Raw genomic sequence first — 112,830 nt, 5'->3', positions numbered from 1 at the left:
CGTCGATCGGACCCGCTCCGGCTGGATCGCGCGCCTCCTGCTCGCCACCGCCGTCATCGGCGCCCTGCTCTCCCTGCCGTTCCTCGACGGCCTTCTCTACGTGATCACTGGAGTTCACCGATGAACGCACCCCTCACCGTCGGCGGCCTGGTCGTCGGCCTGTCCGTCGCCGTCTGGTACCTCCTGCGCTGGTGGCACGGCCAGAAGAAGGGCGGCCCGAAGAACTGGCGCGACCTCATCCCGTTCGCCTCGGGCATCGGCCTCGGAATCCTCGCCGCGTCGTGCGCCGGCGGCGTCCTGGGCACCGTCGCAGGTTGGGTCCGCCACCTTGCCGACGCGGCAGGCGACAAGGTCGTCTCCGGCGCCACCGGCAGCGCATCCCCGACCCTGAGCATCGCCGGCGTCCCGCCCATGAGCCCCGGCGGCGCCCTGCTGACCGTGGCCGCGTTCGTAGCCCTCTTCGCCCTGTGGAAGAAGATCAAGGACAGCTCCCGCAAGCCCCTCGCGTTCGGGTCCGTCTGCGGCATCACCCTCGGCATGTCGCCCGGCGTCGCCGGCAGCGTCGCCCTGGCCCTGCTCCCCCTGGTCAACTCGGCAGGCAACAGCGTCCTGGGGCTCATCTGATGTCCGCCCTGCACCGCGCCGGCCACCGCATGGTGGCCGGCCACCGCAAGCAGGTACGCCGCATCGGCCGATGGGTCACCGAGCAGGGCAACGCCAAGTCGAGCGCCTGCCGCCTCGCCGCCCTCGCCGCGTGCGGGTACGTCCTGCTGAGCGCCGCGTACCGCGCCCGAACCATCATGTGGGCCTTCGCCATCGTGTGGTTGTGGCTCGCCTGGCGGGCCGGCAGGGGGGCCGCCAAGCAGGCCCCCGTCGAGCCCGCCGAGACACCCCGCAGGGCCATCGCCCGATGGGTCGTACAACTCATCGGCGACCGCCCCGGCGTGCACCTCGCCGAGCTGTACCCCGCGATGCGCGCCCTGCCTGGGATGGAGGGGCACGATGACGCTGCCCTCCGGCAGGCCCTTCGGGAGCTGAACATTCCCGTCACCAGGAGCATGCGCGTGGGCACCGTCGAGGGCCGCTCGGGCATCCGCATGGCGGACGTCGCCCCTCTCCTGTCCCCCGGCGGAGAGCAACCCCTCTCCAAGGGTGGAGACGCAGGTCAGAGCGCCGATTCTCCGGCCGGAGAGCGGCCCGAGACCGCCGATTCTCCGGCCGGAGAGGAGGTGACCGCCGCATGATCCGGCACCTCTTCCGAGCCCTGCTCGGCTACGACCAGCCCGTGTTGAACTACTGCGCCCGGCACGCTGGCCACTACCCGCCGTCGCACTTCCCGTGCGACTGACCGGCCCCGCTGTCAGCCCCTCGTCGTAGGCTCGCGGCAACATCCCAACGAGCAAGTGCGGGGATGCGCGCGGATCGAGCCCCGCCCATACAGCACCGGGCGGGGCCTCGCCGCACAATGGGGCCATGGCCCGTCACCACTGGATCATCACCCTGCAATGGCACGACGCTGAGGGGCAGCACACCAAGACCCTCGACGGCACGTGGAACGCCAACCCCAGCGACACCCGGCAGGACATCTACCGGCACGCCTTGCGCTGGTCGACCGAGCGACTCGACGCTGAGCGGGCGGACCCCGCGGTCCTGCTGTTCGACACGGCACCGGACCAGCTGTGATGCAGCATGGTCATATGCGCGACTCGTACATCCCGCCCGGCCACATGACCGCCCGCCAGGCCGCCGACACCCTCGGCGTCCAGCTCGGCGGCCTCCGCCAGATCGTCCGCCGCGGCCAGCTGCACCGCGCCGGCGGCACCGACCGCTACCCGTACTACGCCACCCCGGACGTCCTGCGCCTGCTCGCGGCGCGGCGCGCCATCGAACGGCCCGTCTTGACCCGCAGGTCAGAGCTGTGTAACGATCTCCGTGCAGAGCTGTGCCCGCAAGCGGGTTGAACGCTTCACCGTCAAGGCCCCGACCAACGTCCCCGGTCGGGGCCTTTGTCGTGCCCGCACCCACCCGGAGGCGACATGCCCACCCAGACCACCGCTCAACGGCTCATCGCCTACCGGCAGGAGCTCCGCGCCGGATGCTTCCCCGCCAGCGTGGTCGAGAACCTCGTCCGTGACGCTGGCCGAGCCATCATCGCGGGCGGCGGCCTGCGCACCGGCGAGCCCGCTGCCCGTCTTCCTGTCCCCCTCGTCATCTGTGCTGCCAGCCAACTGGCAGCGCGCGAGTGGGTACGCGAGAACGGCGTCCCCGCAGACGACGCGGTCCCCGCCGACCGCCTCGACCAGGTCCGCCGACTCGGGACGTTCGCCATCCTCACCCTGCCCGGCTTCTGGGACCGGCCGGACGCCCAAGACCTCGCGGACTCCCTGACCGCCATGGCCCAGACCGACCTGGTCGACCAGCTGGCGAACCCCAGCATGGTCGGGTAGCGGCATGCCCACCGCCCCGCCCTCCCGCTGCACAGAGCCCGGGTGCCGCACCCTGACCCCCCGGGGCAAGTGCCCCGCCCACCAACGCCCCGGGTGGGCAGGCCGCGACGACAAGGCCGCCCGCTACGGCATCAGCTCCGGGCGCTGGCGCACGCTCAAGGCCCGCACCGGCGAGCGTGACAACTGGACGTGCTACCGCTGCGGCATCCCGCAGGACCAGCTGCTCGCCGACGACCCTGACGCCGAGCCGCTCCAGCTCGACCACATCACGCCCGTCGCCGAGGGCGGCTCCGTCGAGGACCCCGACAACCTCGGCCTGATCTGCGTGCCATGCCACACCGCGAAGTCAGCGGCCGAGGCAGCGCGCGGCAACGAGCGACGACGAGCACGGAGACAGCAGCCATGAGGACGTCACGCGTCTACGTCGGCGTCGAACTGCCCGACGGGAAGGTCCACACCGAGAGCTACGGCACTGTCGAGGTGCCGATCAAGGCCGATGGGACGCTCGCCGCAGGTGAGTTCTTCCGGGCCCTGGCCAGCCTCCTGACCGAGGCGGGCGCCTACCTGCGCGAGCTGTACCCGGTCGAGCCTCCCCCGGGGGAGGGGAGTCCGGATCTCCAGGTTGATCGCCAGGGGACCCGCCGCGGTCAGTGAAAGTCGCGCCCGCTCAGAATCTCCGAAGGGGGGTCCCACGTGGGCAGGACCCCGCAGCCCGCCGCGCTCAAGCTGCTCAAGGGCCGCTCCGACGGCCGCGACTCCGGTGGACGCCCGGTCAACCCGGGGCCGGCCTTCAAGCGCGTCCCGCCCGAGCCGCCAGAGTGGCTGACCGACGAGGCCCGCGCCGAGTGGGACCGAGTGGTTCCCGGCCTGACCCGCCTCGACCTCCTCAAGCCCGAGGACCGGGCCGCCCTCGCGGCGTACTGCGAGACCTGGGCGGTGTTCGTGGAGGCCACCAGCACGGTGCGGCGGGACGGCCTGACGATCGAGGCCGCGCAGGGCACGCTGCCTCACCCGGCGGTCGCGATCGCCCGGAATGCAGGCCGTGAACTGCGGACCTGGGCCGGGCACTTCGGCCTGACTCCCAGTACGGAGCAGGCCCTCGCGAAGGGGGCCGACGATGGCAGCGAGGACGACAACCCGTTCGCGTAAGCCCAAGCCCGCCGCGCCCGCCACGACACCGGCCGCGTTCCTGGACGCCGCCGATCTGGAGCGGCTGAAGCTCAGCCCTGAGGTGGCGTGGTACCTGCGGGAGCGCGGGCTGCCGCTGCCGGACTGCCCGCCCCTGATCCAGACCCCGAGCCCCGGCGACGTGCCGGGCGCCGTGTTCGACCCGGCCCGGGTCGACAAGGTCATCACCGCGTTCTCGAAGCTGCGGCACACGCAGGGCCAGTGGGCCGGGCAGCCGCTGCGGCCGGACCCGTGGCAGGTCGCGTACGTCTTGGCGCCGGTGTTCGGCTGGGTGATCTGGGACGACGACGCCGACGGCTACGTGCGGATCGTGCGCGAGCTGTACGTGGATGTCCCCCGTAAGAACGGCAAGTCCACGATGTGTGGCGGCATCGCGATGTACCTCACGTGCGCGGACGGCGAGCCTGGCGCGCAGGTGATCGCCGCAGCGACGACGGAACGTCAAGCCGGGTACGTGTTCGGCCCGATCAAGCAGCTCGCAGAGTCGGCGCCCGCGCTGAAACGGCACGTGAAGCCGTTGAAGAAGAAGATCCTTCACCCCCGGTCGATGTCCTATTTCGAGGTCATCAGCTCGGCCGCGGACGCCCAGCACGGCGCGAACCTCCACGGGGGCGTGGTGGACGAGCTGCACGTCCACAAGTCGCCCGACCTGGTCGAGACGCTGGAGACCGGCACCGGCTCGCGCCGTCAGCCTCTGATGGTCATCATCACGACGGCGGACGCGGGCAAGCGCGGGACGATCTACGCCCGCAAGCGCCACCGCATCGAGCAGCTGGCGCGCGGCATCCTCACCGATCCGTCCGTGTACGGCGTGGTGTGGGCCGCGGAGAAGGGCGACGATCCGCACGCCGAGGCGACCTGGCGGAAGGCGAACCCGGGGTACGGGATCAGCCCGACGCGGGCGTACCTCGCCAAGGCGTCGCGCGAGGCCCAGCAGAGCCCTGCGGACCTCGCGAAGTTCCTGCGCCTGCACCTGGGCATCCGGACCAAGCAGGAGACCAAGTTCATCCCCATGGACGCGTGGAACCGCAACGCGTCGATGGTCGATGAGCAGCTGCTCGCGGGCCGGGAGGCGTGGGGCGGTATTGACCTGGCTGCCACGAGCGACCTGTGCGCGTTGGCGTGGCTGTTCCCGGACGAGGACGGCGGGTACGACGCCCTGTGGCGGCTGTGGACACCGGAGGACAATCTTGACGCGCTGAACAAGCGCACCGCGAAGGAGGCGGAGGTGTGGGTCCGCGAGGGCCGACTCATCCTCACCCCGGGCAATGTGGCCGACTACGATTTCATCTTTCAGCAGGTCAAGCGGGACATGGAGACCTTCGACGTCCAGGCGATCGGCTACGACCCGTGGTCGGCGGCGCCTCTGGTCAACCAGCTGCGCGGCGAGGACGCGCCTCTCGTCAAGGTCCGGCAGGGCTTCGCGACCATGAGCCCGCCCCTGAAAGAACTCCAGCGCCTGGTCCTCGCGGGCGCGAAGGGCACGCCGCTGCTGCGGCACGGCGCGAACCCGGCGGTGACCTGGATGTTCGACAACCTGTCGGTGGCGATGGACGCGTCCGGCAACGTGAAGCCCGACAAGGCCCGCAGCGCCGAGAAGATCGACGCCGTTTCCGCCGTGGTGACGGCCCTGTCCGAGGCGTTGACGCGCGAGCCTCCGACGGAATCCGACTACGACGGCGAGTTGGTCGTCATCTGACGAAAGGGGCGGGCTCGTGGCGTGGTTCCGTAAGGCCCGTCCCGGCAGTGGACGGGTCATCACTCCCGAGGGCCTGCCGGTGACGGCGAAGGCGTCCCCGATGCGCAAGGACGGGGTCTTGGCGACGTTCGAGGGCATGGATCAGCCGTGGCAGTGGGACAGGCGGGTGATCGTGCCCGACCCGGGCATCCCTCTGCTCGACTACGCCAACGACCCGCTGTCGTTCTGGGGCAGCCAGCCCTCGGTGCGCAAGGTCGTGGACTTCCGCGCGCGGAACCTGGCGTCGATCCCGCTGCACCTGTACCGGCGGGTGTCCGACACGGACCGGCAGCGCGTCACGGACCACCCGCTCGCGAAGCTCCTGGCCGCCCCGGGCCCCGGGCTGACGCCGTTTCGGCTGTGGCACTCGGTCTTCGTCGACAACGACCTGTTCGACCGCTGGTGCGTGCGCGTCGTGGAGTCCGCCGACACCGAGTCGGGCTGGGAGCTGCTGCGCATCCCCGCGCCGCGCATGCGCCTGGTCGCGGACGGCTGGGGCCGCGTCGCGCAGGTCATCGTGCAGACGATGGACGGCCAGCAGGTGTCCGGGCCGCCGCGCGGCTACGTCTTCGACCACGGGTACGCCTCGCACGGGCAGGTCAACGGCACATCGCCGCTGCGCACGTTGCAGGACATCCTCGCCGAGGGCTCCGAGGCCGTTTCCTACCGGCGCTCGATCTGGCGCAACGGCGCGCGGGTGCCCGTCGTCATCCAGCGGCCGGCCGATGCGAAGTGGGCGCCGGGCGCGCGCGATCGCTTCGTAGAGTCCATGCGGCGGTTCCTGCGCGGCGGCGGCCAGGAAGGTGGAGCGCCGCTGCTGGAGGACGGCATGTCGATGGTGAAGGTCGACGCGTTCTCCCCCCGGGACACGGGCGACATCGAGGGCCGGCAGCTCAACGACGCCGAGGTCGCGTCCGCGTACCACATCGCCCCGGAGCTGGTCGGCGCCCGTCCGGGCAACTACTCCAACATCGACGCCTTCCGGCAGATGCTCTACCGGGACAGCCTCGGCGCGGACATCGCGGCGTGGGAGCAGACCTTGAACGCGTTCCTGCTGCCGCTGCTCGCCGCAGGCGACCCGGACCTGTACATCGAGGCGGCGGTCGAGGCGAAGCTGCGTGGTTCCTTCGAGGAGGAGGCCGCGGTTCTCCAGTCGTCGGTGGGCGCCCCGTGGCTGACCCGCAACGAGGCCCGCGCCCGGCGCAACCTGCCCGCCGTCGAGGGCGGGGACGAGCTGGTGACGCCCCTCAACGTCGTGACGGGCGGCCTGGCCTCGCCCCGCGACACGGCCCCGGACCCTGGGGCGTCGCTCCCAAAAGCACGGCGCCCGCAGGCCAAGAGCGGGCGCCCGAAGGACCTGGGGACGTTCGAGAGGGAGCGGGACCGCTTCACCGACGCCCTGACGACGTGGGCGCAGAAGCAGGCCGAGACGCTCCTGTCCGCGGCTGACGCGAAGGCGGACGGGCCACCGGACTTCTACCAGCTGTGGGCGGCTTCCTCGCCGGAACGCCAGGCGCAGCTGGCCGCGCTCATCCAGTCCTGGGGGTTCCGGCTCGCGCAGATCGGCGCCTGGTCAGTGCTCGGGGTGTGGAACCCGGACGCGGGCGGCTGGGACGCCGCGGTGATGGAGAACTGGCTCGCCGCCGCGGCGAAGTCGCACGCCGAGCAGTACGAGCAGGCCGGCCATCAGGCGATCGTCACCGCCATCGCGGATGAGGGCGACTGGCGCGACAACCTCGCCCAGGGCATGTCCGCATGGGTGTCCGCCGGCGCGACGCGAGCGGTCACAGCCGCGACGGAGGCCCGCGGTTTCGGCTCGCACGACGCGGCCGGCGCCTCCGGGCTGGAGGTCAAGCGGTGGAACACCGGCAGCAACCCGCGCGCCGACCACGCGCACATGGACGGCGAGAGTGTCGACCTGGACGCCCTGTTCTCCAACGGCCTGCGCTGGCCCGGTGACGGGCTCGGAGCCGCGGCGGAGACCGCCGGCTGCAACTGCCACCTGACCTACGACCGGAAGGGCTGAGACGTGCCTCGCACCAAGGAATGCCCCGCCCGTATCAAGGCGGCCGGCCCCGCCGACGGCCTGGCCGAAGGCGAGTTCATCGCCATCGTGTCGGTGTTCGGGAACATCGACTCCGTCGGCGACAAGGTGGCGCCGGGCGCGTTCACAGACACCCTCGCCGAGTGGGCCGCCAAGCAGGACCCGATCCCCACCATCTGGTCCCACGACTGGGGCGACCCCTTCGCGCACGTCGGAGTCGTCAAGGAAGCCCAGCAGAACGACATCGGGCTCCAGGTCCGCGGCCAGATCGAGGACCTCGACACCAACCCCACGGCCGCACAGGTCTACCGCCTCCTCAAGGGCCGCAGGGTGACCCAGTTCTCCTTCGCGTACGACGTGGTCGAGGGCGCCTGGGTGGAGAGCGAAGACGAGCAGGGCAACCCGATCGGCTACTACGAGCTGCGCAAGCTCAAGCTCTACGAGGTCGGCCCGACGCTGATCGGCGCCAACCAGGAAACCGAACTGCTCGCGGCCAAGGCCAACGGCCTGGTCCGCGGGGTCAAGGAAGGGCGTGTCCTCGCGCAGTCGCACGTGGACCGCCTCAAGGAAGCACACAAGGCCCTCGGCGACGTGATCACCGCCGCGGAGCCGCAGAAGAACAGCGAGCCGGACGGCTCACACCCCGTACAGGAGACCGGCCAGCAGCCGGCCGAGGAGACCGCCGCCACCGAGCAGGTGCCCGCGAAGCCTTCCTCCGGTCCGTCGCCCGCCCAGGTAGCCGCATGGGCTGACATCCACGAACTGACCATGAGGAGTGCGTCATGACGCTTCGAGAGCGTCTCCAGGCCCTGCTGGACGAGGCGAAGGGCATCGCGGAGGCCGCGGGCAAGGACAACCGGGAGCTGACCGAGGACGAGGTCACCCGCGTCGGGGAGATCAAGACCGAGGCGGACGACCTGGCGGTGAAGGTGGAAGCCGCCGACGAGGCACAGAAGGCCGTCGCCGAGCTCGCGGGCAAGGCGACCGCGCAGCAGCACACCAAGAACGCCCCGCTGACCGTCACGGACCGCCAGGAGGCCGCCGACGCGGGCACCTTCGGTGACGCCTACGTGAAGTCCGAGGCGTACCAGGCGTTCCGCAAGGCCCACCCGTCCGGGTTCGGCGAGGGCACCCCGATCCAGATCGAGGCCGTCAAGGCGGGCGACCTCTCCGCGTTCGTGCGCGGCTTCAAGCAGGCCCGCCGCGCGGTCAAGGCGGACGCCGCGCCGCTGCAGGTCGGCCTGGGACACGTGCAGAACGTGCGCATGCCGATGGTGGACCTCACCACGCCGCCGCCGCTCGCGCTGCTCGACCTGATCGACACCTCCGGCAGCATCGGCGGCCCGTCGTTCGAGTACCTCCAGGTCACCGCCGTCACCCGCAACGCCGCGGTCGTGCCCGACGAGATCCTCCCGGCCGACAGCACGCTCAAGCCCCTGTCGGGCCTGTCGACCAACCTGGCCACCGCGAAGGTGTACACGTACGCGGACGGCTACACGGTCACCAACCAGATGCTCGCCGACGCCCCGGCGCTGGCGACGTACCTCAACGGGCAGCTCGGCTACAACATCAACGCCGTCATCGAGAACATGATCCTCAACGGCACCGGCTCCAACGGGCAGCCCACCGGCATCCTGAACACCACCGGTGTGCAGCAGCAGGCGTTCGACACGGACATGGTCGCCACGATCCGCAAGGCGATCACGAAGCTCACGAAGATCGGCTCCCCGATCACCGCGGTCGTCGTGTCCCCGGAGGACGACGAGGCGTTCGACCTCCTCAAGGACGCGGACGGCCGCTACCTCGGGCAGGGCCCATGGTCGACCGGCCCTGGCACCATCTGGGGCCGGCCGCGCGTCGTGTCGCAGGCCGTCACGCCCGGTACGGCGATCATCGGCAACTGGAACACGGTCTCGCTGATGAACCGCGAGGGCCTGTCCGTGCTGGCGTTCAACCAGCACGCCGACTACGCCCGCCGCAACCTCACGTACGTCCGCGGGGAGCTGCGCGCGGCGCAGGCCGTGTGGAAGCCCGCCGAGCTGTGCGTGGCCAGCCTCGCCGCCGACGAGGGCTGATCCGTGGCAGGCCACAAGATGATCACCATCGGTGGTGTGCGCTACCGGCCGGAGGATGTACCCGAGCCTGCCGAGGCTGAGCAGGACGAACCGGCCCCGCAGAGCGAGGGCGGCGAGGTCACGCACAAGGCCCGCCGACCCGCGCCGCGGGCGAAGGGCGGACGGAGCAGTGACACAGGCTCCTGACACCGCGTGGCCGGACCGGGTCCTCGCCGACCCGGCCGAGCTCGCGGACGTGCTCGGGGTGCCGGCCACCGACGGGAAGCTGCTGTTCGCGCTCCGGGCCGCCTCGCGGCGGTTTCGGGGCGCGACCGGCTGGCAGATCAGCGCCGTTGCCGGGCAGACGTTCCGCCTCGACGGCGACGGCACCCGCACGCTGCTGCTGCCCACCGGGCACGTCACCGCCGTCACGTCCGTGACCGTCCGCGGCACGCCCTGGGCGGAGGACGCCGACTACATGTGGTCCGAGGCCGGCATCCTCACCGCGATCGGCTGCCTGTGGCCGCGCTGGTACCGGTCCGTGGCGGCCGTGGTCGACCACGGGTACGACCCGGTGCCCGAGGACGTGCAGGAGGTGGTCCTCGACCAGGCGCAGGCCATGTTCAACGCGGCCCCGGGCGTGCAGCAGGTCACCTCCGGCTCGGAGTCCGTCAGCTTCGGCACGGCCGCCACGGTCGGTGTGACGGCCCAGTGGACGGCCGCCGTCGCCCGCTACCAGATCGGGCAGGGGGACCGCGCGTGACCGCCGTACAGGATGCCCTGGGCCGCGACACGGTCACCGTCGTGCACCGCACGGTGGTCGTGGACGAGCGCGGCAACGACGCGTTCGAGGAGGCGCGTACGGACTGGGTGCGCTGCACCATGCAGCCCGTCGACTCCGTCGAGTCCGTCGACGGCCGGGACCAGGTCGTCACCCGCTGGCGCCTGTCCGGCCCGGCCGCGATGGGCCTGGCCGTACTCGACCGGATCGAGTGGCAGGGCCAGGCGTTCGAGGTCGACGGCGAACCGGGCGTGCACCGCAGCTTCGGGGGCCTGCTCGACCACACCGAGGCGATGCTGAGGAAGGTGACCGGCTGATGGCCCGTACCCGCTACATCCCCGACGTGCGCTCCGTGCGCCAGATCATGCAGTCCGCAGAGGTCCGCGACGGGCTCAAGGCCCGCGCCGAGGCGATCGCCCCGGTGGCGCGCCGCCTGGCCGCCGAGGAGGTCGACGACAACTTCGCCGAAGAGATCCGCGTCGAGTCCGGGACCAGGCCGAAGGGCCGCCCGTACGCGCGGGTGACCGCGGCCCGCTCGGACGCCGAGGCCAACGAGTGGGGCGACACCAACACCATCCGCCGGCGCATCCTCGGCCGCGCGGCCGGGACCGACATCTACACCGGCGGCGACTGATGCCCGCGCCGCTGCCGTGGCCGGACGTGGAGGAGCTGCTCGGCGCGTGGCTGCGTTCCCGGCCGGCGCTGGCGGGCGTGCGGGTCGCCAACGAGGTTCCGGCGGACCTGGCGGGCGCGTTGCCGCTGCTGGTGGTGCGGATCGTGCCCGGCGGCGGCGACGACCGCGTCAGCGACATCGCCAGCGTGGACGTGGAGGCGTTCGCCGCGGACCGCGCGGCGATGTGGCAGCTGGCCGAGCTCGCGCGCCGCCAGCTGCTCGCCGCCGCAGGCGCGGGCGGCGACCCGCGCATCGACACCGTCGACACCGACGCCCGGCCCGGCGAAGTGCCCTACGGCAACCCCGCCGTGCGCCGCGCCATCGCCACCTACTCCGTCACCTGCCGCGCACGGACCGCGGCCTGACTCCCTGGGAGACACCATGGGTACCCCGACGCCGCCGCCCTTCGATCAGGTGGCGGACCTGCACAACGAACTCATCCGCAAGGCCCTCAGCAGCGCCATCCTGGCGGCGGACCTGGACACACCGCCGCTGGCCGTGGCGGACCTGTTCGACACGGACGGCAACCTCAAGACGCTGCCCGAGGGCTACCTGGCCATCGGCCTGACGACCGACGACGGGATCACGTTCAGCTCGGACCTGTCCATCTCCAACGTCACCTCCGCGCAGTCGGTCGAGCCGTCGCGTTCTGACGTCGACTCCGACACCCTGACAGCGCAGTTCGTGCCGCAGGAGACCCGGCAGGCCGGTATCGCCCTGTACGAGGGCCTGCCGTTGGCCACGCTCGGCGACGTCGGCACGCAGTGGACCTGGGACCGCCCGGCCACCCCGCTCAACCCGTACCGGCGCCTGCTGTTCATCGCGCTGGACTACGGAGACAGCGGTCTGCCGATCTACGTGGTCAAGCACCTGCCGCGTGCGCGGCTGACGGACCGCGACGACGAGCAGTGGGCCCGCTCGGACGAGACCAACCGGTCCGTGACGCTGACCGCGTACCGGGACAGCACGCTCGGCACGTCGTGCCGCAACTGGGTCGACGGCCCGGGCTGGCGCGCGATGGCCGCAGGCAGCGGCGGCGGCACGGAGGACGGCGGCGGGGCCTGAGCTGCCGCACTGACCGGTGCGGGCGGCGTTTCGGGTGAGCGCCGCCCGCACCTTCTACCCCTTCACCCGATCACCCGATCACCCGAGGAGAGAGTCCATGTCGAAGCCAGGCCGCGCCCGCTACCGCCTCGCCGAGGTCCATGCCCAGTACGCCGAGGCGGTCGGCGGCGATGACGTCGAGTTCGAGGGTCCGGGCGGCGAGGTGTTCACGATGCCGCACCCGCTGTTCGCCGACGACGAGTGGGGCCAGGCGGTCGACGCCGAGGAGACCGGCGCGGGCAAGGCGCGCGCGATGCTCGGGGACGAGCAGTTCGACCGGTTCATCAAGGCCGGCGGCCGCCCGGCCGACGTGAACCTGCTGTTCGGGTTCCTGACCTCGTCCATCGGCGAGCAGGTCAAGGGCGTGAAGGTCCGCCCTACACGGTCCTAGACCTTCTCGGGGAACACCCCGAGGCGGTCGAGGCCGACCTCATCCACCAGTACCCCGGCTACGGGCCGGGCGGACCCCTCGCGGCTTACTGGCAAGGCCGCATCTCGCTGCGGCTGCTGCGCGTCCTGGTCGAGCACTTGCCGCCCGGCGGGGCCGCCGCACGGGCTCACCACGGGCACGCCTGGCGTGACGAGACGTACATGCTCGCCGACGCCACCGACGCCGTGCTGCGGCTGCTCGCTGCGTTCCTGAACGTCAACCGCGGCGAGGGCGCCGCCGAGGTGCCCTGGCCCGAGCCGCTGCCGCGGCCGGGCGACGAGCCGGCCGAACAGCCGGACCCCGAGGCGCGCGCGGCCGAGCGCCGCGCCGCCGCCGCGCACATCTTCGAGCGGACCTTGCCGCCCGATCGGAGGTAGCCATGCCCCGCGCCGGTGCCGTCTGGGTCGACGTCCTGCCCAACATGTCGGGCTTCCAGCCGACGTTGCAGCAGCAGCTCGGGGCGCCGGTGCGGCAGGCGTCGCAGACGGCCGGCGAGGAGTCCGGCCGCGGCTTCGGGGAGCGCTTCAAGTCCGGCCTCGCCGCCATCGGCGTGGCCAAGGCCGCCGAGATGATCGGCGGCAAGGTCTCCGAGGCGTTCACCGAGGCCCTCGACCAGGGCAGCATCACCAAGAAGTTGCAGGCGCAGCTGGGCGCGACCTCGGCGCAGGGCGCGAAGTACGGCAAGATCGCGGGCCAGCTCTACGCCAAGGGCATCAGCGGGTCGTTCGAGGACGCCGCCGAGGCGATCCGCACCGTGGCGCAGTCCGGTCTGCTGCCGCCGGACGCGACGAACAAGCAGTTGCAGTCCATCGCGACCAAGGCGTCGGATGTGGCGAACACGTTCGGGCAGGACTTCGAGTCCGTCACGAACGCGGCGTCCCGCCTGGTCTCGACCGGCCTGGTCAAGACCAGCGACCAGGCGTTCGACCTGATCACGAAGGGGTTCCAGACCCTCGGCCCCAAGGCCGACGACCTGCTGGACACCTTCAACGAGTACTCGACCCAGTTCGCCACCATGGGCATCAGCGCCCAGACCGCGCTGGGCATCATGACCCAGGCGGTCAAGGGCGGCGCGCGGGACACGGACAACGTCGCCGACGCCCTGAAAGAGTTCTCGCTGCGAGCTGTGGACGGCTCGACGACGACGGCGTCCGCTTTCAAGAAGCTCGGCATCAACGCCACCGACTTCGTCACCCAGTTCACCAAGGGCGGCGCGTCCAGCCAGAAGGCGCTCGACCAGGTCTTCGACAAGCTCCGCACCCTCAAGGGCGCGGACTGGCGCAACACCGTCTCGAACCTGTTCGGCGGGCCCGGCGAGGACCTGGGCAAGTCGATCAACTCGATCGACGTGTCCAAGGCGACCAAGGAGGTTGGGGACCTCGGGGGCACGGCGGCGCAGGTCGGCAAGACCCTGCGCTCCGGACCCACATACCAGATCGGCGTGTTCAAGCGGACCGCCGAGCAGGGGCTGACCAACTTCATCGGCGGCAAGGTCATCCCCGTGGTGACGCAGTTCGGGCAGGCGCTGGGCAAGACCGTCGTGCCCGCACTCCAACAGGCCGAGCCGCCCGCACGCAGGATGTTCGACGCGCTGACCGGCTCCCCGGGCCGGATGCAGGCCACCGCCATCGCACTGACCGCCATCGCGGGCGGCGCGACGGCCATCAAGGTCGCCACCGCCGCGGCCTCGGGCGTCAAGTCGCTGGCCGGCGGCATCGTCGCGACGGCGAAGGGCGCCAAGACCGCCGCGACCAACATCAGGTTCGCAGCGTTCGCGGTGCGCTACTACACCGTCACCGGGACCCAGTCCGCCGTGCAGGCCGTGAAGACCGGCGCGGCGTGGGTGGCCTCGTCGTCGCGGTCGGCGGCCGGGTGGGTGGCGGCCCGCGCCCGGGCGGCCGCGTCGTTCGTGCAGACGGCCGCCTCGGCTACCGCCAACGCCGCGCGGACGGCGGTCACCTGGACGGTCGCCGCGATCCGCTCGGGCGCCGGGTGGGCTGCCGCCCGGGCCCGCGCGGTCGGCAGCTTCGTGGCCACGGCCGCCTCGGCGACCGCCTCCGCCGCGACGACGGCGGCCGCGTGGGTCGGCGCGCAGGCGCGCAGCCTGGTCGCCACGGTCCGCTCGACCGCCGTGATGGTGGCCCAGCGCGCCGCCCTGACGGCCACAGCCATCGCCTCCCGGGCGATGGCCGCCGCGCAGTGGCTCGTCAACGCGGCGATGGACGCCAACCCGCTCACGCTGGTCATCGTCGGCCTGGTCGCGCTCGGCGCCGCCCTCGTCGTCGCCTACAACAAGAGCGCCACGTTCCGGGCGATCGTGCAGGGCGCCTGGTCCGGCATCAAGGCCACCGCCGCCGCGGTCGTCGGCTGGTTCACCGGCTCGTTTCTGCCGTTCTTCACCAAGACGATCCCCGGCGCGTTCTCGGCCACGGTCAACTGGGTCAAGGCTCACTGGCCGCTCATCCTCTCGATCATCACCGGGCCGATCGGCGCGGCGACCATCTACGTGGTCCGGCACTGGGACCAGATCAGCTCGGGCATCTCCGGCGCCTGGTCCTCCATCCGGGCGCACACCCTCACGCCGCTCGGGAACTTCTTCACCAAGACGATTCCCGGCTGGGCGACGTCGCTGCGGGACAAGGTCGTCGGGGCGTTCTCCTCGGCGGCCTCCGGCATCGGCCGGCACTGGCAGAGCATCGAGTCCCTCACGAAGAAGCCGGTCAACTGGGTCGTCAACACCGTGTGGAACCACGGCATCGTCAGCCTGTGGAAGAAGATCACCGGGTGGATTCCGGGCGTGCCCAAGCTCGGCACCCTGCCGCAGCTGGCGACCGGCGGGCCCGTGCGGGGCCCGGGTACCGGCACGTCGGACTCGGTGCCGGCTCTGCTGTCCAACAACGAGCACGTCTGGACCGCTGCGGAGGTGGCGGCCGCGGGCGGGCACGGCGCGGTCGCCGCGCTGCGCTCGGCCGTCCTGGGCGGGCGCCCGGTGCGCGCGGCTTCGGCCGGCGCCCGGTTCAAGGACGGCGGAGGCGTCCTGGGCGCGCTCAAGAGCGTCGGCGGGAAGATCGTCGGAGGCGTCAAGGACGCCGCGGGCTTCATCGCGCACCCCTCGCGGGCGTTCGACGCGCTCCTTGCGCCGCTCATGGGCAAGCTGCCGGGCCTTGGGCAGACCGCCTGGGCCAAGGCCGTCGCAGGCCTGCCCCGCATGGCCGTCGCCGGCCTCAAGGCCGCGGCGGTCAAGGCCGCCACCGCTGTGCCGGCGCCCGGCTCCGGGCCCGGCGTGCAGAAGTGGGCCCCGCTCGTACGCCGCGCCCTGGCCGAGCTGCGCCTCGCCCCGGGCTTGCTGGGCAAGGTCCTCTCCCAGATGCAGACCGAGTCCGGCGGCAATCCCAAGGCGATCAACCTGTGGGACATCAACGCCAAGAACGGCGTGCCGTCCAAGGGCCTGATGCAGGTCATCGACCCGACGTTCAACGCGTACGCGGGCAAGTACCGCTCCCGCGGCATCTACGACCCCTACGCGAACATCTACTCCTCCCTCAACTACGCCGAGCACACCTACGGCAAGAACCTCTCCGCCCTCGGCCACGGGCACGGCTACGCCACCGGCACGCCCTCGGCCGTGCCGGGAACGGCCTGGGTCGGCGAGCGGGAACCCGAACTGGTCGACTTCCGGGGCCGCGAGCGCGTCTACACCCCGCGCCAGCTCTCCAAGCTGTCCGCCCCGCTCGCACGCCCATCCGCCCCGGCCAGTGCCACGAGCGCCGAGGACCTCGCCGCCGCCCTCGACGGCGTCGCGCTCGGCCTGGTCCTGGACGACGGCACGACCCTGACCGCCCACATGGACGCCCGCGTCGCCGCGGGCCTGACCGCCGTACGCCGCCGCGCGAAGGCGGGATCAAGGAGGTAACCCGTGCCGATGATCGTGGACCCGACGGCGCCCCACATCACCCCGCCCACCGTGATCGCTTCGCCCGACGGCTGGCTGACGGCCACCGTGGATACGGCGTGGGCCGGGGTGACGCTGGCCGTCAACTACACGACCGCCCCGCCCCTCGACAGGGCGGCCGACGTGCGCACGGTGCGCGTCGTGCGCCAGGACCCCGGCGCGGCGGCGCCCGTGCCTGTGCGCTCCGCCGACACCGCGTGGGCCATCGAGGGCATCGGGCCGGCGTACGACCATGAGGCCCCGCTCGGCGTCGCCGTCGTCTACACCGCGGTCCCCGTCTACGCGGACGGCACCCTCGGCCCGGAGTCCGCGCTCGCCGTCACCGTGCCCGCCCCGGCCCCGGGCGACGACACCGACCTGTGGATCAAATCCGTGGACCAGCCGTCGCTGTCGCTGCGGGCGATGCTCGTCACCGCCCCGCAGCCCGTCGCCGCCGGCCGCCTCGACACGGCGGCCATCGCGGGCAGCCCCTACCCCGCGGTGGCCTACGACGTCCACGGCGCGGAGGCGTTCGACGCGGTCACCATCGACGTCCCGCCCGACCAGGTCGACCAGGTCCGCGACCTGCTGCGCTCCGGCGTCCTGCTACTCCAGACCCGGCCCGGCTACCAAGTCACCCGGGACACCTTCCACGTGCCCGGCGACATCACCGGCCCCGTAGCCACCGGCAAACTCGGCGCATCCGGAGGCTTCCAGTTCTCCTGGGGCGTCACCCCCATCGAGCGGCCCGACACCGCCGGGCAGCCGCTGCGCCTCCCCGGCTGGTCCTACGACACCCTCGCCGAGCGCTACGACACCTACGACGCCGTCACGGCCACATACGCCTCCTACCAGGCCCTCGCCACGAACGGCGCCCTGGCATGATGCCGATCGCGCCCGAGGTCCTCGCGGCGCTCGGGCGGGCCGTCGCCCGCCCGTACTACGCCGAGTGGTCCAACGACGGCGGCGTCACGTGGACCCGGTGCGGTCTGAGCGCGGGCTCCGCGCAGGTCACCGCGGACCGTACCGCGGACGTCCGCTACACCGCCCAGGCCGAACTGACCGGCGCCCCGCGCGGCCGCAGCGGCATCAACGCCCTGACGACCAGCGTGCGCCTGTGGCAGGGCATCCAGCTCCCGCGCCGCGACCCGGTGTTCTTCGCGGCCGGCCGCTACACGGTCACCCGCACCGGCCGCGGCAAACCCGGCACGATCCCGGTCGAACTCGACGGCCTCGAAGACGACCTGCGCGCCGCCTCCTTCCCGGTGGCGCGCACCGTCGGACCCGGGCGGGCGCGCGCCCTGGTCGAGCAGCTCGTCGGCGAGGCCCTGCCCGGCACCCCCGTCTCCTGGCGCCCCGGCATCAACCCCGACACCGCGGTGCCCGCGATCGCCGCCGCCACCGACCGCTGGGGCGTCCTGTCGTCGGGCACCGATGCCACCGGCGCGGGCACCGGCATCGCCACCGCCCTGGCCGGAGAGATCTGGGTCGACGCGCGGGGCGTCGTGTGCGTCGGCCCCGTCCCGTCGCTAGCCGACCCGGTCGTGTGGCGCATCGGCCGCGGCCTCGGCGGCGCCCTGATCGAACCCACCCCCGAGGACACCCGCGACGGCCTCGCCAACGTCTGGGTCGTCAGCTCCGACGGCGGCGACGGCTCGCCCACCATCGGCCCGGTCTTCGCCTGGGACAACGATCCGAACTCGCTGACCTATGCGGGCCCGGATCCGGTCGGCGACCCGGCCGCCCCGCAGCGCCTGGGCCTGTACGGAGTCCGTGTACGCGTCCAGACCTACAGCTCGCCCCTGATCACGACGTACCCGCAGGGCACGCAGGTCGCCGCCGCGAAGCTCGCCGACTCCCTGGGCGTCCAGTCGACGCTGACCCTGACGGCCGCGTGCAACCCGGCGAGCGAGCCCGGCGACCTGGTCGAGGTCGAGACCGACCCCGGCGTGTGGGAGCCCCACCTCCTCGACTCGCTCTCGTACACGCTCGGCGCCGCCTCCATGTCCTGCACAACCCGCACCACCACCAGGAGGCTGTGATGCCCGACGCCGCCCGCCTCCTCGGCCAGGACCTCGCCACCGGACCGTCCGCCGGCGCATCGCCGGGTGTCGTATCGCTGCAGGTCGCCGACGTCACCGACGACGGCCGCGTCAACCTACAGATGCCCGATGGCAGCTTGCTCCTGGACGTGGCCTGCCCGACGAGCTACCGCAACCGGGCGGCCGGGGACTGGGTCGCGGTGCGCATGTCCGCGGTCCCCGTTGTGCTGTGGCGCCTCGGGGACGACCCGGCGGCCACCGACACGGCGCAGATTCAGCAGATCGCACAGGACGCCGCGGCCGACGCGCAGGCCGTGCGCGCCGCCACCTACGGCACCACGGCCCCCACCGGCACCGGCTGGCAGACCGCCTCCGCCGTCTACGTCCGCAAGGTCAACGGCCAGATCGAGCTGTACTTCCAGCTCGGCGACGCCTCCGACCCCTCACCCACCACCCCGCCCGTGCCAACGCCGAAGCCCGCCACCATCTCCCCGACATCCTCAGGGTCGTGGCGCAGCGGCCGCCCCGACGACTACGCCTCCACCCCGATCCAGGGCGACTGGACCGGCGGCGGCAACCGGCGCGGCGCCTGGTTCTACGGCACGAAGATCGCCGACGCCTGCGCGGGAAAGACCGTCGCGAAGATGACCGCCACGTTCACCCGCAAGCGGGGCTCCGGCGTCAACGCGAAGCGGCCGCTGCACCTGTACCTGCACGGCTACACCACCCCGCCCGCCGGGCAGCTCGGCCTCGGCGACGGCCCCGAGGACCTCCTCGCCCTCTCGGTCGGCGCGAAGGGCACCGCGACCCTGCCCGCGTCCTGGCGTACGGCGCTGGCCTCCGGCTCCGCACGCGGCCTCGCCATCTACGCGACCGGCAGCAGCGACTACATGGCCGTCACCGGCGGCCAGATCACCATCACCTACTCCTGAAAGGGGCCCCCGTGGCGACCATCGGATACGCCCAACTCCCCGTCCCGGCAGGCGGCGACGCTCCCACCGTGCCCGCCGCCGTCGCCGAACTGGCCACCGCCCTGGACCCGCACCTCGTCCAGCACGTCACCGACCAGGCCGACCGGGACAACCGCCTCGCCGCCGCCCCCGTCTCCACCCTCGCCCTCGCCGCCGACGGCTCCGCCTGGACCAAGACCAGCACCACCAACACCTGGTTCACGCTCGCCGAGCCCCTGCCCGACTGGGCCCCGATGTCCCTGGCCTCCGGCATGGAAGCCGACCAGGACGCGCCGCAGTACCGCATCATCGGCCAGCAGGTGTGGATGCGCGGCAGCATCCGCAAGACCGACGGCAGTCTGCTGCCCCTCGCCGGCGTACAGGTCGCCACCGTCCCCGACGAAGCGATCCCCCGGCACATCGGCCGCCTCGCCGCAGGTGCCTCCCTCACCGGCGACGCCGCGATCGGTGTCGGCCGCGTCGAGGTCCTCGCCAGCAGCACCGGCCTGTCCCAAGGTCCCGGCGCCGTCATGTGGTACTCGCAGGACGGCTCCGGCGTCACCTGGTGCGACATCTCCGGCTCCTACTGGCTCGACTGAAAGGCCCACCGCTGTGACCCTGTACACCTACGGCGGCACCCCGGCCGACGTCCTGACCGACGCCGCCGGCAACGTCGTGCCCGACTACCCGCTCGCCGTGCGCGTCGCGGGCACCGGCGCGGCCGTGACCGCCCTGTTCGAGGACGACGGCACCACCCCGATCGGCCAGCTCCAGACCAACCCCGCCAGCAGCTCGATGCCGGGCGCGATCCGCACGTTCAAGGCCCAGGACGTGCCCGCGATCGAGTACGAGTACCTCGATACCGCGGGCAACCCCGTGCGCTGGTACGAGGCCGCACGCGAACTCGCCAGCAACGCCGCCCAGGCCGCCGCCGACGCACAGGCCGGCCTCACCGGCAAGCTCGACCGCACAGGCGGCACCATCAGCGGCGACCTCGCCGTCGACGGGGCCCTGAGCGTCGGCGGGCAGCCGATCACCCCCACCGCCAGCCTCACCGCCGCCGGCCTCTACCCGGTCACCGGCGCGGCCGCAGACGGCGCCACCGATGACCACGACGCCATCCAGGCCGCCCTGGACGCCGCGCACGCCGCGGGCGGCGGCACCGTCATCATCCCCGCGGGCCGCGTCTACGCGGTCGGCACGTTCCTCGTCGTCTACGACCACACGACGATCTGGGCGTACGGCGCCACCCTGCGATCCTCGGGCAACACCGGGCTGCTGCGGAACTTCACCAACGACGAGACACCGGCCGGGTACGGGGGTCACTCGCACATCCGCGTTCTCGGCGGCACGTGGGACGGCAACGCCGCGGACGCCGACGGGAACGGCACGGTCACCGCCGAGACCGACATCCTGAATTTCGTGCACTGCACCGACGTGACAGTCCGCGACGCCACGGTCATGAACACCAGCAGCGCGCACGCGCTGGAGTTCAACTCCACCGACGGCGGCCGGGCCCTGAACTGCCGCTTCCTCGGTTTCCGGGACAACAGCGCCGCGCAGAACCGGGGCCCGTCCGAGGCGATCCAGATCGACATCGCCGTCTCCGGATCGTCCTCGATCGGCCAGTACGACAAGACCGCCTCCCGCAACATCACCGTGCAGGGCTGCTACTTCGGCCCGTCCGACCGCCTCGGCCCCTACGGCAAGGCCGTCGGCTCGCACACGCTCGCCGCGGGCGTCACCTACGACGACATCCAGATCCTCGACAACCGCATCGACGCCACCCTGCACGAAGGCATCGGCGCCTACGGGTGGCGGCGCGCCCGCATCGCGGGGAACCTCATCACGAACGCGGGCGCGTCCGGGATCCTCGCCACCATCCCCGACCCCGCGACGACGAGCGTCCCCACGCACGCCCTCACCGTCGAGGGCAACACCATCGACACCGTCGCCGCGGACTCCGGCATCCGCGTCCTCGGTTACGTTGCCTACCGCTACCCGGGCGCCGTCATCTCCGGCAACACCATCAAAAACGTGACCGGCAACGCGATCCAGGTCGAGAACTGCGCCGGCCCCATCGTCGCGGGCAACACCGTCGACACGACCAGCAGCACCGGCCTGTACGCGAACTACTCGCCGGACGCCGCGATCACCGGCAACGTCGTGCGCAACGCGGGCTCGAACGGCATCAACGCCACCGGCTCACCTGGCGCGCTCATCTCCGGCAACCTCGTCGACACCACCGCCTCGAACTTCGGGATCTTCACCGGCCAGGGTGCGGACGGTGCGACGAACACCACGGACGCCCTGATCACCGGCAACGCCATCACGGCCGCGGCGTCCGCCGGTATCCGCTGCTCGACCGGCTCCGCCCGCTGCACCATCACCAACAACCGCATCCGCAAGGGCAGCGCGGCCACCGTCAACGGCATCATGCTCGCCGCGAACTCGACGGCCTGCATCATCGCGGGCAACGACCTCTCCCAGAACTCCTGGGCCGCGGCCGCGGCGCTCTACCTCACCACGGCCGCACCGGTCCTCGACTACGCGGGCGGCACGACCACGCCCGGCCACAACCTCATCTGACCCACCCCTCGCCCGAGCCCCGCGCCACCCGGCCGGGGCTTTCTGCATGCCCAGGAGGCCGCTGTGCCCGAGCAGATTCCGACCGTCGGCCGGATCGTCCACTACCTCAGCTACGGCACCCCCGGCGGCGAGTACACCTCGCAGTGCCGGGCGGCAGTCATCACCGCCGTGAACGGACACGGCATCGATCCGGGGACCGGGGACGACGCCACCGCCTGGGACGTCGACCTCGCCGTGTTCAATCCCACCAGACAGTTCTTCAACCAGCACTGCGTGCAGGGCGAAGCGGACCACGCGGGCGGCACCTGGCACTGGCCGGAGCGTGCGTGATGGCCACCAGCCGCGGAGTCGACGTCTCCGCCTACCAGCCCGCCCAGAACTGGGCCGTGCACAAGAGCGACGGCGTCGTGTTCGCCTTCGCCAAGGCCAGCGAGGGCCTCCACACCCACGACACCCGCTTCGCCACCCACATCACCGGCATCAAAAAGGCCGGCCTCGTGCCCGGCGCCTACCACTTCGCCTGGCCCAACCAGGACGCCGCCGCCGAGGCCGCCAACTACGTGTCCGCCGTGCGCCCGTACGCGGGCGCAGGCTTCTGCCACTGGCTCGACCTGGAGCGCTACAGCGACGGCCGCAACTACGCGGGCCGCTCCGCCGCCCAGATCAACGCCTACGTCACGGCGTGGCTCGCCGCCGTGCGCAAGGCGTTCCCCGGCCAGCGCGTCGGCGTCTACACCTCGGGCGACGACCTCGCCAAGGGCCACGTGCCCGCGGGGGTGCCGCTCTGGTACCCCGCCTACACCTGGGGCACCAGCAGCGTCGCCTACGCGACCGCCGAGGCCCACGCCCAGCCGCGCCCCTCCGGACGGGCCCCGCTGATCTGGCAGTTCACCTCTACCCCCATCGACCGGTCCGTCTGCTACCTCACCCCCGCGCAGCTGCGCGAGTGGGCCGCGGGCGACGACACCACGAAGGACACCGACATGCAGCTCGCCGACGCCGTCACCATCCCCGCCTGGGTCAAGAGCGAGTGGGCCAAGGACAGCGGCCTCGCGGACGGGAAGATCGCCGTCAACACCGCGCTCGCCTCGACCTACGGGCACGCGCGGGCCACCCACGACGCCACCACCCAGATCCTCGCCCAGCTCAAGGCCCAGTCCGCGGCCATCACCACCCTCGCGGGCCTGGTCGGCAAGAGCGTCGACACCGCCGCCGTGGTCGCCGCCGTACAGAAGGCCATCGCCGACGCCGTCGTGCACGTCGAGGTCACCGGCACCTCCCAGACCTGACGGCCCCCCTCAACCCCTCGACTCACAGAACGGATCACCCATCATGAACAAGCCGTTCCTCCTCGACCTGGCCGAGCGCACCGCCGCGACCTACGTCGAGACCTTCGCCGGCCTTCTCCTCGCCGACACCACGCATTTGCTCAACCTCGGCGACGCGCGCGCCGCTGCCGTCGCGGCCCTGCCCGCCGCGTTCAGCGTCATCAAGGCCGCCCTCGCAGGCAGCATCGGCAGCGCACCGACCGCGTCCGCCCTGCCCGCGGCCAAGACCCCGGCCCCCGCGGGCGACACCCCGGCCACACCCTCTGCATAGGAGGTACCCGTGGACGCCACCACCCTCGGCGGCGCGCTCCTCGCGCTCGTGGGGACTCTGGCCGGCGCGGTGGTGGCGTACCTCGGAAAACGCGGTGAGACCGCGCTCAGCGGCTACTCGCACCTGACCGGCGATCTCCAGGAGGAGCGGGACCGCCTGGAGCGCCGCGTACGCGACCTGGAGACCCGCGCCGCCGACCAGGCCGCGCACGCCGCCGAGGTCGCCGCCCACCGCGCCGCAGACCAAGCCGAACTGGCCCGTCTGCGCGCGATCATCGTCTCTCTCGGAGGTACCCCGTGACGCGCACCGAGCGCGTACTCGCGCACTCCTGGCGGCGCGTCGTGCTCGTGTGCGTCCTCGCCGTCCTCTCCGGCGCCGTCCTGATCATCTGGGCCCGCATCGACGCAGCGGACCACCGCGCCCGCGCGCTGGCTGCCGAGGCCGACCGGCGGGGCGGTGCCGTGACGACGCTCGCCACCGACGTGCGCACGCTGCGGTCACAGCTCCAGGCCGCCGGGAAGACGCCGCAAGCCCCGGACCCTGCCGAGGCCGTGAAGGGGTTGCCGCAGCGGGCGCAGGTGCCCGTCCCGATCCCGGGCCCGCCGGGGCCCGCGGGCCCGTCCGGGCGCCCGGGCCGGGACGGCGCGACCCCGAGCCCGCGCCCGGGCCCCTCCGGCGCGGCGGGCGCGCGCGGCGAGGACGGGGCGCCGGGCGCCGACGGCGCAGCCGGAGCACAAGGCCCCGCCGGACCGCCGGGCCCCGCGGGGAAGGACGGCGCGAACGGCGCTCAGGGACCACCCGGCCCCGCAGGCCCCGCGGGGAAGGACGGCGCGAACGGGAAGGACGGGCAGACCTGCCCGGACGGCTACAGCCTCCAGACCCCGCCAGCCGATCCGGACGCGCTCGTGTGCCGCCGCGACACCACTCCACCCGACACCGGCACCACGCCGCAGGCCCTCGCCGGACTCGACCCCACCCGCCGCCAGTACCCATGACGACGCCCCCTGTCCCGGCCACGCGCCGGGGCAGGGGGCGATTAGTCGTGCCCGGGTATGGCGAAGGCCCCACCAGGGGCGGGGCCTTCGAGAGGTACACGCCGAGCCGACGGCGGGTACCGTTCTGGTGTCGAGTCAGAACGGAGCCCAGTATGCACGCTTTCCCGCACGACCACACTGGCGCGCGCATCAAGCGCCTGCGCCTGGAGCGCCACCTCACCCAACGAGCCCTGTCCGACCTGTCCACCGTGCCCTACAGCACCCTCACAAAGACGGAGCAGGGCGTCATCCCGGCCAGTCCCCACGTCATCGCCAGCCTCGCCCGGGCCATGCGTGTCGACGTGGCGACGATCACCGGTCAGCCCTACGTCACTGAGCTGCGGGCCGACGAACTCGACGTCCTCATGCGGCCCATCCGCGAAGCCCTCGACGTCTACGACCTCGGAGCCGACCCGGACATCACCCCCCGCCCGCACCAGCTTCTCGCCGACGACGCCGAGCACCTACTCGCCGGCGTCCGTGCAGGAGAGATCAAACGGGCCGCCGGGCAGGTCGCTGGCCTCATCCAGGAGGCCACCACCGCAGCTCACTCGGCAGGCACCACCGAAGGATGGCTGCTGCTCGCATCGACGTACCGAACGGCCTACGACGTCGCCACGAAGCTCGGTTTCGCGGACCTCGCGGGGATGGCGCTGACCCGGATGGACTGGGCGGCGCAGCGGGGATCGAGTGCGGTCATCGGCGGCATGTACCGGTACATGCGGGCCTTGACCTACCTGCGCGACGGGCAGTTCCGCACCGGCGACCGCCTGGTCGCGCTCGGCCTGTCGACGTTGCAGCAGAGCGCCCCGAGCCGCGAGCGCGACGTCGTCACCGGCCAGCTGCACCTGGGCGCCGCGGTCATGGCTGCCCGCGCCCAGGACAAGGGCCGAGCGGACGGCCACCTCGACGAGGCTGGCACGCTCGCCGACGCCACCGGCGAAGCCGTCAAGGTGCACTGGCTGTCCTTCGGTCCCACGAACGTCGCCGTGCACAGGGTTTCCGTCGCCGCCGAACTGGACGAGTACGCCGAGGCGGCGTCCGTTGGCAGCGAGATCCGATTCTCGAAGGACTGGCCCGCATCCAGGCGTAGCCATCACTACGCCGAGCTGGCCCGGGCGCAGATGTGGACCGGCGACCTGGACGCAGCGTTCAAGAATCTGTTGTCCGCCCGGAAGGCGGCACCGCAGCAGGCCCGGTACCACGCGACCGTGCGGGAGACCTACGCCGGTCTGGAAGCGGCCAAGCGACAGCTGCCCGATTCCTTCCTCTCGTATGGCTCCTGGCTGGGAGTCTGACGCTCCGTAAAACCCTGGCCCCGGCTATCAACATCCTCTGATAGTCGGGGCCTTGTCGTGCCTCCACCATGTCGTCACCAGCCTTTCTTGACCTGGAGCCGACCATGGTCCGAAGCAGCAACGACGCCCCCGCGCCCCCGCTCGCGCCGGGCAACCTGACCGAGGAGCAGCGCCGCGGCGCCGCGTGCGCGCACTGCGGCGCCCCGCTCTCTGCACGCAGTGCTGTCGACCTCGGGTCACGCCCGGATGCCGACGGCGTGAGGATCTTCCCCCGCGCCTGCCCCCGCTGCGCCGCGACCGCGCGATGACCACCCGCGCGCCAGCTGCCCCGCGCACACCCGAGTGCCAGCTCGGTGAGCACCGCCTGTGCCGCCCCGGCGACCACTACGCGGGCGGCATGAGCATCCCCGCCGTCCGCGTGCGCTGCTCCTGTACCTGCCACACCCCCGGGCCCAAGCCGCCCGGCACCTGAACCGCTCCGGCCGGCGGTGGGCTACCCCGCTCGTCACACCCGCCGGCCGGAGCACCAACCCCCGCCCCGGGCGCTTCCCGGCAGTCGCCGCCCGGGGCGGGACCCCACCCACCGCCACGAAGGGACCCGCCATGCCCCCGAACCCCGACCCCGACGAAGACGAGAGCGATCCCGAACTTGCGGCAGTCGTCCGGCTCGCCTGGGCAAACGGCCTGTCGAAGGACGAGGACCTGCCGCCCGCCACCCGCGAAGAAGCTGCCCGGATCGCCGGAGAGGCCGCCGACGAGCTGAAACGCAACCGCTGAGCCCCTGCCCGACGGCGGCCCGGTCCGCTCATAGACTGTCCGGGCTCGGCGACCACGTAAGGAATTGATCAATGCGACCTCAGCGGTTCCAGACCTTCGCCATCGAGACCCTGCTCGCCTCCCCGTGGATCACCTCCGCCGAGCCCTGGCAGGACGACCGCCCCTTCGGGCTCCACCTGCGGTTCACCGAGGGCTCGGAACTGTGGGTGGCCATCACCGCGGCCCTGGCGCCGGGCGAGCGTGGTGACGATCCCGAGGCGCCCGTCCAGGCGGACGCCCCCACCGCAGTGGCCGTGCCCGACCTGTACGAGAGCGGCAAGATCAGCCCCGCGCGGGCCGAGCAGTACATCGCCGCGGTCCTGAACAACGCGGGCTGCACCGAGATGGACCGCGCGTACGCCTACGGCGCGAACGGCGAGACGGGCCAGGCGTCCGTGCACCCGGGCGTCGGCGTGATCTTCCACAACGGCGCCCGCGCCTTCCTCGTCTTCGCGCACACCGCCCGCCCCGGCCAGGGCAAGAGCGGCCGCCAGTTCGAGTTGCAGGACGCCTTCTAGGTTTCCGCCGGCCGGACCGCGGCCGGGGGGATGCACCACCTGTCAGCACCACCCCACGAGGAGGAACTGATATGTGCACTCACGCCTACGGTCACCGGTTCGACCCCGGCCTGTGCGCCGGGACCTGCCCGGTCTGCGGGTCGATCAACGGGGCCAAGACCGGCGATCCGACACCTGGGCACCAGCCCGCCGGCTCCCGGGAGATGTGCCCGGGCAGCGGGCAGCCCGCGCAGTAGCAGGAGCCGCGCAGTACCGGGCCCCGGCCGCCACCACGGCGGCCGGGGCCTTGCTCGTCTCAGCTCTCCACGACGTAGTAGCTACCGCCGACGGCCACCGAGCAGTGCGAGACTCGATAGCCGTCACCGTCTCCTCGCTTCGGCCCGCCCGTGCCGTGGCGGTGTTCGCCGTCACAGTACGGGCACTGGATGACGAGTTGACCGTCTTCTCGCCAGGCCGCCCCCCTCGGTGCCCTGCTGTCCTCCATGGCAATTCCCTCCCTGGGGCACGGTGCCCTCACTCTCTAGTTATGGGGGACTAGCGGCGGAATGTGACATTCCAAGCTGGACTTTTACCGGCCCTTCGATTCGAAGGCGGCGGCCAACGAGCACGGAAGTCGCAGCGCAGGGGCGACAAACGGGCAGGTCACAGCCCCGTTCCATCCGTCGAGTGGATGGTGCTTCGGGGTCTCTGGCGCGTCGCGCTTTTAAGGTGTCACAAATACATATCTGGGTTCCCCGTCCCCGTGCCGCCGCTGATGAGGAACGACAACCTGGCCTCCACCAGCGCGCGCAGCGTCTGCTGTCCACCGGGCGGCAGAGTGCCCTCCGCCACCAGCTCGGCGAGGGAGAACGCCTTTGGGCGCACCACCCGCAGGGACAGGCAGGCCGATCCGACGGCCACCGGCGGCAGCACCGCGTGCATCCTGGTGCCGTCGGGGAGCCGCGCGTCCACCCAGGGCCGAGCGTCGTCGAGGCGCCTGCCCGCGGCCGCCGCGAGCCGCTGCGCGAGCCGCCGCACCGAGGCCGCGTCGGGGAACGCCACGCCCGTGAGTTCGAGTCCACCGCCGCGGTCGACCCACACCCGGTCGGGCGCGGAGACCAGCACGTCCGTCACCTCACCGTCCGCGAGCAGCGCGTCGAGCGGCCCCGTGCCGACCAGCTCGCTCCGCAACTCCTCCGCCGCGCCGAGCACTTCGGCGTCGCCGAGCAACCGGCCCTGCGCCCGCAGCGCGGCCGCGACCCGAGCGGGCGTCGGCTCCGCGCCGCTCTCCGCGAGCCGCCGCCGCACGGCCTCCAGCAGGCCGGCGCCGCCGTCCGCCGCCGCGCCCGTCACGACCGCACACCCCCTTCCGGCCCGAGCGCGCGCTCCCAGAAGGCCGAGCAGAACGCGGCGAGCGGCCCCCTGGCCCGCGCCCCCGGTGGAGCGCCACGCTCCAGCGCCTCCGACAGGGCGGGTTCCTGCGGCAGTTCGCCCACGAGGGGCAGGCCGAGCACCTCGGCGATCCAGGTGCCGTCAAGACCCGCCGGGCAGGGGCCGCGAACCACGGCCCGCAGATCCCGCAGCACCATCCGCACCCGCGAAGCCACCTGCTCGGCCGCCGCGACGGCCCGCAGCTCGGCGGGCACCACCAACAGCCCGACGTCCAGCTGTGCCAGCGCCTCCGCGACCGCCTCGTCCACCCGGCGCGGCAGGTCGACCACGACGACTCCACCGCGCCTGCGCGCGGCAGCCAGCACAGAACGCATCGCGTCCGGGCCGACGGTGACTGTCTCGCCGCGGTGCCAGCTGAGCACGCTCAGGTCGTGCAGCCGGGGCAGCGAGTCCTCAAGAGCCGTGCCCGCGACGCGCCCCTTGGAAGCGGCGAAGTCGGGCCAGCGCCTGCCCTCCGCCCGCTCCCCGCCGAGCAGCACGTCGAGCCCGCCGCCCAGCGGGTCGGCGTCGACGAGCATGGTCCTGCGGCCCGCCCGCGCGGCCGTGACCGCGAGCGCGCACGCCAGCGTCGACGCGCCCGCGCCGCCCCGGCCTCCGATGACGCCGACCGTGACCGCGTGCTCGGCCGCCCCCTCGGCCGCGTCGGCGAGCCGGTCGGCCAGCCAGCCCTCCGCGTCCGGCAGCCGCAACACGCACTCCGCGCCGATCTCCACGGCCAGGCGCCACACGGACGGGTCGTCCTGCTCGCGGCCCACCAGCATCACACCGGACCTGCGGGCCGCTCCCCTGCACCGGGCCGCCGCGTCATCCCCGACGAGGACCAGCGGCGCTTCCTCCCAGCTCCCTTTTCTCTCCGGCAGCGTGTGATGCACCTCCGGCTCCGCGCCGGCCGCGGCGCACAGCCGCAGCAGGTCGTCGAGCAGCCGCACGTCCTCCGTCACGATCAGCGGGCGCGCAGGCGCCGCGCCAGGACGTGCGGCGCCCGGCGGCCCTTCGCCGCCGAGGCCGCCCCGGCGGCCGCGGTGTTCGCGCCGCTCCCGCCGCTCCCCCTCTTCTCCCCGGGCCCGCGGGCCCTGTTCTTCCTGCCGGCCGGGCCGTTCCCCCTCAGCCAGCTGTTCCCGCCGACCGGGCCGCTCCCACCGCGTCGGCTGCTCCCACCGGCCCTGCCGGTCCCGTCCCCTCAACGCCTTGATCCCCGTCATGCCCGAGCCCCCGTATCTTTCTCCGCGCGATCTCTCGCCATGCGATCTCTCACAGCGCTCAAACCCGCGACCGGCCCGCACACACCGTGCGCGCCCCGCAGCACCACGGCACCACGGCACCACGGCACCGGTCGGCGCGCCCCCACGGAGCGCGCGGACTCATCCGGTATCCGCGATTCCGGTCCTTGCGGACTTCGCCGCGGAATCAGGCTGCCTGACTCCGGAAAAACATGTGGATCTTGCTCGAAAGCTGTGGACAACTCGACGAATGTGAATAACTCAGTAGCTCAAAGCGGTGACATTCGCCGCGCGGACTCCCGCTACACGGTGTGACGGTGCACGCTGGGCTGAAACAGCTCGCAGGGCAGCCGACAGCGGCGCGCCAACGCGCGCGGCACAGGAGGTGAGGGGCCAGAACCGGGCCCGGACATGCGACGACCCCCGCCGGGGGGGAGAGCGGGGGTCGTCCCCACGGCCGACTCGGGGGGGGAGGAGCCGGACCGGGTTAGACACGGTCGCGAACGATCCGTGACTTCCATGGTGTACCCGAGAGCCTTCTCAGGCAAACCCACACGCCATACCTTACGCCGAATGGTGGGCGCATATGCTCGGAGCGTGGAAAACGACTACTTGCCACGTACAGCTGCCTTCTTCGACTTGGACAAGACGGTCATTGCGAAGTCGTCGACGCTGACCTTCGGCCGGTCCTTCTACCAAGGCGGCCTGATGAACCGCCGCGCCGTCCTGCGCACCGCGTACGCGCAGTTCGTCTTCCTCGCCGGGCGCGCGGACCACGACCAGATGGAGCGCATGCGGCAGTACCTCTCCGCGCTGTGCAAGGGGTGGAACGTGGCACAGGTCAAGGAGATCGTCGCGGAGGCACTGCACGACCTCATCGATCCGATCATCTACGACGAGGCCGCCTCGCTGATCGAGGACCACCACGCGGCCGGCAGGGACGTGGTCATCGTCTCCACCTCGGGGGCCGAAGTCGTCGAGCCCATCGGCGCGTTGCTCGGTGCGGACCGTGTCGTCGCGACCCGGATGGCGATCGGCGAGGACGGCTGCTTCACGGGCGAGGTGGAGTACTACGCGTACGGGCCGACGAAGGCCGAGGCCGTCCGCGCCCTCGCCGCCTCCGAGGGGTACGAGCTGGCCCACTGCTACGCGTACAGCGATTCCGCCACGGACGTGCCGATGCTCGAATCGGTCGGCCATCCCTTCGCGGTCAACCCGGACCGGGCGCTGCGGCGCGAGGCGGCGAGCCGCGGCTGGCCGGTCCTCGTCTTCGACCGCCCGGTCCGGCTGCGGCAGCGACTGCCCGCGTTCTCCCTGCCGGGGCGCCCCGGGGTGGCGGCCGCCGTCGCGCTCGCCGCCGCCGCGGTGACCGCGGGGCTCGTCTGGTACGCGTCGAACCGCAGGCGCGCCCTGGCATGAGCCGCCCGCGGGCACCTGCGGAAACGCACACACGCACAGGGAAAGACCGGCGCGGAAAGCGGAAAGTCGGCCGCAGAAGGGCCGGCACAGAAGGGCCGGTACAGAAGGATCGGCACGGAAAGGCCCGCACGGAAAGACCGGCACAGAATTGCGGCGGCGCCTTGCGGCACCGCCGCCGGCACGCCCGCCGGGTTACCAGGCGTCCTTCGAAATGCGCCCATCAGGTCGGGTACTTTGCCCGTCACCTGGTGCGGCTGGCCCGTAATCGACGGGTCGACGTCGCGTGGGTGCCCGGTGGTGTGCACGCGGTCCGTGTGGCCTGTGCGTGTGCGGTCGTCCTCTCGGACGTCCGTGGTCACGCGGGCCGTTGATTCCTTTGTACTCCCGGGCCGACCGGGACGGAACCCGCCGCCCCACCTTTTTACTTACACCTTCAAACAGCCAGGAAGGTGGCCGGCCTGACGCCGTCGCACGAGAGGTCGAAGCCGGCCCCTCAGCGCCCCGCAACCCCGGAACGCCCCAAAAGGACCTCAGGCCGCGCCGCGCTGGAGCGCCTCGCAGACCGCGGTGGACTCCCTGACGCCCAGCTCGACCGCGCGCCCGCAGTGGGCGATCCACGCGGCCATCCCGCCAGGGGTGCCCGACAGATAGCCATCGAAAGCCGCCGCGTAGGCGGCCCTGCCCTGCTCCGCGTGGCCGACCTCCGCCGGACAGATCGACTTCGGGTCCAGACCGCTGTTGATCAGCACGACGCGTTCCGCGGCCCGCGCCACCACGCCGTTGTACGAGCCGAAGGGCCGCAGCGCCAGCAGTTCGCCGTGCACGACGGCGGCCGCGACGAGGGCAGGCGCGCCGCTCGGGGCGAGGAGCAGCCCGGTCAGCCCGTCGAGCCGGCCCGCCACCTCCTCGGGGCCGGGCAGCCGCGCCTCGGTCAGCGGCTCCGCACCCTCGTGGCCCGGCGCCTCGACCACCGGCTCCCCGGCGAGCCTCGGCCGCCCGACGCGCTCGTCGGCCGCGCTCGCACCGCCCGCCGCTACCAGGTGCAGCCTGGCCAGCACGCGCGTCGGGGACTGCCGCCACACGGAGAGCAGCTGCCCGGCCTCCGCGGTCACCCGCAGCGCCGCACCCACCGTGCGCGCCTGCGGGTCCGCACCGAAGTCCGTGCGCCGCCGCACCTCTTCCAGCGCCCAGTCCGCGCCGGACAGGGCGGCGGAGCCGCGCGCCGCGCGCAGGGCGGCCTCCGAGGTGACCTCCGTACTGCGGCGCCGCATCACCCGGTGCCCGTAGACGCGGTCGACGGCCGCGCGGACGGACTCCACCGCGTCGGCGACCCCGGGCAGCGAGGCCAGCGCCGCCAGCGGGTCGTCGGGCCGCGGGGCCGCCGCGGGGCGGGGCGAGGTGTCGGAAGGGGTGTCGGAGGCGGACCTGCTCATAGGGAGCGAGGCTACGCGCCCCCGCCGGAGCGCCCACGGTGGAGTGGTCTTCTTCACGCAAGCCGGACACGGCACGCAGCGAATCGACTACTCTACGTAAGCATGAAGATCGCTTTCGTGGGCAAGGGCGGCAGCGGCAAGACCACGCTGTCCTCGCTCTACATCCGCAGCCTGGCCGCGGACGGCACCCCCGTCGTCGCCGTCGACGCCGACATCAACCAGCACCTGGGCGCCGCACTCGGCCTCACCGAGGAGGAGGCCGCGGCGCTGCCCGCGATGGGCGCGCACCTCCCCCTGATCAAGGACTACCTGCGGGGCAGCAACCCGCGCATCGCCTCGGCCGAGTCGATGATCAAGACGACGCCGCCCGGCGAGGGCTCGCGGCTGCTGCGCGTGGTGGAGGACAACCCGGTCTACGACGCGTGCGCGCGCCCTGTGCGCCTCGACGGCGGCGCCGTGCGGCTGATGGCGACGGGCCCGTTCACCGAGGAGGACCTCGGCGTCGCCTGCTACCACTCCAAGGTCGGCGCGGTCGAGCTGTGCCTGAACCACCTGGTGGACGGCCCCGGCGAGTACGTCGTGGTGGACATGACGGCCGGCTCCGACTCGTTCGCCTCCGGCATGTTCACCCGGTTCGACCTCACGTTCCTGGTCGCGGAGCCGACACGGAAGGGCGTTTCGGTGTACCGGCAGTACAAGGAGTACGCCCGCGATTTCGGCGTCGCGCTGAAAGTGGTGGGCAACAAGGTGCAGGACGCGTCCGATCTGCGGTTCCTGCGGGACGAGGTAGGCGACGACCTGCTCGTCACGCTGACGCAGTCGGACTGGGTGCGGGCGATGGAGAAGGGCAGGCCCGCGCCGTTCGACCGGCTGGAGGAGGCGAACCGCGCCGCCCTCGAAACGCTCAAGGCCGCCGCCGTGCGGTCGTACGAGCACCGCGACTGGACCCGCTACACCCGGCAGATGGTGCACTTCCACTTGAAGAACGCGGAGAGCTGGGGCAACGCGAAGACCGGCGCCGACCTGGCGTCCCAGGTCGATCCCGCGTTCGTGCTCGGCGAGACGGCCGCGCTGGCCCGGCAGGGCTGACGGGAAGCCGCGGCCGGGCCGACCGGGGGCCCGGCAGGGCTGACGGGGGCTCAGGGACGGGGCCGCACGCGCCGCTTCCCGCGCGCCGCCGTGCGCGTCCCACACCCCCGCGGGCCCCTCACACACCACCTCGGGCTCCGGCGTACCGCCGGAGCCCTTAAAAGCGACTATTCACTATTACGGGTGAATGATTGCTCCGCCTGCCGCTCGGCGGACGACAATGACTTTACGCATCGTTACGGTTTGTTTGCCATTTCTTGAACCATTCCCCGGTCCTGTACCGCTTCCGGTCCTGACCGATCCCGCCACTGCACGTCGTGACTCCCGGCCGCCGGACCACCGGCGCCGTGCCACCCCAGAGGAGACGGGAACATGTCGTCCGCACGCGTACCCTCCGGGCCCCCCTCGGGCCCCACGACCCGTACCGCCACCACCGCGACCGACTCGACCACCACCCACCAGCGGCCCCACGGGCCGCCGTCCCGGGCCGGCGCGCCCGCACCGGGCCACGGGCCGGGCGGCAGGCGCCGCCTCCGCCTCGCGGGCGCCGACGTGTCGGCGTCCGTCACCGTCTTCCTGATCGCCATTCCCATGTCGCTCGGCCTCGCCGTGGCGATGGGCGCCCCGCTCGGCGCCGCACTCCTCGCCGCCGGCATCGGCGGCATCGTCGCCGGCGCACTCGGCGGCTCACCTCTTCTGGTCAGCGGCCCCTCGGCGGGTCTGACCGTCGTCACCGCCGGCATGATCCAGCAGTTCGGCTGGCGCACGACCTGCGCCATCACCATCGGGGCCGGACTCCTCCAGATCCTCCTCGGGACGTTCAGGGCCGCGAGGTCCGCGCTCGCCGTCAGCCCCGCCATCGTGCACGGCACGCTCGCAGGGATCGGCGTCGCCATCGCGCTCGCCCAGCTCCATGTCGTGCTCGGCGGCTCCCCGCAGAGCTCCGCCGTCGACAACGTCCTCGCGCTGCCCGGCCAACTCGCCCATGTCGGGCCGGTGTCGCCGCTCATCGGCGCGCTGACCCTGGCCGTGCTGGTCCTCTGGCCGCGGCTGCCGGGCCGCGCGCGCAGGACCGTGGGACGGGTCCCCGCCGCGCTGGTCTCGGTCGGCGCCGCGACCGCCGTGGCCGCGTTCACCGCCCCCGACGTCGCGCGTGTCGACCTGCCGTCCTGGAGCGCGCACGTCCTGCCCGCGGTGCCGGACGGCCCCGCGCTCCCGCTGCTGACGGCCGTGCTGACGATGACGCTGGTCGCGAGCCTGGAGTCGCTGCTCTCCGCGGTCGCCGTGGACAAGCTCGCCGGGGCCCGCGCCACCGGTGCGCCGCGCCCGCCGCGGCCCGACCTCGACAGGGAGCTGCGCGCGCAGGGCGTCGCCAACGCGCTCTCCGGACTCCTCGGCGGACTCGCCGTATCCGGCGGCGCCGTGCGCGGCTCGGCCAATGTGCGGGCGGGCGCCACGGGCCGCGCCTCCACGGTCCTGCACGGCGTCTGGGTGCTGCTCGCCGCCGGGCTGCTCGCCCCCGCGCTCGAATGGATCCCGCTCTCGGCGCTCGCCGCGCTGGTGATGGCGGTCGGCGTCCAGATGGTGTCGTACGCGCACATCCGCAACGTCCACCGGCACCGCGAGTTCCTGGTGTACGTGGCGACGGTGGCCTCGGTGCTCCTGTTCGGCGTGCTCCAGGGCGTGGCGTTCGGCGGCGCCGTCGCGGTGGTCGTCGCGCTGCGCAGGCTGGCCCGTACGCAGATCACGATGGAACCGCTCGGAGACGGCTACCACGTGCGCGTCAGTGGGCAGTTGACGTTTCTCGCGGTCCCCCGGCTCACCCGGGTGCTGCATCAGGTGCCGCAGCACGCGGTGTGCGTGGTCGAGCTCGACGGGTCGTTCATGGACCACGCCGCGTACGAGGTGCTGCACGAGTGGCAGACGGCGCAGGCCGCGCACGGCGGCACCGCGGAGTTCACCGGCGGGGCGGGCGGTCGGCTCGCCGAGCCGCGGCGCGAGCCGAGCGGCTGCTGCCGTCCCTGGACGCCGTGGCGCAACCACCACTGCGGGGAACCGCACGCGCAGCGGGCGCGGGACCTGGACGGCGTACGGCCGCGGCGCGGCGCGCGCATCCCGCTCGCCGCCCTCACCGCCCTCGCGGCCCGCGCCCGCGCGCGCCGGGGACCGGTGCGCCACGGCAAGCAGGCCGGCCTGGCGGGACAGGGCGGACCCGCGGGGCAGGCAGCGCGGACGGCCGTGCCCGCGCCCCCGGGCACCGGCGCCGGCCGGCTGGCCAGCGGGCTCAGCTCGTTCCAGCGGCACACGGCGCCCCTGGTGCGGGACGAGCTGGCGCGGCTGGCGCGCGAGGGACAGCGGCCCTCACAGCTGTTCCTCACCTGCTCGGACTCCCGGCTCGTCACGAGCATGATCACGGCGAGCGGCCCCGGCGACCTCTTCACCGTGCGCAACGTGGGCAACCTGGTCCCGCTGCCCGGCGCCGAGGGCGGCGACGACTCGGTGGCCGCGGCGATCGAGTACGCCGTCGACGTGCTGCGCGTCGGCTCCATCACCGTGTGCGGGCACTCGGGGTGCGGCGCCATGCAGGCGCTGCTCGCGGACGACGCCGCCCGGCAGGAGGGCGGCTCGGCCGCGGCCGAGCCCACCCCGCTGCGCCGCTGGCTGCGGCACGGCCTGCCGAGCCTGCGGCGCATGCGCGAGCCCGGCGGCCCGGCCGCGCGGCTCTCCGCGCGGCCCGCCGCCGACACGGTCGAGGAGCTCTGCCTGGCCAACGTCGTCCAGCAGCTGGACAACCTGCGGGCCCACCCCGCCGTGGCCCGCGGGACCGCGGAGGGCGCCCTGGCGCTGCACGGCATGTACTTCCACGTCGGGGAGGCCCAGGCGTATCTGCTCGACGAGCGGCCCCGCGCCCGGTCCGGGCCGGAACCCGACCCCGGCGCGGACGCCCCCGTCTTCCACCGCGTGGGCACGGCCGAGACCGAGCCGGCCGGCTCCCCCGCCTGAGCCCCGGGCCGCCGGCGGCGGCGCCCCCTCCCCGTGTCCTGCGGGGCGGGGGCGTTCATATGTCCGAAGGACGGGGCGCGTTGCCGTCCGGGGCGCTCCGACCCTGCCGAGGCGCTGTACCCGGCGCGCGCAGAGGTGCCAGGATCAACTGTTGACTGCGATGATCGAGCATCCCGAGAATTGGTCTAAACCAGCTGCACGTCTGCGTCAGGAGTCGCCATGAGTGAGCATCCCTCCCTCTCCAACCTGCTCAAGGAAGAACGCCGGTTCGCGCCACCCGCGGACCTGGCCGCGCACGCGAACGTGACGGCGGACGCCTACGAACAGGCGGCGGAGGACCGGCTCGGCTTCTGGGCCGCGCAGGCGAGGCGGCTGGCCTGGGAGACGGAGCCGACGCAGACGCTCGACTGGACGAACCCGCCGTTCGCGAAGTGGTTCGCCGACGGCAAACTGAACGTCGCGTACAACTGCGTCGACCGGCACGTCGAGGCCGGCCACGGCGACCGGGTCGCGATCCACTTCGAGGGCGAGCCCGGCGACAGCCGCACCCTGACGTACGCGCAGCTCAAGGACGAGGTCTCCAAGGCGGCCAACGCCCTGCTCGAACTCGGCGTCACCAAGGGCGACCGGGTCGCCGTCTACCTGCCGATGATCCCGGAGGCGGTCGTCGCGATGCTGGCCTGCGCCAGGATCGGCGCGCCGCACTCCGTCGTCTTCGGCGGCTTCTCCGCCGACGCCGTCGCCTCCCGCATCCAGGACGCCGACGCGAAGGTCGTCATCACCGCGGACGGCGGCTACCGACGCGGCAAGCCGAACGCGCTGAAGCCCGCCATCGACGAGGCCGTCGCGAAGTGTCCGCAGGTCGAGCACGTCCTCGTGGTCCGCCGCACGGGCCAGGAGACCGCGTTCGACGCGAGCCGCGACGTGTGGTGGCACGACGTCGTGGACCGCCAGTCCGCGCAGCACACGCCGGAGGCGTTCGACGCCGAGCACCCGCTGTTCATCCTGTACACGTCCGGCACCACGGGGAAGCCGAAGGGCATCCTGCACACGTCGGGCGGCTACCTGACGCAGACGTCCTTCACCCACCACGCCGTCTTCGACCTCAAGCCGGAGACCGACGTCTACTGGTGCACCGCCGACATCGGCTGGGTCACGGGACACTCGTACATCGTCTACGGGCCGCTCGCCAACGGCGCCTCGCAGGTCATGTACGAGGGCACCCCCGACACCCCGCACCAGGGCAGGTTCTGGGAGATCGTGCAGAAGTACGGCGTGACGCTGCTGTACGCGGCGCCCACCGCGATCCGCACGTTCATGAAGTGGGGCGACGACATCCCCGCCCGCTACGACCTGTCCAGCCTGCGCGTCCTCGGGTCGGTCGGCGAGCCGATCAACCCGGAGGCGTGGGTCTGGTACCGCGAGAACATCGGCGGCGGGAAGACCCCGGTCGTCGACACCTGGTGGCAGACCGAGACGGGCGCCGTGATGATCTCCCCGCTGCCCGGCGTGACGGAGACCAAGCCGGGCTCGGCGCAGCGCGCGCTGCCCGGCATCTCCGCCACCGTCGTGGACGACGAGGGCAACGAGGTGCCCGACGGGGGCGGCGGCTACCTGGTCCTCACCGAGCCCTGGCCGTCGATGCTGCGCACGGTCTGGGGCGACGACCAGCGCTTCCTCGACACGTACTGGTCACGCTTCGAGGGCAGGTACTTCGCCGGCGACGGCGCGAAGAAGGACGACGACGGCGACATCTGGCTGCTCGGCCGGGTCGACGACGTCATGCTGATCTCCGGCCACAACATCTCCACCACGGAGGTCGAGTCGGCGCTCGTCTCGCACCCGAAGGTCGCGGAGGCCGCGGTCGTCGGCGCGGCGGACGACACGACCGGCCAGGCGATCGTCGCGTTCGTGATCCTGCGCGGCTCTGCCCAGGTGGACGACGGGCTGGTCGCCGAGCTGCGCAACCACGTCGGCGCGACGCTCGGCCCGATCGCCAAGCCGAAGCGCGTCCTGCCCGTCGCGGAGCTGCCGAAGACCCGCTCCGGCAAGATCATGCGGCGGCTGCTGCGGGACGTGGCGGAGAACCGCCAGCTCGGCGACGTGACCACGCTGACCGACGCGTCCGTGATGGACCTGATCCAGAGCCAGCTGCCGACGGCGTCGAGCGAGGACTGAGGGACCACCGTCACGGACGGTGACCACGCCCCCTGCGGGGGTGCCGGGGACGGGCTCCCCGGCACCCCCGCCGCCGTTCCCGGGGGCAGGCGGCGACACGGGCGCCCGCGGCCGGTGTGTGCGGGCCGCGCGAACGGGGGTACCGATGGGTGACACGGCCGTCCCCGGGCCCCGCCCCGTGGGGGCAGCGCGCGCGGACGACCGCCGTCCGGCATGATCGGACAACGGGAACATCTGACTCACGGGCCCCGGGGGCCCTGAGCAGGAGCCCGGAAGCGGGCGCGGGCCGCGCGTCCGGGTCCCGGCGCCCGCGGACGCAGAAGAACGACACCAGAGAACAGTTACGGCCGAGGAGAGGGAGTCACCGATGAGCGACCCCGAGAAGCAGGTTGCCGACGCGGTAAAGACGGGCACCGTCGTCGAGACCGTCCCCGCCGACCGCAGTCTCGGCCAGCTGGTCGCCGCCGCCACCGCCGAGATGTCGGAGCTGGTGCACGACGAGATCGCGCTCGCCAAGGCGGAGTTGCGCCAGGACGTCAAGCGGGGCGTGATGGGCGGCGCCGCGGGCGGCACCGCCGGAATCTTCCTGCTGTTCTCGCTGCCCATGTTCAGCTTCGCTGCCGCGTACGGCATCCACAACCTCGGGCTCGGCCTCGCCTGGTCGTTCCTGATCGTCGCCGGCGCCTTCGTGGTGCTCGCCGGCATCCTCGGCGGCTTCGCCGCGCTGAAGTTCAAGAAGGTGAAGCCGCCCCAGAAGACGATCGCGGCCGCGAAGGAGACGGCGGCCGTGCTCCAGAAGGCCAAGCCGCACGAGCGGGAGCTCGCGACCACCGCCCCCTCGGACTCCGCGACTGTGGCACGCTCGTCTGCATGACGGCCTCTGACTCGGGCGTGCGCATCGACGGACCCTGGACCCATCGCGACGTGGCGGCCAACGGTGCGCGCTTCCACATCGCCGAGCTGGGCGAGGGGCCGCTCGTGCTGCTCCTGCACGGCTTCCCGCAGTTCTGGTGGACCTGGCGCCACCAACTGGAGGCGCTCGCGGACGCCGGGTACCGGGCGGTGGCGATGGACCTGCGGGGCGTCGGGGGCAGCGACCGCACGCCCCGGGGCTACGACCCGGCGAACCTGGCGCTCGACATCACCGGCGTCGTACGGTCGCTCGGCGAGCCCGACGCGGCGCTCGTCGGACACGACCTGGGCGGCTACCTGGCCTGGACCGCGGCCGTGATGCGGCCCAAGCTGGTGCGGCGGCTGGTCGTCAGTTCCATGCCGCACCCCCGCCGTTGGCGCGCGGCGATGCTCTCCGACCTCGCGCAGACCCGCGCGGGGGCTTACGTGTGGGGGTTCCAGCGGCCCTGGGTGCCGGAGCGGCGCCTGGTCGCGGACGACGCGGCGCTGGTCGGCGAGCTGATCACCCAGTGGTCGGGGCCCGCCAAGCCCGACGACAAGGCCCTCGCCACCTACCGGCGGGCGATGCAGATCCCGTCGACCGCGCACTGCGCGGTCGAGCCGTACCGCTGGATGGTCAGGTCGCTCGCCAGGCCCGACGGCGTCCAGTTCTACCGGCGCATGAAGCGGCCCGTGCGCGTCCCCACGCTCCAGTTGCACGGCGCGCTCGACCCGGCGATGCGCACCCGCTCCACGGCGGGCTCCGTCGCGTACGTGGAGTCGGCCTACCGCTGGCGGCTGTTCGAGGGCGTCGGGCACTTCCCGCACGAGGAGGACCCGGTCGCCTTCTCCACCGAGCTGCTCGACTGGCTCGCCGACCCGGCGCAGGACCGGCACGACGCCTGAGGCGACCGCGACTCCCCCGAACTGATGAATCCGCTACGACGGCCGCACGAGCTGCCAATTGCCGGGAGCATAGGCCGATTGAGGCGGAGCTGCGTGGTTACCGACCATGGGGCACGGGCACACGTCGGGTATGGGCTGGACGCACGATCACAGTGACGCAGCACGCAGGAACCCGGCATCGGCCGAAGCGCCGATCACGTACCCGAGGGATGGTGTCCCGCAGATAGGGGTCACGGACCAGGAGCAGCGGCTGGGGCTCGGTATCCCCCTCATCATCCGCCGCAGGGCGCGCTGGGTCTCCGCGAGGCTGCGCCACCAGCGTGGCGCCTCGACGGCCAGGGCCGGCACGCGCAGCAGCGCCTGAGCGGTCCGCCCGCCCTCCGTACGCGACACGACCCACCGACCACCCCGCCCCGGGCCGCCCGCCCGGGGCTTCTTCACGCCCGACCAGGCCTCAGGAAACGTCGCCTGCCGGGCCTTTGGAGCCCTGTCCGGCGGGTGCAGGGTCCCGTTCACGAGGTCGCGGTCGGTCTGCTAGAGCGCGCAGCCCTGCGTGTCGACCTGCTGGTGTGCCGTCCTGCCCGCCGTGATGTCGGGCCCGATCTCGTCGGCGGTCAGGGCGTAGCCGGTGTTGTCGTCGTCGAGCGACCTGGCGAAGATCACCCCGTACACCCGGCCGTCAGGGGTCAGCAGCGGGCCGCCGGAGTTGCCCTGCCGGACCGTCGCGTAGAGCGAGTACACGTCGCGCGTGACATTGCCGCGGTGGTAGATGTCGGGGCCGCTCGCGTTGATCCGCCCGCGGACGCGCGCGGAGCGCACGTCGTACGCGCCGTTCTCGGGGAAGCCCGCGACGATGGCGCTGTTGCCGCTGCGCGCGTCGGCGGCGCTGAACTTCAGCGGCGTCGCGTCGAGGTCGGGCACGTCGAGCACGGCGATGTCGCGCTGCCAGTCGTAGAGGACGACCTTCGCGTCGTACAGCCTGCCCTGCCCGCCGATCTGCACGGTCGGGTCGCTGACGCCGCCCACGACGTGTGCGTTGGTGATGACCCGGTGGTCGGCGAAGACGAACCCGGAGCCCTCCAGCACCTTCCCGCAGCCCGAGGCCGTGCCGACGACCTTCACCACGGACTTCTGCGCGCGGGCCGCGACGGGGCTGCCCGCGAGGGCCGGGTCAGGCGCCTGGACCTGGGTGATCGGCTCGTTCGCGAAGGGGCTGAAGACCTGCGGGAAGCCGTTCTGCGCGAGGACCGAGGAGAAGTCGGCGAACCAGGTGGTCGCCTGGTCCGGCATCACCTGGGACACCCCGAGGAGCACCTTGGAGCTGCGCACCTCCTTGCCGATCGTCGGCAGCGACGTGACGGCGAGCGCGGAGCCGAGGAGCCACGCCACCAGCAGCATCGCGACCACGTTGACCAGCGCGCCGCCCGTCGCGTCCAGGGCGCGGGCGGGCGACCAGGTGATGAACCTGCGCAGCTTGTTGCCGAGGTGCGTGGTGAACGCCTGGCCGACCGAGGCGCAGACGACGACGATCACGACGGCCACGACGACCGCGGTCGTGGACACGTCGGCGTTGCTGGTCAGCTGCTTCCAGACCAGCGGCAGCAGGTAGACGGCGACGAGGCCGCCGCCGAGGAAGCCGATCACCGAGAGGATGCCGACGACGAATCCCTGGCGATAGCCGATGACCGCGAACCACACGGCGGCGACCAGCAGCAGGATGTCCAGCACGTTCACCGTCAGATGCCTCGCATTGTCGTCCCAGGCGCCTCGCGTGGTGGTCTTGAGGCCCTGGCGGGGTCGTGGCCCACCCGGGCCCCTCGGGTCGGGGCCCGGCGTCCGGGCGCGGGTGCGGGGTTCAGCCTGTCATGCACGCCAGTCGAGGGGGACCCGCCTGTCGCGGTCCCAGGGCAGCTCCCACCCGGCGTAGTGCAGCAGCCGGTCGATCACACCCGCCGTGAAACCCCAGACCAGCGAAGATCCGCACTGGAAGGCGGGGCCCCGGTGGCCGCCGGGGTGGACGGTCGTGGCGCGGTGTGCGGGGTTGGTGAGATCCGCCACGGGAACCGTGAAGACCCGCGCGGTCTCCGCGGGGTCGACGACCCCGACCGGGCTCGGGGTGTGCCACCAGCCGAGCACCGGCGTCACGACGAACCGGCTGACCGGGATGTACAGCCGCGGCAGCACGCCGAAGACCTGCACGCCCGAGGGGTCGAGGCCGGTCTCCTCGTGGGCTTCGCGCAGGGCGGCGCGCAGCGGCCCGCTGGTCGCCGGGTCGCCGTCCTCCGGGTCGAGCGCGCCACCGGGGAAGGACGGCTGGCCCGCGTGCGAGCGGAGGCTGCTCGCCCGCTCCGTCAGCAGCAGTTCGGGGCCGCGCTCGCCCTCGCCGAAGAGGACGAGGACCGCCGACTGGCGGCCGCCGCCGTCCTCGGGCGGCAGGAACCTGCTCAGCTGCTCGGGCCGTACGGTCGCGGCGGCGCGCACGACGGGCTGGAGCCACCCGGGCAGGCCGGCCGTGCTGACGGCGGGGCCCGGCGGGGCGCCGCCCGCCTCGACGGGCGGCGCCGCCCGTCCGGTCGCCGCCGCCTGGGCGGCGTGCCCCGTGGCCGCCGCGGCCTCCCCGGCCCTGTGTGTCCGCGCGTTCGTCATCTGCACCCCCGAGCGGTAACGCGGCGGCGCGGTGTGATCGTTCCCCCCCGGGGCCGGTGCGGGCGCCGGCGGCCCGCCTCGGCTCACGCGCCGCCCTCCGGGGCGCCGAGCGGCGGCGCGGGCCTGCCCGGATAGTCGGACGGCGGGCTCAGCCGCTGGCCCGGCTTGCCCGCCAGCTCGTACTTGAGGAGCTTCTTCGCCTTCTCCGGGTCCGTCTCGCCCTCCCCGTACGCGGGGCACAGCGGCGCGATCGAGCAGGCGCCGCAGGCGGGCTTGCGGGAGTGGCAGACGCGGCGGCCGTGGAAGATGATCCGGTGCGAGAGCATCGTCCACTCGCTCTTGGGGAAGATCGCGGCGACGTCCGCCTCGACCTTCTCCGGGTCCTGGGCGTCCGTCCACTTCCACCGCCGCACCAGGCGGCCGAAGTGGGTGTCCACGGTCAGACCCGGCACTCCGAAGGCGTTGCCCAGCACGACGTTGGCCGTCTTGCGGCCGACGCCGGGCAGCGTCACCAGATCCTCGATACGGGGCGGTACCTCCCCGCCGAACCGGTCGCGCAGCGCGGTGGAGAGGCCGATCAGCGACTTCGCCTTGGCGCGGAAGAACCCCGTCGGCCTGATGACCTCCTCAAGCTCCTCGGGCACCGCCGCCGCCAGGTCCTCGGGGGTGGGGTACTTCGCGAACAGCCCCGGCGTCGTCTGATTGACCCGCAGGTCGGTCGTCTGCGCGGACAGCACGGTCGCGACCAGCAGCTCGAACGCGTTGCTGAAGTCGAGCTCCGGGTGGGCGTACGGGTAGAGCTCGGCCAGCTCGCGGTTGATGCGGCGGGCGCGCCTGACCATCGCGAGATGCGACTCGGGTTTTGCGGCTTTCGCACTTTTCTTCGGTTTTGCCGAGGGCTGTTCGCCCACAGCGGAACTGGACTCCGCGGACACTCTCCAAGCCCCCTTGGCCTGCGCTGTCGCCGGTCGTTCACCGGTCAGTTGGACACCCGGCCAGCCTAAAGCCCGCCACTGACATCCGGGCGGATACGGGCCTGCCGTCACCCGATTCCGCCGGAGCGCGCGGCAGAGCACCCTTGGTAGGTCAAACTTTCCGTACGGAGAGGTTGCTGCGCGTTCGGCATCAGCAGCACCTACGGCATCATGGGGATCGCGGTTTCCCGGCAGGGGCCCGCTTCCCGAGCAGGTCGACAAGGAGAGAACTCGTGGACGACGTTCTACGGCGTGCCCCGCTCTTCGCGGCGCTCGATGACGATCAGGCCACCGAGCTCCGCGCCTCGATGAGCGAGACCACGCTCGCGCGCGGCGACGCGCTGTTCCACGAGGGGGACCCCGGAGACCGCCTCTACGTGGTCACCGAGGGCAAGGTCAAGCTCCACCGCACCTCCCCCGACGGGCGCGAGAACATGCTGGCGGTGCTCGGCCCCGGCGAGCTGATCGGCGAGCTCTCGCTGTTCGACCCCGGCCCGCGCACGGCCACGGCGACAGCGCTCACGGAGGTCAAGCTCCTCGGCCTCGGCCACGGCGACCTGCTGCCCTGGCTCAATGTGCGCCCCGAGGTCGCCTCGGCGCTGCTGCGCGCCATCGCCCGGCGCCTGCGCAAGACCAACGACCAGATGTCCGACCTGGTCTTCTCCGACGTGCCCGGCCGCGTGGCGCGCGCCCTGCTCGACCTGTCGCGCCGCTTCGGCGTCCAGTCGGAGGAGGGCATCCACGTCGTCCACGACCTCACCCAGGAGGAGCTGGCGCAGCTGGTCGGCGCCTCCCGCGAGACGGTCAACAAGGCCCTCGCGGACTTCGCCCAGCGCGGCTGGCTGCGCCTGGAGGCCCGCGCGGTGATCCTCCTCGACGTCGAACGCCTGGCGAAGCGCTCCCGCTGACCCCGCCCGGCCGCGGCCCGACAGCCGCGGCCACCCGCGTCCGGAGAGAGGGGCGTGCCATCGCCCCGGAGACGGCAGGACCGCCCAGGAGGACCGCGTCCCCGACCCCGAGGACTTCCTCGTACGCGAGGGCGCGCTCGACCGCGTACAGGCACCCTTCCGCCCCCTGGCGGCGGACGTGCGGCGCCGGGTGCCGGACGCGTACGGCCCCCCGGCTGCACAGCGCCTACCTGTACGGCTCCGTGCCGCGCGGCACGGCACGCCCCGGGGAGTCCGACCTCGACCCGCTGGTCGCCCTGCACCCGTACGGCGCCGGGGACGAACCCTCCAGGGACGACCGGGCCGCCGGCCCGCGCGCTCGCTGCCGCGCTCGACTCCGCGTACGACGTGATCGACGGCGTCGGCATCCTCACGCACACGACGCGCCGACTGCTCAGCGCGCGAGCGGTACGACCTCGGGTGGTTCACCGCCTGCCTGTGCACGCCGCTCACCGGCGACGACCTCGCTGCGCTGCTGCCGCGCCACCGGCCCGACACGGTGCTCGCCCGCGAGACCAACGGTGGCCTTGAGCACCGGCTCCCCCGCTGGCGCGCGCAGAACACGGCCGCCGCAGGCGACCCGGCCGAGCGCGCCAGGCTGAGCCGCGCGTACGCCCGCCACCTCGTCCGTACGGCCTTCACGCTGGTGATGCCCCGCTGGGGCGGCTGGACCAGCGACCTGGACAGGTCGGCGGAGATCTTCGCCCGGTACTACCCCGAGCGCGGCGACCAGCTGCGCGCCGCGGCCGCCGTCGCGCGCGCCCCGGTCGAGGACCCCGCGGTGCTCGCGGCGTGCGCGGACGACCTGAGGCCCTGGCTCGCGGCCGAGTACGCGCGGGCGCACGGGCCAAAGGCGCATCCCGAGGAGTGAGTCGCGCGGCGCGGGCGCCCCGTGGGGTCAGATGAGGCCGTGCTCGGCGAGGTAGTCGAGCTGGGCGCGGACCGAGAGCTCGGCCGCGGGCCACAGGACGCGGTCGACGCCCGCGTAGACCTCGGCCACCACCTCGGGGGCGGTGCGCAGGCCGTTCTCGACCGCGGTCTCGACCTGGGCCAGGCGGTTGGCGCGGTGGGCGAGGTAGAACTCGACGGCGCCCCTGGCGTCCTCAAGGACCGGTCCGTGCCCAGGAAGCACGGTGTCCACGCCGTCGTCCACCGTCAGCGACCGCAGCCTGCGCAGCGAGTCGAGGTAGTCGCCGAGCCGCCCGTCCGGGTGGGCGACGACGGTGGTGCCGCGGCCGAGGACCGTGTCGCCTGTGAGGACCGCGCGGTCGGCCGGCAAGTGGAAGCTGAGCGAGTCGGCCGTGTGGCCGGGCGTCGGCACGACCCGCAGTTCGAGGCCGCCCGTGGTGACGACGTCGCCCGCGCCGAGGCCCTCGTCGCCGAGGCGCAGCGCCGGGTCGAGGGCGCGCACGGCGGTCCCGGTCAGCTCGGCGAAGCGCGCGGCGCCCTCCGCGTGGTCGGCGTGGCCGTGGGTGAGCAGGGTCAGCGCGACCCGCCTGCCCGCCTCCTCCACGGCGCGGACCACGGCCCGCAGGTGCCCCTCGTCCAGCGGGCCCGGGTCGATCACGACGGCGAGGTCGGAGTCGGGTTCCGCGACGATCCAGGTGTTGGTGCCGTCGAGGGTCATGGGCGACGGGTTCGGCGCGAGGACGATGGCCGCGCGCGCCGTCGCGGCACCCGAGGTGACGGCCCCGCGCGGCTGCCCCGGCAGCTCGGCGGCGCCGGTCATGCCGGCCCGCCTTCCGGGGTGGCGGCGATGCGCCGGGTGAACTCCTCGTGGCCCGGCCAGGTGAGGACGACCTCGTCGCCCTCCGTGCGGGCCCGCGCGAGCACCGGCACAAGATCGCGCTTCGCCGCCGCGTCGAGCGCGCGGGCGGCGGAGCCGTACCGCTCCAGGTCGCGCAGCGTCGAGACGGTGGGCGGCATCATCAGCAGGTCCCCGCGCTCGTAGGCGGCGACCGCGTCGGCCGGCCTGATCCAGGCGGCGCGGTCGGCCTCCGTCGAGGCGTTCCTGCTGCGCTGGCCCGCGGGCAGGGCCGCGACGAAGAACCACGTGTCGTAGCGGCGCGCCTCGAATTCCGGCGTGATCCAGCGCGCCCACGCGCCCAGCAGGTCGCTGCGGAGCACCAGGCGCCGCTTGTCGAGGAACTCCGCGAAGGACAGCTCGTGCGCGGCGAGCGCGGCGCGGTCGGCCTCCCAGTCCTCGCCCGTGGTGTCGCCCACGACGCTGTCCGCGCTCTCGCCCGCCAGCAGGACCCCGGCCTCCTCGTAGGTCTCGCGGACCGCGGCGCACACGACGGCCTGCGCCTCCGAAGGCCCCACGCCGAGCCGGCGCGCCCAGGTCTCGCGGCCGGGTCCTGCCCAGCCGACGTGCCGGTCGTCGTCGCGCGGGTCGACGCCACCGCCCGGATAGACGTACGCGCCGGCCGCGAACGCCATCGAGGCCCGCCGGCGCAGCATGTACACGTCGGGCCCGGGGGCGCCGTCCCGCAGCAGTACGACGGTTGCGGCACGGCGGGGCTCCACCACGTCGAGTGCGCCCGCGGCGAGCGCCCTGATCCGCTCGGGCCACTCGGGCGGGAACCACTGACCTGTAGGCATGGCCGGATGGTATGCGGTCGCGGTCGGATGTTCGAGAGGTGATCGCGCGAGCGGAGGCCCGCAGGGGGCGGCCCGTACGGGGAAACGGGCCGGCGGGAGCCAAGCCGTACGGGCGACCCGTGCGAGGGCATCCGTACGGGGGGGATCCGGGTGGGGAGATCCCTATCGGGGAGATCCGTACCGGGGAGATCCGTACCGGGGGGATCCATACCCGAGGGGACACGGGCGGACCGGGCGCTCCGGCCCGCCGGAGGGGCCGGCCGGACCGCCCGGGGCCCGTAGGGGCTCAGCCCTCGGTCAGCTCCACCTGGATCTCGACCTCGACCGGCGCGTCGAGCGGCAGCACCGCGACGCCCACCGCGCTGCGCGCGTGCACGCCCTGGTCGCCGAGGAGGTCGCCGAGCAACTCGCTCGCGCCATTGATCACGCCGGGCTGGCCGGTGAAGTCCGCGGCGGACGCCACGTACCCGACGACCTTCACCACGCGCGCAATCCGGTCCAGGTCGCCCGTGACGGATTTCACGGCGGCGAGCGCGTTCAGCGCGCAGGTGGCGGCGAGCCCCTTGGCCTCCTCCGCGGTGACCTCGGCGCCCACCTTGCCGGTGAGCGGCAGCTTGCCCTCCACCAGCGGGAGCTGGCCCGCCGTGAAGACGTACGCGCCGCTGCGGACGGCGGGGACGTACGCGGCGAGCGGCGGCGCGACGTCCGGCAGGGTCAGCCCGCGCGCCGCGATCGCGGCCTCGACTGCCCCGCTCACGCGGCCTTCTCCCGCTTCAGATAGGCCACGAGCTGCTCGGGGTTGTTGGGTCCCGGCACGACCTGGACGAGTTCCCAGCCGTCCTCGCCCCAGGTGTCCAGGATCTGCTTGGTCGCGTGCACGAGAAGCGGCACGGTGGCGTATTCCCACTTGGTCATGGGGCGACTGTAGCCGGACCGCCCCTAGGGGCCGCCCCCGGGAAACCCCGGGGGCGGCCTGGTGCGTAGCCCGCGACGCGACTGGTTAGGCTCGAATACGTGAGCAGGCTCCAGGTCGTCAGCGGCAAGGGCGGTACCGGTAAGACGACGGTCGCCGCCGCGCTCGCGCTCGCCCTCGCCACCGAAGGCAAGCGCACCCTCCTCGTCGAGGTGGAGGGCAGGCAGGGAATCGCACAGCTGTTCGAGACCGAGCCGCTGCCGTACGAGGAACGGAAGATCGCCGTGGCCTCCGGCGGCGGCGAGGTGTACGCGCTGGCCATCGACGCCGAGCAGGCGCTCCTCGACTACCTCCAGATGTTCTACAAGCTGGGCAGCGCGGGCCGCGCGCTCGGCAAGCTGGGCGCGATCGACTTCGCGACGACGATCGCGCCGGGCGTCCGGGACGTCCTGCTGACCGGCAAGGCGTGCGAGGCCGTGCGGCGCCGCGACCGCGCGGGCCGCTTCGTCTACGACCACGTGGTGATGGACGCGCCGCCCACCGGCCGCGTCACCCGCTTCCTCAATGTGAACTACGAGGTGGCGGGCCTCGCGAAGATCGGCCCCATACACAACCAGGCGCAGGCCGTGATGCGGGTCCTCAGGTCGCGCGAGACCGCGGTCCACCTGGTGACGCTGCTTGAGGAGATGCCGGTCCAGGAGACCGCGGACGGCGTCGCGGAGCTGCGCGCGGCCGAACTCCCCGTGGGCAACGTGATCGTGAACATGGTCCGCCCGCACCTGCTGGACGAGGCCGCGGTGCGCGCCGCCTCGGGCGACCGGCGCAAGGAGGTCACCAAGGTGCTCGCGGGCGCCGGCCTCGCGGCCCCGACGAAGCTCGTCGGCCCGCTGCTCGACCAGGCGGCCGAGCACGCGCAGCGCGTCGAGCTCGAACGCGAGCAGCGGTCCGTGCTCGCCGGGATCGGCGTGCCCGCGTACGAACTCCCCCTGCTCGGCGAGGGCGTGGACCTCGCGGGACTGTACGGGCTTGCCAGGGAGCTACGACAGCTCGGGAAGGCTTTCGCATGAGCAAGGCCCAGGAGCCCGGCGGCGGCGCGGAAGCCGCGGGCGTCCCCTCGGACACGCCCGCCCTCGACGTGGACGCCCTGCTGGACGACCCGGCCACCCGCATCGTCGTGTGCTGCGGCTCTGGCGGTGTCGGCAAGACCACCACCGCCGCGGCGCTCGGCGTCCGGGCGGCGGAGCGCGGCCGCAAGGTCGTCGTGCTGACCATCGACCCGGCCCGCCGGCTCGCGCAGTCCATGGGGATCGACGCGCTCGACAACACCCCGCGCCAGGTCAAGGGCGTCGAGGGCTCGGGCGAACTCCACGCGATGATGCTCGACATGAAGCGGACGTTCGACGAGATCGTCGAGGCGCACGCGGACAAGGAGCGGGCCAGGGCGATCCTGGACAACCCGTTCTACCAGTCCCTGTCGGCCGGTTTCGCCGGTACGCAGGAGTACATGGCGATGGAGAAGCTGGGCCAGCTGCGCTCCCGCGACGAGTGGGACCTGATCGTCGTGGACACCCCGCCGTCGCGCTCCGCCCTCGACTTCCTCGACGCACCGAAGCGCCTCGGGTCCTTCCTCGACGGCAAGTTCATCCGGCTGCTGATGGCTCCTGCGAAGGTCGGCGGGCGGGCCGGGATGAAGTTTCTCAACGTCGGCATGTCGGTGATGACGGGCACGCTGGGGAAGCTGCTCGGGGGGCAGTTCCTCGGCGACGTGCAGACGTTCGTGGCGGCGATGGACACCATGTTCGGCGGTTTCCGCACCCGCGCCGACGCCACGTACCGGCTGCTCCAGGCGCCCGGCACTGCCTTCCTCGTGGTGGCGGCGCCCGAGCGGGACGCGCTGCGCGAAGCCGACTTCTTCGTACGGAGGTTGGCGGCGGAGCGGATGCCGCTCGCGGGCCTCGTACTCAACCGCGTGCACGACAGCGGCGCCCGGAGGCTGTCCGCCGAGCGGGCGCGGGCAGCCGCCGAAAATCTTGAAGAGGCCCGCATTGTGGATCAGGCGCCCGGGAATGGTGTCCCTGGCGCCGCTCCCCGTCGCCCCGAAGCCACCACGGCAGGACCGAGTGGCGGTCCCTCTCCCGAGGCCGTCGAGCCGTCCGAGCACCCCGGCACCGCAGCTGTCGCAGGCACCGCGCCAGGCTCCTCACTGGGCGATGTGCCCGAAAAGCCCGCTGATGCGGGACAGTTGGTTGACGCGGAGCAGCTGACGGCCGGCCTGCTGCGTCTGCACGCGGACCGCATGCAGGTCATCGCGCGCGAGCGGCGCACGCGCGACCGCTTCACGGCGCTGCACCCCGAGGTGCCGATGGCGGCCGTGCCCGCGCTGCCGGGGGATGTGCACGACCTGGCGGGGCTGCGGGCCGTGGGCGACCGCCTCGCGGCAGGCGAGGACGCGTAGCCGCTCGCCGCGCACCGGGGGCGCCCGGCCCGCCCTACCCGGCCGCGGCGTACGTCTCGAAGCCGTCCTCGTCGTCCTCAAGTCCCGCGGGCAGCAGGCCCGCACCGCGCTCGTACTCCGTGCGCGCGGTCTCCAGCAGGCGGCGCCACGACGTGACCGTGGGGCGCCTGCGCAGCAGGGCACGGCGCTCCCGCTCCGTCATGCCGCCCCACACGCCGAACTCCACGCGGTGGTCGAGCGCGTCCGCCAGGCATTCCGTACGCACCGGGCATCCGGTGCACACCGCCTTCGCCCTGTTCTGCGCTGCACCTTGAACGAACAGTTCATCCGGATCGGTAGTGCGGCAGGCTGCCTGCGCACTCCAGTCGGTTACCCAGCCCATGCCGGCGCCGTCCTCTCCCGAATCGAGGCTCCCCCACGGCGGCAAGCGGCATATTCACCGCTGCCAGTTGAGGACGTTACGGCCGGCGGACACAGCGCAACACCCCCTTCGTGCCCAATCTTGAATGGTCCGAACGGACTATGCGTACGCGAAAGATCACCCAGGGGAGTGACGGGTCGCCAGACCGCGGCACCCCGCGCGAACAGGCAGTTCGTCGCCGTCGCGGCGGATGCCGCACGCCCCGCTGGGCGCTCCTTGCTCACACGTTCCGGCGTTCGGGTTCACCGGAAGTTCACAAGGCAAGTCCACTCGAAAGTGTGACCCGCAGCGCGGTGACCGGGAACACCCCGCAGGTATGCCCCCGACATGCGTTCGACCCGTGAGCATCCCCGCCGCCGGAGCGAGGGCGATCCCCAGCGGCCGAGACTGGTCGAGATCGGCCCAATGGACCGAAACCAGCCAGAATCATCCCGAATTACCCTGGATTATCCCAACTGAGCCCGGATTGTCCGAAAATCATTCTGACTCCACCGGGGCCCAGCCTCGGACTGATCCGATTTCGACAGATTCCGAAAGATTCCGACAGATTCTGCCAGAACACGCCAGAGTCCGCCGGAAAACGATCCCCACCCTGTGAAGTGCAGCGGTGCCTTCCTGTGAAGGCATACAGAATCGTGACCGTTGGGTACAGCTTAGGCCAGAGCCTTGACCCGTGTCCGGCGAATCAGACCGTAGGCTTCACCCATGCCAAAGAAGCGCTCGGGCGGGGGCCTGTCCAAGACCCAGCAGGCCGCCAAGTTCCTGGGAGTCAGCGTGCTCGCCGGCGCGGTGCTCGCGGGTATCGCCCTGCCGGCCTTCGGGTCACTCGGCCTGGCGGCGAAGGGGACGGTCAAGGGGTTCGACGAGCTCCCCACGAACCTCAAGACCCCGCCACTGAGCCAGCGCACCACCATCCTCGACGCGGACGGCGGCAAGATCGCCGACGTCTACTCGCGCGACCGCACGGTGGTGCCGCTCAAGGACATCTCGCCGTACATGCAGAAGGCGCTCGTGGCCATCGAGGACTCGCGCTTCTACGAGCACGGCGCCGTGGACATCAAGGGCATCGCCCGCGCGCTGAACCAGAACGCGCAGTCCGGCGGCGTCTCGCAGGGCGCCTCGACGCTGACGCAGCAGTACGTGAAGAACGTCTTCATCGAGGAGGCGGGCAACGATCCGACCAAGGTCGCCCAGGCCACCCAGCAGACCCTCGGCCGCAAGGTCCAGGAGCTGAAGTACGCGATCCAGGTCGAGGACGAACTCGGCAAGAAGAAGATCCTGGAGAACTACCTCAACATCACCTTCTTCGGCGAGCAGGCGTACGGCGTCGAGGCCGCGTCGGAGCGCTACTTCTCCAAGCACGCCAAGGACCTGGACCTGGAGGAGGCGGCGCTGCTCGCCGGCCTCGTCCAGTCGCCGAGCCAGTACGACCCGATCAACGACGAGCCGACCGCGCTGAAGCGCCGCAACACCGTGCTGGAGCGGATGGCCCAGGTCGGCGACATCTCGCAGTCCGAGGCCGACAAGGCGATCGCGACCCCGATCAAGCTGAAGGTCACCCGCCCCAAGAGCGGCTGCATCACCGCCACCAAGGGCGCGGGCTTCTTCTGCGACTACGTGCGCGACACCCTGCTCAACGACCCGGCCTTCGGCAAGACGGCGCAGGCGCGCGCCGACCGCTGGAACACCGGCGGCCTGACGATCAAGACCACGCTCGACCCCAAGGCGCAGCAGGCGGTCCAGACGTCGATCGAGAACCACGTCTACAAGTCGGACTCCGTCGCCACGGCCGTCACCCTCGTCCAGCCCGGCACCGGCAAGATCGTCGCGATGGGCCAGTCGCGCCCGTACGGCATCGGGAATAACGAGACTCAGCTCAACCTCAGCGTCAACCACAACATGGGCGGCGGCAGCGGCTTCCAGTCCGGTTCGACCTTCAAGCCGATCACCGCGGCGGCGGCGATCGACGGCGGCACCGATCCCGGCACGGTCGAGTCCGCGCCGAACAAGATGAACTACCCGTCGCCCGTGCAGACCTGCGACGGCACCTGGCAGAACAGCACCACCAAGCCCGAGACCGTCGAGAACGAGTCGAAGTCCGAGGTCGGGCCCATGAACATGAAGGAGGCCATGGCCAAGTCGGTCAACACCTACTTCGTGCAGATGATCAGCAAGATCGGCGTCTGCCCGGTCACGCGGATGGCCTCGAAGCTGGGCGTGCAGCGCGCCGACGGCAAGAAGATCGACCAGGTCCCCTCGATCACCCTCGGCACCCAGCTGGTCTCGCCGCTGACGATGGCCAACGCCTACGCGACCTTCGCCAACAAGGGCGTCTACTGCTCGCCGATCGCCGTGGAGTCGATCTCCGACGCGTCGGGCAAGTCGCTGCCGGTGCCGAAGACGCAGTGCAAGCAGGCGATGTCGGAGCACACGGCCACGGTCCTCAACTCCCTGTTGAAGGGCGTGGTCGAGGACGGCACCGGTACGCTCGCCGGCCTCACGGACCGCGACAGCGCGGGCAAGACCGGTACCACCGACGACATCAACGCCGCGTGGTTCGTCGGCTACACCTCCGACATGGCGGGCGCGGTCTGGGTCGGCGGCCCGACCGGCAACGTCTCGATGCGCAACATCACCATCGGCGGCCAGTACCACAAGCAGGTCATGGGCGCCGACACCCCGGGCCCGATCTGGAAAGACGCGATGAGCGGGGCGCTGGCGGGCACGACGTCGCCGCCGCTGCCGACCATCAAGCTCCCCGACATGAAGAAGAAGAACCCGAAGCCCGACGACCACAAGGGCGACAACGGCGACGACCAGGGCGACGGCGGTGACGACGGCGACAACGGCGACACCGCGGGCGCCCAGGACGCCGGCGCCACGGCGGGCCAGGACGACGGCGGCGCGTTCGGCGGTGGCGGCAACGGCGGCCAGGACGGCGGCGCGAACGCCGGCGCCGACGCGGGCGCAGACGGCGGCGGGTTCGGCGGCGGCTTCTTCGGCGGCAACCACTGACACGGCCCGCCGCCCCATGTGAAGGCGCCCGCCCCGGAGTTCTCGACCGGGGCGGGCGCCTTCGTGTGCGGGGCCGGGACCGTACGGGGCCGCAGGGGCGCCGGCGAGGGGGCCTGCCGGCGGGGCGGGGCCGTACGCGGGCCGGGCCTGTCGGCGGGCCGGGCCGTACGCGGGCGGGGACATACGCGAGCGGGCCGTCGACGGGGGCCGTACGCGGGTATGCGTAACACGGCGACCGACGTACCGGCCTACCGACCTCCCCACGTACCGGCCTCCCCACGTACCGGCCTACCGGCCTACCGACGCACCGACGCACCGACGCACCGACGCACCGACGCACCGACCGGTCTACCCGAGCGACCGCTTCACCACGCCCGCGACGCGGCCGCCCTCGGCGCGCCCGGCCACCCGCGGGGTCACGATCTTCATGACGGCGCCCATCGCGCCGCGCCCCTCGGCGCCACCCGCCTTGGCCTCGGCCACCGCCTCGGCGACGATCGACTCCAACTCGTCGTCGCTCAGCGGCTTGGGCAGGTACACGGCGAGCACCTCGCCCTCGGCCAGCTCGCGCTGCGCCTGCTCGGCGCGCCCGCCCTTGGCGAACGCGTCGGCCGCCTCACGGCGCTTCTTCGCCTCCCTGGCGATCACCTTCTGCACCTCATCGTCGCTGAGCTCTCGTGCGGACGTGCCGGAGACCTCTTCCTTCGTGACGGCGGAGAGGGTGAGCCGGAGCGTCGCGGAGCGCAGCTCGTCGCGTGCCTTGATGGCGTCGGTGAGGTCTTCCTGAAGCTTGGACTTGAGGCTGGTCATGGGGTCAAGTGTGGCAGGCGGCGCACGCCCGCGGCCGCCCGATTACCGGCGGGGCCGCGCGGCCCCGCCGGGCGCGCACGGGGGCGCGAGGCCGGAGCCCGTACCGGCGCGCGGACGGCGCACACGCCCGGGTGCGTGACGGGTCTCACGCGAGGTCTGCGACGATGGGCGTATGCGCGCACGCTACGGAGTCCCCCTGTCCATCGCTGCGGCCGGCGCGGCAGGCGTCGCCTATGCCGCGGGGTTCGAAGTCCGCTCGTTCAGACTGCGCAGGGTGACCGTCCCTGTCCTGCCGCGCGGCATGCGCGACCTGCGGGTCCTCCAGGTCTCCGACATCCACATGGTGCGCGGGCAGCGCAGGAAGCGCCGCTGGCTCCAGTCGCTGGCCGGGCTGCGCCCCGACTTCGTCGTGAACACCGGAGACAACCTCTCCGACCCGGAGGCCGTACCCGAGGTGCTGGACGCGCTGGGCCCACTGATGGAGTTCCCCGGCGTCTACGTCTTCGGCTCCAACGACTACTACGGGCCCAAGCTGCGCAACCCCGCGCGGTACCTCTTCGAGAAGGCGCAGGGCAAGCACGGCCTCAACGGCAACGCCCCCGCCGTCCACGCCCTGCACAACCCCTGGGAACCCATGCGGGACGCCTTCGACGCGGCGGGCTGGACCGACCTCTCCAACACCCGCGCCCGCCTCAAGCTCGACCGCTACGAGCTGGCCTTCACCGGCCTCGACGACCCCCACATCAAGCGGGACCGCTACGAGCGGGTCGCCGGCGGCCCCGAGGCCGACGCCGACCTCTCGATCGGCGTCGTACACGCCCCCTACCTGCGCGTCCTCGACTCCTTCACCGCGGACGGCTACCCCCTGGTCCTCGCGGGCCACACCCACGGCGGCCAGCTCTGCATCCCCTTCTACGGCGCCCTGGTCACCAACTGCGACCTGGACACGGACCGCGTGAAGGGCCTCTCCACCCACCAGTCGGCGGGCCGCACCTCCTACCTCCACGTCTCCGCGGGCTGCGGCACGAACCGCTACACCCCCGTCCGCTTCGCCTGCCCCCCGGAGGCCACCCTCCTGACCCTCACGGCCGCCGCCCCCTGACCCGAAACCGGATTTCGCCTGGGGCGGCGCGTGGGCTAAAGTAAACCTCGTTGCCGCAGCACGCTGCGGCGATCGGGGTGTAGCGCAGCTTGGCAGCGCGCTTCGTTCGGGACGAAGAGGTCGTGGGTTCAAATCCCGCCACCCCGACAGCGAAACACCAGGTCAGGCCCGGTGCTGAGAGATCAGCACCGGGCCTGACCTGTTGTGTAACCCCGCTTTGGGAGCCATTTGGGAGCCGAGTCTCGGGGTGCGGATCAACAGCGATCCTCAGATCGCCCTCGAGATTGGGCCCAGTTCCGGGGTGCACCGAGGGAGGCCCCATCAGCACTCCCGCCTCCTGCAAGCAAGGGGAGCGAGCCAGGGAGCCATTCACGTGACGCCCCCTTAAAGGTGCGCGTAATATCACCCAGCGTAGCTAAGGGGAGAGGGGCGGGATGAGCAGCTTCAACGAAGTGGCGAACCTACGGGCCGCCGAGGTCCAAGTGCTCGCTGAGTCGAAGAAAACCCTCGGCGCCGTCTACCTGGCCGGCTACGTCGTGGAGTGTCGGCTAAAGCACTTCTTGCACCTGAACGGCATCCCCTTCTCCCGCAGCGGCCGAGAGGGGCACAACCTCCGCGGCCTATGGCAAAGTGCCGGGTTCACCAAGCCCTATGGCCACGCTTCGCTGTTCATTGATCACTGGGACACAAAACTCCGGTACAAGGCCACGCTTCCTCCGGGTGTCGACGCCGACGACCTGCTCAGGGGAGGCCAGCAACTGGCAGGCTGGGTGGCGACACGCGTCAGGCAGGCAGGCTCCCGAGGCTGGAGCCACGGAAGGAGACAGCGGTGAACGAGAGGCCGGAGCCCATGTCAGAGGACGAAGTGACCCAGGCCCTCGCAAAAGCCGTCCAGGCCACACTTCCCGGCTCCGACATCAACGTGGTTCCGGACGCCGGGGGCTTCGTCGTGCGTGTCGTCTCCGAACATTTTGCCTCGCTATCCGAAGCGGACCGCCGCAGCCGAATCCAAGAGCACGTGCCTCCTCGGCTCGTCAGCCAAGTCCATACCTGGGAGTTGCTCACGGAGTCCGAAACTCCCTGGTACGGCGATCTGACGACGGCAGTCATCCCTCCCCCCGCCTGGTCCACCGCGCTCGGCCGCATCGAGAACGAGCAGGCCACGCCGAAAAAGATCACATTCGCCAGCGACCTTGACCAAGACCTCGAATCCGCCCCGGTTGTGACCTTCTACAGCCTTAAGGGTGGTGTCGGACGCAGCACTGCTCTAGCGGCTGTAGCTCGTCGCCTCACCTCCGAGCACGGGCTGAGGGTCCTCTGCATTGACATGGACCTCGAAGCTCCCGGCCTCGACACCCTCTTCGGTATCCCTCAGGAGAGCCAGTCCGACCTCGGCGTGGTCACAGCCCTTCTGGCCTACGAGTTTGGCGAGGAACCTTCGATCTTGGACCATGTTGTCCCAATCGACGACAACGGCCGTTTGTTCTGCATGCCCGCTGGCCGGATTGACGGCACGTACGCCGCCCGGCTCCGCTCCCTGGAGCCGGAGATCTGGTATCGCGAACGCGTTAACGCGCTACACCAGCTCATCGACAATGCTCGGAACTCCACGCTCCGCCCGGACGTGGTCCTGATCGACTCGCGCACTGGTGTCAGCCCCGTAGCAGCCCCACTGCTCTTTGACGTCTCCGACATGGCCGTGGTCTGCTTCCACCCGCACAGCCAGGCTCGGAACGGCACCGAACTGCTGACCGGCGCGCTACTCAGCTCGACCACACGTCGTCAGACGCTTCTCCCCTTGACGCCCGAGCCCCGTTTCGTAGTGTCCCCGATGCCTCCGGGCCAGAGCGCCCCCCGGCTCGCTGACCGGGCTAAGTCCTGGATCGACAAGTGGCTGGAGCCTTTTAACGTAGCCCGGCACGGTGCTCCCGTGCTGACCGCAGAAGAGATCACGCACGTCGTCCCCTACAACGCCGAAGTCTCCTTCTCGGACACAGTTACCTCGGACAGCGTCCGCCTTGCCCCCTACGCCCGCATCGCCGACTGGATCCTGCAGATCGTCCCAGAGCCCGCCCCGAAGCGCAGCTTGCAGAGCCAGACATCGGAGAGCAAGGTCACTGCTCTGGCGCAGCTGTCCTTCTCCACCGGTACGGCGGAGGAGTTGGATAGCGAGCAATTCCTTCAGGACTACGTCGTCACTCGTCAAGTGAGCGAGACGGCTGACCCCGACACTCCCCTCATCCTGGGCCGAAAAGGTACGGGTAAGACTGCACTGTTCCGGTGGCTAGCCGCAGGCGAGTTGCCGGGGTGGACTCCCGTAGCCGTGACGACCCCCAGCTTCCGTGACCGCCCGGACTGGTCCTTCGGCCCAGACAACTACGACGTCATCGACCAGCACCTCGCCACGAGCGGCCAGGACTGGGGCACCGTTTGGCAGATCCTGATCGCCTTGGCCGTGTATCGCACCGATGACGCAACGCACGATGTCGGAGCACCTCATCCGGCGATGCAGAGCCTCGAACCGGGAGACTTCGCCGCTACCCAAGCTGTCCTCGAAGTCTTGCGGGACCCGATGGGAGCCCTCCAGTGTGTGGACTGGCTACGCAAGGTCGATGCCAACGGAAAGAATCAGCTTCTCCTACTGTTCGATGGACTCGACACCGCGTTCGGTAACACACCAATCCAGCGCAGGCGCCGCTCCCATGCCATCGCCGGTCTCCTGGCCAAACAGGCCGACCTCGCACCCAAGTTCGGCAAAATCCGCCTCAAGATCTTCGTGCGCCAGGACATCTGGAGCAGTCTCCGCTTCGAGAATAAAAGCCACTTCTATGGTCTCTCCCGTAGGCTCCAGTGGGAGGATCAGCGCGAATATTTCAAGGTCGTCCTCAAGCGCGCTGTACACGCAGCCGCCTTCCGGGACATCCTCCGCACTGCCGATAAGGCCCTCGTGGAGACTAACGTCGCCTCTTGGACTCCCGACCAGGTTGACATGGCCTGGGGTTCACTTGTTGGCGAGCGTATGCGAGGCGAACGCACCGCATTTACGTCCAACTGGGTCTGGAACCGTCTCGCCGACGGCAACGGCGACCATTCCCCACGGTCCTTGTTGCAGTTGTTCGCTGCCGCGCTGGACTGGGAGCGGGAGGAAGAGAAGCGCAGTGCCTACGACCGCTCGGTCCTGCGCCCGCGCAGCCTCGCCCTCAGCCTGGAGAGGGTGAGCGAACCCGCCTTGTCTGCCCTGTTGGACGAGGAGTTCCAGGAACTCCGGGCGGTAGCCGACGCGCTTAAGGACTACGGTCGCACCCCCATCAGCGAGGAAGCTCTGCGCGACGCCCTCGGTGAGACGCCCGAAGACTTGATCACTCTGGCTAGGGAAGCCGGTCTCATCACACTCAACGATACCGACGACGACGCCCGGTCATTCCGCGTCCCTGATCTCTACCGCTGGGCGCTCCGCGTCACGCGAAGGGGTCCGATGTAAAGAGCACGCCAGCTCAGCGGAAGGACGAACCGCCGCAGGCGGGCGGAAGCCCCTGCTTGAGACGCTCCCGCCGACGGCGGCTCTGAGCTGTATTGCTCAGTGAGCCGTTTTCATCCTGAATAGTTGCAGGTCAGGAGTGTGTGGACGGCTTGGGCGATGGTGCCGATGCGGCGGGTGGAGCATCTGGCACGGCGGAGGATTCGCCGGGACTTCAGCTGCGCGAAGGCGCGCTCACCGGGCGCTCTGAGTCGTGCGTGGTCGCGGTTGAACTGCTGGTAATGGTCGGGGTGTTCGCGGTGGTGGTAGTACGGGGTTCGGAAGGTGGCGCCGGCGCCCTGGTAGGCGCGGTCGGCGAGGACGAGGATCTGCCGGGTGAGGCAGGCCTGGACGATGCCGTGTGCGCGGGCCGCGGTCAGGTCGTGGGTGCGGCCCGGTGTCGCGCGGGAAAACCACAGCGGTGTGCCGTCGGGGCGGGCGATGACCTGCACGTTCATGCCGTGCTTACGGTGCTTCATCGAGTAGTACGGCTCGTCGGCGGCGATCCGGTCGATGGGGATCAGGGTGCCGTCGAGGGTCTCCTCGACGTAGCGCCAGGCCGTGGCTGTCGAGACGCCGAACCCGGCTGCAAGAACGGGCAGTGTCTCGTTCTTGCGCAGATGCACCAGCACGAGCAGGGCCTGCTGGAAGCAGCCCAGCTTTCGCCATCGTGAGCGGTGTTCACGCCTTCGTTCGACAGGGACGGCACCCCTCTGCGATGTCCGCGGTATCCGGCATCTCCTCGACGGGCCCGGGCACTTCGTCGCGTTCCATGCTCCCTCCGTGGACTGCCCGCCGAACCCGCATGTCGTCCAAGCGGCCCGGGACGCGCACGCCGGAGGCCGCGCCGTCCTGGTCGTCACCGCGCGCGCAGCATGCGGGCACTACCACACCGCCTGGCTCGCCCTCGGCGACGTTCTCTCCGACGCGATGTGGATGCGGGCGCGCGGTGACCACCGGCCGGACTACGAGATGAAGCGCGACATCCTCACCAGCATCCGCAAGCCGTACGGGCCGGTGGCCGCGTGGGACGACAACCCGACGGTCATAAGGGCTGTGGCGCGGGGAGGGCGTGCCGACCCACGTCGTACCGGGCGGGCAGGACGACCGCGGTGCACCGTGCTACTCCCCCGCGTGCCCGGCGCACACCGAGCGGACCTCCTTGAGCAGTCGTGGATAGTGCTCGCCGTACGTGTTCAGCGCATGCCACACGGCGTCCAGTGCCGCTTTCAACGGATCGGCTCCGGCGGCGGCGCGCACGGCGTGAGGAGCGAAGTGCGGCTGTGAGATCCGCCGGGGCTCGCGCGGAGTGCGGGCGCCGGGCGCCACCGCGACCTCGCCGTGCGCCGCCCCCGTGCTCCAGATCGGCTGCCCCGCGGCGGGGGCCGCGGGCACGAGCGTGGCCAGAGGGCGCCCGAGGCCCGGCCGCTCGGGTCGGTTGGGCTCCGGGCCCGCCGCCAGAACCCGGGGCAGGGGGCTCGCCGCCGGCGGGGGCGGAGGGTGGTACGGCGGCCGCTCTGGGGGTATCGCCTCCCGGACCGTCCGTCTTCTGGGAACCCGCGGGTCGGTGCGCAGGCTCGCCGACAGCTGGGCCGGGTCGTCGAACGGCGGCGGCAGAGGGCGCCTCTCGGCCAGGGCCGTGAGCGCGTCGGCGACCCAGGGCACGTCCGCAAGGCCCGCCGCCTCGCAGGCCCTGCGGGCGGCCAGCAGCGCCACCGCGCGCTGCACCTCGGAGTCCGCGGCGTCGAGGGTGTGCACCAGGTCGCTGTCGAAGCGGAGCAGCCCCAGGGCGTCGTGGCGGTGACCGCGCAGTCTGTCGCTCGGCAGGCGTCCGCCCCACTCCCACCGTTCGTAGTGCGACCGCAGCTCCCTGCGGGCTCGTTCCTCCGCCTCCCGGGCCAGGCGGGCGGCCTCGTCCTTCTCCTCGGGCGTGGGCGGGGGCGGGCGTTCGCGCGCGTATCGGTGCCAGTAGGCGGCGTCGGCCGAGGTCTGGCGGACCACGAGGTCCGGGCCGAGGGGGGCGGGCCAGAACTGGAGGAGGTAACGGTCCGCCTCCGGCTCTCCTGCGGATCGGGTGTCGAGCCTCCGCCCCTCGTCCCTCCCCCGGGCGCAGTACCGCACCCGGTAGTCGGTCAGTGGGAGATCGAGGTCCCACGCGCCCTCGCCTGCCCACAGCGTCAGACAGGTGCTTTCCGACAGCGGGCGGAAGGACACCTCCACGACGTCCTCCCAGGCCGGGCCCAGCGTGGGGGCCTCGTCGTGCACCTCCACGGTGAAGCCGACGCTGCCGGTGTGCAGTCCGGTGTGCAGCCAGAGCGCGCCCGGCAGCGCGGCCCCGCACAGTCCTCCGCTCTGGCCTGCGAACGCCTCGGAGAGGTCCGGGACGACGCCGTCCGGATCGCTGTGGACGTAGAGCTGTCCGTAGTGGACATGCACCTCACCCGTGACGGGTCCACGCATCACATCCCTCTCTCGTCGTCAACGGCCGCCCGGCGTCTGCGTCCGCGTCTGCGTCCGCGTCCGCGCCGGACGGGCCGTCACGTGACCGGTATCGTGCCGCAGACCACTGACAACGGACCCGGTCTCCAGGGCTCCTCACCACCGCTCGCTCCCGGCTGCCCGCCCGGACGGCACCGGCGCACGGGACCGGCGAGAGCTCACCGTGACGGCGCCGGTTCCGCGCAGGGATCGTCCGCCGCTGCGAAGTCCTGCCGTGGCGACGCGTTCCGCGCACCATCGGTCGTCGGCCCCGGCGCCGCCGCGCACACCGCAGGGCGGCCCGCGGGGAGGTGGAGCCGGAACCCGGTCTCACAGCCGGGCCGGGTCAGCGGGCGGTGCCCAGGCGCATTTGACAAGCGCGGGCGCGCCGCAGGAAGGTGCGCGACATGACGGTGGGTCCGGGGGGACGGCGGCAGAGACGCGCGTGGGCCGGCCTCGTCGTGGCCGGTGTGCTCGGGACCGCGGCCACGAGCGGCTGGGTGTGGGCACGGACCGGCGCAGGTCAGGGCCCCGCCGACACGGCCTCGCTGGTGTCGCTCGCGGTCTCCGTCGCGGGACTCGTCGTGGGCGTGGCGGGGCTGGGCCTCGCGCGCGCCGCCCTGGGCAGCCCGGCCGACGCGGCGTCCCTGGCGCTGTCGGCGGCGGCGACCCTGGCCCGTCAGGTCGAGCGCGCGGAAACCGCCCAGTGGCGGGCCCTGGTGGGCAAGGACTGGGCCCGGATCAACCTCCGCTACACGGTGCGCGGCCCGCGTGGACCACAGGCCGTGCCGGAGCGCGGTCACCTCTTCCACGAGGGGGCACCACCGACCGGTCTCCGGGACATCGCCGCCCACTACCGCGCGACGGTCCCCGCCCGTCTGGTGGTCACCGGTGCGCCCGGTGCGGGAAAGACCGTCCTCGTCCTCGAACTGCTGCTCGCCCTGTTGGAGGACCGCGCCGAGCACGACCCGGTGCCCGTCCGCGTGTCCCTTGCCGGGTGGAAGCCGGACACGTCCCTCGACGAACTCCTCGTCTCCCACCTGGTCGACGCCTACGACTGGCCGCAGCGGCGCGCCGCGTACCTGGTCGAACAGGGGCTGATCCTCCCCGTACTTGACGGCCTCGACGAGATGGACGCCTCCGGAGACGACATGACCGGCCGACCCGGCAGGGGCGGCACGTCAGGGCCTGCCGCCGCGCGGCTGTGGCGGACGCGGTCCGCCCTGCGGGCCCTCAACGAGCACGGCCGCGGCCTGCGCGCGGGCCCGGTGATCCTCACCTGCCGCAGCGAGCACTACGACGCGCTCGCACCTGCCGACCGGCTGAGCCACGCGACACGCATCGCGATCGATCCCGTCACGCCGTCGGAGGCGCTGCGCTATCTCACCGACCGGTACGGGGGCGACAGCCGGTGGAGCCCTCTTCTCGGCCGTCTGGGTTCACACCCTGCCGGCACCCTGGCCACCAGCCTTTCCACCCCGTGGCGGCTGTGCCTCACCGCCACGGTCTACCACCGGGCCGGTGACCCCGCCGAGTTACTGGGGCTCCCCACCGCCCATGCCCTGGACCGGCATCTGCTGCGCGGCCTGATCCCCGCCTCGCACCGGCTGCATCCGTATCCCGACGGCTGCACGCCGGAACAGACGCACCGTCGACTCGCCCTGATCGCACGCCACTTGGGCGGGAGCGTGGACATCCGGCTGACCGAACTGTGGCCGATCGGCGGGCGGCGGCTCGTCCTGCTCTCGGAATACGCGCTGTTCGCCGTGTTCCTCTCCTGCGTGGCTGCCCTGCTCAACCTGGCGGTGGGCTGGTCGAGGGAAGGCCTCAGCCTGGCCGCCGTCTACGCAGGGTGCATGCCGCCGGCGGTCCTGCTGTTCAACCACTTCAACTCCCGCCCGGCGAGGACCAACTGGCGAGCGCTCGTCGCTCCGGCCGCGCGCGCCCGACTGCGTACCGTGCTGTTGAACACCGCCGCGCTCGCGCTCCTGGCGGCCGCGGTGGACACCGACGTGGCCGTGTACCTGGTGCTGCCGGGCGGCTGCTCCGTCGCGCTGTTCGCGTGGACGACCCAGGCCTTCCACAGACGCGCGCAGCCCATCACGTCCGACCGGGACCCGGACGCCTCGCCCCGGGGGCCGGGCCGGTTCGCAGGCGCGGATCTGGGCGCCGCGATGGTCGCGGGTATCACCTGGGGGACCGCCATGGGGCTCGCGACCGGCGGCCTGACGGCCTTCGCGGCCGTCAGGTCGGGTTCGCCGCCGCACGCGGGGCTGACCTTCCTGGTGACCGTCGTCGGCTGGTGCGCCCCGATCTTCCTGGTGGAATGCGACGCGACACGGCGGTACGCGGCCTTCGCCCTGTGCGCCCGCGCGCGCGGCCTGCTGCCGCTCCGCCCCGGCCGGTTCCTCGCCTGCGCGTACGACGCGGGCCTGTTGAGGAAGTCGGGCAACGCGTACCAGTTCCGCCACCGGGAACTCCAGCAGTGGCTCGCCACCGAGCCGGCCCCCGGTGCTCTGCCGGGAGCGGCCCGATGAGGGGCGATCGGCGTCCCGGGCCCGGTGGCCGGGAACTCGGCGGCCGGGTCGGGAAGTCAGTCCCGCCGCGGCCGGTACGCGGTCGCCAGGACCGAGACCGTGGTGCGGCGCGGCAGCGGGCTGCCGGGCCCGATGTGGTCGGGGGGCAGGTGGTGGGCGCTCGGTGTCATGTGGAGGAGGTCGAGGGCTTCGGGCGGGGACAGGGGGGCGGTGTACTCGACGGTGCGGGTGTCCACGGCCGTGAAGAAGGGGTCGAGCGCCCGGTGCAGCCGGTGTCCCTTGGCCGGGTCGATGCCGACCATCGCGGGGAGGGGGCCGCGTAGTTCGACGAGGCGGCGGGCATGGGCACTCCGGGCGGCAGCTGTGACATGACGGGGGAAGAAGGTGCCTACGCGCGGGGCCGGTTGCCGCAGGCACACCGTTGAGGGCGATGCCGGTCGGCATCGCCCTCAACGCGCCGTGGTCACAGGAAGCAGTGGTGCGGGGTGCTCATGGCCCCATCGTACGGGTCGCCTCGTGACGCACGGGCGAGTCGCGTGGGTCACGGCCGGGCGGGGGCGTCGGCCGTCTCGGTGGGGGCCCGGCCGGGGGTCCCGGGCGAGGGCGGGGCGTACTGGGCGGCCTGGAGGGTGTAGAGGGTGCGGAAGGCGCCGGGGCCTGGGGTGGTGGGGGAGATGAGGGCGTCGAAGGTGCCGGATTCGATGACCTTGCCGTGGTCGAGGACGTGGATGAGGTCGGCTGCGCGTACCGAGCCGAGGCGGTGGGTGATCAGGATGACGGTCTGGCCTGCGTCTGCGAGGGCGCGGATCTGCTCGAAGAGGCGTTGTTCGGCCTTGGCGTCGAGCGCCGAGGTGGGTTCGTCGACGATGAGGAGGCGGCCCGCGCGGTAGTGGGCGCGGGCCAGGCCGAGGCGTTGCCACTCGCCGCCGGAGAGCTGATGGCCTCCCTTGTAGGCGCGGGCGAGGAGGGTCGACCAGCCGCGTGGGAGCGAGGCGATGAGGTCGTCGGCGCCGGCGTAGTGGGCAGCGGCGTCGAGGCGGTCCTGGGACACGGGCGCGTCGGGGCGGCCGATGCTGACGTTGACCGCGGCGGTGAACGGCCAGCGGTAGAAGTCCTGTCCGACGACGGCGACTCGGGAGACGAGTTCCGCGCGGTCGGCGGTGGCCGCGTCGACGCCGTCCCAGAGGATGCGGCCCGCGTCGGGCTGGTAGAGCCCGGAGAGCAGCTTGACGAGGGTGGTCTTGCCGCTGCCGTTCTCCCCCACCAGCGCGACGATCTTGCCTGCGGGGACGGTGAGGGAGACGCCGTCGAGGGCGCGCTTGTTGTCCTTGCCGCGGTAGGTGAACACCACGTCCTCGAACGTGATGGCCGCGGGGTTCTCCGGCAGCGCGGCCCCGCCCTCGGGCACGGCGCGCAGCTTGGCCTCCTCGATGAGGCGGTGCAGGTCGCCGACGAACAGGCTCTCCTCGTGCAGATAGTTGATCTGGAGCACCAGGTTGTCGAGGCTCGCGGAACCGGTCCTGATCGCCAGGACCGCCGTACCGCCCACGGAGAGCGCCATCGCGCCGGTCCACAGCAGGCCGCCGAGTGTGGCGTACGTGGCGGCCGTCGCGAGGCCCGTCCAGCCGGCCGCGACCAGGCCGGTGCGCGCGGCGAGCCGGGCCAGCCTGCGCTGTTCCGCCTCCTGCGCCTCGGACATGGCGCGGTAGTGGTGGAGCAGGTACGGGCCGATGCCGTGCACCCGGATCTCCGGCGCCGCGTCGGTGGAGATGAGGAGCCGGCTGAGCAACTGGCCGGCGCGCTGGTGCTGGACCCACACCTGGAACGAGAGGTACCGGCGGCGCGCGAGCGACAGCGCGGCCCAGGAGCGCGGCAGTGTCATCGCGACCAGCAGGGGCAGCAGCAGCGGGTGGAGCACGGCGAGCACGCCGGCCGCCGCGACCAGGGAGAGCATGGCGCCAAGGACGCTCTGGCAGTACCGCACCATGCGGCGTGCGGAACCGGCCCCGTACTGCGCGCTGTCGAGCAGCTTGTGGAACTCGTCGTCCTCGATGGCCGCCAGCTCGACCCGCGCGGTGTGCCACAAGTACCGCTCGGTGGCGACGCGTTCGACCTTGGGTTCCAACTGGCCCGTCGCCGCGGTGGCCAGGGCGCGGAGCAGGGCACCGACCACGGCGGCGCCGCCCGCCACCGCGAGCGCGCCGGACGCCTGGGCGAGGCGGTCGGCGGTCGAGCCGCCCGACAGCAGGTGGGCGAGGACCTTGTTGACCGCGACGAGTCCCACCGCCTGGACCGCGCCGCGGCCCAACTCGGCGGCGGTGACCGCCTGGAGCGCCCGCCTGTCGGCCTCCCACGCGAGGTTGCCCGTCAGGCGGAGGAGGTACGGGAGGCGGGCCAGCATCGCGCGCAGATTGAGCTGGAGGAAGGCGTCCTCGTGCTGGGCGAAGCCCAGGTCGTAGCGCAGGGGGCCGCCGAAGAGTGTCTGCTCGGAGTCGGAGACCGCGGCGCCCTCCGGGGTGTCGGTCGGGGGTGTTCCGGCCGGCGGGTCCTGGACGGTCTGCGTTGTCTCCGTGCGCGGTGTCCCGGGCGTGGGTGCTTCCGCGGGGGGCGCCTCGGGCAGGGCCGCCTGGTCGGGGGCCGCCCGTCCCGGGGCCGTGCGCTCCGGGGGTGCCGCGGGCGGGGGCGGCCCGCCCGGGGCCGTCCGGGATGTGGTCTCGGTGTTCCGCGTGGGATGGGGCTTCGCCAATGTCCGCTCCTGGCAGGCGTGTTGTGGGTGTCGCGCTTGGTCGTGCCGTTGCCTGCGGCCCATTGAAGGGTGTTGCGGGCGGCGCGCGGGAGGGCGCGTCGGAGCCCGTGGGGTGAACGGGAGCGGTTCACGCGGAGCGAGGGAGGCGCGGCTGCCCCACGGGGCTCATGCGGTGGGGCGGTCGCCCGCGGTCCTGGGCGGCGCGGCCTCGGCGTAGTCGGCGAGCCGTACGCCGGTCAGCCGCTCCGACTCGGTCCACAGGCGGGCGTTGGCCGCCGGGTCGAGGGCGCGCCGGGTGATGCGGGCCGGGCCCAAGGGGCCGACGAGCTGGAGGCGGCCGGTGGGGCCGTAGTAGGCGCCCTGGGCGGCCTCGGGGCTGGTGGCCGCGTAGAGGAGGGGCTCGGTGCCGGGCTCCACCCCCTGGGACGGGAGGAGTTGGCCGACTGCGGCCAGGCGGCTGGTCAGGGAGGGCTTGGCGGGGCCGAGGTTGCGGCCCGCGGTCTGGAGGTTGGTGCGGGTGAAGCCGGGGTGCGCGGCGGTGCTGAGCAGGGGCCAGCCGTACGCGTCGGCGTGGACGGCGAGTTGGCGGGTGAACATGAGGTTCGCGAGCTTCGACTGCGCGTACGACGCCCCGGGGCGGTAGCGGCGGCGCTCCCACTGGAGGTCGTCGAAGCCGATGCGGCCGATGTTGGCGGTGCCGCTGCTCATGGTGGCGACGCGGGGCGCGGGCGCGGCGAGCAGGGCGGGCAGCAGCCGGAGCGTGAGGGCGAACGGGCCGAGGTAGTTGCTGCCGAACTGGAGCTCGAAGCCGTCCGCCGTGGTCATCCTGGTCGGCGGGTGCATGACTCCGGCGTTGTTGACGAGCAGGTCGAGGGGGGTGCCCTCGGCGAGGAGGCGGTCCGCGAACTCCTTCACCGTGGCGAGGTCCGCCAGGTCGACCCCGCGCACCTCGACGCGGGCGCCCGGGTGGCGCGCCGTGATCTCGTCGCGCGCCTGCTCGCCCTTGGCGGGTGTCCTCACGGCCAGCACGACCCGCGCGCCCGCCGCGGCGAGCCTGCGGGCCGCCTCCTTCCCCGTGCCGCTGTTGGCTCCGGTGACGACGGCGAACATGCCGGTCCTGTCGGGCACTTCGTACATCTCTCTCACTCCTGACCGCTGTTGGCGCACCGGCGCGGACCGGTACGCGCGAATTTAGAGACCAGTGGTCTCTTGACTTCCCCGAATCTAGCAGACCGTCGGTTCCTTAACAACAGACCGGGAGTCTTTAGTCGTCTGTACGATGTACGGCATGGTCACTCCCTTCCAGCGCGCCCGCAGCGAGGAGCAGCGCACCGTGCGCCGGCAGGCGATCCTCGACACGGCCGCCGCGATGCTCGGCGAAATGCCGGTCGCGCGGCTCAGCCTCAACGAGCTGAGCCGCCGCGTCGGCCTCGCCAAGTCGAACGTGCTGCGCTACTTCGAGTCCCGCGAGGCCGTGCTGCTCGTCCTCCTCGACCGGGCGACGCGCGAGTGGCTCGCGGAGCTCGACGGCGCACTCGCCTCGGCAGTGGACCCGCGCGCGAGCGCGCGGGAGCGCGGCGACCAGGTGGCCGCGGCGCTCGCGGCGTCGCTCGCGGAGCGGCCCGTGCTGTGCGACCTGGCCAGCGCGCAGGCGGCCGTGCTCGAACGCAACGTGTCGACCGAGGTCGCCGCCGAGCACAAGCGCTCGGGCATCGCGACCGCCCGCGAACTCGCCGGGCTGCTGCGCGCGCGCCTGCCGGAGCTCGACGACGCGGACGCGCTGCGGCTCGCGGCGGGAACGCTGCTGATCGCGGGCGCGGTGTGGACGCACACGCACCCCTCGGCCGCCGTGCTCGCCGTGTACGAGGCCGACCCCGCGCTCGCCGTCATGCGCGTCGACTTCCGGACGGGCGTCACCGAGTTCGTCTCCGTGCTCGCCTCGGGGCTGCTGGCGCGCGCCACCGGGTGCTCGGCGTGAGCGGGCGCGCGCCGGAGCGCGTCTGGTACGCCTCGTACGGCTCCAACATGCGGCGGGCGCGGCTCGCCGCGTACCTCGCGGGCGGCCGCCCTGCGGGCGCGGCGCGTACGTACCCCGGCTGCAGGGACCCGCGGCCGCCCGCGGCCTCGGTCCTGCTGCGGCTCGCGGGCACGCTGTACTTCGCCACCGAGTCCGAGGTGTGGACCGGGGGCCGGGCGTTCTACGACCCGGACGCGCACGGCCCGTACGGTCCCCGCGCGGAGGGCACCGAAGGCTCCGGCGTGTCCGGGGCCGCGGCGGCGGACTTCGCGCGGGTGCCCGCGGTGCCGCCCTGGGCGGGCGCGGCGGCGCAGGTCCTGGTGCGGGCGCACCTCATCACGGTCGGGCAGTTCGCGGACGTCGTCGCGCAGGAGATGGGCCGCGAGCCCGGCACGGGCCCCGACCCCGGCCCCGGCCTCGCCGAGGCGCTGGCCACGGGGCGGGCCAGGCTGGGCGCCGGGCACTACGAGACGCTGGTGCACCCGGGGTCGCACGGCGGCGTCCCGGTGGTGACGTTCACCGCGCCCTGGAGCGTACGGGACGTCGCGGCGAACCCGCCGTCCGCGCCGTACCTCACGCACCTCGCGGCAGGCCTTGTCGAGGCGGGCGCGGGGGACGCCCGTACGGTGGCGCGGTACCTCGCCCGATGGCCAGGCGCGGCGGGGCACTGGCGCGTCGGGGCGATCGCCGGGCTGGCACGGGCGGACGGCGCGGGGGACCGGGCGGGAGAGGGCGCCCACGCGGACCGCGCGCCCTGAGCGGGCGGGCGCCCGCGCCGGCCGGTGGCTCGGGGCGGGCGGGAGCGGCCGTGCGGCCGGCGGTCCCCGCCCGCCCGGGGGCGGTCAGCTGAAGCGGATCGACGCGGTCCTGTCGTCGAAGCCGATGCTCGCGAGGTCGGGCACGCTGCCGCTCACGACCTTCGAGTCGCCCGTGCAGCCGGGCTGCGACCAGAGCTTCAGCGGGCCGTCCGTCTGGAGGGACGACGCGACGCCGGGACGCGGGACGTTCTGGCAGCCGGAGCCCGAGACGCCCTGCGAGCCGTTGTCGGCGAAGTCCTTGTCGTCGAACAGGACCGCGTTGGTCGCGGGCGCGTTCGTCGCGGGCGCGGCGGCCGGGCCGCCCGTACCCGTACCGGCGTCCGCACCGCCGCCCGTGCCCGCGCCCGTGCCCGTGCCCGCGCTGCCGGCCTTGCCGCCGTCCGGTGTCACGCCGAACCAGGTGCCGCCGACGCCCTGGCCGTTGGTCTGGCCCGGCTCAAGGTCCTTGCTGAAGCGGTAGACGGGCCAGCCGCCGATGGTCAGCTGGATCGAGCCGTCGTCGCGCCTGATCGCGCCGACCTTCTTCATGTCGACGCCGTCGAGGAACAGCTTGCCGTGGGGGTCGAGGACGACGGGCGGCCAGGTCACGGCGCAGTCCCCGGTGCAGTGGGACGCGGACGGGTCGGGCGTGTCCTTGTCGAACCGGTAGAGGGTGAATCCGGCGCCGTTGACGACGACCGGGTCGAGGCCGCCCGCCTTCGCCGCGGCGAGCTCCGTCCACGCGCGGCCCGCCCTGGTGGTCTGCTGCCCCGCCGGGTCGGCCAGGTCGCCCGTGGTGCTCGGCGCGTTGTTCTGCTGGGCCGTGCCCGGGACGACCTTCAGGCCCTGGGCGGGCGCCTTGAGCGCCACGCCGCTGCCGCCCGCCGGGGCCGCGGTGGACGGCGCGGGGGCGCCGGACGACGCGGCCGGGGCGGCGCCTGTCGTCGTCGCACCGCACGCGGTCAGGGTCATGGCCACGGCGGCGAAGGCCGCAACGGCGGCCGGCGTAACCATGCGCTTCCGGAACATCAGGTGACTCCTCGAAGGTGAACCCACACGCTCCGGCGGTGCGGAGCGTCTCGCCCTCACACACGGTGCGCGGGCGCGGAGTTCTCGGCCGGTTACGCATCGGAGACACAATGCGCACAGCTTCTCGACAGAACCGGCCGGCTTGCCCGCCGGAACACCGCTGTCCTGCGGGTCCTCCGGTTGTCCACAGGGGCGCGGCGCGGGTTTTCCACAGGCTGGGGGCGGAGCGGCCCCGGTGTCGGGGGGCGGGCGCAGAATGGAGCCATGACAGAGAACACCGGCTCCACCAGTTCCCCGTCGGCCGCCGTGCCCGACTGGGAGAAGCGCTTCAGGGCGCCCCGGGTCTCCCTGCCCGACTGGGCGGAGGACGCACCGGACAAGGCCCTCTTCGTGTCCAACGCGACGGGGACCTACGAGCTGTACGCGTGGGACCGCGCGACCGGGGCGCAGCGCCAGGCGACCGACCGGCCCAACGGCACGACGGACGGCGTGCTGACGCCCGACGGCGCGTGGATCTGGTGGTTCTCCGACACGGACGGCGACGAGTTCGGCGTGTGGATGCGCCAGCCGTTCGACGGCCGCGCCGAGGGGGCCGCGGACGAGCCGGCCGTGCCGGGGCTCGCCCCGTCGTTCCCCGCGGGGCTCGCGCTCGGCAGGGGCGGCCTCGCGGTCGTCGGCAGGTCCACCGACGAGGAGGGCACGACCGTCCACGTCGTGCGGGGGCCTGGCGAGGCGCCCGTGGAGATCTACCGGCACCGGGAGTCGGCCGGCGTCGGCGACCTGTCGTACGACGGCGACCTGCTCGCGATCGAGCACACCGAGCACGGCGACGCGATGCACTCGGCGCTGCGCGTCGTCAGGCTCGACGGGTCGGCCGTCGCCGAGCTCGACGACAGCGAGGGCGGCACGCGCGAGCTCGGCCTCGAAGTCCTCGGGTTCTCGCCCGTCGCGGGCGACAGCAGGCTGCTCGTCGGGCACCAGCGGCGTGGCCGGTGGGAGCCGATGGTGTGGAATCCGCTGACCGGCGAGGAGTCGGACCTCGCCCTCGACCTGCCGGGCGACGTGGCGGCCGAGTGGTATCCGGACGGCTCGGCGCTGCTGGTCGAGCACAGCTTCGAGGCCCGCAGCGAGCTGTGGCGCTACGACATGGCGGAGCGGACCATGACACGCGTCGAGACGCCGCCCGGCTCGGTCTCCGGGGCGACGGCGCGGCCGGACGGCAGCGTGGAGTACCTCTGGTCGTCGGCCGCGAAGCCGCCGGTGGTGCGGTCCACCGCGGGCGGCGCGGTCCTGGAGGCGCCGGGGTTCAGGCCGCCGGAGTCGGTGCCGGTGGAGGACGCCTGGGTGGAGGGGCCTGGTGGCCGCGTCCACGCGCTGGTGCAGCGGCCCGCCGGGGCCACGGGCCCGCTGCCGACGGTGTTCGAGGTCCACGGCGGGCCGACGTACCACGACAGCGACGCGTTCGCGGCGGGCCCCGCGGCGTGGGTGGACCACGGGTTCGCCGTGATCCGGGTCAACTACCGCGGCTCGACCGGGTACGGGCGCGACTGGACGGACGCGCTCAAGCACCGGGTCGGGCTGATCGAGCTGGAGGACATCGCCGCGGTCCGCGAGTGGGCGGTGGCCTCGGGGCTCGCCGACCCGGCGCGGCTGGTGCTCGCGGGCGGTTCCTGGGGCGGGTATCTCACGCTGCTGGGCCTCGGCACCCAGCCGGACGCGTGGGCGGTGGGGCTCGCCGCGGTGCCCGTCGCGGACTATGTGACCGCCTACCACGACGAGATGGAGGCGCTGAAGGCGATGGACCGCACGCTGCTCGGCGGCACGCCGGAGGAGGTGCCCGAGCGGTTCGAGGCGTCGTCACCGCTGACGTACGTGGACGCGGTGCGCGCGCCGGTCTACATCTCCGCGGGGGTGAACGACCCGCGCTGCCCGATCCGCCAGGTGGAGAACTACGTGGAGCGCCTGGCCGCCCGCGGCGCGGTCCACGAGGTGTACCGCTACGACGCGGGCCATGGCTCGCTGGTGGTCGAGGAGCGCATCAAACAGGTGCGCCTTGAGCTGGAGTTCGCCGCGAAGCACCTGGCGGGCTGAGGCGCGCGGGCCGGGCCCGTGCCCCCGCGCGGCGGGGCGCGGGGTCAGACGGCGGGCTCGATGCCGAGGGCCCGGTCGCGCTCCGCCTCGGCCTCCCTGCGGACCAGGCGGAACCACATGTAGAGGACGAAGCCCGCGAAGACGAACCACTCGCCGGTGTAGCCGAGGTTCTGGAAGGCCTTCAGGTCGAGGCCGGTGTTCTCGGGCGCGGCTGCGGGCACCGGCGTCAGCCCTCCGGTGCCCTTGTTCGCCGTCACCCAGGCGTCGTACACGCCGTACGGCACGACATTGACCAGCGACGCGCCGCTGATCATGCCGACCTGGCCCTTGGGCAGGCCGCCGCTGGCGATGACGCCGTCCGTGTCGGTGGTCTCGGACGGCTGGAGGGCGCCGACGACACGGACCTCGCCCTTCGGCGCGGCCGGGGCGGGCCTGCCGTGGGGCAGCCAGCCGCGCACGACGGGCAGGGCCTTGCCGCCGTCCGTGTGCAGCATGGTGAGGACGTACGAGCCGGAGCGGCCGTCGAGCCTGCGGTCGGGCACGAGGAACTGGTCGCCGTAGTGCCCTGCGGCCTCGGCCTGCCGGCCCGAGCTCTGCTGGGTGACGGGCAGCAGGGAGCCGAGGGGCGCGGCGGCCTCCTTGGCGGGGTCGGGCCTGTGGTCGGCGGCGCGCTGCGCGTCGACGCGGCCCTCGAAGCGGCTCAGCTGCCAGACCCCCATGAACACGCACACGGGGATCGCCAGCAGCGCGAAGACATTGATCCCCATCCAGCGGGGGGTCAGCAGAAACCGGTACACCCCACCACGGTACGGAACCCGCCTGTGTCCCGGCCCCCGGGGTGCCGCGAGGACGGGCCGCGCCCGGCGCCGCGGGGCACCCCCCGGGGAGCCCCGGGCGCCCCCGGGCGCCCCCGGGCGCCCCCGGCGGACGCGCCCGGCGTCAGGCGTCAGGCGGCCGGGATGTCCACGGGGCCCGTCTTGTAGATCGTGCCTGCGCAGGCGTTCCTGATGGTGGTCTCGGCCTTCGGCACGCCCGCCTCCGGGGTGTGCGAGACGGAGACGCTGCCCTCCGCGGTGCTGCCGTCGCCGTCCTCCACGAGCTGGGTGCTGAGGCCTGACGAGGAGCCCTTGTCGGCGGAGCCTGCGCTTCCGTCGGAGCCCGCGTCGCTCCCCGAGCCGCTGTCCGTGCCGGGGCTGTCGCCCGAGGTCGGCTGGCCCGGGGCGTCCCCCGAGGGCGTCGGGTCGGGCGAGCCGTCGTCGCCCTTCGCGGGACACGTCGAGGACGGTACGAACGCGAACTGCACCTCGTACGCGGCGTCCGGGGCGAGCGCCACGGGCTCCGGGTCCTGCGGGGTGTCCGCGAGCCGGGTCGCCGGGTCGCCCGCGGTGTGCCGCACGACACTGATCCGCGCCGGGTCGGCGGCCCCGCTCACCTGGAGGCCCAGGGAGTCGCCGCCGGTGACGGTGCACTCGGTGGCGGAGACGTTCAGGACGTGGAAGCTGCCGTAGACCGTGCCGTCGGAGGTCGGCGCGCTCTTGGACGCGGTGACCCCCAGCTGGTCGGCCGAGCAGAGCGGCAGCGTCATCGCGAAGGCGGTGCCGGGCGGCGTGACGGGCCCCGTGCCGGCGCCGTCCGCGCCGCGCCCGCCCGTCGCGTGCCCGGCGCCGTGCGGGCGCGGCGGGTCGCCCGCGGTGGCGCCGCTCGGCGTGTGCGCTCCGGGGCCGTGGCCGTCGGGGCTGTCGGCCGCGCCGGAACGGCCGCCGTCCGGCCGCGCGCCGGTGGCGGCGCTCTCGTCGCCGCCCGCGCTGACCAAGTGGCTCCCCGCGGCGTCCGAGGCGTCCGCGACGTGCAGGAACGCGGGCACCGCCGTGCCGATGAGCAGCGCGGCCGCCGCGGCCCCCACCAGCGCCTGCCGCTTGCGGGCCCGGCGCGCGGGCACCGCGGCCCGCAGGTGTGCGAGCGCGCCGTCCGCGGGCCTGATGCCGCTGACCGCGGACCGCAGCATCATCCGCAGCTCGGTCTCCTCGCCCGCGAAGCCGCCCGCGCCGTCGCCGTGCGCGGTCTCGCCGCGGGGGCTCCCGTCGCCGTGGGCCTCGCCCTGGACGCCCTCGTCACCGCCCTGGTGGGCGGGCGTGGTGTTCGGCTCGTTCTCGGGGCCGTTGCTCACTGTTCCGTTCCCAGTCGGTCAGCGCGGCCGCCGTGCACGACGGCGGCCGGTCCTTCGCCCGTTTCCCGGTGGCTCGTCATGGCGTGGCCTCCATGACCACCCTGAGCGCCGCGATGCCGCGGGAGCCGTACGCCTTCACGGAGCCGAGGGATATCCCCAGCGTCTCGGCGACCTGCGCCTCGGTCATGTCCGCGAAGTACCGCAGGACGAGGACCTCGCGCTGCCTGCGCTGGAGCCCGCGCATCGCCTTGATCAGGGCGTCGCGCTCCAGCTGGTCGTACGCGCCCTCCTCCGCGCTCGCCATGTCCGGCATCGGCTTCGACAGGAGCTTGAGCCCGAGGATGCGGCGGCGCAGGGCGGAACGTGAGAGGTTGACGACGGTCTGCCGCAGGTAGGCCAGCGTCTTCTGCGGGTCCCGCACACGGCCGCGCGCCGAGTGGACCCGGATGAACGCCTCCTGGACGACGTCCTCGCAGGACGCGGTGTCGTCGAGCAGCAGCGCCGCGAGCCCGAGCAGCGAGCGGTAGTGCTTCTGGTAGGTCTCGGTGAGGTGGTCGACGGTGGTGCCCACGGCCATCGTGTCGTCAGCACCCGTGTCCTGCTGGGCCGGCAGCGGCGTGAGGGACCGTACGGGCATGTGGCCCGCGGCGGGCACGGGCGCGGTCACCGGCAGGCCATCGCCGGCCGGCGCGCCCCTCGGCCTGCGGCCGGGGCGTGCGGCCACGCCTCTGAACGTGCCGAGCGCCGGGAATTCGAGTACCTCTGCCACGCCTGTTGGACACACTGCCCCCCGGCAGGGTTGTACGCGCGCGCCATCGCCCCTGACGCCGCACCACTTGCACCCATGCGTCCCCGCTCTCCCCCGATGCCCCGGTTCCGGCCATCATCCGACCGGGGTGACGGTGTAGACGTCCCGGGTAAGGCCGACGGTTGCACGGCTCGCACAGAAAGTCAGATGTGCATACTCCGACATCGTGACGCCCCAGTTCAAGGGGGACAGAACCTCGGATTCCTCACATGGGGTTCACAAGTTGGACACGCGGATCCGATTGCTTCTTCACGCCGGGTGCCCAACCGGAGGCAGCGGTCCCGCGGACCGGGCGCGCATGTCGGGCAGCGCCTCGGGTGTCATCAACAGACGCCTCGGACGGACGCCTCGGACCAGCACCTCAGGCAGACGCCTCCGCCGCGACCGCCTCGGCGATCTGCACGCTGTTGAGCGCCGCGCCCTTGCGCAGGTTGTCGCCGCAGACGAAGAGTTCGAGCCCGGTCGGGTCGTCGAGCGAGCGCCGCACCCGGCCGACCCAGGTCGGATCCGTGCCGACCACGTCGGCGGGCGTCGGGAAGTCGCCGGTCTCCGGATCGTCGAACAGCACGACGCCGGGCGCCGTCGCCAGCGTCCCGTGCGCGCGCTCGACGGTGATCTCCTGCTCGAAGGCCGCGTGGACGGAGACCGAGTGGGTGGTCACGACCGGCACGCGCACACAGGTCGCGGCGACCGGCAGGTCGGGCAGGCCGAGGATCTTGCGGGTCTCCGTGCGGATCCCGAGCTCCTCGGACGACCAGCCGTCCGCGCCCGGGACGCCGGACCAGGGCACCACGTTGAGCGCGAGCGGCGCGGGGAACGGGCCCGTCGCGTCGCCGACCGCCCGCCGCACGTCGCCCGGGTGCGTGCCGAGCCGGGTGTGGGCGACGAGCGCGAGCTGCCTGCGCAGCGCCTCGACACCCTCCTCGCCGCTCGAAGAGACCGCCTCGTACGAGGAGACGACCAGTGAGCGCAGCCCGAACTCGGCGTGCAGCGCGCCGACCGCCACGATCAGCGAGAGCGTCGTGCAGCCGGGGCTCGCGACGATGTTGCGCGGCCGGGTGCGCAGCGCGCCCGCGTTGACCTCGGGCACCACGAGCGGCACGTCGGGGTCCGCGCGGAAGGCGGTGGACCCGTCGACCACCACGGTGCCGCCGGCCGCGGCGACGGGCGCCCAGCGCGCGGACACCTCGTCGGGCACGAGGAAGACGGCGACGTCCGCGCCGCGCAGCGACTCCTCGGTGAGCGCGACGACTTCGGTCTCGACCCCGCGCACGGACAGCTTGGTGCCCGCCGTGCGCGGGGACGCGATCAGCCTGATGTCGCCCCAGACGTCCGCGTGCTGGGACAGGATCTGGAGCGTCACGGCGCCGACTGCCCCGGTCGCCCCGACGACCGCGAGCGTCGGCCTGCCCGTCATCGCCCGCTGCCCCCGTACGCACGGGGGGCGGGCGCGAGCGGGCCGCGGCCCCTCATCGGCCGGTGCCGCCGTAGACGACCGCCTCGTCGGACTCGCTGTCGAGGCCGAAGGCGGAGTGCACGGCGCGCACCGCCTGGTCGACCTCGTCGGCGCGGGTCACGACCGAGATGCGGATCTCGGAGGTCGAGATGAGCTCGATGTTGACGCCCGCGTCGGACAGCGCCTCGAAGAAGCCCGCCGTGACACCCGGGTTGGTCTTCATGCCGGCGCCGACGAGCGAGATCTTCGCGATCTGGTCGTCGTAGCGCAGGGAGTCGAACTCCACGACCGACCTGGTCTTCTCCAGGGCGTCGATGGCCTTGCGGCCCTCGGCCTTCGGGAGGGTGAAGGAGATGTCCGTCAGCCCCGTCGACGCGGCCGAGACGTTCTGCACGACCATGTCGATGTTGATCTGGTTGTCGGCGATCGCCCGGAAGATCTTGGCGGCCTCGCCCGGCTTGTCGGGCACCCCGACGACCGTGATCTTCGCCTCGGAGGTGTCATGGGCGACACCGGAGATGATGGCCTGCTCCACCGTGCGGTCCCCTTGCGGCTGGTTGCTGACCCACGTGCCCTGGAGCCCCGAGAAGGACGAGCGGACGTGGATCGGGATGTTGTATCGGCGTGCGTACTCGACGCACCGGTGCAGCAGCACCTTGGAGCCGGAGCTCGCCAGCTCCAGCATGTCCTCGAAGGAGATCCAGTCGATCTTCCTGGCCTTCTTCACCACGCGCGGATCGGCGGTGAACACGCCGTCGACGTCCGTGTAGATCTCGCAGACCTCGGCGTTCAGCGCCGCCGCGAGGGCGACCGCGGTGGTGTCGGAGCCGCCGCGGCCGAGCGTGGTGATGTCCTTCTTCTCCTGCGACACACCCTGGAAGCCGGCGACGATCGCGATGTTGCCCTCGTCGAGCGCCGTGCGGATACGGCCGGGGGTGACGTCGATGATGCGCGCCTTGTTGTGGACGGAGTCGGTGATGACGCCCGCCTGGCTGCCGGTGAAGGACTGGGCCTCGTGGCCCAGGTTTTTGATCGCCATGGCCAGCAGCGCCATGGCGATCCGCTCTCCGGCGGTCAGCAGCATGTCGAACTCACGACCGGAAGGGATCGGGGATACCTGTCCGGCGAGATCGATCAACTCGTCCGTCGTGTCGCCCATCGCCGACACCACGACGACCACTTGGTGGCCCGTCTTCTTGGCGTCGACGATCCGCTTGGCGACCCGCTTGATGCCCTCGGCATCGGCTACGGAGGAGCCTCCGTACTTCTGCACGACAAGGCCCACGTGCGCTCCTCGCTCATTCCGTTGGTGCGGTCGGCTCAGTCTATCGAGCGCTTGCACGACACTCCGGACATATCACATGACGAGATGACGTGCTCAGCACATGACATCCTGCGGGCCGTCCCGAGGCCCGTGGCGCCGCTCGGCAGGGATGCATGCCCCGGATGGCCGAGGCCACGCGGAAGGTAATCCACTTCACAGGACCCACCCGCCGTGTTCTGCCGTCGGCACCCCTGTTCCCGGCGCAGGGCGCGCGCGGTCGGCGCACGGCCCGCACCGGCGGGGCGCGACGCACGCAGGCGGCACGAGGCACCCCGGCAGCGCGCGGTACGCCACCGGGCAGCGCTCGCCGCGTGCGGGCAGCGTGCCCACGTGCGGGCAGCGTGCGGCACGTGCGGGCAGCGCCAGGACCGCGTCTCGCGCGGGGGGCGCCCGCGCGAGACGCGGTCCGTCCGGCGCTCAGGCCCCCCGCAGCCCCAGCGGGCCCGCGATCTCCTCGGCCATCACCTGGCCGGCCTCCTCGGCCAGCGCGTCCTCCTCGTCACCGAGGTCCTGGTCGGTGTCGAGGCCGTCGAGCGCGGGCAGCGGCTGGTTCAGGCGGACGTGCGACACCAGGGACTGGAGCGCGCGCAGCGTCGCGGAGGCGACACCGCCCCAGCTGGTGAAGTACGAGAACTGCCACCACCACAGGGCCTCGGTGACCCGGCCCGCCCGGTAGTGCGCGAGGCCGTGCCGCAGGTCGGTGACCACGCCCGCGATGTCGTCGGAGATCCGCGAGGCCACCGGCGCCTTGCGGGGCTCGTACGGGTCGAAGACCTCCGAGTAGACGTCGATCGGCTCCAGCAGCGCGGCGAACCGTTCCCGCAGCTCGTCGACGTCGGGCTCGGGGCCGAGGTCCGGCTCGTAGCGCTCGTCCGGGAGGATGTCCTCATGCGCCCCGAGCCGGCCGCCGGCCAGCATGAGCTGCGAGAACTCCAGCAGCAGGAACGGTACGGCGCTGTCCGGCTCGTCACCCTTGGCGACCTCGGTGACCGCGACGATGAAGCTCTCGATCTGGTCGGCGATCTGGACCGCGAAGTCGTCGGGGTCCTGGTGGGCGGCGTGCAGCGTTGCGTCAGACATCGAGCAGTCTCCTCCCCTCGAAGGCACGCCCGAGCGTGACCTCGTCGGCGTATTCCAGGTCACCGCCGACCGGCAGGCCGCTGGCCAGGCGGGTGACCTTCAGCCCCATCGGCTTGATCATGCGGGCGAGGTACGTCGCTGTGGCCTCGCCCTCCAGATTCGGGTCGGTCGCGAGGATCAGCTCGCCGACCGCGCCGTCCGCGAGGCGCGCGAGCAGCTCGCGGATCCTCAGGTCGTCGGGGCCCACGCCCTCGATGGGGCTGATCGCGCCGCCGAGCACGTGGTACTTCCCGCGGAACTCGCGGGTGCGCTCGATCGCGACGACGTCCTTCGGCTCCTCCACCACGCAGATCACCGAGGGGTCGCGGCGGGCGTCCCGGCAGATCCCGCACTGCTCCTCCTGCGCGACATTGCCGCAGACGGCACAGAACCTGACCTTGTCCTTGACCTCCAGGAGGGCGTGGGCCAGCCTGCGCACGTCGGTCGGCTCGGCCTGGAGGATGTGGAAGGCGATCCGCTGCGCGCTCTTGGGACCGACGCCCGGGAGTCTGCCCAGCTCGTCGATGAGTTCCTGAACCACGCCTTCGTACAACGGACGCCTTCCTCTGTGTGCCGCCTGTCCCGCGTGTCCCGGTGTGTCCCGGTCTCCCGCGGCCGCCTGGATTACCGGTGCCGACTGTGCAGGTCGACCTTTGAAGACGAGGTACAGCCTCGCGAATTCCTCGTAAAGCCGACGTCAGAACCAACGTCAGAACCGGCGTCTGAACCGGTGCCCGTGCCGGGGTCCCCCTGCCGGGGCCGGCGCCGTGGCCGGGTCAGAACGGCAGGCCCGGCATGCCGCCGAGGCCCTGCGCGAGCGGGCCGAGCTTCTGCTGCTGGAGCTGGTGCGCGTTGTCGTTCGCCGCCTGCACGGCCGCGAGCACGAGGTCCGCGAGGGTCTCCGTGTCCTCGGGGTCCACCGCCTTCGGGTCGATGACCAGAGACTTCAGCTCACCCGAGCCGTTGACCTTGGCCTTGACGAGGCCACCGCCCGACTGGCCCTCGACCTCGGTCGCCGCCAGCTCCTCCTGCGCCTGTGCGAGGTCCTGCTGCATCTTCTGCGCCTGCTGGAGCAGCTCCTGCATGTTCGGCTGGCCACCACCGGGAATCACGGGTCACTCCTGGCAAATTCGACGACGGGCAACGACAAAAACCTGTGAGGCGAGCCTACGTGCTCTCGCGGCACCTCGCCCCACCCGTGGGAACCAACTCTTTCGAGTGAGGCCCGGCGGGTCCCTTACCTGATCACACGCCTCCGAGGGAGGAAGTTCCCCTGTTTCGGCCCTGCACGCCCTCCGTTCGGCGGTAGGAAAGTGCGATACGCCACGCCGTGCGACCCCCGTGCGCCGTGCGTGCGCCGAATACGCGTGCGGGAGCCGTACAGCACGACGTACGGCGTGACCCGTGGGACGACGGACGAGCTGAAGGAGTGCCCCGGTGAGCCAGCCGGAGATGCAGCCCGGAGGGTCGGGCCGGGAGGACGGGCTCGCGGAGACGGGCGCGGGCGCCCGGTCCGCGCCCGGACCCGGCGGCGGGCCCGAGCACGGCGAACTGGTCGGCGGGCCCTTCCCTGTCGGCGACTGGGGCGAGCCCGCGCAGCGCCTCGACGAGCTGTACCGCTGGGTGGAGGCGGGCGCGCTGCACACGGTGCGCTGGTACCTGGCGGACCGGGTGCGCCGCAGATTCGCCGCGCGCGCCCTGCGCGGCGGCACGGCACTCGGCGCGGTCACCGGCGCCGCGCTGCCGCTCCTCGACCTGGCGGGCAAGGTACCGGGCGCGGGGGCGTGGGGCTGCCTCGCGCTGCTGGTGGGCGCCGCCTGCCTGGCGTGTGACCGGTACTTCGGCGTCACATCCGGGTGGATGCGGCACGTCGCGACCGCGCAGGCCGTGCAGCGGCGGCTCCAGACCCTCCAGTTCGACTGGGCCGCCGAGTCGGTGCGCGAGGTGCTCGGCCCGACGGAGGGCACCGCGAGCGAGGCCGCGGAGCGGTGCCTCGGGGTGCTGCGCCGGTTCTGCGAGGACGTCACGGAGCTGGTGCGCGCGGAGACCGCGGACTGGATGGTCGAGTTCCGCGGGGGCGTGGGCACGGGCGCGCTGCTGCTCCAGTCGGCGCCGCCGCACCACGGCGGCCGGCCGTCGCCCCCGCCGCCGCGGCCCTTCGCCCCCGGCGCCCGCCCGAACATGCCGCGCCAGCGACCGCCCGAGCCCCGCTGATCCGTCGCGCCGGGCTCCCGGGAGCCCGGCCGGGAGCCCCGAGGGCCCGTCAGCGCCCCGCGTCCCCCGCACTCACGGCCTCCCCCGCGTCCCCCGCCACCCTGACCACGGTCCCCGCGGCCGCCAGGGCGGCGCGGGCCTCCTCGGGGGCCGTGTCGTCCGTGACGACGAGGTCGAGGTCCGAGGCGTCGGCGACATGCGCCAGGGCGGTACGGGTCAGCTTGGCGCCCTCGGTGACCGCGACGACCCGGCGGGCCGCGCGGATCGCGGCGCGCTTGACGGCCGCCTCCGGAAGGTCGTACGCGGTGAGGCCGTCCGCCGCGGTCAGGCCGCAGCAGCCGATCACGGCGGTGTCGAAGCGGAGCGCGGCGAGCGACGCCTCGGCGAGCGGGCCCACGAGGCCGAGCTCGCCCGGCCGCGCCTCGCCGCCCGGCAGCAGCAGCGTCACCCGCCCGCCGCCCGCCAGGGCGTTCGCCGAGTGCAGCGAGAGCGGCATCGCGGTCAGCCGCCTGCCGCGCAGCGCCCGCGCCACCTCAAGGCAGGTGGTGCCGCCGTCCACGACCACCGCCTCGCCGTCCGCGATCAGCCCCGCGACCTCGGCGGCGAGCCGCCGCTTGCGCTCGGCGCCGTCGCCCGCGCGCAGCGCGAACGGGGTCTCCTCGCCGCGCAGCAGCAGGCTCCGCGCGCCGCCCCTGAAGCGTTCCAGCACGCCCTGCGCGGCGAGCGCCTCCAGGTCGCGCCGCACGGTCATCTCGGACGCGGAGGTCAGCTCCGCGAGGTCGGCCACGCTCATCTCGCCCGCCGCCCTGACCGCGTCAGCGATCTGCCTCAGCCGGTTCGTCATGCCGCCCATTAGACACCAGGCCTCCCACCACCGAACATCTATACTGTTCGAATGGTCCACTTACGAACACAACTTCTGTGCGATACGTTCGCTCCATGACGACCTCGCAGCGCGTTCCGCGCGCGGCCCGCCTCGCCACCTTCGGCTGCTTCGGCCTGAACGGCTTCGTGCTCGGCATGTGGGTCGTGCACATCCCGGTCATCGAGCACCGCGCCGGCGTCAGCCACGCCGTGCTCGGCTGGCTGCTGCTCGTCCTGGGCGGCGGCGCCTTCGCCGGGATGCGGCTCGCGGGGCCGCTGACCGACCGGCTCGGGGGGCGCGCGGTCGTCCCGGCGAGCGGCGTGCTGCTGAGCGCCTCGCTCGTCCTGCCGGGGCTCGCCACCGGCGCCTGGGCGCTGGGCGCGGCCCTGCTCGTGCTGGGCTTCGGCAACGGCTGCCTCGACGTCTCCATGAACACCCACGCCGTCCAGGTCGAGCACCGCTACGGCCGGCCGATCCTCGCCGCCTTCCACGCCGTGTTCTCGCTGGGCGGCGTACTGGCGTCGCTGGTCGGCGCCCGCACCCTCGGCTGGGGCTTGAGCGCGCCCGCCACCCTCGCCGGCACGGGCGCCTTCGGCGTGCTCTGCGCGCTTGCGGCCGCCCCCGCGCTCCTCCCGCGCGCCCCCGCGCCCCCGCAGGCCGGAACGGAGGCGCCCGGTGGCGCCTGGCCGGAGACGCCCGCCGAGGCCGCGACGTCCGCGGTGCGCGCCGGGCGGCCCGTGCCGTCGCGCATCGGGGTGCTCGCCGCGCTCGCGTTCATGCTGATGCTCTGCGAGGGCGTCGCCAACGACTGGAGCAGCCTCGACCTGCGGGACGTCCTCGACGCGCCCGCCGCCACCGCCGCCTTCGCCTATGGGGCGTTCTCCACCGCGATGACCGTGGGGCGCCTGGCCACCGACCGGGTCGCCGGGCGCGTGGGGCCCGCCGCGGTCGTCCGGTACGGGGCGGGGCTCGCCGCGCTCGGGCTCGCCGCGGTCGCCGCGACCCCGTGGGTGCCGCTCGCGCTCGCCGGCTGGGCCGTCTTCGGCCTCGGCCTCTCCGGCTGCGTGCCGCAGCTGTTCAGCGCGGCCGGGCACGCCGACCGCGAGGCCGCGGGCGCCAACGTCTCCCGCGTCGCGGGACTCGGCTACCTGGGGATGCTGGCCGGGCCCGCGGTGATCGGGCCGCTCACCCGGTTCGTACCGCTGAACGCGGCCCTGCTGCTGCCCGTACTGCTGTGCGCGGCGGCGGCCGTCGCCGCGCGCGTCCTCACGCCCCGCGCGGACCCGGCCCTGACACCGGGTCCGCGCGGCCGGGCCGGCGTCAGCTGAAGATGATCATCGAGCCCTGGCCGAGGCTCTTGGTCGCCGCCGCGTGCAGCCCGAGCCACACGTGCCGCTCCCTGGCGAACGGGCCCTCGTCCTGCCCGCCGGGCGCCGCGCGCTCCTCAAGCGTCGTGGGCCCCGCGGGCGGCAGCGGCGGCGCCGGCGGGTTCCTCGGGTCGATGCCGATGGCCGGGGCGACCAGTTCGAGCTCGCGCAACAGCCCCTGCGTCGACCCCAGCGGCCCACCACCCTCAAGCAGCTGGTCGTTGGAGAGGGGGGCGGCGAAGTCCACCGGCACGTACGCGCCCGCGTGGTCGAAGTGCCAGACCAGGTGCGACTGCTGGGCCGTCGACTCGAACATCTCAAGCAACTGCTCGTAGTCGCTGCCCAGTTCGCCGACCGGGGTCACGGCGAGGCCGCAGACCTGGAGCAGGTAGGCGCGCCGCAGGAAGTGCAGCGCGTCGTAGTCGAAGCCCGCGGCGGGGGCCACGTCCCCCGAGAGGCCCGGCATGTAGGCGAAGACGGGGACCGGCGGAAGCCCGGCCTCCCCGAGCGCCTTGTCGTAGACGGCGATCTCTTCCGCGAAGGGGTTGTCGGGGCTGTGGCACAGCACGTCGACAAGGGGGACCAACCACAGGTCACAGGCCAAGGGATGCTCACTCTCAGGCGGTTGTGGCGCTGGATGTCGCCGGACGGTGCGCGGGTCGCTGGGCGCCGGGCAGGGGTGGGGGGCGGATCACGGGTCGCGGGGCGGGGTCGGTGCCGTGGTGCGGATCACGGGTCGCGGGGCGGGGTCGGTGTCGTGGTGCGACGGACGGGCGCGGGTCGCGGGTCCGGCTCGGGCACCGGGCAGGTGGCCCGGTGCCGCGTCGGGGCCGCGCGCGTACGGGGCGCTCACCGCGCCGCTCACGACCGCCGTGGTCGGGCCAGCGTAATGCGCGCGGCACGCGGCGCGAAGAGTCCGGCACGCGCCGGAGTCACCCGGCCGCGCCACCGCGCGCACCCCGGCCCGGCGCGCCCCGCGCGCCCCCGTCGCAGGAACCGCCCGGGCCTCCCGAGTCGCCGGGGCACGGCGCCAGGCCACCGGCCGTCTGCCGGTCCGCACGGTGGGCCAGCTCGTCCGCCCATGTCAGTAAATGGGTGTTGTACTGCTCGATCAGCGTCCTGATCCCGGCCGTGTCGCCCGCAGCCACCGCGTCCACCAGCTCCTCGTGCCCGCTCCACAGCCACCTGTACGCCTGGGCCTCTTCCCGCAGGAACGGCACCGCGAACACCCAGGCCTTCACCCGCATCCGGTCAAGGAACTCCGAGACGTAGCGGTTGTCGCCCAGGGCGCTCAGTTCACGCCAGAACCTCAGGTCATAGCCGATCAGTATCGCCACGTCCCCGGCGCGCGCGGCGCGCGCCGCCTCCTGCGCCCGCCGCCGCACGGCCGTGAGCAGCGCGGTGGGCGCGGAGAGCCGCCCCGCGCCGGGGCCCGGCCGCTCGGAGAGCGTCTGCTCAAGCTTCCGGAAGACGCCGTCCTCCAGCAGCGACCGCGCCTCGACCATGCCGCGGAAGTCCGCGAGGGAGAAGCGGTGCACACGAAAGCCCCGGTGCTGGTCGGAGTCGAGCAGCCCCTGCGCCGACAGGTCCACCAGCGCCTCGCGCACCGGGGTGGCCGAAACGCCGTACTGCTCCGCGATGGTTCTGACGGTGAACTCGCGCCCCGGCAGCAGCCTGCCCGCCAGGATCTCGTCACGCAGCGCGTCCGCGATCTGCTGCCGCAACGTGTGCCGCGTCACGGCTCCGCCGTCAGGCATCGTCGGTGTACGTCCCCTCGTACGGTCGCTCCGCTCGGCGGGCGGCCCCTGGCGGCCACCTCGCGGAAAAGGCTCACGTCACAGTACGGCCTGCGGGCCGCACGGGGCGTGGGAGGGCGGGGACGCGGCGGGGGCGGTAACCGAATTCCGGCCACCGCCCCACGCCGCGTCCGACGCACCGTCACACCGTCACACCGTGTGCTCGTCGGCGACCGCGAGGGCCGCGTCCAGGGCCGCGAGCCCCTCCTTGGCCTCCGCCTCGCTGGTGGTCAGCGGTGGCACGGCGTGCGTACGGTTCATGTTGACGAAGGGCCACAGGCCGTTCTTCCTGCAGGCGGCGGCGAACGCGGCCATCGGCGCGTTCGCCTCGCCCGTCGCGTTGTACGGCACGAGCGGCTCACGGGTCTCCCGGTCCCGCACGAGCTCCACCGCCCAGAACGCGCCGAGCCCGCGCACCTCGCCCACCGAGGGGTGCCGCGCGGCGAGTTCCCGCAGGCCGGGGCCGAGGACCGCGTCGCCGAGGTGTGCGGCCTGCTCGACGATCCCCTCCTCGGCCATCAGCTCGATGGTCGCGACGGCCGCCGCGCACGCCAGCGGGTGCCCCGAGTAGGTGAGGCCGCCGGGGTACGGGCGCCGGGCGAAGGTGTCGGCGATCGCGCCGGAGATCGCGACGCCCCCGAGCGGCACATAGCCCGAGTTGACGCCCTTGGCGAAGGTCAGCAGGTCCGGCACGACGTCGAAGTGCTCGGTCGCGAACCACCGGCCCGTACGGCCGAACCCGGCCATGACCTCGTCCGCCACGAACACGATCCCGTGCCGGTCGCACAGCTCCCGCACGCCCGCGAGGTAGCCGGGCGGCGGCACCATGATCCCGGCCGTGCCCGGCACGGTCTCCAGGATGACCGCCGCGATCGTGCCGGGGCCCTCGTGCGCGATCACCGACTCCAGGTGGTCGAGCGCGCGGGCGCACTCCTCCTGCTCGGTCGAGGAGTAGAACGGCGAGCGGTAGAGGAACGGCGCCCAGAAGCGCACGACCCCCGCGGCCCCGCTGTCACTGGCCCACCTGCGCGGGTCGCCCGTCAGGTTGATCGCCGTGGTCGTCGCGCCGTGGTACGAGCGGTACGCGGAGAGCACCTTCGGCCGGCCGGTGTGGACGCGGGCCATCCGGATCGCGTTCTCGACCGCCTCGGCTCCCCCGTTGGTGAAGAAGATCTTGTCGAGATCGCCCGGGGTGCGCTCGGCGATCAGCCGCGCCGCCTCGGAGCGCGCCTCCAGCGCGAAGGCGGGCGCGAACGTCGCGAGCTTCCCCGCCTGCTCCTGGATCGCGGCGACGACCTTCGGGTGCTGGTAGCCGATGTTGGTGAAGACGAGGCCGCTGGCGAAGTCGAGGTAGCGGTTGCCCTCGTAGTCCCAGAAGTACGACCCCTCGGCGCCTGCGACGGCGAGCGGGTCGATCAGTTCCTGCGCGGACCACGAGTGGAAGACGTGCGCGCGGTCGGTCGCCTTCACGGCGGCCCCGGCCTGCGGGTCCGGTGCGGCATACGGGGTCAGAGGGGTCATGGCGCCAGCGTAGGGAGCACCGCGGGCCCGCCGGTATCGCCACCTTGTATGGGGTGGGCCACTTTCCTCGGCAGGGTGTCGTGCGCGCCCGGCACACCCGAGGTGCGGAAGCGGGCCCGGTACGCGCTCGGCGTCACGCCCAGGTGGCGCAGGAACGCCCGCCGCAGCGACTCGTCGCTGCCGATACCGCTGCGGTGCGCCGCCGCCGTCACCGTCCCGCCGGCTTCGAGCAGCGCCTGCGCGGCCTCCACGCGTACGGCCTCGACATAGCCGGCGGGGGTGGTGCCGACCTGCTCGCGGAAGAGGCGCGTCAGGTGCCGCGTGGAGAGGCCGCAGCGCGCGGCGAGCGCGGCGGGCGCGTGGTCGGCCGCCGGGTCGGCCGCGATGCCCCGCACGAGGTCACGCAGCGCCTCGTGGCGCGGGACCGGGGTGCGGGCGGCCACCGAGAACTGCGACTGGCCGCCCGGCCGCCGCAGGAACACCACCAGGTCGCGGGCGACCTCGCGGGCCAGGTCCGCGCCCTCGTCCGCCTCGACCAGCGCGAGCGCCAGGTCGATGCCCGCGGTGACCCCGGCCGAAGTGCAGACGCGGCCGTCCGCCACGAAGATCGCGTCCGGCTCCACCGCGGTCCGCGGGTGGCGGCGGGCGAGGGCGGCGGCATGGCGCCAGTGCGTGGTGGCGCGCCGCCCGTCGAGCAGCCCCGCGGCTCCGAGCGCGAACGCCCCGGTGCACACGGACGCGACCCGCGGGGCCGCCGCGGCGAGCGCGGCCACGGCGTCCGTGAGGCCGTCGGGCGGCGGCCCGAGCGGCAGGTCGTCGGAGCCCGGCACCACCAGGGTGTGGGGTGCCGCGCGGCCCGTGAGGTCGGTGGCCGCGGCATCGGCGCCGAGCAGGGTGCCGGTCGCGGTGCGCACGGGCGAGCCGTCCACCGAGCAGACGAGGGGCGCGTACCGCCCGCCGAGCGCGCCCGCCGTCCCGAACACCTCAAGGGGAGCGGCCACGTCCATCAGCCGCACGCCGTCGTAGACCAGGACGGCGACGCTCCGCCCGTCCCGTGCCGCGCCGCCGCCCCGCTGTCGTTCCCGCACGCCTTCCACGGTACCCCGCCGGCGTGTCCGTATCCGAGGGATCCAGGTCCGTACGGACATGGCGGACGGCCGCGCGCCGCCGGAGAGTGGGAGGCGGGCCGGCGGGACCGGTCCCGGCAGGGAATCCGCAGACCAGAAGGGACCGACCGGCGATGGCGACACGGATCGCAGGCGTGGAGATACCCGACAGCGCTCTCGCGAAGGAGGCCACGCAACTCATCAGGGACACGGCGGACCCGCTGGTCTACGACCACTCGCGCCGCGTCTTCCTCTTCGGCGCGCTCAGGGGCGCCGGGCAGGCCCTCTCCTTCGACCCCGAACTCCTCTACATCGGCGCGATGTTCCACGACCTCGGCCTGACGGAGGCGTACCGCGCCTCCACCCAGCGCTTCGAGCTCGACGGCGCCGACGCGGCCCGCGACTTCCTGCGGGCGCACGGCCTGACGGAGGAGAGCGCGCGGATCGTGTGGACGGCGATCGCGCTGCACACCACCCCGGAGATCCCCACCCGCATGGAGCCTGAGGTCGCGCTCGTCACGGCGGGCGTCGAGTACGACGTGCTGGGCATCGGCTACGACGCCCTGCCGGACGGCGTGCGGGCCGCCGTGGTCGCGGCCCACCCGCGCCCCGACTTCAAGCGGCGCATCCTGGAGGCGTTCACGCGGGGCATCGAGCACCGGCCCGGGACCACGTTCGGGAACGTGAAGGCGGACGTGCTCGCCCACTTCGTGCCCGGCTTCGAGCGCACCGACTTCGTCGAGGTGATCCGGGGCTCCGCCTGGCCCGAGTGAGCGGGAACCGGGCGGCGGCGCCCCGGGGTTGATGCCTTCCCCCGCCGCGACACGGACGCGGTCGGCATGGCAGTCTCCTGCGGGACGGGGCCACCGCGCCCCGGGCCGTGGCCCGCGTCGGACGGGACCACGCCTTCGGGTAGGGGGAGGGACCGCTCGGCCATGGAGAAGCTCGCACCAGGGGACGCGCAGAGCATCGGTTCGTACCGGCTGCTTGCGCGGCTGGGCTCCGGCGGACTCGGCCAGGTCTACCTGGCCCGCGCCGCCGACGGCCGGACGGTCGCGCTCCGGCTGGTCCGGCGTGAACTCGCGGCGCAGCCCGCCTTCCGCGAGGCCCTCGGGCAGGAGGTCGCGGCGGCCCGCCGGGTCGCTGGGCCGTGGGCCGTGCCGCTGGTGGACGCGGACACGGAGGCCGAACTCCCCTGGACGGCCTCGGAGTACATCGCGGGCCCCACCCTGCTCGCCCTGGTCTCGGGCGGCGCGGGCGGGCAGGGCGGCGGGCCGCTGCCGCCGCGCTCCGTGCGGGTCCTCGCCTCCGGCCTCGCCCACGCGCTCCAGGCCGTCCACGCGGCGGGCGTGGTCCACCGCGACCTCAAGCCGTCGAACGTCCTCATCACGGAACAGGGCCCGCGCCTCGCCGACTTCGGCGTCTCCCGCGCCCTGGACGCCGCGACGGACGGCGGCCGCAGGCTGACCGGCGCGCTCACAGGCGCGCCCGGCTTCATGTCGCCCGAGCAGGTGCGGGGCGAGGTCGCGACGCCCGCCGCGGACGTGTTCAGCCTCGGCTCCGTCCTGGCGTACGCGGCGACGGGGCGGCTGCCGTTCGGCGCGACCGACAGCAGTGCGCACGCGCTCCAGCTGCGCATCACGCAGGAGGAGCCGGACACGGCGGGCCTGCCCACGGCCCTCGCCGGGCTCGTACGCGACTGCCTGCGCAAGGATCCGGCGGAGCGCCCCGCCGTCGGCGCCGTCCTGGGCCGCGTCGGCGAGCCGGAGACCGCGGGCGGCCCGTGGCTCCCCGGCGGGGTGCCCGCGCAGGACGGCCCGCACACGGTACGGCTCGCGGCCACGAAGCCCCCGGCCGCCGCCGCGCCTGCGGGCCCGGGGCCGGCCACGACCCGGCTGCGCCCGGTGCCCGCGCAGGACGTGCCGCCGTCCGCCAGGACGGGGGCGCACGGTGCCCGCGTCCCGGCGGCGCAGCCGCAGGCGGCGCAGCCGCAGGCGGCGCAGCCGCAGGCGGCGCAGCCGCAGGCGGGGCAGGCCGCGCAGGCGGGCCGGGCGCAGGCCGCGCAGGCCGGGGCGGGTGAGGCCCAAGTACCTTCGGCGGAGACACGGTTGGCGCAGACGGCGCAGGTGCCGGCTGCTTGGTCGGAGCAGGCACAGGCCGCCCAGACGCAGGCCGCGCAGGCACAGGCCGCCCAGACGCAGGCCGCGCAGGCACAGACACAGACGCCCCAGGGACCCGTGCAGCCACAGATGCCCCAGGCTCACGCCCAGTCCCAGCCGACACCCCAGCCGACGCCTCAGACCCAGCCGCCCCTACCGCCGCAGCAGGGCACCGCGGCCCCGGTATGGCCCCCGCTGGGCCCGACAGCTCCGATCCCGCCGCAGCCACGGCAGCCGGAGACGCGGGCGCTCCCCCCGCAGCCGTCCCAGCACACGCAACCGCCGTCCCAGCACGAGCAACCGCAACAGCCCCAACAGCCCCAACAGCCGCAGCAGGTGCAGCAGGTGCAACAGCCGCAGCAGGCCGCCTACGGCTATCCCCCGCCGGGCTACGGCTACCCGCCGCCCTACCAGCAGCCCCAGCCCTACCAGCAGCAACTCCCCCAGCCCACGTCACCACCGCCGCACATACAGCAGGCACAGCAGCCGCCGCAGGCCCCGCCCCCTGCGCCCGGCTACGGCTATCCGCCGCCCGGTGCGTACGCCCCCGGCCAGGGCTTCGTCCCCGGCTTCGCCGAGGGGCCCGAGGAGCCCGAGGACGAGCCGGACGCCCGTCGCAGGCGCGGCACGATCGCGCTGATCGCGGTCGCGGTCGTGGTGGCCATCGGCGCGGGCGGTGCCGTGTACGGCGTGATGGGCGGCGGGCCCCCGGACGCCAAGACGGCGAGCGGCCCCGCACCGCGGCACTCCGCGGGGCAGGGCGGCGCGGCCCCCTCGCCCGCGGACCCGCCGCCCGCCTCGCCCTCGTCCTCCGCGTCGCCGTCCGCCTCCCCGAAGGGCGACGTGCCGCAGGAGTTCGTCGGGAGGTGGAGCGGCGGTGTGCGGACCAAGGACGGCCTCAGCCCGCGCACGCTGACCATCAGGCAGGGCAAGGCCGGCGACACGGTCCTCGTCCTGACGGCGGACGGCGCGGCGACCGGGAAGGGCGGCTATCACTGCGAGTTCACCGCACCCCTCGCGGCGAAGCCCGGCTCCGGCGGCACGCTCGCCATCGGCCCCTCCGCGGTGCGGGTCGGGCAGCCCGCGACGGCGTGCACGCCCGGCGCCGCCACCACCCTCACCATCACGCCCGACGGCAGTCTGCGCCGGGTGACGGCGACCGGCGAGGCCCTGACGTACACCCGCGAGTAGCGACGCGCCCGACGGGATCCCGCGCGCCCGGGTGCGGCAGGTCAGCCGGCACCCGTTGTCTTTCCGCAGGCCTGCGGGGGGTTCCCGTGGTCTGCCGCACCCCGTCCCGCGGCCGGCGGCGTGGCGCGCCCGGTGGGGGCCGGTCCCGGGGAGCGACCGCGCCCCCGGGACCAGGCCCAGGCCCGCCCCCTAGAGGAACGAGTTGATCTCGATCGTCTCCGTGCGCCCCGGGCCCACCCCGATCGCGGAGATCGGCGCGCCGGACATCTCCTCAAGCGCCTTCACATAGCCCTGCGCGTTCTTCGGGAGGTCGTCGAAGGTCTTCGCCTTCGTGATGTCCTCCGACCAGCCAGGCAGGTACTCGTAGACCGGCTTCGCATGGTGGAAGTCGCTCTGGCTGTACGGGAGTTCCTCGACGCGCTTGCCGTCGATCTCGTACGCCACGCAGACCGGCACGCGCTCCCAGCCGGTGAGCACGTCGAGCTTGGTGAGGAAGAAGTCGGTGAGGCCGTTGACGCGGGTCGCGTAGCGGGCGATGACCGCGTCGAACCAGCCGCAGCGCCGGTCGCGGCCCGTCGTCACACCGCGCTCGCCGCCGATGCGGCGCAGCGCCTCGCCGTCCTCGTCGAACAGCTCGGTCGGGAACGGCCCCGAGCCCACCCGTGTCGTGTACGCCTTGAGGATGCCGATGACCCGGTCGATCTTCGTCGGGCCCACGCCCGAGCCCGTGCAGGCGCCGCCCGCGGTGGCGTTGGACGAGGTCACGAAGGGGTACGTGCCGTGGTCGATGTCGAGCAGGGTGCCCTGCCCGCCCTCGAAGAGGACGACCTTGCCCTCGTCCACGGCCCTGCCCAGCACCAGGGTGGTGTCCGCGACGAACGGCCGCAGCTGCTCCGCGTACGCCAGCAGCTCCTCGACGATCCGGCCGGACTCTATGGCGCGGCGGTTGTAGAGCTTGGCGAGGATCTGGTTCTTGAAGTCGAGGGCCGCCTCGACCTTCTGCGTCAGGATCGACTCGTCGTACAGGTCCTGGACGCGGATGCCGACGCGGTTGATCTTGTCCGCGTACGCCGGGCCGATGCCCCGCCCCGTGGTGCCGATCTTCCGCGAGCCGAGGAACCGTTCCGTCACCTTGTCCATCGTGGTGTGGTACGGCGTGATCAGGTGCGCGTTGCCGCTGAGCAGCAGTTTCGACGTGTCGATGCCGCGCTCGTTCAACCCGCTCAGCTCGGAGAGCAGGACGGCGGGGTCGACCACGACGCCGTTGCCGATCACCGGCACGCAGTCGGGCGAGAGGATGCCCGACGGGAGGAGATGCAGCGCGTAGGTCTGGTCGCCGACGACGACCGTGTGGCCGGCGTTGTTGCCGCCCTGGTAGCGGACGACGTAGTCGACGGAGCCGCCGAGCAGGTCGGTGGCCTTCCCCTTGCCCTCGTCACCCCACTGAGCACCGAGCAGCACAAGTGCGGGCACAGGCGTACACCCCTTCCGGGCGGGGCATGTCCAAGGTCTGGGGGCGGCGTACGGCACAGCCCGAACCGTCGAACCGGTTGCCCCGGAATAGACGAAGCCCCTGGCGCAATAGCGCAAGGGGCTCTTGCACAAAGATGCTACCCGAGGAAGGACCGAGGTGTCGGCTCCGGAATTCGCCGCCCACGGCACACGGCAGCGCCCGCAGCAGCTCCTGGTGGTCATCGACCCGCTGGCGCGAAGATTCGACGGCGAGTCGGTGCGCATCGCGAAGGACGTGCTGAGCGCGGGGGCACCCGCCAAGATCTGTCTGCCGGACACCCCGGAGGAATTCGCCCGCGCGCTGGCGCGGCGCGGGCACCGGCGCCCGGTCGTCATCGGGAACGACCGGGCCCTGCTGCGGACCGTGGGCCTGCTGCACCGGGAGCGCGAGCTCGCGGCCGGCGTCCTCGCGCTGGTGCCGGTGGGCGGCTCGGGCGAGCTGGTGCTCGCGCGGTCGCTCGGCGTGCCCACGGGCGCGGTGGCCGCGGCGCGCGCCGTGCTCGACGGGGCGCCGCGCCGGCTCGACCTGCTGGTGGACGACAGCGACGGGGTGGTGCTCGGCGGTATCCGGGTACCCGCGCTGCCGCCGGCGCCCGAGGGCGCGGGCCGGGCGGGGGCCGCGCCGGGCGCGTCGGTGTGGGGCGCGTGCAGGTCGCTGGTGCGCGGCCTGGTGCGGCCCGCCGCTGCGGGCGACGCGGGCGCGGTGGCGCACCGGCTGCGGGTGGAGGCGGACGGCGAGGTGCTCAGCGACCTGGACCGGCCGGTGGCGGGGGTCACGGTGCACTCGCCGGGGGACGGGCGCGCGGAGATCGTCGTACGCCTGCCGGACGCGCCCGAGCCGCTGCGCGCGCGGGCCGCGCGCGTGACCATCTCGGGCGCCGACTTCCACTACGGCGCCGACACCCGGGTCGCAGGACCGGTCAGGACCCGCACCTGGACGCTGCGCCCCGAGGCGTGGAGCCTGACGCTGCCGCCGCCCTGAGCCCCCGGCGTCACTTTCGCGTCAGCTCCTCGGCACCGCGACCGGCGGCGGTGCCGCTCCCGTGCGACGCACCGCGGCGGACGCCCGGGACACGGGGTGTGGACGGGAGCGGCGACCGGGACCGCGGCCACCCACCCCGAGCGGGCCGCGGTCCCGGGGCGCCTCAGCGTACGTAGCGCGCGAGTTCGTCGGTCGCCAGCACGAATCCGAGCGGGTCGGGCAGCCCGACCGCCACCCCGAACGCCGCGGTGTGCCGCTCCTGGTAGCCCCCGTCCGGCCCGGGGCCGCTGAAGACGGTGGCGGTGGCCACGTCCGGGTCGATCAGCAGGTGCACCGGAATGCCCGCGGCCGCGTAAGCCAACGGCTTCTCCTTGCGATCGCGCGCGTCCGTGTCGCGGTCGTACGACGTGACCTCCACCGTCATCAGCACCGCCGCGGGGTCGGCCCACTCGCCCTGCCCCGCGAAGCTTCCGCGCCGCGCGACACACCCGTCGGGCCGCGCCCGCCCCGCCCTGTACTGCTCGCCCCGCAGCCCCTGCTCCACATAGAGGCCGAGGTCCGGCCTGTGCTGCATGCAGACCGTCTGCAACCACAGCAGGATCTCCCCGTGGTCCCCGTCCGGCACGCCCTTGACTCCGATCCGTCCACCGATGCATTCGAGCCTGACGGACTCGGTCTCGGCGGCGGCGAACGCGGCGATGCGCTCGAACTCGTCCACGCCCACCTGCGGCGTACGTTCTGCCATGACCGTCATGGTGCACCTCCTGTCAGACGTACACCACCATGGCGCCCCCCGCACACCCCTCGTCTGACATATGCCAGGGGCACACTCGTACGGGTGAGCGGCCGGGTCAGCCCGGGGTGACCAGGCGGGCCTCGTAGGCGAAGACCGCCGCCTGGGTGCGGTCGCGCAGGCCGAGCTTGACGAGGATGCGGCTGACGTGGGTCTTGATGGTGGACTCCGCCACCACCAGGTGCTCCGCGATCTCGCCGTTGGACAGGCCCTGGGCGATCAGCACGAGGACCTCGGTCTCGCGCTCCGTGAGGTCGCCGACGCGCGCCGACGTGGGGGCCTTCGGCACGTCGGAGAGCTTCGCGAACTCGGTGATCAGGCGGCGGGTGACCGTGGGCGCGAGCAGCGACTCGCCCGCGGCGACCACCTTCACGCCGTCCGCGAGCTGCCGCGCCGAGGCGTCCTTGAGCAGGAAGCCCGAGGCGCCCGCGCGCAGTGCCTGGTAGACGTACTCGTCCAGGTCGAACGTGGTCAGCACGAGCACCTTCGCTTCCGTGTCGGCCGCGACGATCTCCCGGGTCGCGTCGATGCCGTTCATCTCCGGCATCCGGATGTCCATCAGGACCACGTCGGGCCGCAGCTCCGCGACCCGGGCCACCGCCTCGCGCCCGTCGACGGCCTCGCCGACCACCTCGATGTCCGGCATCGCGTTGAGCAGGACGGAGAACCCCTCGCGGACCATCATCTGGTCGTCCGCGATGACCACCCGGATCGTCACCGCCCCGCCTCCGCGGCCTCGTCGGCCGACTCGGCCGACGGCACCGGCAGGAACGCCGCCACCTCGTAGCCGCCGTCCCCGGTCGGCCCGGCCGTCATCTCGCCGCTCAGCATCGCCACCCGCTCCCTCATGCCCGTGAGGCCGTGCCCCGACCCCTGCGACGGCTTCAGCGGGCCGCGCGCCGCCGTGTTGACCACGCGCAGGCCGAGCCCGCCCAGCACATAGGCGACCTCCACGTCCGCCGTGGAGCCCGGCGCGTGCCGCAGCGCGTTGCTCAGCGCCTCCTGCACGATCCGGTACGCCGAGAGCTCCACGCCCTGCGGCAGCGGCCGTACGGCGCCGATCACGGTCTTGCGCACCGTGAGCCCGGCCTCGCCGACATTGCGCAGCAGCCCGTCGAGGTCGGTGAGCGTCGGCTGCGGCGCGTCCGGCGCCTGGTAGTCGGCGGCCCGTACGACACCGAGCACGCGCCGCAGCTCGGTGAGCGCGGCCACCGCGTTCTCCCGGATCGTCGCGAACGCCTGCTCAAGCTCGGGCGGCGGGTTCTCCACGCGGTACGGCGCGGCCTCCGCCTGGATCGCCACCACCGACATGTGGTGCGCGACGACGTCGTGCAGCTCCCTGGCGATCGTCGTCCGCTCCTCCAGCAGGGTGCGCCGGTCGCGCTCGACCGCCGTCACGCTCTGCTGCGCCGCCACCTCGTGCCGCGCCGAGGCCCGCACCTGCACCACGGACACCACGAGCAGCACCACCGCGCTCAGCACAAGCACCGGGCCCATCGCCGGGTCGAAGCTGGTGAACACCGCGCCGAACAGCGAGTACACCGCCGTCAGCAGCCACATCCACAGCGCGGTGCGCGGCCGGGTGCGCGCCGCGACCGCCGTCATCACGAAGACATGGGCGACGAGCACGCCGGGCCCGATCCCCGACGACGTGTAGGCGTACCCACCGCCGAGCAGCACGAGCAGCACCAGCTCGCCGAGCGAGAGCCACCAGGCGAGGATCGGCCGCAGCAGCGTGAGGCCCACCACGGCCGGCGGCACCAGCGCGAACACCGACCCGGTGTCGGTCACCCCCACCAGCAGGGTGATCAGCACGGCGCACACCACCACGGCGTGCGGTGTCCACGCCGCGTACGGGCGCAGCGCGCGCGGCACCCGCCGCGCCACCGGCCCTTCGAGGCGCATCGGCCGCAGCGGACGGTAGGCGAGTACGCCGGTGAACAGGTCCTCGCGCAGCCCGTCGCGCAGGCCGCGCGCCATCCGCAGCTCCGGGTTCCCGCCGGGCCCGGCTCCGCCTTCGATGTTCCTGACAGTCTCGGTCACACTGCAAAGGTAGGGGCCCGCGGCCCCCGTGCCGTCCGCTGTGATGCTGATCCCGCGGGGTCCGTCCCAGGTACTACACGGCGTACGCGACGCCCTCACCGGGCCCCCGCGGCACACCTCGTGGCCGGGCCGCCTCACCAGGCGAGCTGGGCGATCTCCTCCGCGACCACCGCACACGCGTCAGCGGCCGGGTCCACCAGCGGGAAGTGGCCGACGTCCTCAAGCAGCGTCAACCCCACCGTCTCGCCCGCGCGGGCCGCGGCGTCGACGAACGAGTCGGCGATCCCGTACGGCACGGTGGTGTCCTCGCGGCCCTGCACGACGGCGGTGGCGATGCCGGTGGGCAGCAGCAGCGCCGGGTCGACCAGCTCCCTGCGGCGCTTGAACTCCTCACCCTCGCCGAGGAGTTGCGACACCGCGCCCTCGCAGACGCCGAGTTCGGCGGCGAGGCCGAGGTCGGCGAGCGGCCCGAGGGCCACCACGCCGCGCAGCGGCGCGGGCTCGTCGCGCCGCCAGGGCGCGCCCGCGGGCAGCACGTGCCGGGCGGCGGCCCACAGCGCGAGGTGCCCGCCGGCGGAGTGTCCTGTCAGCACCGTGCGCCCGGTGTCGGCGCCCGGCAGCGCCTCCGCTACCAGCGCGGGCAGCGCGTCGAGCGCCGCCGCCACGTCGTCGAACGTGTCGGGCCAGCGCCCGGCGGGCGGCGCGGCGTCCGCGTCCGTCCGCTGCGCAGGCGGCCCGCCGCGCCGGTACTCGACGCTCGCCACGGCGAAGCCGCGCCGCGCGAGGAAGTCCGCGAACGGTGAGACGTGCGCGCGGTCCACGCGGGCCCGGTAGGCGCCGCCGTGCAGGACGACGACCAGCGGCACGGCGCCCCGCGCGGTGTGCCTCGGCGCGTAGAAGTCCACGACCTGGTCCGGGTGTTCGCCGTAAGCGGCGGTGGCGTCAGGCGGCACGGCGGGGTGCGCGAGCAGGGCGCCGTACTCCGCCGCGTCGCGCGTCGCGTCCCGAGTCGCGCCACGCTGGGGGTCGTTCGCGCCTTCGTGCGCGGCCGCGTCCGGCATGCTCGTCCAACCTTTCGATGCGGGGCGGAGATGGCCCGGCCCGCGGGGACGCTACCAGCAGAACGGGCCCTTGATCACTCCGCGTTCACGCCGCGAGAACCTCGCCGAGCACCCGCGCCGCGCGCTCGGCGTCCGCGAACCGCGTGTAGAGGGGCGTGAAGCCGAACCGCAGGAGGTCGGGCCTGCGCAGATCGCCGACGACGCCGCGGGCGATGAGCGCCTCCATCACGGCGGGCGCCTGTGCGCAGCGCAGCGCGACCTGGCTGGCGCGCTCCGCGTGCGCCCGGGGTGTCACGGAGGCGACCCGGCCCGCCGGCGCGTACACCGCGACGCACTCCAGGAAGAAGTCGGTCAGGGCGAGGCTCTTGGCGCGTACGGCGGGGATGTCGACGGCCTCGTGGTCCCACACGTCGAGCGCCGCGTCCGCCGCGAGCAGCGACAGGATGTCGGGGGTGCCGACCCGGCCCCGTACGGCGCCGTCCGCCGCGGCGTAGCCGGGCGCCATCGCGAACGGGTCCGCGTGCGAGTTCCAGCCGGGCAGCGGCGAGTCGAAGCCGCGCTGGTGCCGCGGCGCCACATAGAGGAACGCCGGCGAACCCGGGCCGCCGTTCAGGAACTTGTACGTGCAGCCGACCGCCAGGTCCACCCCGTGCTCGGCGAGCCCCACCGGCAGCGCGCCCGCGCTGTGGCACAGGTCCCACACCGCGAGCGCGCCCGCCTCGCGCACCGCCCGCGTGGTGCCCGGCAGGTCGTGCAGCCGCCCGGTGCGGAAGTCGACGTGGTTGACGAGCGCGACCGCCGTGCGCGGCCCCACCCGCCCCGCCACCTCGGCGGGTTCGACGGGGACGAGGCGGGTGCCGGTGAGGCGGGCGGCCGACTCGGCGATATAGCCGTCCGTGGGGAAGGTCGTGGCGTCCACCACGATCTCGTCGCGGCCCTCGGGCGCCAGCCGCACCGCCGCCACCAGCGCCTTGAACACGTTGACACTGGTCGAGTCCGCGACGACGACCGTGCCCGGCTCCGCGCCGACGAGCGGCGCCACCCGGTCGCCGACCCGCTCGGGCGCCGTCCACCAGCCGCTCTCGCTCCAGGATCTGATGCCGAGCTCGCCCCACTGACGGGCGATCACGTCCCGCATGCGCTCCGGCACATGGGCGGGCAGCGCGCCGAGCGAGTTCCCGTCGAGGTAGACCACCCGCTCGTCCAGCGCGAACAGGCCGCGCACGGGCGCGAGTCGGTCGGCGGCGTCGAGCCGGGCCGCGCGCTCGGCGAGGTGCGCCCCCCAGGCACCGGGCGTGTTCGCGGTGGCCGCGCGGGCCGGGAAGTCAGACGTGTCCACGGGCACTCCACAGTTCGGGGAAGACGACGGCCGCCGACCGCTTCTCCAGCCAGGCGACCCCGGCGGAGCCGCCGGTGCCCGGCTTGGAGCCCATGGCGCGGCGGGTGGCGACGAGATGGTCGGTGCGCCACCGGCCGACCAGCTCGGCGACGTCGGTGAGCGCCTCGCCGAGCCGCGCCAGATCCGGGTGGGCGCCGGGGTCCGCGTAGACGGCGGCCCAGGCACGCTCGACGCCCTCCGACGGCTCGTATCTGCGGGTCAGGTCCCGCGCGAGCACCTCGGCAGGCACCGGCAGGCCGCGCCGGGCGAGCAGCCGCAGCACCACGTCGTACAGGCTCGGCTGGGCGAGCGCCTTCTCCAGCTCCGCGTGGACGCGCGGCGCGCCCCGGTGGGGCACCAGCATCGAGGCGGACTTCTCACCGAGCAGGAACTCCATCCGCCGGTACATCGCGGACTGGAAGCCCGAACCCTCGCCGAGCGCGCCGCGGTAGGCGTTGAACTGGGCCGGGGTGAGGCGCGCGATCGGCCGCCACGACGCGTTGAGCGCCGCGAACTCCTGCGCGGAGCGCTCCAGCGCGTCCAGCGCGACGGCCGTCCGGTCCTCGTCGAGCGCGCGGGACGCGGTCTCCCACTCGTGCACGATCACGGTGAACCACAGCTCCATGACCTGCGTGGTGACGAGGAATACCATCTCGCCCGGGTCGTCGGACCGCAGCTGCTGGGCGTGCGTGAGCAGGTCGGCCTTGACGTAGTCCTCGTACGGGGTGGTCCCCGCGAAGTCGAGGTTCGGGGTCTCGGGGTCGTCGGACATCACTGTCTCCGTTGGCATCCCGGGTAGCGGTCCGCTCCGCCCCGCAACCGCGCGGGTGCGAAGCCCCGGTCCCCACCGCGTATGGTAATCCGGGCCCCGGTGGCCCGCAGGCCGGCCCGCCGGGCACGGCGGGCCTCCCCCGTGCGGCCGCCCGGGGCCCACGCCCCCGCCGGTGCGGCCGCTCAGCCCAGCGTGTCCGCCGCGGTCGGCGACGAGTCCCGCAGGAACGCCGTGCAGCGCTCGTACTCGTCCTGCTCGCCGATCTCCTGCGCCGCCCGCGCCAGCGCGTGCAGCGCGCGCAGGAAGCCGCGGTTCGGCTCGTGCTCCCACGGCACAGGGCCGTGGCCCTTCCAGCCCGCGCGGCGCAGCGAGTCGAGCCCCCGGTGGTAGCCGGTGCGCGCGTACGCGTACGACTCGACGACGCGGCCGCCCGTCCACGCGTCGTCGGCGAGCAGCGCCCAGGCGAGGGACGACGTCGGGTACTTCGCGGCGACGTCGGCGGGGGACGCGCCCCCCGCCAGCAGTTCACGCGGCTCAGGGCTGTCGGGCAGATGGGTGGGGGGAGGCCCCCCGAGCAGGTTCTCGTGGATCGACATACCTACAGTCTGCCTTGCGGCGGCGGCGCGGACGGGGGCGTGTCCCCTCCTCGCGAAGGCTCCCCGGGAGGCGCTCCCGAGGGCCCCGCCGAGGCCGCCCCCGGAGGCTCGCTCCGGGCCGCCCCCGCCGCCTCGTCCGCCTGCTCACGCACCGGTTCGAGCGGCGGCGCCACCACCCCGCAGTTGACCCGGCACTCCGGCACGGCTGCGGGCTCCCCGCCCGCCGCGGCGGGCGCCGCCCTGCGCACCGTGAGGAACGCGAGCACCGCGCCCACCAGCAGCACCCCCGCGCACATCGGCATCGCCCTGTCGAAGGCGTGCTCGAACGCGGGAGGCGACCGGTAGACCTCGGGGCCCATGCCCGCGAGCAGCGGCAGCGCCGCCACCGCGATCAGGCCCGCCGCCCGCGCCGCCGCGTTGTTCACGCCGCTCGCGAGACCCGCCCTGCCGGTGTCGACGGACGCGAGCACGGTCGAGGTGAGCGGCGCGACCAGGGTGACCATCCCCGCGCCCTGCACGATCAGCGCGGGCAGCACGTCCACCGGATAGGAGGCGTGCGCGCCGACCCGGGTCATCAGCAGCATGCCCGCGGCGCACAGCAGCGGCCCCACGGTCAGCGGGACGCGTGGGCCGATCCGGTCGGCGAGCTGCCCGGAGCGCGCGGAGAACAGCAGCATCAGCACCGTCGTGGGCAGCAGCGCGGTGCCCGCGGCGAGCGCCGAGTAGCCCGCCACGACCTGGAGCTGGAGCGTCGCGAGGAAGAAGAAGCCGCCGAAGGCCGCGTACACGCACAGCGTCACCAGGTTCACGTTGGTGAACTGGCGCGAGGAGAAGATCGTCAGCGGCAGCATCGGGTCGGGCCGCCGCCGCTCGACCCCCACGAACACCGCGCCCACCAGCACCCCCGCGGCGCCCGCCCACCACGCGGCGCCGATCAGGGCGTACGTCACCAGCGCGAGCGCCGCCGCGCCCAGCACCCCGCCCGCCACGTCGAACCGCCCGTGGTGCTGCGGGTCCCGCGACTCCGGTACGTGCCTGAGGGCGACCGGCACGCACAGCGCGGCCAGCGGCAGGTTGATCAGGAAAACCCAGCGCCAGCCCGGCCCGTCCACCAGCCAGCCGCCGACGAAGGGGCCCACGGCAGCCCCGACGCCGCCGAGCCCCGACCAGATGCCGACCGCCCGCGACCGGTCGTCCGGGTGGAAGCTCGCCTGGATCAGGGCGAGCGACCCGGGCGTCAGCAGCGCGCCGCCGACGCCCTGGAGGGCGCGGGCGGTGATCAGGACCTCCGCGTTGGGCGCGAGCCCGCACAGCAGCGAGCCGAGCGCGAACCAGACGACGCCGAGCACGAAGACGTTGCGCCGCCCGTAGCGGTCCCCGAGCGAGCCGCCGAGGAGGATGAGGCCGGCGAGCGTCACCGTGTAGGCGTTGACGATCCACTGGAGCGCGCCGAGCCGCGCGTCCAGGTCGTCGCCGATGTGCGGCAGGGCGACGTTGACGACGGTCGAGTCGAGCAGGGCCATGCTGGAGCCGAGCACCGTGGTGAGGATGACCCAGCGCCCCTTGGCCGAGGACAGGCGGATGTCCATACCCCGGATCATCCCCGCAGGGGCCGCCCCTGGCGACCCGGTCGACGCGACGGGTCCCGAGTCGGCCGGTTCCGTACGGCCCGCCTCCGTAGGATCGCCTCCGTACGGCCCGCCTCCGTACGGCACAGGCGGGCCCGGCCTGCCCCGGGCACACCGCGGGCCCGGCCCCCGCGCGCGAGGACCGGGCCCGTTGTGAGCGCCGTACCGGCGGCCGGCCCGCTACTTGATGCGCGTTCCCGCGGACCGCAGCGACTCGCACGCCTGCGTCACCCGCGCGGCCATGCCGGCCTCCGCGACCTTGCCCCAGGTGCGCGGGTCGTACGTCTTCTTCGAGCCGACCTCGCCGTCGACCTTCAGCACGCCGTCGTAGTTCTTGAACATGTGGTCCGCGACGGGGCGGGTGAAGGCGTACTGCGTGTCCGTGTCCAGGTTCATCTTCACGACGCCGTTCTGCAGCGCGGTGGCGATCTCCTCCTCGGACGAGCCGGAGCCGCCGTGGAAGACGAAGTCGAAGGGCTGGCTGCCCGCGGGCTTGCCGTACTTCTCCGCGACGCCGTCCTGGAGCTGCTTGAGCAGCTCGGGGCGGAGCACCACGTTGCCCGGCTTGTACACGCCGTGGACGTTGCCGAACGACGCCGCCAGCAGGTAGCGGCCCTTCTCGCCGAGGCCGAGCGCCTCCGCGGTACGCAGCGCGTCGTCGACGGTCGTGTACAGCTTGTCGTTGATCTCGTGGCTGACGCCGTCCTCCTCGCCGCCGGTCGGGGTGATCTCGACCTCCAGGACGATCTTCGCGGCGGCGGCCTTAGCGAGCAGTTCCTCGCCGATGGCGAGGTTGTCGGCGAGCGTCTCCGCCGAGCCGTCCCACATGTGGGACTGGAACAGCGGGTTGCGGCCGGCCTTCACACGCTCGGCGGAGATGTCGAGCAGCGGGCGGACATAGCCGTCCAGCTTGTCCTTGGGACAGTGGTCGGTGTGCAGCGCCACCGTGATGCCGTACTTCTCCGCGACGACGTGCGCGAACTCGGCCAGCGCCACCGCGCCCGTGACCATGTCCTTCTTGTACTGGCCGCCCAGGAACTCGGCGCCGCCCGTCGACATCTGGATGATGCCGTCGCTCTCCGCCTCGGCGAAACCACGCAGGGCGGCGTGCAGGGTCTGGGACGACGTCACATTGATGGCCGGATAGGCGAACTTGCCTGCCTTCGCCCGGTCGAGCATCTCGGCGTAGATCTCGGGGGTTGCGATGGGCATGGTGCCGCTCCTATGTGATGTGCGGTTGAGGTACGTGCGTGTCCCTGACCTGGGGGCGACGTCGTCGTCGCCCCGTATCTTTCCAGACTCAGACGAGACCGAGGTCGGCGGCGGTGCAGGCGGCCACGTACGGCAGGCCGGCGTCCGCGACCGCGCGCGCGGCGCCCCGGTCCACGATCACCGCGACGGCGACGACCTCGCCGCCCGCGGCGCGCACCGCCTCCACCGCGGTCAGCGGCGAGCCGCCGGTGGTGGAGGTGTCCTCGACCACGAGGCAGCGCCGCCCCTTCACGTCGGTCCCCTCGATCCGGCGCTTCATGCCGTGCTGCTTCTGCTCCTTGCGCACGACGTACGCGTCGAGGCGCCGCCCGCGCGCGGCCGCGGCGTGCAGCATCGACGTGGCGACGGGGTCGGCGCCCAGCGTGAGCCCGCCGACGCAGTCGTAGTCGAGGCCCGCGGTGGCGTCGAGCATCACCTGTCCGACGAGCGGCGCCGCGTGGCCGTCGAGGGTGACGCGCCGCATGTCGATGTACCAGTCGGCCTCGATGCCCGAGGAGAGCGTCACCTTGCCGTGCACCACGGCGAGGTCCTTGATCGACTGCAGCAGCTCGCCCTTGGAGTCGTTCGTAGAGGTCATGACCCCGAGCTTAGAGGCGCTCCCACGACCAGGTTGCGGCGAGTTCCAGCGGTTCGAGCCTGGTGACGAGCTGGGGGTCCGTGTTGAGCCCGTCCGGCGGCCCCGACTGGGCCTCCACGCAGACGGCCTCGGCCTGCTCGTCGTAGACGACGACCCAGCGGGCCGGGCTCGACACGGTCAGCGCGAGCTGCCCCGGCCAGGTCAGGGTCGCCTCGACGCCGTCCGGCATGCCGAAGCAGTCGTCCCAGGGTCCTGGCAGCGGGTCGACGCGGCGGCCGGTCGGCAGGTGGTCGTCGCCGCGCTCCAGCTGGAAGGCGGGCGCGAACGCGAGGGCCGCGTCCTCGCCGCCGAGGTTCCTGTTGAACCACGGGTGCCAGCCGACCTGCGCGGGGAACGACTCCGAGCGGGTCTCCACGCCGAGCGTCAGCTCCAGCGAGTCCTCCGTGAGCGTGAAGGTCTGTGTGACGAGCCCCGCGTACGGCCAGGGCTCGCCCAGCTCGTAGGTGAGCACCGCCGAGGTGTCCTCGGCGTGCCGCACCCGCCAGGCGGTGTCGCGGCCGGTGCCGTGGATGGCGTGCGGCGGGGAGTTCAGCGGCATCTGGTGGCGCGTCTCGCCGTTGCGGAACCGGCCCTGCGCGATGCGGCCGCACCACGGGACCATCGGGAAGCACCCGTACCGCGGCCCCTGCCGCAGCAGCTCGGCGCCGCCGATGACGAGGCTGCTGACCCTGGCGCCGTTGTCGGCCGCGATCCCGACGCTGACGTCGCCCGCGGCAAGTTTCAGATCACTCACACGAGCAGCGTAGTTCGCCCGTCTGCGCCGCCGCGCACACGGCGGGGGGGGGCGCCGGGCGCGCTGGGCGCGGCGCCGGCCGCCGCTCACGGTCCGCCGGGCCGCACATACTGCCGCGGAGGCGCGCGCCCCGCCGCTCAGCGCCGCCGCCGCAGCGCCCTGGTGACGACCACGGCGGAGGCGAGGGCGAGCGCGGCGGCGGGGGCCACCCAGCGCAGGGAGCCCACGGCGGTCGCGGCCTCGGGCAGCGGGATGGGCGCGTAGCGGCCGCGGGGCGGCGCGTGGTCGACCTCCTCGGCGCTGCGGCCGATCATGGTCCTGCGGGCGTGCGCGGCCTCGGCGGGCGGGCCGTCGTCGTCGGCGGCGTCCTCGCCCGCGTCGTCGGGGCCGGCGCCGCCCGCGTCGTAGGCGGCGTCGTCCAGGTCGTCGAAGCCCTCGGGGATGTGGAAGTCGCCGTCCCCCGCGACCGTGTCGCCCGCGAGCGGCACGTCGGGCGACGACGGCGCCGACGAGCCGGGCGCCGAGGGGGACGTGCCCTTCGGCGGCAGCGGCCGCGCCGCCTCGTCCGCGCTGTCCGGGGCTCCGGGGGCGGCGTCCTTGTGCGGGGCGCTCTCGTCTGCGAGGCGGGCGGCGAACCGATCCAGCAGCCGCCGCGCGGCCTGGGTCGCCGTCGCGGGCGGCAGGTCGGCGAGCCGGCCCTCCGCGCGGGAGACGCCCGTGAAGCCCAGGTCCGTGCCGTTGGTGGCGGCGGGCCCCGCGCCGCCGGGCGGCGGCGCGGACACGGAGACCGCGGGCGCGAGCCGCACGTCCAGCGTGATGGAGACCGAGCCCGTGCCGCGGACCTCCTCGCCCTCCGCCCTGACCGTGAAGACGCCGTCGTCCTCCTCGGTCACGTCGAGCGCGCCCCGGTAGGTGATCGTGTGGCCGCCCGCCCTGACCTTCAGGCGGCCGGTGATCGCCCCCTGCCCGTCCTCCGCGTCCTGCTGGAACGCGGGGACGCACCGGGCGACCCGCGCCGGGTCACGCAGCGTGCGCCGCAGTGCCTCCGCCGTAACCGGAACGAACACCTCGTGGTCCATGGGACCGAGCCTACTTAAGCACCGCCCCCACGGCGCTCACTCGCCGTATCTCGGGTGAACGAGAGTCGAGGGCGGCAGCCCGGCCGCCCAGCGCGGCCTGGCACGCGCCGCGGCCAGGGCGTCCGCGCGCAGGCCCGCGGGATCCAGCGACCGCAGCTTCGGCGCGTCGGCGGCGAGGCGCGGCACCGGCGCCGTGCCGCCGCGCGCGGCCAGCAGGAACCCCCAGTCCTGCCGCGCGGTGTCGCGGCCGACGCGCTTCGTCCTGTCGGGCCCGCTCGCGAAGCCGTCCGCGGGGCCCGGCACCCGGTAGGGCGCCGTACGGAACCCGGCCGCGCGCACCGTCGCGTCCACCGTCCAGAAGGCCCGCGGGTCGGCCGCCGGGGAGGCGCCGTGCACCACGAGCCGCCCGCCGGGCGCGAGGGCGCGGGCCGCGAGGCCGTAGAACTCCTGCGAGTAGAGCTTCGCGCTCGATGTGATGCCGGGGTTCGGCAGGTCGGAGACGATCACGTCGAACCGGCCGTCGCCGCCGGTGCGCACCGCGCGCCGCAGCCAGGTGAAGGCGTCGCCGACCACCGCGTGCAGCCGCGGGTCGCGGTAGGCGTGGGCGTTGAGGGCGCTGAGCGCCGGGTCCTCACGGGCCAGGTGCTCGACCTCCCCGTCGATGTCCACCACCGTGACGGAGGCGACGTCCCGGTAGGTGAGCGCCTCACGCGCCGCGAGCCCGTCCCCGCCGCCGAGGATCAGCACCCGGGCGTGCGGGCCCGCCATCGCCGGGTGCACGAGGCCCTCGTCGTAGCGGTACTCGTCCCGGCCGCTGACCCGGAGCCTGCCGTCCAGGTACAGGTCGAGCGGGCCCCGCGCGCCGCCGGTGAGCACGATCTCCTGGGAGCTCGTGTGCACCGCGACCCGCACGCCCGGCCCGTACACCGCGGAGCGTGCGGCCCGCTCGAAGTCGCCGACCGTCGCGGCGGCCACCGCGAGGACCGCGAGCACGACGACGTTCGCCGTCAGCAGCAGCCAGCGTGCCCGGGGGGAGAGGTCGCGGCCGAACAGCCACAGCACCAGCGCTCCCCCCGCCACCACGTTCACCCCGCCGGTCACCATCGCCGCGGTCAGCTGCCCGAGCCACGGCAGCAGCAGGAAGGGGAAGGCGAGGCCGCCCACGAGGGCGCCCACGTAGTCCGCCGCGAACAGGTCGGCGACGGCCGCGCCCGCGTCCTGCCGCGACACCCGCTGGATCAACGTCATCAGCAGCGGGATCTCCGCACCCGTCAGCACCCCGATCGCCAGCGAGAAGGCGACGATCGCGCCGCGCGACTCGCCGAGCCACGCGAAACTCGCGTACAGCGCGAGCGCCGACATCCCGCCGACCAGCGCGAGGACCGACTCCACCAGGCCGAACCCGACGGCGGCCCGCGTCCGCAGCCGCTTCGCGAGGAGCGAGCCGATGCCCATGGCGAACACCATCACCGAGAGCACCACGGAGGCCTGGGTGACCGAGTCCCCGATGAGGTACGAGCCGAGGGCGACCAGTTCGAGCTCGTACACCAGCCCGCAGGCCGCGCAGACGAACACCACGACCAGCACCAGGAATTTGACCGCGTCGGCGCGCACCGGCAGCCGGGAACCGCGGCAGGGCGAGGTCGGCCCGGTCGGCGTCGGGCCGCGCTGCGCCGTGGCGTACTGGTCGATCATGTGGTCACGCTACGTCACAAACCACGTGCTCACCGTCACCCACACGGGTGCATCTCCCGGCTTACACGTCAACGGGCGGGCGAATCCGCCTCAGCCCACGGCGGCGGGCACCCGTACCCCGACCCGGGTACGGGTCACGACGAGCTGCCCCTCCTGCGGGTACGCGTGCCAGGTGCGCCAGCGCACCGCGCCCTCGTCGCGGTGGGCGAGCAGCGCGGTGAACGCGTACGGCGAGCCGGGGAAGGTCCCCGCGAGTCCGTTCGGATGGTCGGCGACCAGCGCGAGCAACTCCTGTGCGCGCCCGGCGAACCGGCCCTGCGACAGGTGCTCCACGCGCGCCGCGAACTCGTACTCCCAGGTGCCGACGCGCTCGGAGACGCCGAGCGGCAGCGGGGTGGTGCGGCCGGGGAGGCACGCCACGGTCTCCGAGCACGCACCCCCGCCCTCTTCGAGGAGCACCTGGTGGGAGGCGCCGAGCAGCCGCAGCTGGAGTCTCGCGCCCGCGAGGTCGAGGTCGAGCGTGGCGAGGGCCGGCAGCGGCCCGCGCCCCAGCGCCCAGGCCAGGTCGGCGGCGCGGGTGTCGGTGTAGGCGGTATGGAGGGTGGTGAGCATGGAACGGCTCCGCAGACACACGTGACGGATGGGCCGGGGGCAGCCCCGGGAGACCGGGGTCGTCCCCGGTCGGGAAAGAGGTTGGGGGACGGCGGCGAAGGGCCGCCTCCTCGTCTCCGCGGGAAGGTCCCGGGAGCCCGAGGGCTGTCGAAGACACGCTCAGCGAATCACGAAGTCCGCTGCACCCACAGCGGTTTTACCCAACTTGGCAGGGTTTCCATCCGCTCGGGGGCGGAGGTGTTCAGGTGTTCAGATCACCCCACCGGCAGGCACCCGCACGCCCGCGCCGCCCGAGGAGGGCCGCGGCCGGTGCGCCGTCAGTTGCCCCCGCAGGAACTGCCGCCGCCGCCGCAGGAACTGCCGCCGCCGCAGGAGCTGCCGCCCCCACACGAGTGGCCCCCGTGCCCGCCGCCGCCTCCGCACGAGTGGCCGCCGTGGTGGCCACCGCCGCCGCCATGGTGGTGCGAGCCGTGGTGCCCGCCGCCGTGCCGCGGGTCCGCCGCCGCACCGCCCCCGGCCCACCAACTGCCCTCACCGGCCGAAGAACCGCCGGCCCCCCGCTTCCCCCGCTTCGTCCCCCGCCGCGCCCCGAAGGCCACGAACAGCGCCAGCACGACGATTACCGCGATGATCCACACCGGAACATCACCAGCCTTCCCCCGTAGGTGTCCTGGTCTGTCGTCTCCCCACCCGCGCGCGTCCCAAAGCCGTGTTGCGGAACTGTCGAGGAACGCCCGGGTTTCCCGGACATCCCGCGCCGCCCGGCGGCCTCAGCCGGCGAGCCGGGCGAGGCGCTCCACCGCGTCCGCGAGGGCCTCGGGGCGCTTGCAGAAGGAGAAGCGGACCAGCCAGTCGGGGCCCTGCGCGGTCCGGAAGGCGGCGGTGGGGATCGCCACGACGCCCACGCGTCCTGGCAGGTCGCGGCAGAAGGCGGTGCCGTCGTGGTAGCCGGCGGGGCGCACGTCGGCCTGGACGAAGTAGCCCGCGTCCGCGCGGAAGGGACGCAGGCCGGCCGCGCGCAGGCCCTCCGTCAACACATCGCGGTTCGCCCGCAGTTCTGCGCGCAGGCCGGCCGCCCACTGCTCCACGCCGTCGAGCGCGCGGGCCAGCGCCGCCTGGTAGGGCGTGCCGGAGGCGTACGTGAGGAACTGCTTGGCGGCGTTCACCGCGGTCACGAGCGGCGCCGGCCCGCACACCCAACCGACCTTCCAGCCGGTCGTGTTGAAGGTCTTGCCCGCGCTGGACACCACGAGGGTGCGCTGCCGCATGCCGGGCAGCGCGGCGATGGGCAGGTGCGGCTCGTCCGCGTAGACGAGGTGCTCGTACACCTCGTCGGTGACGACGGTCAGGCCGTGCTCCGCCGACACCTCGGCGACGGCGGCGAGTTCGGCGCGGGTGAAGACCTTTCCCGTCGGGTTGTGCGGGGTGTTGAGGAGCAGTACGCGCGTCCTGGGCGTCACGGCGGCGCGCAGCGCGTCCGCGTCAAGCGCGAAGCCGTCGCCGTCCGGGACGAGGGGCACCCCGACGAGGGTGGCGCCCGCGAGGCGCGCGTCGGCCGCGTACGCGTCGTAGCAGGGGTCGAAGGCGACGACCTCGTCGCCGGGGTCGCACAGCGCCAGCAGCGCGGCGGCCAGCGCCTCTGTCGCGCCGGTGGTGACGAGGACCTCGGCCGCCGGGTCGTAGGCGAGCCCGTACAGGCGCCGCTGGTGCGCGGCGACGGCCTCACGCAGCGCGGGCAGGCCCACGGCGGGCGGGTACTGGTTGTGCCCTGCGAGCACGGCGTCCGCGACGTCCCGCAGCAGCGCGGGCGGGCTCGCGAGCTCCGGCACGCCCTGGCCGAGGTTGACCGCGCCGGTGGCGCGCGCCAGCTCCGTCATCTCCGTGAAGATCGAGGTCGCCATCCCCCGCACCCGCGCCGCGGGCCGCGGGGCCGTACCGCTCACCGTGTCCATCGAGGCCTCTCCCGCTCCGTGCCGCGGGGGCCGTCTCCCCGCGCTCCTGGCCACCCTAGGCCGTGTCGTACTGGGCCCGTACGGCCTCGGCGGCGCGGCCCGCGCGGGGAGACGGGAAAGCCGCCGGCCCCCGGCACCGCGTGCGGTGCCCGGGGGCCGGCGGCTTCGCGCCTCGGCAGGGGCCGCTACGCGTCCTCGGGCTTCTCGTCGCCGGGCTCAAGGCCCAGCTGCTCCACCAGCCACTTGTCGAACTCGATCGACGCGCGCACCCAGCTCACCGTCGACGACACGAAGTGGTCGAGACCCACTCCGGTGCCGATCAGCATCTGCGCCTCGCCGATCAGGCGGACGGTCGGCGGGCCGTCGTCCTCCTCGTGCACGTGGCTGTAGACCTTCGGCCACAGGGTGCGGCGGTTCCAGTCGTCGATCAGCTCAAGGAGCCGCAGCTTGTCGTCGACGCCGTGCGGCCGGTCGTAGAACGTGCGGACGGAGAAGACCTGCTGCTCCTCGTCCCCCCGGAACATGAAGTACGTGCGGAATTCCTCCCACGGCGCGGCGAGGTCGCCCTCGTCGTCGACGACGTACTTCAGTTCCATCTGGTCGAGGAGCTGCTTGACCAGGTCCTGGTCGGGGACGACGACGGGAGCCGCCGCTCCAGAAGCCGGCTCCGGCTCGGGGCGCCCCCCGAAGTTGGGAATCGCGGACGGATCGATGCTCACCGTGTTTATCCCTTCGTACGGTTCCCGCCATCCTCCCTCATCACAGCAGGGCGATGGCAAGCCGGGCAGGCACGCGCCGCGCGGCTCCCGCGACGGGCCCGCGCGCCGGGGGCCCCGCCCCCGGACCAGGTCGCCTGCCCGACCCGCGACCGCTTACACGGGCCACGGCGGCCCCAAATCCCGGAACACCGTGTATCCCGGAACACCGTCCCGCCCGTGTCCGGCGCGGCTGCGCGGTGGCGGGCGTGGCGAACGCGGCGGCGGCCCGTCGCCCGGGGTGAGCCGGGTGGCGGGCCGCCTGTGCTCGGGTGCCGCGGGGGGGTGCCCCTATGGGTTTCGTCAAGCTGATGGGGCGGGCTGTGGGTCGTAGA

107 protein-coding genes, 1 tRNA gene and 2 pseudogenes (1 of these 110 only partly in view) are annotated in these 112,830 nt (G+C 73.3%); 62 read left to right on the top strand and 48 right to left on the bottom strand.

The annotated features are described in order from the left end of the window. From ABEA77_RS13260 to ABEA77_RS13085, 36 genes are all read left to right on the top strand, one after another. A protein-coding gene (locus ABEA77_RS13260; RefSeq protein ID WP_345645797.1) for a hypothetical protein crosses the window boundary here: on the top strand, window positions 1-124 show its final stretch. Its footprint begins 305 nt before the window's first position; only the last 124 of its 429 coding nucleotides appear in the window; its start codon lies off the left edge, out of view; its stop codon occupies window positions 122-124. After that, window positions 121-624, top strand: coding sequence for a hypothetical protein (locus ABEA77_RS13255; protein WP_345645795.1), 504 nt, complete (start codon window positions 121-123; stop codon window positions 622-624). The genes ABEA77_RS13260 and ABEA77_RS13255 overlap by 4 nt, the downstream gene beginning before the upstream one ends. Further along, on the top strand, window positions 624-1,244 hold the full coding sequence (locus ABEA77_RS13250) for a hypothetical protein (protein WP_345645792.1): 621 nt from the start codon (window positions 624-626) through the stop codon (window positions 1,242-1,244). The genes ABEA77_RS13255 and ABEA77_RS13250 overlap by 1 nt, the downstream gene beginning before the upstream one ends. Window positions 1,245-1,473: 229 nt before the next feature. Beyond that, window positions 1,474-1,683 (top strand): hypothetical protein, encoded by a 210-nt coding sequence (locus ABEA77_RS13245; protein ID WP_345645791.1) that lies wholly within the window; start codon window positions 1,474-1,476, stop codon window positions 1,681-1,683. Between the two features lie 14 nt (window positions 1,684-1,697). Next, window positions 1,698-1,961 (top strand): hypothetical protein, encoded by a 264-nt coding sequence (locus ABEA77_RS13240; protein WP_345645788.1) that lies wholly within the window; start codon window positions 1,698-1,700, stop codon window positions 1,959-1,961. A 75-nt stretch (window positions 1,962-2,036) separates the two neighbouring features. Next, window positions 2,037-2,447 (top strand): hypothetical protein, encoded by a 411-nt coding sequence (locus tag ABEA77_RS13235; RefSeq protein ID WP_345645786.1) that lies wholly within the window; start codon window positions 2,037-2,039, stop codon window positions 2,445-2,447. Between the two features lie 4 nt (window positions 2,448-2,451). Continuing rightward, entirely contained in the window at window positions 2,452-2,853 is a 402-nt protein-coding gene (locus ABEA77_RS13230; RefSeq protein WP_345645783.1) for an HNH endonuclease, read from the top strand. Continuing rightward, window positions 2,850-3,101, top strand: coding sequence for a hypothetical protein (locus tag ABEA77_RS13225; protein WP_345645781.1), 252 nt, complete (start codon window positions 2,850-2,852; stop codon window positions 3,099-3,101). The genes ABEA77_RS13230 and ABEA77_RS13225 overlap by 4 nt, the downstream gene beginning before the upstream one ends. Window positions 3,102-3,140: 39 nt before the next feature. After that, complete coding sequence (locus tag ABEA77_RS13220; protein WP_345645778.1) at window positions 3,141-3,596, top strand: phage terminase small subunit P27 family; 456 nt, start codon at window positions 3,141-3,143, stop codon at window positions 3,594-3,596. Beyond that, entirely contained in the window at window positions 3,565-5,334 is a 1,770-nt protein-coding gene (locus ABEA77_RS13215; RefSeq protein WP_345645775.1) for a terminase large subunit, read from the top strand. Before ABEA77_RS13220 ends, ABEA77_RS13215 begins: the two co-directional genes overlap by 32 nt. Before the next feature lie 16 nt (window positions 5,335-5,350). Further along, entirely contained in the window at window positions 5,351-7,399 is a 2,049-nt protein-coding gene (locus tag ABEA77_RS13210; protein WP_345645772.1) for a phage portal protein, read from the top strand. Between the two features lie 3 nt (window positions 7,400-7,402). Then, entirely contained in the window at window positions 7,403-8,203 is an 801-nt protein-coding gene (locus tag ABEA77_RS13205) for an HK97 family phage prohead protease (protein WP_345645769.1), read from the top strand. Beyond that, window positions 8,200-9,492, top strand: a complete 1,293-nt coding sequence (locus ABEA77_RS13200; RefSeq protein WP_345645767.1) for a phage major capsid protein — start codon at window positions 8,200-8,202, stop codon at window positions 9,490-9,492. Before ABEA77_RS13205 ends, ABEA77_RS13200 begins: the two co-directional genes overlap by 4 nt. A 3-nt stretch (window positions 9,493-9,495) precedes the next feature. Further along, the gene (locus ABEA77_RS13195) at window positions 9,496-9,678 is read left to right on the top strand and encodes a hypothetical protein (protein ID WP_345645764.1); all 183 of its coding nucleotides are present in this window, start codon (window positions 9,496-9,498) and stop codon (window positions 9,676-9,678) included. Continuing rightward, window positions 9,662-10,234, top strand: coding sequence for a head-tail connector protein (locus ABEA77_RS13190; RefSeq protein WP_345645762.1), 573 nt, complete (start codon window positions 9,662-9,664; stop codon window positions 10,232-10,234). The genes ABEA77_RS13195 and ABEA77_RS13190 overlap by 17 nt, the downstream gene beginning before the upstream one ends. After that, window positions 10,231-10,569, top strand: coding sequence for a hypothetical protein (locus ABEA77_RS13185; protein WP_345645759.1), 339 nt, complete (start codon window positions 10,231-10,233; stop codon window positions 10,567-10,569). The genes ABEA77_RS13190 and ABEA77_RS13185 overlap by 4 nt, the downstream gene beginning before the upstream one ends. After that, window positions 10,569-10,886, top strand: coding sequence for a hypothetical protein (locus ABEA77_RS13180; protein WP_345645757.1), 318 nt, complete (start codon window positions 10,569-10,571; stop codon window positions 10,884-10,886). Before ABEA77_RS13185 ends, ABEA77_RS13180 begins: the two co-directional genes overlap by 1 nt. Beyond that, window positions 10,886-11,290, top strand: a complete 405-nt coding sequence (locus ABEA77_RS13175) for a hypothetical protein (RefSeq protein WP_345645754.1) — start codon at window positions 10,886-10,888, stop codon at window positions 11,288-11,290. The genes ABEA77_RS13180 and ABEA77_RS13175 overlap by 1 nt, the downstream gene beginning before the upstream one ends. Before the next feature lie 16 nt (window positions 11,291-11,306). Further along, window positions 11,307-11,990, top strand: coding sequence for a phage tail tube protein (locus tag ABEA77_RS13170; RefSeq protein ID WP_345645751.1), 684 nt, complete (start codon window positions 11,307-11,309; stop codon window positions 11,988-11,990). Between the two features lie 97 nt (window positions 11,991-12,087). Next, the gene (locus tag ABEA77_RS13165) at window positions 12,088-12,420 is read left to right on the top strand and encodes a hypothetical protein (protein WP_345645748.1); all 333 of its coding nucleotides are present in this window, start codon (window positions 12,088-12,090) and stop codon (window positions 12,418-12,420) included. 200 nt (window positions 12,421-12,620) lie between these two features. After that, window positions 12,621-12,836, top strand: coding sequence for a hypothetical protein (locus tag ABEA77_RS13160; protein ID WP_345645745.1), 216 nt, complete (start codon window positions 12,621-12,623; stop codon window positions 12,834-12,836). A gap of 2 nt (window positions 12,837-12,838) precedes the next feature. After that, window positions 12,839-16,372, top strand: coding sequence for a phage tail tape measure protein (locus ABEA77_RS13155; protein ID WP_345645742.1), 3,534 nt, complete (start codon window positions 12,839-12,841; stop codon window positions 16,370-16,372). Between the two features lie 9 nt (window positions 16,373-16,381). After that, window positions 16,382-17,275 carry a hypothetical protein gene (locus ABEA77_RS13150; protein WP_345645864.1) on the top strand — a complete coding sequence of 298 codons (894 nt, stop codon included), beginning with the start codon at window positions 16,382-16,384 and terminating at the stop codon, window positions 17,273-17,275. Continuing rightward, window positions 17,272-18,432 (top strand): phage tail protein, encoded by a 1,161-nt coding sequence (locus ABEA77_RS13145; RefSeq protein ID WP_345645740.1) that lies wholly within the window; start codon window positions 17,272-17,274, stop codon window positions 18,430-18,432. Before ABEA77_RS13150 ends, ABEA77_RS13145 begins: the two co-directional genes overlap by 4 nt. Then, on the top strand, window positions 18,432-19,364 hold the full coding sequence (locus tag ABEA77_RS13140; RefSeq protein WP_345645737.1) for a hypothetical protein: 933 nt from the start codon (window positions 18,432-18,434) through the stop codon (window positions 19,362-19,364). Before ABEA77_RS13145 ends, ABEA77_RS13140 begins: the two co-directional genes overlap by 1 nt. Window positions 19,365-19,375: 11 nt before the next feature. Beyond that, entirely contained in the window at window positions 19,376-19,981 is a 606-nt protein-coding gene (locus ABEA77_RS13135; RefSeq protein ID WP_345645734.1) for a hypothetical protein, read from the top strand. A gap of 13 nt (window positions 19,982-19,994) precedes the next feature. Continuing rightward, a complete protein-coding gene (locus ABEA77_RS13130; protein WP_345645731.1) occupies window positions 19,995-21,971 on the top strand; it encodes a right-handed parallel beta-helix repeat-containing protein in 1,977 nt (658 codons plus the stop codon). Between the two features lie 63 nt (window positions 21,972-22,034). Beyond that, window positions 22,035-22,301 (top strand): hypothetical protein, encoded by a 267-nt coding sequence (locus ABEA77_RS13125; RefSeq protein WP_345645728.1) that lies wholly within the window; start codon window positions 22,035-22,037, stop codon window positions 22,299-22,301. Next, window positions 22,301-23,260 (top strand): glycoside hydrolase family 25 protein, encoded by a 960-nt coding sequence (locus ABEA77_RS13120; protein ID WP_345645726.1) that lies wholly within the window; start codon window positions 22,301-22,303, stop codon window positions 23,258-23,260. Before ABEA77_RS13125 ends, ABEA77_RS13120 begins: the two co-directional genes overlap by 1 nt. A 43-nt stretch (window positions 23,261-23,303) precedes the next feature. Further along, window positions 23,304-23,570, top strand: coding sequence for a holin (locus ABEA77_RS13115; protein WP_345645723.1), 267 nt, complete (start codon window positions 23,304-23,306; stop codon window positions 23,568-23,570). Between the two features lie 9 nt (window positions 23,571-23,579). Further along, complete coding sequence (locus ABEA77_RS13110) at window positions 23,580-23,870, top strand: hypothetical protein (RefSeq protein WP_345645720.1); 291 nt, start codon at window positions 23,580-23,582, stop codon at window positions 23,868-23,870. Continuing rightward, the gene (locus ABEA77_RS13105) at window positions 23,867-24,565 is read left to right on the top strand and encodes a collagen-like protein (protein WP_345645718.1); all 699 of its coding nucleotides are present in this window, start codon (window positions 23,867-23,869) and stop codon (window positions 24,563-24,565) included. The genes ABEA77_RS13110 and ABEA77_RS13105 overlap by 4 nt, the downstream gene beginning before the upstream one ends. Window positions 24,566-24,717: 152 nt before the next feature. Next, window positions 24,718-25,902 (top strand): helix-turn-helix domain-containing protein, encoded by a 1,185-nt coding sequence (locus ABEA77_RS13100; protein WP_345645715.1) that lies wholly within the window; start codon window positions 24,718-24,720, stop codon window positions 25,900-25,902. 304 nt (window positions 25,903-26,206) lie between these two features. Beyond that, window positions 26,207-26,374 (top strand): hypothetical protein, encoded by a 168-nt coding sequence (locus ABEA77_RS13095; protein ID WP_345645712.1) that lies wholly within the window; start codon window positions 26,207-26,209, stop codon window positions 26,372-26,374. 131 nt (window positions 26,375-26,505) lie between these two features. Then, window positions 26,506-26,679, top strand: a complete 174-nt coding sequence (locus ABEA77_RS13090) for a hypothetical protein (protein WP_345645710.1) — start codon at window positions 26,506-26,508, stop codon at window positions 26,677-26,679. A 71-nt stretch (window positions 26,680-26,750) separates the two neighbouring features. After that, window positions 26,751-27,236 carry a hypothetical protein gene (locus tag ABEA77_RS13085; protein ID WP_345645707.1) on the top strand — a complete coding sequence of 162 codons (486 nt, stop codon included), beginning with the start codon at window positions 26,751-26,753 and terminating at the stop codon, window positions 27,234-27,236. A gap of 732 nt (window positions 27,237-27,968) precedes the next feature. Here ABEA77_RS13085 and ABEA77_RS13080 read toward each other — a convergent pair. Together ABEA77_RS13080 and ssd are read right to left on the bottom strand one after the other, a co-directional pair. Continuing rightward, window positions 27,969-28,568, bottom strand: a pseudogene (locus ABEA77_RS13080) (ATPase, T2SS/T4P/T4SS family); the annotation flags it as partial. After that, complete coding sequence (gene ssd / locus ABEA77_RS13075) at window positions 28,565-29,869, bottom strand: septum site-determining protein Ssd (RefSeq protein ID WP_345645704.1); 1,305 nt, start codon at window positions 29,867-29,869, stop codon at window positions 28,565-28,567. The pseudogene ABEA77_RS13080 and the gene ssd, both read right to left, overlap by 4 nt. A 591-nt stretch (window positions 29,870-30,460) precedes the next feature. Between ssd and ABEA77_RS13070 the strand changes: the two genes are divergently transcribed. Beyond that, entirely contained in the window at window positions 30,461-31,306 is an 846-nt protein-coding gene (locus ABEA77_RS13070; RefSeq protein WP_345645701.1) for an HAD family hydrolase, read from the top strand. 530 nt (window positions 31,307-31,836) lie between these two features. Here ABEA77_RS13070 and ABEA77_RS13065 read toward each other — a convergent pair. Further along, window positions 31,837-32,739, bottom strand: coding sequence for a Fic family protein (locus tag ABEA77_RS13065; RefSeq protein WP_425588272.1), 903 nt, complete (start codon window positions 32,737-32,739; stop codon window positions 31,837-31,839). A 102-nt stretch (window positions 32,740-32,841) separates the two neighbouring features. Between ABEA77_RS13065 and ABEA77_RS13060 the strand changes: the two genes are divergently transcribed. The 6 genes from ABEA77_RS13060 (at window position 32,842) to ABEA77_RS13035 (ending at window position 41,170) form a co-directional block, all read left to right on the top strand. Next, a complete protein-coding gene (locus tag ABEA77_RS13060) occupies window positions 32,842-33,828 on the top strand; it encodes an ATP-binding protein (protein WP_345645695.1) in 987 nt (328 codons plus the stop codon). Between the two features lie 372 nt (window positions 33,829-34,200). Beyond that, window positions 34,201-36,831 carry a SulP family inorganic anion transporter gene (locus ABEA77_RS13055; protein ID WP_425588271.1) on the top strand — a complete coding sequence of 877 codons (2,631 nt, stop codon included), beginning with the start codon at window positions 34,201-34,203 and terminating at the stop codon, window positions 36,829-36,831. A gap of 219 nt (window positions 36,832-37,050) precedes the next feature. Next, window positions 37,051-39,009 (top strand): acetate--CoA ligase, encoded by a 1,959-nt coding sequence (acs, locus tag ABEA77_RS13050; RefSeq protein WP_345645692.1) that lies wholly within the window; start codon window positions 37,051-37,053, stop codon window positions 39,007-39,009. A gap of 367 nt (window positions 39,010-39,376) precedes the next feature. After that, window positions 39,377-39,883, top strand: a complete 507-nt coding sequence (locus ABEA77_RS13045; protein WP_345645690.1) for a phage holin family protein — start codon at window positions 39,377-39,379, stop codon at window positions 39,881-39,883. Next, the gene (locus ABEA77_RS13040) at window positions 39,880-40,806 is read left to right on the top strand and encodes an alpha/beta fold hydrolase (RefSeq protein ID WP_345645687.1); all 927 of its coding nucleotides are present in this window, start codon (window positions 39,880-39,882) and stop codon (window positions 40,804-40,806) included. Before ABEA77_RS13045 ends, ABEA77_RS13040 begins: the two co-directional genes overlap by 4 nt. A 130-nt stretch (window positions 40,807-40,936) precedes the next feature. After that, window positions 40,937-41,170, top strand: a complete 234-nt coding sequence (locus ABEA77_RS13035; protein ID WP_345645684.1) for a hypothetical protein — start codon at window positions 40,937-40,939, stop codon at window positions 41,168-41,170. A 170-nt stretch (window positions 41,171-41,340) separates the two neighbouring features. On the opposite strand, the gene ABEA77_RS13030 is transcribed toward ABEA77_RS13035, so the two are convergent. From ABEA77_RS13030 to nth, 3 genes are all read right to left on the bottom strand, one after another. Then, window positions 41,341-42,540 (bottom strand): MarP family serine protease, encoded by a 1,200-nt coding sequence (locus ABEA77_RS13030; RefSeq protein ID WP_345645682.1) that lies wholly within the window; start codon window positions 42,538-42,540, stop codon window positions 41,341-41,343. Between the two features lie 129 nt (window positions 42,541-42,669). After that, window positions 42,670-43,452 carry an NUDIX hydrolase gene (locus tag ABEA77_RS13025; RefSeq protein ID WP_345645859.1) on the bottom strand — a complete coding sequence of 261 codons (783 nt, stop codon included), beginning with the start codon at window positions 43,450-43,452 and terminating at the stop codon, window positions 42,670-42,672. Window positions 43,453-43,535: 83 nt separating this feature from the next. Further along, entirely contained in the window at window positions 43,536-44,387 is an 852-nt protein-coding gene (gene nth, locus ABEA77_RS13020; protein ID WP_425588270.1) for an endonuclease III, read from the bottom strand. Window positions 44,388-44,659: 272 nt separating this feature from the next. Here nth and ABEA77_RS13015 point away from each other — a divergent pair, with 272 nt between their 5' ends. Both ABEA77_RS13015 and ABEA77_RS13010 read left to right on the top strand, forming a co-directional pair. After that, window positions 44,660-45,334, top strand: a complete 675-nt coding sequence (locus ABEA77_RS13015) for a Crp/Fnr family transcriptional regulator (RefSeq protein ID WP_345645679.1) — start codon at window positions 44,660-44,662, stop codon at window positions 45,332-45,334. A 538-nt stretch (window positions 45,335-45,872) separates the two neighbouring features. Next, a complete protein-coding gene (locus tag ABEA77_RS13010) occupies window positions 45,873-46,244 on the top strand; it encodes a hypothetical protein (RefSeq protein WP_345645677.1) in 372 nt (123 codons plus the stop codon). 27 nt (window positions 46,245-46,271) lie between these two features. On the opposite strand, the gene ABEA77_RS13005 is transcribed toward ABEA77_RS13010, so the two are convergent. The 4 genes from ABEA77_RS13005 to sp36 all read right to left on the bottom strand — a co-directional run bounded on the left by ABEA77_RS13005 (window position 46,272) and on the right by sp36 (window position 48,889). Further along, the gene (locus ABEA77_RS13005) at window positions 46,272-47,102 is read right to left on the bottom strand and encodes an MBL fold metallo-hydrolase (RefSeq protein WP_345645675.1); all 831 of its coding nucleotides are present in this window, start codon (window positions 47,100-47,102) and stop codon (window positions 46,272-46,274) included. Continuing rightward, window positions 47,099-47,974 (bottom strand): NUDIX hydrolase, encoded by an 876-nt coding sequence (locus ABEA77_RS13000; protein ID WP_345645673.1) that lies wholly within the window; start codon window positions 47,972-47,974, stop codon window positions 47,099-47,101. Before ABEA77_RS13000 ends, ABEA77_RS13005 begins: the two co-directional genes overlap by 4 nt. A 286-nt stretch (window positions 47,975-48,260) precedes the next feature. Then, window positions 48,261-48,731, bottom strand: a complete 471-nt coding sequence (locus ABEA77_RS12995) for a RidA family protein (RefSeq protein WP_345645671.1) — start codon at window positions 48,729-48,731, stop codon at window positions 48,261-48,263. Further along, window positions 48,728-48,889 (bottom strand): Sp36 family protein, encoded by a 162-nt coding sequence (gene sp36 / locus ABEA77_RS12990; protein ID WP_014178397.1) that lies wholly within the window; start codon window positions 48,887-48,889, stop codon window positions 48,728-48,730. Before sp36 ends, ABEA77_RS12995 begins: the two co-directional genes overlap by 4 nt. 99 nt (window positions 48,890-48,988) lie before the next feature. Here sp36 and bagA point away from each other — a divergent pair, with 99 nt between their 5' ends. Next, window positions 48,989-49,954 (top strand): ATPase BagA, encoded by a 966-nt coding sequence (gene bagA / locus ABEA77_RS12985; RefSeq protein ID WP_345645668.1) that lies wholly within the window; start codon window positions 48,989-48,991, stop codon window positions 49,952-49,954. Further along, a complete protein-coding gene (gene bagB, locus ABEA77_RS12980; RefSeq protein ID WP_345645665.1) occupies window positions 49,951-51,342 on the top strand; it encodes an ATPase BagB in 1,392 nt (463 codons plus the stop codon). Before bagA ends, bagB begins: the two co-directional genes overlap by 4 nt. 34 nt (window positions 51,343-51,376) lie before the next feature. On the opposite strand, the gene ABEA77_RS12975 is transcribed toward bagB, so the two are convergent. Further along, window positions 51,377-51,724, bottom strand: coding sequence for a WhiB family transcriptional regulator (locus tag ABEA77_RS12975; protein WP_345645662.1), 348 nt, complete (start codon window positions 51,722-51,724; stop codon window positions 51,377-51,379). 744 nt (window positions 51,725-52,468) lie between these two features. Between ABEA77_RS12975 and ABEA77_RS12970 the strand changes: the two genes are divergently transcribed. Next, entirely contained in the window at window positions 52,469-54,778 is a 2,310-nt protein-coding gene (locus ABEA77_RS12970; RefSeq protein ID WP_345645659.1) for a transglycosylase domain-containing protein, read from the top strand. A gap of 348 nt (window positions 54,779-55,126) precedes the next feature. Here ABEA77_RS12970 and ABEA77_RS12965 read toward each other — a convergent pair whose 3' ends face one another. Beyond that, window positions 55,127-55,588, bottom strand: a complete 462-nt coding sequence (locus ABEA77_RS12965) for a GatB/YqeY domain-containing protein (protein WP_345645656.1) — start codon at window positions 55,586-55,588, stop codon at window positions 55,127-55,129. Between the two features lie 172 nt (window positions 55,589-55,760). On the opposite strand from ABEA77_RS12965, the gene ABEA77_RS12960 reads away from it, so the two are divergent. The 4 genes from ABEA77_RS12960 (at window position 55,761) to ABEA77_RS12945 (ending at window position 60,171) form a co-directional block, all read left to right on the top strand. Beyond that, window positions 55,761-56,690: a metallophosphoesterase gene (locus tag ABEA77_RS12960; protein WP_345645653.1), complete on the top strand. Its 930-nt coding sequence runs from the start codon at window positions 55,761-55,763 to the stop codon at window positions 56,688-56,690. A gap of 73 nt (window positions 56,691-56,763) precedes the next feature. Then, a tRNA-Pro gene (locus ABEA77_RS12955) sits at window positions 56,764-56,837 on the top strand. A 287-nt stretch (window positions 56,838-57,124) separates the two neighbouring features. After that, window positions 57,125-57,523, top strand: a complete 399-nt coding sequence (locus ABEA77_RS12950) for a hypothetical protein (RefSeq protein ID WP_345645651.1) — start codon at window positions 57,125-57,127, stop codon at window positions 57,521-57,523. Further along, window positions 57,520-60,171 carry a tyrosine-protein kinase family protein gene (locus ABEA77_RS12945; protein ID WP_345645649.1) on the top strand — a complete coding sequence of 884 codons (2,652 nt, stop codon included), beginning with the start codon at window positions 57,520-57,522 and terminating at the stop codon, window positions 60,169-60,171. Before ABEA77_RS12950 ends, ABEA77_RS12945 begins: the two co-directional genes overlap by 4 nt. 110 nt (window positions 60,172-60,281) lie before the next feature. Here the strand turns inward: ABEA77_RS12945 and ABEA77_RS12940 are convergent, their stop codons facing one another. Continuing rightward, window positions 60,282-60,938 (bottom strand): transposase family protein, encoded by a 657-nt coding sequence (locus ABEA77_RS12940; protein WP_345645856.1) that lies wholly within the window; start codon window positions 60,936-60,938, stop codon window positions 60,282-60,284. A 52-nt stretch (window positions 60,939-60,990) separates the two neighbouring features. Here ABEA77_RS12940 and ABEA77_RS34080 point away from each other — a divergent pair. After that, window positions 60,991-61,203, top strand: a pseudogene (locus tag ABEA77_RS34080) (phosphatase domain-containing protein); the annotation flags it as partial. Window positions 61,204-61,329: 126 nt separating this feature from the next. On the opposite strand, the gene ABEA77_RS12935 reads toward ABEA77_RS34080, so the two are convergent. Next, window positions 61,330-62,667: a hypothetical protein gene (locus ABEA77_RS12935; RefSeq protein WP_345645647.1), complete on the bottom strand. Its 1,338-nt coding sequence runs from the start codon at window positions 62,665-62,667 to the stop codon at window positions 61,330-61,332. Window positions 62,668-63,092: 425 nt separating this feature from the next. Here ABEA77_RS12935 and ABEA77_RS12930 point away from each other — a divergent pair, with 425 nt between their 5' ends. Further along, window positions 63,093-65,222, top strand: a complete 2,130-nt coding sequence (locus ABEA77_RS12930; protein ID WP_345645644.1) for an NACHT domain-containing protein — start codon at window positions 63,093-63,095, stop codon at window positions 65,220-65,222. A 56-nt stretch (window positions 65,223-65,278) separates the two neighbouring features. On the opposite strand, the gene ABEA77_RS12925 is transcribed toward ABEA77_RS12930, so the two are convergent. The 3 genes from ABEA77_RS12925 to ABEA77_RS12915 all read right to left on the bottom strand — a co-directional run bounded on the left by ABEA77_RS12925 (window position 65,279) and on the right by ABEA77_RS12915 (window position 69,105). Continuing rightward, entirely contained in the window at window positions 65,279-65,524 is a 246-nt protein-coding gene (locus tag ABEA77_RS12925; protein ID WP_345645642.1) for a hypothetical protein, read from the bottom strand. A 239-nt stretch (window positions 65,525-65,763) separates the two neighbouring features. Further along, window positions 65,764-67,686 carry an ABC transporter ATP-binding protein gene (locus ABEA77_RS12920; RefSeq protein WP_345645854.1) on the bottom strand — a complete coding sequence of 641 codons (1,923 nt, stop codon included), beginning with the start codon at window positions 67,684-67,686 and terminating at the stop codon, window positions 65,764-65,766. A gap of 447 nt (window positions 67,687-68,133) precedes the next feature. After that, window positions 68,134-69,105 carry an SDR family oxidoreductase gene (locus tag ABEA77_RS12915; protein WP_345645639.1) on the bottom strand — a complete coding sequence of 324 codons (972 nt, stop codon included), beginning with the start codon at window positions 69,103-69,105 and terminating at the stop codon, window positions 68,134-68,136. Window positions 69,106-69,256: 151 nt separating this feature from the next. Here ABEA77_RS12915 and ABEA77_RS12910 point away from each other — a divergent pair, with 151 nt between their 5' ends. Beyond that, window positions 69,257-69,946, top strand: a complete 690-nt coding sequence (locus tag ABEA77_RS12910) for a TetR/AcrR family transcriptional regulator (protein WP_345645636.1) — start codon at window positions 69,257-69,259, stop codon at window positions 69,944-69,946. Window positions 69,947-69,993: 47 nt separating this feature from the next. Next, complete coding sequence (locus tag ABEA77_RS12905) at window positions 69,994-70,743, top strand: histone deacetylase (RefSeq protein ID WP_345645852.1); 750 nt, start codon at window positions 69,994-69,996, stop codon at window positions 70,741-70,743. 84 nt (window positions 70,744-70,827) lie between these two features. Here the strand turns inward: ABEA77_RS12905 and ABEA77_RS12900 are convergent, their stop codons facing one another. Then, window positions 70,828-71,811: a hypothetical protein gene (locus ABEA77_RS12900; RefSeq protein WP_345645633.1), complete on the bottom strand. Its 984-nt coding sequence runs from the start codon at window positions 71,809-71,811 to the stop codon at window positions 70,828-70,830. A 264-nt stretch (window positions 71,812-72,075) separates the two neighbouring features. On the opposite strand from ABEA77_RS12900, the gene ABEA77_RS12895 reads away from it, so the two are divergent. After that, window positions 72,076-73,902, top strand: a complete 1,827-nt coding sequence (locus ABEA77_RS12895) for a S9 family peptidase (RefSeq protein ID WP_345645630.1) — start codon at window positions 72,076-72,078, stop codon at window positions 73,900-73,902. A gap of 44 nt (window positions 73,903-73,946) precedes the next feature. On the opposite strand, the gene ABEA77_RS12890 is transcribed toward ABEA77_RS12895, so the two are convergent. The 8 genes from ABEA77_RS12890 to ABEA77_RS12855 form a co-directional block, all read right to left on the bottom strand. Next, window positions 73,947-74,699, bottom strand: coding sequence for an SURF1 family protein (locus ABEA77_RS12890; RefSeq protein WP_345645627.1), 753 nt, complete (start codon window positions 74,697-74,699; stop codon window positions 73,947-73,949). Between the two features lie 149 nt (window positions 74,700-74,848). Continuing rightward, window positions 74,849-76,069 carry a hypothetical protein gene (locus ABEA77_RS12885; protein WP_345645624.1) on the bottom strand — a complete coding sequence of 407 codons (1,221 nt, stop codon included), beginning with the start codon at window positions 76,067-76,069 and terminating at the stop codon, window positions 74,849-74,851. Window positions 76,070-76,145: 76 nt separating this feature from the next. Further along, window positions 76,146-76,742, bottom strand: a complete 597-nt coding sequence (locus ABEA77_RS12880) for a SigE family RNA polymerase sigma factor (RefSeq protein ID WP_425588273.1) — start codon at window positions 76,740-76,742, stop codon at window positions 76,146-76,148. Window positions 76,743-77,238: 496 nt separating this feature from the next. After that, the gene (locus ABEA77_RS12875) at window positions 77,239-78,294 is read right to left on the bottom strand and encodes an aspartate-semialdehyde dehydrogenase (protein ID WP_345645618.1); all 1,056 of its coding nucleotides are present in this window, start codon (window positions 78,292-78,294) and stop codon (window positions 77,239-77,241) included. Between the two features lie 52 nt (window positions 78,295-78,346). Beyond that, on the bottom strand, window positions 78,347-79,618 hold the full coding sequence (locus ABEA77_RS12870) for an aspartate kinase (RefSeq protein ID WP_345645617.1): 1,272 nt from the start codon (window positions 79,616-79,618) through the stop codon (window positions 78,347-78,349). Between the two features lie 456 nt (window positions 79,619-80,074). Continuing rightward, window positions 80,075-80,737 carry a DUF5063 domain-containing protein gene (locus ABEA77_RS12865; protein ID WP_345645616.1) on the bottom strand — a complete coding sequence of 221 codons (663 nt, stop codon included), beginning with the start codon at window positions 80,735-80,737 and terminating at the stop codon, window positions 80,075-80,077. Then, the gene (gene recR, locus ABEA77_RS12860; protein WP_345645614.1) at window positions 80,730-81,329 is read right to left on the bottom strand and encodes a recombination mediator RecR; all 600 of its coding nucleotides are present in this window, start codon (window positions 81,327-81,329) and stop codon (window positions 80,730-80,732) included. The genes ABEA77_RS12865 and recR overlap by 8 nt, the downstream gene beginning before the upstream one ends. Before the next feature lie 223 nt (window positions 81,330-81,552). Beyond that, on the bottom strand, window positions 81,553-81,888 hold the full coding sequence (locus tag ABEA77_RS12855) for a YbaB/EbfC family nucleoid-associated protein (protein WP_345645612.1): 336 nt from the start codon (window positions 81,886-81,888) through the stop codon (window positions 81,553-81,555). Window positions 81,889-82,213: 325 nt separating this feature from the next. Here ABEA77_RS12855 and ABEA77_RS12850 point away from each other — a divergent pair, with 325 nt between their 5' ends. Further along, on the top strand, window positions 82,214-82,990 hold the full coding sequence (locus ABEA77_RS12850) for an SLATT domain-containing protein (protein ID WP_345645610.1): 777 nt from the start codon (window positions 82,214-82,216) through the stop codon (window positions 82,988-82,990). Window positions 82,991-83,039: 49 nt separating this feature from the next. Here ABEA77_RS12850 and ABEA77_RS12845 read toward each other — a convergent pair whose 3' ends face one another. Beyond that, complete coding sequence (locus tag ABEA77_RS12845) at window positions 83,040-83,834, bottom strand: DeoR/GlpR family DNA-binding transcription regulator (protein WP_425588269.1); 795 nt, start codon at window positions 83,832-83,834, stop codon at window positions 83,040-83,042. A gap of 95 nt (window positions 83,835-83,929) precedes the next feature. On the opposite strand from ABEA77_RS12845, the gene ABEA77_RS12840 reads away from it, so the two are divergent. Continuing rightward, window positions 83,930-85,183, top strand: coding sequence for an MFS transporter (locus ABEA77_RS12840; RefSeq protein WP_345645606.1), 1,254 nt, complete (start codon window positions 83,930-83,932; stop codon window positions 85,181-85,183). Here ABEA77_RS12840 and ABEA77_RS12835 read toward each other — a convergent pair. From ABEA77_RS12835 to ABEA77_RS12820, 4 genes are all read right to left on the bottom strand, one after another. Next, window positions 85,176-85,826, bottom strand: coding sequence for a hypothetical protein (locus ABEA77_RS12835; protein ID WP_345645604.1), 651 nt, complete (start codon window positions 85,824-85,826; stop codon window positions 85,176-85,178). The two genes, ABEA77_RS12840 and ABEA77_RS12835, sit on opposite strands and share 8 nt — an antisense overlap. 328 nt (window positions 85,827-86,154) lie before the next feature. Then, window positions 86,155-86,979, bottom strand: coding sequence for a GntR family transcriptional regulator (locus ABEA77_RS12830; protein ID WP_345645602.1), 825 nt, complete (start codon window positions 86,977-86,979; stop codon window positions 86,155-86,157). Window positions 86,980-87,168: 189 nt separating this feature from the next. Next, window positions 87,169-88,539 carry an aspartate aminotransferase family protein gene (locus ABEA77_RS12825; protein ID WP_345645599.1) on the bottom strand — a complete coding sequence of 457 codons (1,371 nt, stop codon included), beginning with the start codon at window positions 88,537-88,539 and terminating at the stop codon, window positions 87,169-87,171. Then, entirely contained in the window at window positions 88,536-89,627 is a 1,092-nt protein-coding gene (locus ABEA77_RS12820) for a GlxA family transcriptional regulator (RefSeq protein WP_345645596.1), read from the bottom strand. Before ABEA77_RS12820 ends, ABEA77_RS12825 begins: the two co-directional genes overlap by 4 nt. A gap of 152 nt (window positions 89,628-89,779) precedes the next feature. Between ABEA77_RS12820 and ABEA77_RS12815 the strand changes: the two genes are divergently transcribed. Beyond that, window positions 89,780-90,418, top strand: coding sequence for an HD domain-containing protein (locus tag ABEA77_RS12815; protein ID WP_345645593.1), 639 nt, complete (start codon window positions 89,780-89,782; stop codon window positions 90,416-90,418). Between the two features lie 162 nt (window positions 90,419-90,580). After that, window positions 90,581-92,995 (top strand): serine/threonine-protein kinase, encoded by a 2,415-nt coding sequence (locus ABEA77_RS12810; protein WP_345645590.1) that lies wholly within the window; start codon window positions 90,581-90,583, stop codon window positions 92,993-92,995. A gap of 189 nt (window positions 92,996-93,184) precedes the next feature. Here ABEA77_RS12810 and ABEA77_RS12805 read toward each other — a convergent pair whose 3' ends face one another. Next, on the bottom strand, window positions 93,185-94,468 hold the full coding sequence (locus tag ABEA77_RS12805; protein ID WP_345645587.1) for an adenylosuccinate synthase: 1,284 nt from the start codon (window positions 94,466-94,468) through the stop codon (window positions 93,185-93,187). Between the two features lie 157 nt (window positions 94,469-94,625). Here ABEA77_RS12805 and ABEA77_RS12800 point away from each other — a divergent pair, with 157 nt between their 5' ends. Then, entirely contained in the window at window positions 94,626-95,489 is an 864-nt protein-coding gene (locus ABEA77_RS12800; RefSeq protein ID WP_345645585.1) for a diacylglycerol kinase family protein, read from the top strand. A 163-nt stretch (window positions 95,490-95,652) separates the two neighbouring features. Here ABEA77_RS12800 and ABEA77_RS12795 read toward each other — a convergent pair whose 3' ends face one another. From ABEA77_RS12795 to ABEA77_RS12715, 16 genes are all read right to left on the bottom strand, one after another. Then, window positions 95,653-96,243 carry a Uma2 family endonuclease gene (locus ABEA77_RS12795; protein ID WP_345645583.1) on the bottom strand — a complete coding sequence of 197 codons (591 nt, stop codon included), beginning with the start codon at window positions 96,241-96,243 and terminating at the stop codon, window positions 95,653-95,655. Window positions 96,244-96,340: 97 nt separating this feature from the next. Continuing rightward, window positions 96,341-97,000 carry a response regulator gene (locus ABEA77_RS12790; RefSeq protein ID WP_425588268.1) on the bottom strand — a complete coding sequence of 220 codons (660 nt, stop codon included), beginning with the start codon at window positions 96,998-97,000 and terminating at the stop codon, window positions 96,341-96,343. Then, window positions 96,997-98,262 (bottom strand): sensor histidine kinase, encoded by a 1,266-nt coding sequence (locus ABEA77_RS12785; RefSeq protein WP_345645848.1) that lies wholly within the window; start codon window positions 98,260-98,262, stop codon window positions 96,997-96,999. Before ABEA77_RS12785 ends, ABEA77_RS12790 begins: the two co-directional genes overlap by 4 nt. Before the next feature lie 197 nt (window positions 98,263-98,459). Continuing rightward, window positions 98,460-99,386: an alpha/beta hydrolase gene (locus ABEA77_RS12780; RefSeq protein ID WP_345645581.1), complete on the bottom strand. Its 927-nt coding sequence runs from the start codon at window positions 99,384-99,386 to the stop codon at window positions 98,460-98,462. Window positions 99,387-99,471: 85 nt separating this feature from the next. Further along, a complete protein-coding gene (kynU, locus tag ABEA77_RS12775) occupies window positions 99,472-100,611 on the bottom strand; it encodes a kynureninase (RefSeq protein ID WP_345645845.1) in 1,140 nt (379 codons plus the stop codon). 100 nt (window positions 100,612-100,711) lie between these two features. Continuing rightward, window positions 100,712-101,536 carry a tryptophan 2,3-dioxygenase family protein gene (locus ABEA77_RS12770; protein WP_345645579.1) on the bottom strand — a complete coding sequence of 275 codons (825 nt, stop codon included), beginning with the start codon at window positions 101,534-101,536 and terminating at the stop codon, window positions 100,712-100,714. A gap of 182 nt (window positions 101,537-101,718) precedes the next feature. Continuing rightward, on the bottom strand, window positions 101,719-102,132 hold the full coding sequence (locus tag ABEA77_RS12765) for a DUF3151 domain-containing protein (protein WP_345645576.1): 414 nt from the start codon (window positions 102,130-102,132) through the stop codon (window positions 101,719-101,721). A gap of 2 nt (window positions 102,133-102,134) precedes the next feature. Further along, complete coding sequence (locus tag ABEA77_RS12760) at window positions 102,135-103,721, bottom strand: MFS transporter (protein WP_345645574.1); 1,587 nt, start codon at window positions 103,719-103,721, stop codon at window positions 102,135-102,137. Window positions 103,722-103,940: 219 nt separating this feature from the next. Next, window positions 103,941-104,972 carry a class II fructose-bisphosphate aldolase gene (gene fbaA, locus ABEA77_RS12755; RefSeq protein ID WP_345645572.1) on the bottom strand — a complete coding sequence of 344 codons (1,032 nt, stop codon included), beginning with the start codon at window positions 104,970-104,972 and terminating at the stop codon, window positions 103,941-103,943. Window positions 104,973-105,060: 88 nt separating this feature from the next. After that, window positions 105,061-105,609, bottom strand: a complete 549-nt coding sequence (gene pyrE / locus ABEA77_RS12750; protein ID WP_345645569.1) for an orotate phosphoribosyltransferase — start codon at window positions 105,607-105,609, stop codon at window positions 105,061-105,063. A gap of 10 nt (window positions 105,610-105,619) precedes the next feature. Further along, window positions 105,620-106,402 (bottom strand): aldose epimerase family protein, encoded by a 783-nt coding sequence (locus tag ABEA77_RS12745; RefSeq protein WP_345645566.1) that lies wholly within the window; start codon window positions 106,400-106,402, stop codon window positions 105,620-105,622. Between the two features lie 137 nt (window positions 106,403-106,539). After that, window positions 106,540-107,481, bottom strand: a complete 942-nt coding sequence (locus ABEA77_RS12740) for an SRPBCC family protein (RefSeq protein WP_345645564.1) — start codon at window positions 107,479-107,481, stop codon at window positions 106,540-106,542. Between the two features lie 36 nt (window positions 107,482-107,517). After that, window positions 107,518-109,176 (bottom strand): polyamine aminopropyltransferase, encoded by a 1,659-nt coding sequence (locus ABEA77_RS12735; protein ID WP_345645561.1) that lies wholly within the window; start codon window positions 109,174-109,176, stop codon window positions 107,518-107,520. 90 nt (window positions 109,177-109,266) lie between these two features. Next, complete coding sequence (locus tag ABEA77_RS12730) at window positions 109,267-109,788, bottom strand: DUF2617 family protein (protein ID WP_345645558.1); 522 nt, start codon at window positions 109,786-109,788, stop codon at window positions 109,267-109,269. Between the two features lie 770 nt (window positions 109,789-110,558). Continuing rightward, window positions 110,559-111,740 (bottom strand): aminotransferase class I/II-fold pyridoxal phosphate-dependent enzyme, encoded by a 1,182-nt coding sequence (locus ABEA77_RS12720; RefSeq protein WP_345645553.1) that lies wholly within the window; start codon window positions 111,738-111,740, stop codon window positions 110,559-110,561. A gap of 185 nt (window positions 111,741-111,925) precedes the next feature. Beyond that, a complete protein-coding gene (locus ABEA77_RS12715) occupies window positions 111,926-112,459 on the bottom strand; it encodes a YbjN domain-containing protein (protein ID WP_345645551.1) in 534 nt (177 codons plus the stop codon). Between the last annotated feature and the right edge of the window lie 371 nt (window positions 112,460-112,830).

Source organism: Streptomyces tremellae (assembly GCF_039540215.1).
Classification (GTDB): Bacteria; Actinomycetota; Actinomycetes; order Streptomycetales; family Streptomycetaceae; genus Streptomyces; species Streptomyces tremellae.
The sequence above is the reverse complement of the archived record's forward strand: the minus strand, read 5'-3'. Positions and strand labels throughout refer to the sequence as shown.

What these genes read in the sequence shown, in the direction of transcription:
- ABEA77_RS13255 (WP_345645795.1), top strand. Translation starts at nt 121, where the DNA reads ATGAACGCACCCCTCACCGTCGGCGGCCTGGTCGTCGGCCTGTCCGTC.
- ABEA77_RS13250 (WP_345645792.1), top strand. Translation starts at nt 624, where the DNA reads ATGTCCGCCCTGCACCGCGCCGGCCACCGCATGGTGGCCGGCCACCGC.
- ABEA77_RS13245 (WP_345645791.1), top strand. Translation starts at nt 1,474, where the DNA reads ATGGCCCGTCACCACTGGATCATCACCCTGCAATGGCACGACGCTGAG.
- ABEA77_RS13240 (WP_345645788.1), top strand. Translation starts at nt 1,698, where the DNA reads ATGCGCGACTCGTACATCCCGCCCGGCCACATGACCGCCCGCCAGGCC.
- ABEA77_RS13235 (WP_345645786.1), top strand. Translation starts at nt 2,037, where the DNA reads ATGCCCACCCAGACCACCGCTCAACGGCTCATCGCCTACCGGCAGGAG.
- ABEA77_RS13230 (WP_345645783.1), top strand. Translation starts at nt 2,452, where the DNA reads ATGCCCACCGCCCCGCCCTCCCGCTGCACAGAGCCCGGGTGCCGCACC.
- ABEA77_RS13225 (WP_345645781.1), top strand. Translation starts at nt 2,850, where the DNA reads ATGAGGACGTCACGCGTCTACGTCGGCGTCGAACTGCCCGACGGGAAG.
- ABEA77_RS13215 (WP_345645775.1), top strand. Translation starts at nt 3,565, where the DNA reads ATGGCAGCGAGGACGACAACCCGTTCGCGTAAGCCCAAGCCCGCCGCG.
- ABEA77_RS13200 (WP_345645767.1), top strand. Translation starts at nt 8,200, where the DNA reads ATGACGCTTCGAGAGCGTCTCCAGGCCCTGCTGGACGAGGCGAAGGGC.
- ABEA77_RS13180 (WP_345645757.1), top strand. Translation starts at nt 10,569, where the DNA reads ATGGCCCGTACCCGCTACATCCCCGACGTGCGCTCCGTGCGCCAGATC.
- ABEA77_RS13175 (WP_345645754.1), top strand. Translation starts at nt 10,886, where the DNA reads ATGCCCGCGCCGCTGCCGTGGCCGGACGTGGAGGAGCTGCTCGGCGCG.
- ABEA77_RS13170 (WP_345645751.1), top strand. Translation starts at nt 11,307, where the DNA reads ATGGGTACCCCGACGCCGCCGCCCTTCGATCAGGTGGCGGACCTGCAC.
- ABEA77_RS13165 (WP_345645748.1), top strand. Translation starts at nt 12,088, where the DNA reads ATGTCGAAGCCAGGCCGCGCCCGCTACCGCCTCGCCGAGGTCCATGCC.
- ABEA77_RS13160 (WP_345645745.1), top strand. Translation starts at nt 12,621, where the DNA reads ATGCTCGCCGACGCCACCGACGCCGTGCTGCGGCTGCTCGCTGCGTTC.
- ABEA77_RS13155 (WP_345645742.1), top strand. Translation starts at nt 12,839, where the DNA reads ATGCCCCGCGCCGGTGCCGTCTGGGTCGACGTCCTGCCCAACATGTCG.
- ABEA77_RS13150 (WP_345645864.1), top strand. Translation starts at nt 16,382, where the DNA reads ATGATCGTGGACCCGACGGCGCCCCACATCACCCCGCCCACCGTGATC.
- ABEA77_RS13145 (WP_345645740.1), top strand. Translation starts at nt 17,272, where the DNA reads ATGATGCCGATCGCGCCCGAGGTCCTCGCGGCGCTCGGGCGGGCCGTC.
- ABEA77_RS13140 (WP_345645737.1), top strand. Translation starts at nt 18,432, where the DNA reads ATGCCCGACGCCGCCCGCCTCCTCGGCCAGGACCTCGCCACCGGACCG.
- ABEA77_RS13120 (WP_345645726.1), top strand. Translation starts at nt 22,301, where the DNA reads ATGGCCACCAGCCGCGGAGTCGACGTCTCCGCCTACCAGCCCGCCCAG.
- ABEA77_RS13115 (WP_345645723.1), top strand. Translation starts at nt 23,304, where the DNA reads ATGAACAAGCCGTTCCTCCTCGACCTGGCCGAGCGCACCGCCGCGACC.
- ABEA77_RS13100 (WP_345645715.1), top strand. Translation starts at nt 24,718, where the DNA reads ATGCACGCTTTCCCGCACGACCACACTGGCGCGCGCATCAAGCGCCTG.
- ABEA77_RS13095 (WP_345645712.1), top strand. Translation starts at nt 26,207, where the DNA reads ATGACCACCCGCGCGCCAGCTGCCCCGCGCACACCCGAGTGCCAGCTC.
- ABEA77_RS13090 (WP_345645710.1), top strand. Translation starts at nt 26,506, where the DNA reads ATGCCCCCGAACCCCGACCCCGACGAAGACGAGAGCGATCCCGAACTT.
- ABEA77_RS13085 (WP_345645707.1), top strand. Translation starts at nt 26,751, where the DNA reads ATGCGACCTCAGCGGTTCCAGACCTTCGCCATCGAGACCCTGCTCGCC.
- ssd (WP_345645704.1), bottom strand. Translation starts at nt 29,869, where the DNA reads ATGACGGGGATCAAGGCGTTGAGGGGACGGGACCGGCAGGGCCGGTGG.
- ABEA77_RS13070 (WP_345645701.1), top strand. Translation starts at nt 30,461, where the DNA reads ATGGTGGGCGCATATGCTCGGAGCGTGGAAAACGACTACTTGCCACGT.
- ABEA77_RS13065 (WP_425588272.1), bottom strand. Translation starts at nt 32,739, where the DNA reads ATGAGCAGGTCCGCCTCCGACACCCCTTCCGACACCTCGCCCCGCCCC.
- ABEA77_RS13060 (WP_345645695.1), top strand. Translation starts at nt 32,842, where the DNA reads ATGAAGATCGCTTTCGTGGGCAAGGGCGGCAGCGGCAAGACCACGCTG.
- ABEA77_RS13055 (WP_425588271.1), top strand. Translation starts at nt 34,201, where the DNA reads ATGTCGTCCGCACGCGTACCCTCCGGGCCCCCCTCGGGCCCCACGACC.
- acs (WP_345645692.1), top strand. Translation starts at nt 37,051, where the DNA reads ATGAGTGAGCATCCCTCCCTCTCCAACCTGCTCAAGGAAGAACGCCGG.
- ABEA77_RS13045 (WP_345645690.1), top strand. Translation starts at nt 39,377, where the DNA reads ATGAGCGACCCCGAGAAGCAGGTTGCCGACGCGGTAAAGACGGGCACC.
- ABEA77_RS13040 (WP_345645687.1), top strand. Translation starts at nt 39,880, where the DNA reads ATGACGGCCTCTGACTCGGGCGTGCGCATCGACGGACCCTGGACCCAT.
- ABEA77_RS13035 (WP_345645684.1), top strand. Translation starts at nt 40,937, where the DNA reads ATGGGCTGGACGCACGATCACAGTGACGCAGCACGCAGGAACCCGGCA.
- ABEA77_RS13025 (WP_345645859.1), bottom strand. Translation starts at nt 43,452, where the DNA reads ATGACGAACGCGCGGACACACAGGGCCGGGGAGGCCGCGGCGGCCACG.
- ABEA77_RS13005 (WP_345645675.1), bottom strand. Translation starts at nt 47,102, where the DNA reads ATGACCGGCGCCGCCGAGCTGCCGGGGCAGCCGCGCGGGGCCGTCACC.
- ABEA77_RS13000 (WP_345645673.1), bottom strand. Translation starts at nt 47,974, where the DNA reads ATGCCTACAGGTCAGTGGTTCCCGCCCGAGTGGCCCGAGCGGATCAGG.
- sp36 (WP_014178397.1), bottom strand. Translation starts at nt 48,889, where the DNA reads ATGACCAAGTGGGAATACGCCACCGTGCCGCTTCTCGTGCACGCGACC.
- bagB (WP_345645665.1), top strand. Translation starts at nt 49,951, where the DNA reads ATGAGCAAGGCCCAGGAGCCCGGCGGCGGCGCGGAAGCCGCGGGCGTC.
- ABEA77_RS12975 (WP_345645662.1), bottom strand. Translation starts at nt 51,724, where the DNA reads ATGGGCTGGGTAACCGACTGGAGTGCGCAGGCAGCCTGCCGCACTACC.
- ABEA77_RS12970 (WP_345645659.1), top strand. Translation starts at nt 52,469, where the DNA reads ATGCCAAAGAAGCGCTCGGGCGGGGGCCTGTCCAAGACCCAGCAGGCC.
- ABEA77_RS12965 (WP_345645656.1), bottom strand. Translation starts at nt 55,588, where the DNA reads ATGACCAGCCTCAAGTCCAAGCTTCAGGAAGACCTCACCGACGCCATC.
- ABEA77_RS12960 (WP_345645653.1), top strand. Translation starts at nt 55,761, where the DNA reads ATGCGCGCACGCTACGGAGTCCCCCTGTCCATCGCTGCGGCCGGCGCG.
- ABEA77_RS12950 (WP_345645651.1), top strand. Translation starts at nt 57,125, where the DNA reads ATGAGCAGCTTCAACGAAGTGGCGAACCTACGGGCCGCCGAGGTCCAA.
- ABEA77_RS12935 (WP_345645647.1), bottom strand. Translation starts at nt 62,667, where the DNA reads ATGCGTGGACCCGTCACGGGTGAGGTGCATGTCCACTACGGACAGCTC.
- ABEA77_RS12930 (WP_345645644.1), top strand. Translation starts at nt 63,093, where the DNA reads ATGACGGTGGGTCCGGGGGGACGGCGGCAGAGACGCGCGTGGGCCGGC.
- ABEA77_RS12925 (WP_345645642.1), bottom strand. Translation starts at nt 65,524, where the DNA reads ATGGTCGGCATCGACCCGGCCAAGGGACACCGGCTGCACCGGGCGCTC.
- ABEA77_RS12915 (WP_345645639.1), bottom strand. Translation starts at nt 69,105, where the DNA reads ATGTACGAAGTGCCCGACAGGACCGGCATGTTCGCCGTCGTCACCGGA.
- ABEA77_RS12910 (WP_345645636.1), top strand. Translation starts at nt 69,257, where the DNA reads ATGGTCACTCCCTTCCAGCGCGCCCGCAGCGAGGAGCAGCGCACCGTG.
- ABEA77_RS12905 (WP_345645852.1), top strand. Translation starts at nt 69,994, where the DNA reads ATGCGGCGGGCGCGGCTCGCCGCGTACCTCGCGGGCGGCCGCCCTGCG.
- ABEA77_RS12900 (WP_345645633.1), bottom strand. Translation starts at nt 71,811, where the DNA reads ATGTTCCGGAAGCGCATGGTTACGCCGGCCGCCGTTGCGGCCTTCGCC.
- ABEA77_RS12895 (WP_345645630.1), top strand. Translation starts at nt 72,076, where the DNA reads ATGACAGAGAACACCGGCTCCACCAGTTCCCCGTCGGCCGCCGTGCCC.
- ABEA77_RS12875 (WP_345645618.1), bottom strand. Translation starts at nt 78,294, where the DNA reads ATGACGGGCAGGCCGACGCTCGCGGTCGTCGGGGCGACCGGGGCAGTC.
- ABEA77_RS12865 (WP_345645616.1), bottom strand. Translation starts at nt 80,737, where the DNA reads ATGTCTGACGCAACGCTGCACGCCGCCCACCAGGACCCCGACGACTTC.
- ABEA77_RS12845 (WP_425588269.1), bottom strand. Translation starts at nt 83,834, where the DNA reads ATGACGAACCGGCTGAGGCAGATCGCTGACGCGGTCAGGGCGGCGGGC.
- ABEA77_RS12840 (WP_345645606.1), top strand. Translation starts at nt 83,930, where the DNA reads ATGACGACCTCGCAGCGCGTTCCGCGCGCGGCCCGCCTCGCCACCTTC.
- ABEA77_RS12830 (WP_345645602.1), bottom strand. Translation starts at nt 86,979, where the DNA reads ATGCCTGACGGCGGAGCCGTGACGCGGCACACGTTGCGGCAGCAGATC.
- ABEA77_RS12825 (WP_345645599.1), bottom strand. Translation starts at nt 88,539, where the DNA reads ATGACCCCTCTGACCCCGTATGCCGCACCGGACCCGCAGGCCGGGGCC.
- ABEA77_RS12815 (WP_345645593.1), top strand. Translation starts at nt 89,780, where the DNA reads ATGGCGACACGGATCGCAGGCGTGGAGATACCCGACAGCGCTCTCGCG.
- ABEA77_RS12810 (WP_345645590.1), top strand. Translation starts at nt 90,581, where the DNA reads ATGGAGAAGCTCGCACCAGGGGACGCGCAGAGCATCGGTTCGTACCGG.
- ABEA77_RS12795 (WP_345645583.1), bottom strand. Translation starts at nt 96,243, where the DNA reads ATGACGGTCATGGCAGAACGTACGCCGCAGGTGGGCGTGGACGAGTTC.
- ABEA77_RS12785 (WP_345645848.1), bottom strand. Translation starts at nt 98,262, where the DNA reads ATGGCGCGCGGCCTGCGCGACGGGCTGCGCGAGGACCTGTTCACCGGC.
- ABEA77_RS12780 (WP_345645581.1), bottom strand. Translation starts at nt 99,386, where the DNA reads ATGCCGGACGCGGCCGCGCACGAAGGCGCGAACGACCCCCAGCGTGGC.
- ABEA77_RS12770 (WP_345645579.1), bottom strand. Translation starts at nt 101,536, where the DNA reads ATGTCCGACGACCCCGAGACCCCGAACCTCGACTTCGCGGGGACCACC.
- ABEA77_RS12765 (WP_345645576.1), bottom strand. Translation starts at nt 102,132, where the DNA reads ATGTCGATCCACGAGAACCTGCTCGGGGGGCCTCCCCCCACCCATCTG.
- ABEA77_RS12760 (WP_345645574.1), bottom strand. Translation starts at nt 103,721, where the DNA reads ATGGACATCCGCCTGTCCTCGGCCAAGGGGCGCTGGGTCATCCTCACC.
- fbaA (WP_345645572.1), bottom strand. Translation starts at nt 104,972, where the DNA reads ATGCCCATCGCAACCCCCGAGATCTACGCCGAGATGCTCGACCGGGCG.
- pyrE (WP_345645569.1), bottom strand. Translation starts at nt 105,609, where the DNA reads ATGACCTCTACGAACGACTCCAAGGGCGAGCTGCTGCAGTCGATCAAG.
- ABEA77_RS12740 (WP_345645564.1), bottom strand. Translation starts at nt 107,481, where the DNA reads ATGGACCACGAGGTGTTCGTTCCGGTTACGGCGGAGGCACTGCGGCGC.
- ABEA77_RS12735 (WP_345645561.1), bottom strand. Translation starts at nt 109,176, where the DNA reads ATGATCGACCAGTACGCCACGGCGCAGCGCGGCCCGACGCCGACCGGG.
- ABEA77_RS12730 (WP_345645558.1), bottom strand. Translation starts at nt 109,788, where the DNA reads ATGCTCACCACCCTCCATACCGCCTACACCGACACCCGCGCCGCCGAC.
- ABEA77_RS12720 (WP_345645553.1), bottom strand. Translation starts at nt 111,740, where the DNA reads ATGGACACGGTGAGCGGTACGGCCCCGCGGCCCGCGGCGCGGGTGCGG.